Source organism: Rhizobium sp. AN68 (assembly GCF_030758035.1).
GTDB classification, from domain to species: domain Bacteria; phylum Pseudomonadota; class Alphaproteobacteria; order Rhizobiales; family Rhizobiaceae; genus Agrobacterium; species Agrobacterium tumefaciens.
The window spans coordinates 1,770,122-1,881,859 of sequence record NZ_JARWMI010000003.1 but is presented as its reverse complement, the minus strand read 5'-3'; the positions used below and the strand labels follow the sequence as shown (position 1 = coordinate 1,881,859).

General features: G+C 58.4%; 107 protein-coding genes, 4 tRNA genes, 1 other RNA gene and 8 pseudogenes (2 of these 120 only partly in view). 75 read left to right on the top strand and 45 right to left on the bottom strand.

Going from position 1 to position 111,738, the window contains the following annotated elements; all coding sequences use genetic code 11:
• Positions 1 to 588 carry the 5' portion of an AzlC family ABC transporter permease gene (locus RBH71_RS22325; RefSeq protein WP_003513170.1) on the bottom strand. Its footprint begins 132 nt before the window's first position, so 588 of the gene's 720 nt are visible here — the first part of the coding sequence; its start codon is at positions 586 to 588; its stop codon lies beyond the left edge, outside the window.
• 181 nt (positions 589 to 769) lie between these two features.
• Between RBH71_RS22325 and RBH71_RS22320 the strand changes: the two genes are divergently transcribed.
• The gene (locus RBH71_RS22320; protein ID WP_003513169.1) at positions 770 to 1,006 is read left to right on the top strand and encodes a DUF2164 domain-containing protein; all 237 of its coding nucleotides are present in this window, start codon (positions 770 to 772) and stop codon (positions 1,004 to 1,006) included.
• A gap of 7 nt (positions 1,007 to 1,013) precedes the next feature.
• Here RBH71_RS22320 and pncA read toward each other — a convergent pair whose 3' ends face one another.
• Positions 1,014 to 1,640 carry a bifunctional nicotinamidase/pyrazinamidase gene (pncA, locus tag RBH71_RS22315; protein ID WP_003513167.1) on the bottom strand — a complete coding sequence of 209 codons (627 nt, stop codon included), beginning with the start codon at positions 1,638 to 1,640 and terminating at the stop codon, positions 1,014 to 1,016.
• A gap of 455 nt (positions 1,641 to 2,095) precedes the next feature.
• On the opposite strand from pncA, the gene RBH71_RS22310 reads away from it, so the two are divergent.
• Positions 2,096 to 3,382: a DUF2778 domain-containing protein gene (locus RBH71_RS22310; protein ID WP_003513165.1), complete on the top strand. Its 1,287-nt coding sequence runs from the start codon at positions 2,096 to 2,098 to the stop codon at positions 3,380 to 3,382.
• Between the two features lie 51 nt (positions 3,383 to 3,433).
• Here the strand turns inward: RBH71_RS22310 and RBH71_RS22305 are convergent, their stop codons facing one another.
• The 4 genes from RBH71_RS22305 to RBH71_RS22290 all read right to left on the bottom strand — a co-directional run bounded on the left by RBH71_RS22305 (position 3,434) and on the right by RBH71_RS22290 (position 6,214).
• Positions 3,434 to 3,859 (bottom strand): DMT family transporter, encoded by a 426-nt coding sequence (locus RBH71_RS22305; protein WP_003513163.1) that lies wholly within the window; start codon positions 3,857 to 3,859, stop codon positions 3,434 to 3,436.
• Positions 3,856 to 4,338 (bottom strand): DMT family transporter, encoded by a 483-nt coding sequence (locus tag RBH71_RS22300; protein ID WP_003513161.1) that lies wholly within the window; start codon positions 4,336 to 4,338, stop codon positions 3,856 to 3,858. The genes RBH71_RS22305 and RBH71_RS22300 overlap by 4 nt, the downstream gene beginning before the upstream one ends.
• A 110-nt stretch (positions 4,339 to 4,448) precedes the next feature.
• A complete protein-coding gene (locus RBH71_RS22295) occupies positions 4,449 to 5,279 on the bottom strand; it encodes an alpha/beta fold hydrolase (protein ID WP_003513160.1) in 831 nt (276 codons plus the stop codon).
• Positions 5,276 to 6,214, bottom strand: coding sequence for a choline ABC transporter substrate-binding protein (locus RBH71_RS22290; protein ID WP_003513158.1), 939 nt, complete (start codon positions 6,212 to 6,214; stop codon positions 5,276 to 5,278). Before RBH71_RS22290 ends, RBH71_RS22295 begins: the two co-directional genes overlap by 4 nt.
• Before the next feature lie 101 nt (positions 6,215 to 6,315).
• Between RBH71_RS22290 and betI the strand changes: the two genes are divergently transcribed.
• The gene (betI, locus tag RBH71_RS22285) at positions 6,316 to 6,912 is read left to right on the top strand and encodes a choline-responsive transcriptional repressor BetI (protein ID WP_003513156.1); all 597 of its coding nucleotides are present in this window, start codon (positions 6,316 to 6,318) and stop codon (positions 6,910 to 6,912) included.
• A 163-nt stretch (positions 6,913 to 7,075) separates the two neighbouring features.
• Here betI and RBH71_RS22280 read toward each other — a convergent pair whose 3' ends face one another.
• From RBH71_RS22280 to RBH71_RS22270, 3 genes are all read right to left on the bottom strand, one after another.
• Positions 7,076 to 7,888, bottom strand: coding sequence for a glycosyltransferase family 25 protein (locus RBH71_RS22280; RefSeq protein ID WP_003513152.1), 813 nt, complete (start codon positions 7,886 to 7,888; stop codon positions 7,076 to 7,078).
• 103 nt (positions 7,889 to 7,991) lie between these two features.
• Positions 7,992 to 10,466 carry an ATP-dependent helicase gene (locus RBH71_RS22275; RefSeq protein WP_111801007.1) on the bottom strand — a complete coding sequence of 825 codons (2,475 nt, stop codon included), beginning with the start codon at positions 10,464 to 10,466 and terminating at the stop codon, positions 7,992 to 7,994.
• Positions 10,467 to 10,567: 101 nt separating this feature from the next.
• Positions 10,568 to 10,978 carry a carboxymuconolactone decarboxylase family protein gene (locus RBH71_RS22270; protein ID WP_003513149.1) on the bottom strand — a complete coding sequence of 137 codons (411 nt, stop codon included), beginning with the start codon at positions 10,976 to 10,978 and terminating at the stop codon, positions 10,568 to 10,570.
• Positions 10,979 to 11,203: 225 nt separating this feature from the next.
• On the opposite strand from RBH71_RS22270, the pseudogene RBH71_RS22265 reads away from it, so the two are divergent.
• Both RBH71_RS22265 and RBH71_RS22260 read left to right on the top strand, forming a co-directional pair.
• Positions 11,204 to 12,369: pseudogene (locus RBH71_RS22265) on the top strand (efflux RND transporter periplasmic adaptor subunit).
• On the top strand, positions 12,366 to 15,515 hold the full coding sequence (locus tag RBH71_RS22260; protein WP_003513144.1) for an efflux RND transporter permease subunit: 3,150 nt from the start codon (positions 12,366 to 12,368) through the stop codon (positions 15,513 to 15,515). Before RBH71_RS22265 ends, RBH71_RS22260 begins: the two are co-directional and overlap by 4 nt.
• Positions 15,516 to 15,569: 54 nt before the next feature.
• Here the strand turns inward: RBH71_RS22260 and RBH71_RS22255 are convergent, their stop codons facing one another.
• Complete coding sequence (locus RBH71_RS22255) at positions 15,570 to 16,472, bottom strand: hypothetical protein (protein WP_141566654.1); 903 nt, start codon at positions 16,470 to 16,472, stop codon at positions 15,570 to 15,572.
• Between the two features lie 295 nt (positions 16,473 to 16,767).
• Between RBH71_RS22255 and RBH71_RS22250 the strand changes: the two genes are divergently transcribed.
• Together RBH71_RS22250 and RBH71_RS22245 are read left to right on the top strand one after the other, a co-directional pair.
• The gene (locus tag RBH71_RS22250) at positions 16,768 to 18,180 is read left to right on the top strand and encodes an FAD-binding oxidoreductase (protein WP_003513138.1); all 1,413 of its coding nucleotides are present in this window, start codon (positions 16,768 to 16,770) and stop codon (positions 18,178 to 18,180) included.
• Between the two features lie 91 nt (positions 18,181 to 18,271).
• Positions 18,272 to 21,973, top strand: a complete 3,702-nt coding sequence (locus RBH71_RS22245; protein WP_003513136.1) for an AsmA-like C-terminal region-containing protein — start codon at positions 18,272 to 18,274, stop codon at positions 21,971 to 21,973.
• 119 nt (positions 21,974 to 22,092) lie between these two features.
• Here RBH71_RS22245 and RBH71_RS22240 read toward each other — a convergent pair whose 3' ends face one another.
• The 5 genes from RBH71_RS22240 to ssrA all read right to left on the bottom strand — a co-directional run bounded on the left by RBH71_RS22240 (position 22,093) and on the right by ssrA (position 24,347).
• A complete protein-coding gene (locus RBH71_RS22240; protein WP_003513134.1) occupies positions 22,093 to 22,422 on the bottom strand; it encodes a hypothetical protein in 330 nt (109 codons plus the stop codon).
• Between the two features lie 236 nt (positions 22,423 to 22,658).
• Positions 22,659 to 22,868 carry a ribbon-helix-helix domain-containing protein gene (locus RBH71_RS22235; RefSeq protein WP_003513131.1) on the bottom strand — a complete coding sequence of 70 codons (210 nt, stop codon included), beginning with the start codon at positions 22,866 to 22,868 and terminating at the stop codon, positions 22,659 to 22,661.
• 116 nt (positions 22,869 to 22,984) lie between these two features.
• Positions 22,985 to 23,188 (bottom strand): DUF4169 family protein, encoded by a 204-nt coding sequence (locus tag RBH71_RS22230; RefSeq protein WP_003513129.1) that lies wholly within the window; start codon positions 23,186 to 23,188, stop codon positions 22,985 to 22,987.
• A 44-nt stretch (positions 23,189 to 23,232) separates the two neighbouring features.
• The gene (locus tag RBH71_RS22225; RefSeq protein ID WP_003513127.1) at positions 23,233 to 23,745 is read right to left on the bottom strand and encodes an SspB family protein; all 513 of its coding nucleotides are present in this window, start codon (positions 23,743 to 23,745) and stop codon (positions 23,233 to 23,235) included.
• Positions 23,746 to 23,974: 229 nt separating this feature from the next.
• Positions 23,975 to 24,347: a transfer-messenger RNA gene (ssrA, locus tag RBH71_RS22220) on the bottom strand.
• A 141-nt stretch (positions 24,348 to 24,488) separates the two neighbouring features.
• On the opposite strand from ssrA, the gene RBH71_RS22215 reads away from it, so the two are divergent.
• From RBH71_RS22215 to RBH71_RS22185, 7 genes and pseudogenes are all read left to right on the top strand, one after another.
• Entirely contained in the window at positions 24,489 to 24,797 is a 309-nt protein-coding gene (locus RBH71_RS22215) for a DUF2853 family protein (protein WP_003513125.1), read from the top strand.
• Between the two features lie 93 nt (positions 24,798 to 24,890).
• Entirely contained in the window at positions 24,891 to 25,685 is a 795-nt protein-coding gene (locus RBH71_RS22210) for a thymidylate synthase (protein WP_003513123.1), read from the top strand.
• Positions 25,682 to 26,208, top strand: a pseudogene (locus RBH71_RS22205) (dihydrofolate reductase). The gene RBH71_RS22210 and the pseudogene RBH71_RS22205 overlap by 4 nt, the downstream one beginning before the upstream one ends.
• 143 nt (positions 26,209 to 26,351) lie before the next feature.
• Positions 26,352 to 27,473, top strand: a complete 1,122-nt coding sequence (gene hflK, locus RBH71_RS22200; RefSeq protein ID WP_003513120.1) for an FtsH protease activity modulator HflK — start codon at positions 26,352 to 26,354, stop codon at positions 27,471 to 27,473.
• A gap of 1 nt (position 27,474) precedes the next feature.
• On the top strand, positions 27,475 to 28,398 hold the full coding sequence (hflC, locus tag RBH71_RS22195) for a protease modulator HflC (RefSeq protein ID WP_003513118.1): 924 nt from the start codon (positions 27,475 to 27,477) through the stop codon (positions 28,396 to 28,398).
• Between the two features lie 261 nt (positions 28,399 to 28,659).
• A complete protein-coding gene (locus RBH71_RS22190; RefSeq protein WP_003513113.1) occupies positions 28,660 to 30,204 on the top strand; it encodes a Do family serine endopeptidase in 1,545 nt (514 codons plus the stop codon).
• Positions 30,205 to 30,293: 89 nt separating this feature from the next.
• The gene (locus RBH71_RS22185) at positions 30,294 to 31,043 is read left to right on the top strand and encodes an SDR family oxidoreductase (protein ID WP_003513111.1); all 750 of its coding nucleotides are present in this window, start codon (positions 30,294 to 30,296) and stop codon (positions 31,041 to 31,043) included.
• 24 nt (positions 31,044 to 31,067) lie between these two features.
• On the opposite strand, the pseudogene RBH71_RS22180 reads toward RBH71_RS22185, so the two are convergent.
• Both RBH71_RS22180 and serB read right to left on the bottom strand, forming a co-directional pair.
• Positions 31,068 to 31,639 (bottom strand): annotated as a pseudogene (locus RBH71_RS22180) (GNAT family N-acetyltransferase).
• A pseudogene (serB, locus tag RBH71_RS22175) lies at positions 31,636 to 32,527 on the bottom strand (phosphoserine phosphatase SerB). The pseudogenes RBH71_RS22180 and serB overlap by 4 nt, the downstream one beginning before the upstream one ends.
• Between serB and miaA the strand changes: the two are divergent.
• Complete coding sequence (gene miaA, locus RBH71_RS22170; protein ID WP_003513105.1) at positions 32,526 to 33,422, top strand: tRNA (adenosine(37)-N6)-dimethylallyltransferase MiaA; 897 nt, start codon at positions 32,526 to 32,528, stop codon at positions 33,420 to 33,422. The pseudogene serB and the gene miaA overlap by 2 nt on opposite strands.
• Before the next feature lie 9 nt (positions 33,423 to 33,431).
• Here the strand turns inward: miaA and RBH71_RS22165 are convergent, their stop codons facing one another.
• A complete protein-coding gene (locus tag RBH71_RS22165) occupies positions 33,432 to 35,438 on the bottom strand; it encodes an ATP-binding protein (RefSeq protein ID WP_080580898.1) in 2,007 nt (668 codons plus the stop codon).
• A gap of 381 nt (positions 35,439 to 35,819) precedes the next feature.
• Here RBH71_RS22165 and RBH71_RS22160 point away from each other — a divergent pair, with 381 nt between their 5' ends.
• The 4 genes from RBH71_RS22160 (at position 35,820) to RBH71_RS22145 (ending at position 39,229) form a co-directional block, all read left to right on the top strand.
• Positions 35,820 to 37,613, top strand: a complete 1,794-nt coding sequence (locus RBH71_RS22160) for an acetolactate synthase 3 large subunit (protein WP_013636474.1) — start codon at positions 35,820 to 35,822, stop codon at positions 37,611 to 37,613.
• A 19-nt stretch (positions 37,614 to 37,632) separates the two neighbouring features.
• The gene (gene ilvN, locus RBH71_RS22155; RefSeq protein ID WP_003513099.1) at positions 37,633 to 38,205 is read left to right on the top strand and encodes an acetolactate synthase small subunit; all 573 of its coding nucleotides are present in this window, start codon (positions 37,633 to 37,635) and stop codon (positions 38,203 to 38,205) included.
• A 132-nt stretch (positions 38,206 to 38,337) separates the two neighbouring features.
• A complete protein-coding gene (locus RBH71_RS22150) occupies positions 38,338 to 38,706 on the top strand; it encodes an ArsR/SmtB family transcription factor (protein ID WP_003513097.1) in 369 nt (122 codons plus the stop codon).
• Entirely contained in the window at positions 38,699 to 39,229 is a 531-nt protein-coding gene (locus RBH71_RS22145) for an SRPBCC family protein (protein WP_003513094.1), read from the top strand. Before RBH71_RS22150 ends, RBH71_RS22145 begins: the two co-directional genes overlap by 8 nt.
• A gap of 154 nt (positions 39,230 to 39,383) precedes the next feature.
• Here the strand turns inward: RBH71_RS22145 and RBH71_RS22140 are convergent, their stop codons facing one another.
• Positions 39,384 to 40,229 carry an aldo/keto reductase gene (locus RBH71_RS22140; RefSeq protein WP_003513092.1) on the bottom strand — a complete coding sequence of 282 codons (846 nt, stop codon included), beginning with the start codon at positions 40,227 to 40,229 and terminating at the stop codon, positions 39,384 to 39,386.
• Positions 40,230 to 40,391: 162 nt separating this feature from the next.
• Between RBH71_RS22140 and RBH71_RS22135 the strand changes: the two genes are divergently transcribed.
• Positions 40,392 to 40,985, top strand: coding sequence for a LysE family translocator (locus RBH71_RS22135; RefSeq protein WP_003513090.1), 594 nt, complete (start codon positions 40,392 to 40,394; stop codon positions 40,983 to 40,985).
• A 62-nt stretch (positions 40,986 to 41,047) separates the two neighbouring features.
• On the opposite strand, the gene RBH71_RS22130 is transcribed toward RBH71_RS22135, so the two are convergent.
• The 3 genes and pseudogenes from RBH71_RS22130 to RBH71_RS22120 form a co-directional block, all read right to left on the bottom strand.
• Positions 41,048 to 41,836 (bottom strand): anti-sigma factor family protein, encoded by a 789-nt coding sequence (locus RBH71_RS22130; RefSeq protein ID WP_003513088.1) that lies wholly within the window; start codon positions 41,834 to 41,836, stop codon positions 41,048 to 41,050.
• Positions 41,833 to 42,391, bottom strand: a pseudogene (locus RBH71_RS22125) (RNA polymerase sigma factor). Before RBH71_RS22125 ends, RBH71_RS22130 begins: the two are co-directional and overlap by 4 nt.
• The gene (locus tag RBH71_RS22120) at positions 42,375 to 42,755 is read right to left on the bottom strand and encodes a hypothetical protein (protein WP_080580913.1); all 381 of its coding nucleotides are present in this window, start codon (positions 42,753 to 42,755) and stop codon (positions 42,375 to 42,377) included. The pseudogene RBH71_RS22125 and the gene RBH71_RS22120 overlap by 17 nt, the downstream one beginning before the upstream one ends.
• Positions 42,756 to 42,888: 133 nt before the next feature.
• Between RBH71_RS22120 and RBH71_RS22115 the strand changes: the two genes are divergently transcribed.
• Positions 42,889 to 43,248, top strand: coding sequence for an ArsR/SmtB family transcription factor (locus RBH71_RS22115; protein ID WP_003513082.1), 360 nt, complete (start codon positions 42,889 to 42,891; stop codon positions 43,246 to 43,248).
• Positions 43,245 to 43,727, top strand: coding sequence for an SRPBCC family protein (locus RBH71_RS22110; RefSeq protein ID WP_003513080.1), 483 nt, complete (start codon positions 43,245 to 43,247; stop codon positions 43,725 to 43,727). The genes RBH71_RS22115 and RBH71_RS22110 overlap by 4 nt, the downstream gene beginning before the upstream one ends.
• 6 nt (positions 43,728 to 43,733) lie before the next feature.
• On the opposite strand, the gene RBH71_RS22105 is transcribed toward RBH71_RS22110, so the two are convergent.
• A complete protein-coding gene (locus tag RBH71_RS22105; protein WP_003513079.1) occupies positions 43,734 to 44,216 on the bottom strand; it encodes a DUF2269 family protein in 483 nt (160 codons plus the stop codon).
• Entirely contained in the window at positions 44,216 to 45,502 is a 1,287-nt protein-coding gene (locus RBH71_RS22100; protein ID WP_035251903.1) for an SDR family oxidoreductase, read from the bottom strand. The genes RBH71_RS22105 and RBH71_RS22100 overlap by 1 nt, the downstream gene beginning before the upstream one ends.
• Before the next feature lie 124 nt (positions 45,503 to 45,626).
• Here RBH71_RS22100 and RBH71_RS22095 point away from each other — a divergent pair, with 124 nt between their 5' ends.
• Positions 45,627 to 46,754 (top strand): ATP-dependent DNA helicase, encoded by a 1,128-nt coding sequence (locus tag RBH71_RS22095; RefSeq protein WP_003513075.1) that lies wholly within the window; start codon positions 45,627 to 45,629, stop codon positions 46,752 to 46,754.
• A 107-nt stretch (positions 46,755 to 46,861) separates the two neighbouring features.
• On the opposite strand, the gene RBH71_RS22090 is transcribed toward RBH71_RS22095, so the two are convergent.
• Positions 46,862 to 47,557: a MerR family transcriptional regulator gene (locus RBH71_RS22090; RefSeq protein WP_003513073.1), complete on the bottom strand. Its 696-nt coding sequence runs from the start codon at positions 47,555 to 47,557 to the stop codon at positions 46,862 to 46,864.
• 233 nt (positions 47,558 to 47,790) lie between these two features.
• Between RBH71_RS22090 and RBH71_RS22085 the strand changes: the two genes are divergently transcribed.
• Both RBH71_RS22085 and RBH71_RS22080 read left to right on the top strand, forming a co-directional pair.
• Positions 47,791 to 48,546: a pyridoxine 5'-phosphate synthase gene (locus tag RBH71_RS22085; protein ID WP_003513071.1), complete on the top strand. Its 756-nt coding sequence runs from the start codon at positions 47,791 to 47,793 to the stop codon at positions 48,544 to 48,546.
• Positions 48,547 to 48,617: 71 nt separating this feature from the next.
• Positions 48,618 to 49,883: an NAD(P)/FAD-dependent oxidoreductase gene (locus RBH71_RS22080; protein ID WP_003513069.1), complete on the top strand. Its 1,266-nt coding sequence runs from the start codon at positions 48,618 to 48,620 to the stop codon at positions 49,881 to 49,883.
• A gap of 146 nt (positions 49,884 to 50,029) precedes the next feature.
• Here RBH71_RS22080 and RBH71_RS22075 read toward each other — a convergent pair whose 3' ends face one another.
• Positions 50,030 to 51,076 carry an NAD(P)-dependent alcohol dehydrogenase gene (locus RBH71_RS22075; RefSeq protein ID WP_323687493.1) on the bottom strand — a complete coding sequence of 349 codons (1,047 nt, stop codon included), beginning with the start codon at positions 51,074 to 51,076 and terminating at the stop codon, positions 50,030 to 50,032.
• 187 nt (positions 51,077 to 51,263) lie between these two features.
• On the opposite strand from RBH71_RS22075, the pseudogene RBH71_RS22070 reads away from it, so the two are divergent.
• The 3 genes and pseudogenes from RBH71_RS22070 to ilvC all read left to right on the top strand — a co-directional run bounded on the left by RBH71_RS22070 (position 51,264) and on the right by ilvC (position 54,043).
• A pseudogene (locus RBH71_RS22070) lies at positions 51,264 to 52,173 on the top strand (AraC family transcriptional regulator N-terminal domain-containing protein).
• Positions 52,174 to 52,325: 152 nt separating this feature from the next.
• Entirely contained in the window at positions 52,326 to 52,979 is a 654-nt protein-coding gene (locus RBH71_RS22060) for a TetR/AcrR family transcriptional regulator (RefSeq protein ID WP_003513063.1), read from the top strand.
• A gap of 44 nt (positions 52,980 to 53,023) precedes the next feature.
• On the top strand, positions 53,024 to 54,043 hold the full coding sequence (gene ilvC / locus RBH71_RS22055) for a ketol-acid reductoisomerase (protein WP_003507583.1): 1,020 nt from the start codon (positions 53,024 to 53,026) through the stop codon (positions 54,041 to 54,043).
• 73 nt (positions 54,044 to 54,116) lie between these two features.
• Here ilvC and RBH71_RS22050 read toward each other — a convergent pair whose 3' ends face one another.
• The gene (locus RBH71_RS22050; RefSeq protein WP_003513062.1) at positions 54,117 to 55,148 is read right to left on the bottom strand and encodes an endonuclease/exonuclease/phosphatase family protein; all 1,032 of its coding nucleotides are present in this window, start codon (positions 55,146 to 55,148) and stop codon (positions 54,117 to 54,119) included.
• A gap of 109 nt (positions 55,149 to 55,257) precedes the next feature.
• Positions 55,258 to 55,710 carry an RbsD/FucU family protein gene (locus RBH71_RS22045; protein ID WP_003513061.1) on the bottom strand — a complete coding sequence of 151 codons (453 nt, stop codon included), beginning with the start codon at positions 55,708 to 55,710 and terminating at the stop codon, positions 55,258 to 55,260.
• Between the two features lie 265 nt (positions 55,711 to 55,975).
• Between RBH71_RS22045 and RBH71_RS22040 the strand changes: the two genes are divergently transcribed.
• From RBH71_RS22040 to RBH71_RS22020, 5 genes and pseudogenes are all read left to right on the top strand, one after another.
• Positions 55,976 to 57,220 carry a PLP-dependent aminotransferase family protein gene (locus tag RBH71_RS22040; RefSeq protein ID WP_003513060.1) on the top strand — a complete coding sequence of 415 codons (1,245 nt, stop codon included), beginning with the start codon at positions 55,976 to 55,978 and terminating at the stop codon, positions 57,218 to 57,220.
• A gap of 310 nt (positions 57,221 to 57,530) precedes the next feature.
• Positions 57,531 to 58,514 carry an ABC transporter substrate-binding protein gene (locus tag RBH71_RS22035; protein WP_003513059.1) on the top strand — a complete coding sequence of 328 codons (984 nt, stop codon included), beginning with the start codon at positions 57,531 to 57,533 and terminating at the stop codon, positions 58,512 to 58,514.
• 9 nt (positions 58,515 to 58,523) lie between these two features.
• Positions 58,524 to 60,217: pseudogene (locus RBH71_RS22030) on the top strand (ABC transporter permease).
• Positions 60,205 to 61,233: an ABC transporter ATP-binding protein gene (locus tag RBH71_RS22025; RefSeq protein ID WP_003513056.1), complete on the top strand. Its 1,029-nt coding sequence runs from the start codon at positions 60,205 to 60,207 to the stop codon at positions 61,231 to 61,233. The pseudogene RBH71_RS22030 and the gene RBH71_RS22025 overlap by 13 nt, the downstream one beginning before the upstream one ends.
• 167 nt (positions 61,234 to 61,400) lie before the next feature.
• Complete coding sequence (locus RBH71_RS22020) at positions 61,401 to 62,510, top strand: endonuclease/exonuclease/phosphatase family protein (protein ID WP_003513055.1); 1,110 nt, start codon at positions 61,401 to 61,403, stop codon at positions 62,508 to 62,510.
• A gap of 18 nt (positions 62,511 to 62,528) precedes the next feature.
• Here RBH71_RS22020 and RBH71_RS22015 read toward each other — a convergent pair whose 3' ends face one another.
• A complete protein-coding gene (locus RBH71_RS22015; RefSeq protein WP_003513052.1) occupies positions 62,529 to 64,268 on the bottom strand; it encodes a sensor domain-containing diguanylate cyclase in 1,740 nt (579 codons plus the stop codon).
• A 207-nt stretch (positions 64,269 to 64,475) separates the two neighbouring features.
• Between RBH71_RS22015 and RBH71_RS22010 the strand changes: the two genes are divergently transcribed.
• Positions 64,476 to 64,551, top strand: a tRNA-Thr gene (locus RBH71_RS22010).
• 55 nt (positions 64,552 to 64,606) lie between these two features.
• Here RBH71_RS22010 and RBH71_RS22005 read toward each other — a convergent pair.
• Positions 64,607 to 64,960, bottom strand: coding sequence for a nuclear transport factor 2 family protein (locus RBH71_RS22005; RefSeq protein ID WP_003513050.1), 354 nt, complete (start codon positions 64,958 to 64,960; stop codon positions 64,607 to 64,609).
• A gap of 317 nt (positions 64,961 to 65,277) precedes the next feature.
• On the opposite strand from RBH71_RS22005, the gene RBH71_RS22000 reads away from it, so the two are divergent.
• Positions 65,278 to 65,880 (top strand): J domain-containing protein, encoded by a 603-nt coding sequence (locus RBH71_RS22000; RefSeq protein WP_003513049.1) that lies wholly within the window; start codon positions 65,278 to 65,280, stop codon positions 65,878 to 65,880.
• A gap of 19 nt (positions 65,881 to 65,899) precedes the next feature.
• On the opposite strand, the gene RBH71_RS21995 is transcribed toward RBH71_RS22000, so the two are convergent.
• On the bottom strand, positions 65,900 to 66,511 hold the full coding sequence (locus RBH71_RS21995; RefSeq protein WP_003513048.1) for a DUF922 domain-containing Zn-dependent protease: 612 nt from the start codon (positions 66,509 to 66,511) through the stop codon (positions 65,900 to 65,902).
• A 157-nt stretch (positions 66,512 to 66,668) separates the two neighbouring features.
• Entirely contained in the window at positions 66,669 to 67,124 is a 456-nt protein-coding gene (locus RBH71_RS21990) for a PRC-barrel domain-containing protein (protein WP_003513045.1), read from the bottom strand.
• A 140-nt stretch (positions 67,125 to 67,264) separates the two neighbouring features.
• On the opposite strand from RBH71_RS21990, the gene RBH71_RS21985 reads away from it, so the two are divergent.
• Entirely contained in the window at positions 67,265 to 67,699 is a 435-nt protein-coding gene (locus RBH71_RS21985; RefSeq protein WP_003513044.1) for a DUF1801 domain-containing protein, read from the top strand.
• 12 nt (positions 67,700 to 67,711) lie between these two features.
• On the opposite strand, the gene RBH71_RS21980 is transcribed toward RBH71_RS21985, so the two are convergent.
• Positions 67,712 to 68,680, bottom strand: coding sequence for an alpha/beta hydrolase family protein (locus tag RBH71_RS21980; protein ID WP_323687490.1), 969 nt, complete (start codon positions 68,678 to 68,680; stop codon positions 67,712 to 67,714).
• A gap of 31 nt (positions 68,681 to 68,711) precedes the next feature.
• Positions 68,712 to 71,693 carry an excinuclease ABC subunit UvrB gene (gene uvrB / locus RBH71_RS21975; RefSeq protein WP_003513042.1) on the bottom strand — a complete coding sequence of 994 codons (2,982 nt, stop codon included), beginning with the start codon at positions 71,691 to 71,693 and terminating at the stop codon, positions 68,712 to 68,714.
• Positions 71,694 to 71,934: 241 nt separating this feature from the next.
• Between uvrB and RBH71_RS21970 the strand changes: the two genes are divergently transcribed.
• On the top strand, positions 71,935 to 72,288 hold the full coding sequence (locus tag RBH71_RS21970) for a DMT family protein (RefSeq protein WP_003513041.1): 354 nt from the start codon (positions 71,935 to 71,937) through the stop codon (positions 72,286 to 72,288).
• A 61-nt stretch (positions 72,289 to 72,349) separates the two neighbouring features.
• On the opposite strand, the gene RBH71_RS21965 is transcribed toward RBH71_RS21970, so the two are convergent.
• Complete coding sequence (locus RBH71_RS21965; protein WP_003513040.1) at positions 72,350 to 72,733, bottom strand: winged helix-turn-helix transcriptional regulator; 384 nt, start codon at positions 72,731 to 72,733, stop codon at positions 72,350 to 72,352.
• 154 nt (positions 72,734 to 72,887) lie between these two features.
• On the opposite strand from RBH71_RS21965, the gene RBH71_RS21960 reads away from it, so the two are divergent.
• A complete protein-coding gene (locus RBH71_RS21960; protein ID WP_323687489.1) occupies positions 72,888 to 73,499 on the top strand; it encodes an NAD(P)-dependent oxidoreductase in 612 nt (203 codons plus the stop codon).
• Positions 73,500 to 73,511: 12 nt separating this feature from the next.
• Positions 73,512 to 73,988: a nuclear transport factor 2 family protein gene (locus tag RBH71_RS21955; RefSeq protein ID WP_003513038.1), complete on the top strand. Its 477-nt coding sequence runs from the start codon at positions 73,512 to 73,514 to the stop codon at positions 73,986 to 73,988.
• Between the two features lie 176 nt (positions 73,989 to 74,164).
• Here the strand turns inward: RBH71_RS21955 and RBH71_RS21950 are convergent, their stop codons facing one another.
• The 5 genes from RBH71_RS21950 to rlmB form a co-directional block, all read right to left on the bottom strand.
• The gene (locus tag RBH71_RS21950) at positions 74,165 to 75,529 is read right to left on the bottom strand and encodes a PepSY-associated TM helix domain-containing protein (RefSeq protein ID WP_003513037.1); all 1,365 of its coding nucleotides are present in this window, start codon (positions 75,527 to 75,529) and stop codon (positions 74,165 to 74,167) included.
• Positions 75,530 to 75,577: 48 nt separating this feature from the next.
• Positions 75,578 to 75,994, bottom strand: coding sequence for a DUF2946 family protein (locus RBH71_RS21945; RefSeq protein ID WP_003513036.1), 417 nt, complete (start codon positions 75,992 to 75,994; stop codon positions 75,578 to 75,580).
• Positions 75,995 to 76,093: 99 nt separating this feature from the next.
• Positions 76,094 to 76,687, bottom strand: coding sequence for a hypothetical protein (locus RBH71_RS21940; RefSeq protein ID WP_003513035.1), 594 nt, complete (start codon positions 76,685 to 76,687; stop codon positions 76,094 to 76,096).
• Positions 76,688 to 76,693: 6 nt separating this feature from the next.
• Complete coding sequence (locus RBH71_RS21935) at positions 76,694 to 77,086, bottom strand: acyl-CoA thioesterase (RefSeq protein ID WP_003513034.1); 393 nt, start codon at positions 77,084 to 77,086, stop codon at positions 76,694 to 76,696.
• Between the two features lie 76 nt (positions 77,087 to 77,162).
• The gene (rlmB, locus tag RBH71_RS21930; protein WP_003513033.1) at positions 77,163 to 78,050 is read right to left on the bottom strand and encodes a 23S rRNA (guanosine(2251)-2'-O)-methyltransferase RlmB; all 888 of its coding nucleotides are present in this window, start codon (positions 78,048 to 78,050) and stop codon (positions 77,163 to 77,165) included.
• A 209-nt stretch (positions 78,051 to 78,259) separates the two neighbouring features.
• Here rlmB and RBH71_RS21925 point away from each other — a divergent pair.
• Both RBH71_RS21925 and RBH71_RS21920 read left to right on the top strand, forming a co-directional pair.
• Positions 78,260 to 78,344, top strand: a tRNA-Tyr gene (locus RBH71_RS21925).
• A 26-nt stretch (positions 78,345 to 78,370) separates the two neighbouring features.
• Positions 78,371 to 78,444, top strand: a tRNA-Gly gene (locus RBH71_RS21920).
• 69 nt (positions 78,445 to 78,513) lie between these two features.
• On the opposite strand, the gene RBH71_RS21915 is transcribed toward RBH71_RS21920, so the two are convergent.
• Together RBH71_RS21915 and RBH71_RS21910 are read right to left on the bottom strand one after the other, a co-directional pair.
• The gene (locus RBH71_RS21915) at positions 78,514 to 78,708 is read right to left on the bottom strand and encodes a hypothetical protein (protein ID WP_013636443.1); all 195 of its coding nucleotides are present in this window, start codon (positions 78,706 to 78,708) and stop codon (positions 78,514 to 78,516) included.
• A 119-nt stretch (positions 78,709 to 78,827) separates the two neighbouring features.
• Positions 78,828 to 79,154 (bottom strand): BA14K family protein, encoded by a 327-nt coding sequence (locus RBH71_RS21910; RefSeq protein ID WP_035251814.1) that lies wholly within the window; start codon positions 79,152 to 79,154, stop codon positions 78,828 to 78,830.
• Positions 79,155 to 79,477: 323 nt separating this feature from the next.
• Between RBH71_RS21910 and RBH71_RS21905 the strand changes: the two genes are divergently transcribed.
• On the top strand, positions 79,478 to 79,927 hold the full coding sequence (locus RBH71_RS21905; RefSeq protein ID WP_003513030.1) for a hypothetical protein: 450 nt from the start codon (positions 79,478 to 79,480) through the stop codon (positions 79,925 to 79,927).
• Positions 79,928 to 80,972: 1,045 nt separating this feature from the next.
• Here RBH71_RS21905 and RBH71_RS21900 read toward each other — a convergent pair.
• Positions 80,973 to 81,605, bottom strand: a complete 633-nt coding sequence (locus tag RBH71_RS21900) for a TerC family protein (RefSeq protein WP_003513029.1) — start codon at positions 81,603 to 81,605, stop codon at positions 80,973 to 80,975.
• 432 nt (positions 81,606 to 82,037) lie between these two features.
• On the opposite strand from RBH71_RS21900, the gene tuf (RBH71_RS21895) reads away from it, so the two are divergent.
• The 12 genes and pseudogenes from tuf (RBH71_RS21895) to rpoC all read left to right on the top strand — a co-directional run bounded on the left by tuf (RBH71_RS21895) (position 82,038) and on the right by rpoC (position 96,988).
• Complete coding sequence (gene tuf, locus RBH71_RS21895) at positions 82,038 to 83,213, top strand: elongation factor Tu (protein WP_013636434.1); 1,176 nt, start codon at positions 82,038 to 82,040, stop codon at positions 83,211 to 83,213.
• A gap of 344 nt (positions 83,214 to 83,557) precedes the next feature.
• Positions 83,558 to 84,364 (top strand): glycosyltransferase family 2 protein, encoded by an 807-nt coding sequence (locus RBH71_RS21890; protein WP_003519354.1) that lies wholly within the window; start codon positions 83,558 to 83,560, stop codon positions 84,362 to 84,364.
• Positions 84,365 to 84,605: 241 nt separating this feature from the next.
• Positions 84,606 to 84,681, top strand: a tRNA-Trp gene (locus RBH71_RS21885).
• Positions 84,682 to 84,865: 184 nt separating this feature from the next.
• Positions 84,866 to 85,066 (top strand): preprotein translocase subunit SecE, encoded by a 201-nt coding sequence (secE, locus tag RBH71_RS21880; RefSeq protein ID WP_003507689.1) that lies wholly within the window; start codon positions 84,866 to 84,868, stop codon positions 85,064 to 85,066.
• Between the two features lie 21 nt (positions 85,067 to 85,087).
• Positions 85,088 to 85,618 (top strand): transcription termination/antitermination protein NusG, encoded by a 531-nt coding sequence (gene nusG, locus RBH71_RS21875; RefSeq protein ID WP_003519353.1) that lies wholly within the window; start codon positions 85,088 to 85,090, stop codon positions 85,616 to 85,618.
• 144 nt (positions 85,619 to 85,762) lie between these two features.
• On the top strand, positions 85,763 to 86,194 hold the full coding sequence (rplK, locus tag RBH71_RS21870; protein WP_003519352.1) for a 50S ribosomal protein L11: 432 nt from the start codon (positions 85,763 to 85,765) through the stop codon (positions 86,192 to 86,194).
• Positions 86,195 to 86,196: 2 nt separating this feature from the next.
• Positions 86,197 to 86,892 (top strand): 50S ribosomal protein L1, encoded by a 696-nt coding sequence (gene rplA / locus RBH71_RS21865; protein ID WP_003519350.1) that lies wholly within the window; start codon positions 86,197 to 86,199, stop codon positions 86,890 to 86,892.
• A gap of 357 nt (positions 86,893 to 87,249) precedes the next feature.
• On the top strand, positions 87,250 to 87,768 hold the full coding sequence (gene rplJ, locus RBH71_RS21860; RefSeq protein WP_003519348.1) for a 50S ribosomal protein L10: 519 nt from the start codon (positions 87,250 to 87,252) through the stop codon (positions 87,766 to 87,768).
• A 59-nt stretch (positions 87,769 to 87,827) separates the two neighbouring features.
• Complete coding sequence (rplL, locus tag RBH71_RS21855; RefSeq protein ID WP_003519347.1) at positions 87,828 to 88,205, top strand: 50S ribosomal protein L7/L12; 378 nt, start codon at positions 87,828 to 87,830, stop codon at positions 88,203 to 88,205.
• Positions 88,206 to 88,234: 29 nt separating this feature from the next.
• Positions 88,235 to 88,402: a hypothetical protein gene (locus RBH71_RS21850; protein ID WP_153793990.1), complete on the top strand. Its 168-nt coding sequence runs from the start codon at positions 88,235 to 88,237 to the stop codon at positions 88,400 to 88,402.
• A 64-nt stretch (positions 88,403 to 88,466) separates the two neighbouring features.
• Positions 88,467 to 92,603: a DNA-directed RNA polymerase subunit beta gene (gene rpoB / locus RBH71_RS21845; RefSeq protein WP_003519345.1), complete on the top strand. Its 4,137-nt coding sequence runs from the start codon at positions 88,467 to 88,469 to the stop codon at positions 92,601 to 92,603.
• 180 nt (positions 92,604 to 92,783) lie between these two features.
• A pseudogene (gene rpoC / locus RBH71_RS21840) lies at positions 92,784 to 96,988 on the top strand (DNA-directed RNA polymerase subunit beta').
• A 100-nt stretch (positions 96,989 to 97,088) separates the two neighbouring features.
• Here rpoC and RBH71_RS21835 read toward each other — a convergent pair.
• Positions 97,089 to 98,213, bottom strand: a complete 1,125-nt coding sequence (locus RBH71_RS21835) for a helix-turn-helix transcriptional regulator (RefSeq protein ID WP_080581107.1) — start codon at positions 98,211 to 98,213, stop codon at positions 97,089 to 97,091.
• Positions 98,214 to 98,476: 263 nt separating this feature from the next.
• A complete protein-coding gene (locus RBH71_RS21830; protein ID WP_003519341.1) occupies positions 98,477 to 98,770 on the bottom strand; it encodes a hypothetical protein in 294 nt (97 codons plus the stop codon).
• A 530-nt stretch (positions 98,771 to 99,300) separates the two neighbouring features.
• On the opposite strand from RBH71_RS21830, the gene rpsL reads away from it, so the two are divergent.
• The 21 genes from rpsL to rplF form a co-directional block, all read left to right on the top strand.
• Positions 99,301 to 99,672 (top strand): 30S ribosomal protein S12, encoded by a 372-nt coding sequence (gene rpsL / locus RBH71_RS21825; RefSeq protein WP_003507760.1) that lies wholly within the window; start codon positions 99,301 to 99,303, stop codon positions 99,670 to 99,672.
• 77 nt (positions 99,673 to 99,749) lie between these two features.
• Positions 99,750 to 100,220 carry a 30S ribosomal protein S7 gene (rpsG, locus tag RBH71_RS21820; RefSeq protein WP_003507761.1) on the top strand — a complete coding sequence of 157 codons (471 nt, stop codon included), beginning with the start codon at positions 99,750 to 99,752 and terminating at the stop codon, positions 100,218 to 100,220.
• 34 nt (positions 100,221 to 100,254) lie between these two features.
• Positions 100,255 to 102,354 (top strand): elongation factor G, encoded by a 2,100-nt coding sequence (fusA, locus tag RBH71_RS21815; RefSeq protein WP_003519335.1) that lies wholly within the window; start codon positions 100,255 to 100,257, stop codon positions 102,352 to 102,354.
• A gap of 66 nt (positions 102,355 to 102,420) precedes the next feature.
• The gene (gene tuf / locus RBH71_RS21810; RefSeq protein WP_013636434.1) at positions 102,421 to 103,596 is read left to right on the top strand and encodes an elongation factor Tu; all 1,176 of its coding nucleotides are present in this window, start codon (positions 102,421 to 102,423) and stop codon (positions 103,594 to 103,596) included.
• 312 nt (positions 103,597 to 103,908) lie between these two features.
• The gene (gene rpsJ, locus RBH71_RS21805; RefSeq protein ID WP_003507767.1) at positions 103,909 to 104,217 is read left to right on the top strand and encodes a 30S ribosomal protein S10; all 309 of its coding nucleotides are present in this window, start codon (positions 103,909 to 103,911) and stop codon (positions 104,215 to 104,217) included.
• Between the two features lie 166 nt (positions 104,218 to 104,383).
• On the top strand, positions 104,384 to 105,025 hold the full coding sequence (rplC, locus tag RBH71_RS21800) for a 50S ribosomal protein L3 (protein ID WP_003516149.1): 642 nt from the start codon (positions 104,384 to 104,386) through the stop codon (positions 105,023 to 105,025).
• 12 nt (positions 105,026 to 105,037) lie between these two features.
• Positions 105,038 to 105,658, top strand: coding sequence for a 50S ribosomal protein L4 (gene rplD / locus RBH71_RS21795; RefSeq protein ID WP_003516147.1), 621 nt, complete (start codon positions 105,038 to 105,040; stop codon positions 105,656 to 105,658).
• Positions 105,655 to 105,948: a 50S ribosomal protein L23 gene (locus tag RBH71_RS21790; RefSeq protein ID WP_003495178.1), complete on the top strand. Its 294-nt coding sequence runs from the start codon at positions 105,655 to 105,657 to the stop codon at positions 105,946 to 105,948. Before rplD ends, RBH71_RS21790 begins: the two co-directional genes overlap by 4 nt.
• Before the next feature lie 43 nt (positions 105,949 to 105,991).
• Positions 105,992 to 106,828 carry a 50S ribosomal protein L2 gene (rplB, locus tag RBH71_RS21785; RefSeq protein WP_003516146.1) on the top strand — a complete coding sequence of 279 codons (837 nt, stop codon included), beginning with the start codon at positions 105,992 to 105,994 and terminating at the stop codon, positions 106,826 to 106,828.
• A 15-nt stretch (positions 106,829 to 106,843) separates the two neighbouring features.
• Positions 106,844 to 107,122 carry a 30S ribosomal protein S19 gene (gene rpsS, locus RBH71_RS21780; protein WP_003507772.1) on the top strand — a complete coding sequence of 93 codons (279 nt, stop codon included), beginning with the start codon at positions 106,844 to 106,846 and terminating at the stop codon, positions 107,120 to 107,122.
• A gap of 2 nt (positions 107,123 to 107,124) precedes the next feature.
• Positions 107,125 to 107,514 (top strand): 50S ribosomal protein L22, encoded by a 390-nt coding sequence (gene rplV / locus RBH71_RS21775; protein ID WP_003495184.1) that lies wholly within the window; start codon positions 107,125 to 107,127, stop codon positions 107,512 to 107,514.
• Entirely contained in the window at positions 107,514 to 108,245 is a 732-nt protein-coding gene (gene rpsC / locus RBH71_RS21770; protein ID WP_003516138.1) for a 30S ribosomal protein S3, read from the top strand. Before rplV ends, rpsC begins: the two co-directional genes overlap by 1 nt.
• A 38-nt stretch (positions 108,246 to 108,283) precedes the next feature.
• Complete coding sequence (rplP, locus tag RBH71_RS21765) at positions 108,284 to 108,697, top strand: 50S ribosomal protein L16 (protein ID WP_003516136.1); 414 nt, start codon at positions 108,284 to 108,286, stop codon at positions 108,695 to 108,697.
• A gap of 12 nt (positions 108,698 to 108,709) precedes the next feature.
• Complete coding sequence (gene rpmC, locus RBH71_RS21760; protein WP_003495193.1) at positions 108,710 to 108,910, top strand: 50S ribosomal protein L29; 201 nt, start codon at positions 108,710 to 108,712, stop codon at positions 108,908 to 108,910.
• Positions 108,911 to 108,921: 11 nt separating this feature from the next.
• On the top strand, positions 108,922 to 109,158 hold the full coding sequence (rpsQ, locus tag RBH71_RS21755; protein WP_003495195.1) for a 30S ribosomal protein S17: 237 nt from the start codon (positions 108,922 to 108,924) through the stop codon (positions 109,156 to 109,158).
• 234 nt (positions 109,159 to 109,392) lie between these two features.
• The gene (rplN, locus tag RBH71_RS21750; protein WP_003495199.1) at positions 109,393 to 109,761 is read left to right on the top strand and encodes a 50S ribosomal protein L14; all 369 of its coding nucleotides are present in this window, start codon (positions 109,393 to 109,395) and stop codon (positions 109,759 to 109,761) included.
• 12 nt (positions 109,762 to 109,773) lie between these two features.
• On the top strand, positions 109,774 to 110,082 hold the full coding sequence (gene rplX, locus RBH71_RS21745; protein WP_003516133.1) for a 50S ribosomal protein L24: 309 nt from the start codon (positions 109,774 to 109,776) through the stop codon (positions 110,080 to 110,082).
• Entirely contained in the window at positions 110,075 to 110,629 is a 555-nt protein-coding gene (rplE, locus tag RBH71_RS21740) for a 50S ribosomal protein L5 (protein ID WP_003495201.1), read from the top strand. The genes rplX and rplE overlap by 8 nt, the downstream gene beginning before the upstream one ends.
• Positions 110,630 to 110,662: 33 nt before the next feature.
• On the top strand, positions 110,663 to 110,968 hold the full coding sequence (gene rpsN / locus RBH71_RS21735; RefSeq protein WP_003495202.1) for a 30S ribosomal protein S14: 306 nt from the start codon (positions 110,663 to 110,665) through the stop codon (positions 110,966 to 110,968).
• 12 nt (positions 110,969 to 110,980) lie between these two features.
• Entirely contained in the window at positions 110,981 to 111,379 is a 399-nt protein-coding gene (rpsH, locus tag RBH71_RS21730) for a 30S ribosomal protein S8 (RefSeq protein ID WP_003516131.1), read from the top strand.
• A gap of 43 nt (positions 111,380 to 111,422) precedes the next feature.
• Positions 111,423 to 111,738, top strand: the 5' portion of a protein-coding gene (gene rplF, locus RBH71_RS21725) for a 50S ribosomal protein L6 (protein ID WP_003516129.1). The gene runs 218 nt beyond the window's last position; the window shows 316 of its 534 coding nt (coding positions 1–316); its start codon is at positions 111,423 to 111,425; the stop codon falls past the right edge of the window.

The window sequence follows — 111,738 nt, the reverse complement described above, 5'->3', positions numbered from 1 at the left end:
GGTTGCGCCAAGAGCGCTTGCCAGCATCACCGGGTAAAAATTCTCCCGCTGGCGGAAGCTCAAAACCATGCCCATGAAATAGATCGGCAAAAGGACATCAAGGCCGATGGCTTTCGGGTCGCCGACGAGATTGCCGAGCGATGCGCCGACAATGGTCATCATCAGCCACAGAATATAGATCGGCGTGGCGAAGCCCATGTACCAGGCAAAACCGACCACGCCAGTGTTTTCGTATTTCCTGACCGACTCGGCGAATTGTGGATCCACCAGCACGAAGAACCCGATGGCCTTTTGCAGGAAAGTCCAGTTGGTGATCATTCTGGCAATGGCGGCCGAATAGAGAATATGGCGAAAATTGACGGCAAAGACCGATAGAACGATCAGCCAGGGGGCTACTTTCTGGCCGAATAATTCGATGCCGACCAGCTGGCTGGCACCGGCATAGACGGTGCCGCTCATGATCGTCGCTTCGGCGACGCTCAGCCCGTTATCGACCGCGACCGCGCCGAACAGCGCGCCGAAGGGAGCGGCGGAAAGGGCGATCGGAAAGCCGCTTTTGAGGCCTTCGCGGAAATCTGCATTGGACATTGTTCAGGAACTCCTTGCCCGCCGCTCTATCGCCGTCCCGGCCGGCTGGCAAACAAATTGCATGAATGGATCGATTGATTCCCTTGAAGCTTCCGTTACGGTAACGCCGATACGCAACGTCGGACGGAAGGCCTCACCCGGTTTTTGCTCCCCGCCCAAACGATTGAATAATGGAGGATCAATGCTGGAGAAGCAGGACAGGGCCGTGCTGGCCGCGCGTGTTCGGGAGTATCTGGCCCGGGAGACCGAAACCGAGATCGGCTTGCTTCAGGCGGAAATCTTCGTCGACTTTCTGGCCGAAGAAGTCGGATATGTCTTCTACAATCAGGGGCTCAAGGATGCGCATGCCGCTATCCTGCGGCGTTTGGAGGATGCAGCAGGCGATATCGACGTGCTGGAGAAGCCGAGGCTGCGATGACCGGCCCTCAGTCGCGCAAAATGTCGCGGCTTTTGAGGATGGTGGCGCCTTTTTCCCGCATGGCCGCAATCGACGCCTGTATACCTTGGGGATCGATGCCGCGGCTGGCATCCTCGATGAAACGAACCTTGACGCCAGACAGCATGTCGAGGGCATCGAGCACCGAGAAACTGACGCAATAATCGGTGGCGAGCCCGCATATGTCGAGCTGGGTTACGCCTTGGCGCGTCAGATAATCGGCAAGACCTGTCGTTGCCCCCTGATCATTGTCGCGAAAGGCGGAATAGCTGTCGACGGCGGGATTTTCGCCTTTCTGCTGGATATAGTCGAAAGCCTCCGTCTTGAGGTCGGGATGGAATTCCGCATCCGGCGTGCCCTGCACGCAATGGTCGGGCCACATCATCTGCGGTTTGCCGGAGAGTTCACCCATATCGAACGGCTTCTTGCCGACATGCTGCGAGGCAAAGCTACCGTGATTTTCCGGGTGCCAATCCTGCGAGGCGACGATCAGATCGTAACCGCCATTGTCGATCAGGGCATTGGCGACGGGCACGATCCGGTCGCCATCGGCGACAGCCAGATTACCGCCCGGACAAAAGCCGTTCTGGATATCGATGAGCAGCAGCGCCTTCATGATTTGCCTCCCTTATTTCCGGCAGGATGCCAAGCCGGCAGCAACGGATCAAGTGCCCTTACCAGCTTTGTGTGTGCTTGACGGCTGATGGCATAGATTTGCTCCGTCGCAGTCCTGCCGCATTTACAGCAAATTTCCGGCAAAGTCGGAATTTACCTGACGATGCGGCGACGTAAACTTTAAAGGCCGATGACGCCCTGCGGGGCATTTTCCGGGAAAAGGCGATGCAGATGCATGCCCAGCCCGCGCAAGTCATTGTTTTGCCTTCGCCCGATAATGCGCAGACCTTAACGAATTATTTTTGCAGGGACTCGTAAACACTTTGGTTACCATAATTCGTCATGCTTCGAACCAGTCAGTTCCGAAATCGGCCGGGTGTCCGCCCGCTGTTCGGATGCCCCAAAATCCCTCCGGCTTTGCCCGGGTGTGCGTGAACGGTTCGAGTAACGAGTATCATGGCGTATTCTGCTGCGGCTTATAATGGCGCCGGTCTTGCCGGTTCGTCTTGCCTCAAGAGAGGCAAATCCTTTTCTCTTGGCCGAATGTCCGCTCTGCTTGGCGGTGGTGCCTTTGCCGGTCTGTTCGCCTTCGCTGCCTTCGCCTCGCTTCACACGATGGCGGCCGCATCGCATGGTGTCGGGCAGTTTGAGAAGACGCTGGTGGCGAGGCTGGAGTCTGGCGAGGCTGCGATTTCCGGCGCAGCCGCACGCGATATCCACGTCCGCAAATTTTCCCGTCTGAGCGACCACAGCCATGGCCCGCAGAAGGCGGTTCGCCTTGCCGGCATCATGCCCGAAATCGGCGAGAAGGAGTTCCGCGAGCGTTTTGGCGCGGCTGCGAACGCGAAGGGGCAGGCGACAGTCAAGGAACTTGCAGCGCTGCGGCCCTCCGCCATCGTCGATTCGGCGCTTGGACGCACCGCAGAGGTCGCCTATCAGAGCGCCGCATCGCAACATCCGGCATTTGAAGTGGCATTAGGGCGCCCGCAGATCGAGGAAGAGGCGAGCAGCCTGCTTCCGGACGACGTCCCTTTGCCAAGCTTCCGGCCCGAGGTTGCGGCTGCCGAAACGGTGGAGCCATCACCCCGCCCCGCCGTTCTAGCGAAGACCGATGAACACCCGGCAGCCGTTGCTTCCGCACCTGCTTTCGATGCGCCGGTGCCTGCGCGTGCACCCCAGCAGCCGCGGCAGGGCACGGCCGGCATGCTCGCCTTTGCAAAACCTAATAATCCGGTGCGCGAGCCGAGCAAGATGGATGCGGTTCCGTGGCCGGATCGCGGCAACGGCACGGCGATCTACGATATTTCCTCCGGCCTGGTTCATATGCCGAACGGCGAAAAGCTCGAGGCACATTCGGGCATCGGCAAGATGCGCGACAACCCGGACTATGTTCATGTGAGAATGCGCGGCTCGACGCCGCCCTCCAGCTATCGTCTGACGATGCGCGAGGCGCGGTTCCATGGCGTCGAAGCAATCCGTCTGACGCCGGAAAATGGCGTCAATCCGCATGGCCGCGACGGTCTTCTCGCCCACACCTACATGCTGGCGAAACGTGGTGAATCGAATGGCTGCGTTGTGTTCCGCGATTACTCCCGGTTCCTTGCGGCCTTCAAACGTGGCGAAGTCAAGCGCATGGTCGTGGTACCGAAGCTGAATGGTGGTCGCCCGACGCTCGCAAGCAGCGGTGGCAAGAGTGGCGGCAAGACCCTGCTCAGCATGTTCTCACGCGACAGCGATACCTGATTTACGCTTTCCCGGACGTAAAACCGCTGCACATTTTTCCGGAGAGATGCCCTAGCGGCCGCGACGCTGGGTCAGCACCATGCCGGCGAGAATCAGCAGAATGCCGAGTGCGCTCGCCCAGAGTTTCGGCGGCTGATCGCTGAAAAAGTCGAGCACGACGCTTGAGACCATCTGGCCGCTGATGACGAGAAGTGCGGTATTGACCGCGCCGATGCGGGGGATGAGCCAGCTTCCCGAAGCGATGAAGACAACACCGATGGGGCCACCGATAAAGGCAAGCCACGGCGCGTCGGCCGCGCCCGGCGGAATGAGGCCGCCGACGATGAGGCCGATGACGGTCAATACCCCGAAACCGACGATATGGTTCCAGAACGAGGCGATCAGCGGTGAGTTCGACAGGCTGAGGCGGCCGTTGACCTGACGGCTCAGCGCTACAAAGACGCCGCCGGTAAACGCCATGGCTATCCAGACGATCATGCCGTTCTCCCGACAAGGATAATAAGTGCGCTGCCACAGAGAATCAGTGCCACCGCCGCCATGTCACGCAAATCCGGCCGCCGTTTGGGCAGGCCAAACAGGCCGAAGAAATCGGCCAGAAGGCTGAAGATCACCTGTCCGCCCAACCCGAGCGCGATGGTGCCGGAGAGGGCGAGCGGCGAATTGACGGCGGTGGAGGTGAGGATGACAATGGCCGCACCAATCACCCCACCGCAATAGGCCCAGAGCGGCGCCTTCGGTTTGGCCAGCGCACCCGCCTCCGTCTTCGGGCGCATGATCGCGAGATAGATCAACGCCGCCACCGTGCCGGTGCCGTGTGCAGTCCAGGAGGAGAAAAGTGCGTTACCGTAATGCGCAAGCTGGCCGTTGAAATGCACCATCAATGTCAGAAGACAGCCGCTTGCGAAGGCGGCGGCAAGGTGCAACGGGTTCAGGCGGGGATGGGTCGTTTCTGTCATGGCCAGCCAAAATATGATTATTCAGCGAAGCGTTACAACATCGGCACCTGAATCGAAATCGATTTGTCAGTTGTTTCCAGAAACATGTGCAACCAGCGCACTCCACCCTCTTACTTAGCGCAGTCTGACATAACATCCGCGAAAAAATCGGCGATCAGCGTGGATACGCCCTTCGGGTTTTCCCAATGCGGATTGTGGCCATGCCCATCGAGCGTAACGGTTTGAGCATCGGGAAAGGCGGCGGCCAATTTTCGACGATGCGACGCGCCGAAAAGGGGGTCTTCGAAACCGGCGAGGCACAGTACCGGTTTTTTTATTCTGGACGCGCTGTGATGCAGGTTTGTATCCGCAAAGCGCTCAACGACGCCATGCCAGATGGCGGCCGGCATGTTGGCGGCATCCTGTTTCATTTTCGACAAAAAATCATCGTCGACTGGCTGACTGCACGAATACCAGCCGCGCAGAAAGCCGCTATTGGGTCCGATCGGGTCCCGAAGTGCGAGAATATCTCTGGTCAACTGGCTTTCCGCGCCAAAATCCGGCTCAAGCGTTGCCGAGATGAGGGCAAGAGCCCGGATCGTGTCGCCTCGCCGGGCGGCAAGTTCGATAGTGGTCATCGCACCCATGGAGTGGCCGAGCAGAAACAGCCGTGAAATACCCAGGAGCGTTAGAAACCGATCGACCGTTTCGGCGAAATCAGCGACATGCAGGCTCTGTCCTGCCGAGGAAACACCGTGTCCGGGCAGGTCAGGGACGATGAGCCTGTATTCGCTGAAAAAAGGCTCCAGCATGGAGAAGCTGCGGCTGGTGTCCGAAAAACCATGCAGCATCAGCAGGACTGGGCCCGGACCGCCGGTGTCGATGAAAGCCAGCTGGCGACCGCGGGGCAGTTCTACATATTGCTTCCGCTTCTCCCAATCATCCTGCAATATTGCTGTCACAGGCCGATCCCCGCCTTTACGGCAGTGAGACCATCCTGCCCGTCGAACGTCGACACGCCCTTCAGCCAGGCGTCCAGTCGTTGCGGCTCATCCTTGATCGCCTGCCTTGCCGCGTCTTCCGGGGACATTCCACCGTTCATGATATAGTCCATGCCCTTGTTCTCGTACTCCACGTCGAATGCGAGATTGTCGAGCAGCTTCGCCACATTCGGGCATTCCTGCAGGTAGCCTTTGCGTACCTGCGTATCGACTGTGGCAGCGCCGAAGTCGGGCCCGTAAAATTTATCGCCGCCCGTCAGGTACTTGATGTCGAATTTGCTGTTCATCGGGTGCGGCGCCCACCCCTGGAAAACAATGAAGGACTTGTTGCGGGCGAAACGGGTTACCTGCGAAAGCATGCCCTGTTCGCTGGATTCGACCACTTCCCAATTGTGCAGTCCCAGTGCCGGATCGTTGACGGCATCCAGCATCAATTGGTTGGAGCCCGGTTCGATGCCGTAGAGCTTGCTGTCGAACTTGTCCGCGAATTTTTGCAGGTCGGAGAAATCCCTGACGCCGGCATCCCAAACGTAGGTCGGAACCGCGAAAGTGTATTTGGCGCCTACAAGATTGGTTCGGACTTTTTCGACCGATCCGTCTTCCTTGTAAGGCTTGTAGTAGTTCACCATTGCCGGGTTCCAATAGCCCAGAAAGACGTCGAGATCCTTGCTCTTCAGGCTCGTGTAGATGACGTCGATCCCGAGAAGCTGGCTTTGCGGCTCATATCCCAGTGATTTCAACAGCGACATGGCGATGCCGGTGGTGAAAGCGAGATCGTTCCAGCCCGGCTCGGCCAGTCGCACAACCTTGCAAGTTTCAGCATCCGATGCGAGCGCGGAAGTGCCGACGGTCGTCAAAACCATCGCGGCCGAAAAAACACCTGCCCATTTTTTCATTGTTCCACCTTTTTTGTCTATTGGGTCATTAGATTGACCGGTGGGACAATAATTGATCTTTACGGAAAATTTGTCAATATTGCTCACGCAAGGAGACAAAGATGCGACTGACCAAGATAAGCGATATTCGCCGGGCGGAGCTGAGGCGGGCTGCATTCGAAGTTCTTCAGCGTGAGGGAATGGCGGGTGCCACGCTTGAAAGGGTGGCGGCACAGGCAGGCGCCTCGAAAGGCATCGTGCTGCATTATTTCGCCAACAAGCAGGAACTGTTCGAGCACGCGATGCGCGAAGCCAATGTGAAGCTGAAGGAGGCCGTGGTGGCGCGCCTCAATCGGGCGGTCAGTCCGCGTGAACGGCTCGATGCGATTATCGAGGCGAATTTCGACGAGAGCTTCTTTCAGCCCTCGATCTGCCACGCCTGGCTGTCGCTTTGCGCCGAGGTTCCGCGCGAGCCGCAGCTCGCCAGGATTCAGAAAGTGATCCATGCGCGGATGCGCTCCAATCTTTTGTCGGCTTTGGCGCATCTCGTGCCGAGGCAAGACTGCGCAACTGTCGCGCTCGGGATCACTTCGCTTATCGACGGCCTCTGGTTGCGCTCAGGATTGCAGTCCGGTGGTTTGACGCGCGAGGAGGCAATGGAGCAAATGCGGGATTACCTGTCTCACAGGTTACCGCACGCAAAAGCTGGCAATCCGTAGGGAACCAGTACGCGCGCTTCGCATTATTCCACCATGAAGAAAACGACGCGCAAACCCTTGAACCGGATGACGATTTTCGTCATTTCGATTTTCACTCTCGCAGCTGTGATCGCCGCGGTCTATCTGGTTGGGTTCACGCCCGGCGAAGTGTAGGCCAGCGCAGTCAATTGCCGGTGGGAACGGTCTTGCCCTTGCCGCGCTCCAGCGCAACGGTCAGCTTGGCAACGCCAAAGCGGAGGCTGCGCATGAGGAAACGGCTGGTTTCCAGAAAAGTGCGGTAGGGCAGTACGGTGAAGTAGCGCCAGCGGGGCAGACGGTATATCCGCAGATTGTTCTGGATCTGGCTTTCCCCGTCCGCATCCTGCGTGGCGCAGAGTGGGTAGATGAAGGCTGCCTTCAGGCCAGCGAGGTATTCCAGGTCGAAGGCAATATCGTAGGCAAGCCGCATGGGGATCAGCTTCGAGATCCATTTGCCGGCGCGGCGGTTGACGAGATATGCGCCCGAACCCTTTTCCCGCGTCAACGCAATTGCGAGTGAGCGTCCGCCAACGAGCTTGCGGAACGGAAACTTGCGACCGTTGCTGACCGTGGTCAGCCGAAGCAGATCCCAGTCGCTCCCGTTCACTATCGCCTCGTCGATTGCTTCCAGGAAATCCTTTTCGAAGACGACATCGTCTTCAAGAATGAGCGCGATATCGGCATCGCTGCCCATGAACCTGTTGGCACAGGCGACATGGCTGAGATAGCAGCCGATTTCCGGCGGCGAGGTGCGGCGGCCATGCATGAGCATATAGGAAAGCTCGCTGAATTCCGGGATAGGATAATTCAGTTCACGGCCATTGACGCCTGGGACCCGCTCTGCCTTCAGCCCGATGGCGTCGAGGCGTGCGTTCATGTCCTCGAGGCGCTTGGTGGCGCTTTCCATATTGATCAGGAAAACGGCAAGCTTGCGCCCGCTTTTCGGTAAAATATGCAAAGCAGTCCTCGCCCGGTTTCTGCACCCTGTTGCAACTCCTTTATTGCAACGGCGTGACGGGGGCTATGGAAAAAACTGCATTCGCACACTCATAGTTGTCGAATCAAACCTTTTCCACAAATCCATCCAGCACACGCTTTTGTCCGGCGCGGTCAAAATCGATGGTCAATTTGTTACCCTCGATGGCGGAGATGTTGCCATTGCCGAATTTGATATGGAAAACGCGGTCTCCGACCACGAATTTCGACGGTGTGTCGGCAACCGATTTGGCCACCAGTTCGCCGTCGATCGTGCGGGCGCGGGGGCCGCTTTCGCCATAACCAATCCTCTCGACCGCATGGCCGGAGCGTGTGCCCCAGTTATCGCGGGTCGCGTCGGACTTGTTGGCCTGGGCACGTTTCCAGCCGGGGGTGGAGTAGTTGTTGGCGAAGGGCTCCGCCTTGTCGAAACGGGACTGGCCATAACCGCCGCGTCCGCCGTAACCACCGTAATTGCTGTCGGATGCCGCCACATCCACGTGCGCTGGCGGCAGTTCATCGAGAAAACGCGAGGGCAGGGTGGATTGCCACAGACCATGGATACGCCGGTTCGATACGAACCAGATATGGCATAGCTTCTTGGCGCGGGTGATGCCGACGTAGGCTAGACGACGTTCTTCCTCCAGACCGGAGCGGCCGCCTTCGTCCAGCGCCCGCTGGTGCGGGAACAGACCTTCTTCCCAACCGGGAAGGAAGACGGTGTCGAATTCCAGCCCCTTGGCGGAATGCAGCGTCATGATTGAGACGGCATCGAGATTTTCGTTCTGCTCGGCATCCATGACGAGCGCGACATGCTCGAGGAAACCGCGCAGGCTCTCGAAGGCCTCCATCGAGCGGATGAGTTCCTTCAGGTTTTCCAGCCGACCGGGTGCTTCCGCCGTCTTGTCGGCCTGCCACATGGCAGTATAGCCGCTTTCGTCCAGGATCTGCTCGGCAAGCGTGGTGTGTTCGGTGTTTTCCAGAAGCCCCTGCCAGCGGCGGAAATCCTGCACCACGTCGAACAGCGCCTTGCGCGCTTTCGGTTTCAGCTCGTCGGTCTCGATGATGTCGGTCGCTGCCGCCAGCATCGGAATGTCGCGGGCGCGGGCGTAATCATGCAGATTGCGGATGGTCGTGTCGCCCAGGCCGCGCTTGGGGGTGTTGACGATGCGCTCGAAGGCCAGATCGTCGGCCGGCTGGCAGACAAGGCGAAAATAGGCCATGGCATCGCGGATTTCGAGACGCTCGTAGAAGCGCGGACCGCCGATGACGCGGTAATTGAGGCCAAGCGTGACGAAACGGTCTTCGAACTCGCGCATCTGGAAGGAGGCGCGGACGAGAATGGCCATGTCGTTCAGCTTGTGGTTCTTGCGCTGAAGCTGCTCGATTTCTTCACCGACGGCGCGGGCTTCCTCTTCGGAATCCCAGGCCGCATGCACTACGACCTTCTCATCGTCGGGGCTGCTGCGCTCGGTGAACAGGGTCTTGCCGAGACGCCCTTCATTATGGGCGATCAGATGGCCGGCGGTGCCGAGAATATGCTCGGTGGAGCGGTAGTTGCGCTCCAGCTTGATGACCTTGGCACCGGGAAAATCCTTGTCGAAGCGCAGGATGTTGTCCACTTCGGCGCCGCGCCAGCCATAGATCGACTGGTCGTCGTCGCCGACGCAGCAGACGTTTTGCGGCTCGCCTTTGGGGCGCTGGGCAAGAAGCCTGAGCCACATATATTGCGCCGTATTGGTGTCCTGATACTCGTCCACCAGAATGTAGCAGAATTTCTGGTGGTACTCCTTCAGAATATCGGGATTGCGGCGGAAGATGCTGATGGGGTGCAGCAGAAGATCGCCGAAATCGCAGGCGTTCAGCGTTTTCAGCCGGTTCTGATAGGCCGTGTAAAGTTCGCGGCCCTTGCCATTGGCAAAGGCACGGGAATCGCCCTCGGGAATATCCGGCGGTGTCAGTCCCTTGTTCTTCCAGCCGTCAATCATGCCGGCGAATTGTTTGGCCGGCCAGCGCTTGTCATCAAGACCTTCGGCCTGGATAAGCTGTTTGATCAGCCGCACCACATCGTCGGTGTCGAGAATGGTGAAATCAGACTTCAGGCCGATGAGTTCGGCATGGCGACGCAAGAGCTTGACACCGATGGAGTGGAAGGTGCCGAGCCAGGGCATGCCCTCAACCGCTCCGCCGACCAGAACGCCAATACGTTCCTTCATCTCGCGGGCGGCCTTGTTGGTGAAGGTCACGGCCAGAATCTGGCTGGGATAGGCGCGTCCGGTCGCCAGAATATGGGCGATGCGGGTGGTCAGAACGCGGGTCTTGCCGGTGCCGGCGCCCGCAAGCACCAGAACAGCGCCGTCCAGTGTCTCCACGGCCTCGCGCTGCTCCGGGTTGAGGCCGGAAAGATAGTCGGGCGTGGGCCGGGCCTGATCGCGTGCCGCCATGGCGCGCGCGGCAATGCCAAGCCCGCCGGCGTTGCCTGCATCGGCATTGTTCGTCGCCTTGCGCGGCGCCTCAGGTTCTTCGTCGAAGAACGGCATATCGTCAAAACTGTTGCTCATGCGGCCCAATGTAGTGATTCGGTATATAAAGGCTAGAACCGTGTTCTGCTTTTATTCCGGTATCATCAGTCAAAACGCCTATTCCAAGACGTTTTTTCGTCTCAGGCCCGCCTGTCGGCATCAAAAGCCGTGTCCACCGGCAATTGCAGCGCCACGGCCAGTTGGTTGGTCTTGGCGGCAAGGGCGATGACGCGCATGAGATCGGCATGCTGTTCGCCCGTCATGCCCTTGGCTTTTGCAGCTGCGGTATGGGAGTGGGCGCAGTAGGAGCAGCCATTGGTGACGGAAACGGCGATATAAAGCATTTCTTTCACCAGCGGATCGAGCGCTGAAGGTGTGGCCATCACCGCCTTGACCTCGGCCCAGGTCTTTTCCAGAAGATCGGGATCGAAGGCGAGGTAGAGCCACATATTGTTGATGAAATCCGATTTCCGCGTTGTGCGGATATCGTCGAACACAGCCTTGACGCGCGGGTTGGCTTCAGGATTTTCGGCTTTCGTTACGGTGCTCATGCATTCCTCCCGTCATGGCTATCTCAGCTGCAGATTACCGGATTGGCGAATGTTTGCGACAGAAATGGCCGTCAGTGCGCTTTCGACGACAATTCATCACAAATTACAATTATGTAAGGAACGGATTTGTGCGTTGCCTTCGTTAAGGCATGCGGGAATACTTCTACCGTTCCGAAAAGCTCTTTTCGGGGCGGGTTTATGCTGTGCGGATAATCGGAGAATTGTATGCGGGTGTGGAAACAGGTGGGTGTCTGTCTTGCTGTGGCGGGAGCAGGACTCTGTCTTTGGGGGTTTTATTCACCCGAAGCGCGGAATCTGCTCGCGGGTATCGGCATCGGCAAAACACCTGTTGGCGCGGTCGAGGTTGCCGCATCCGGTGCCAGAACACCCGGTTCGTCATCCGGACAGAATGCCGGCGCCGCACGCCGCGATGGCAATGCGACCCTGGTGGCGATGGCTCCGGTCAAGCAGGGCACGGTCAATGACAGGCTGAACGCCATCGGCAGTGGCGAGGCCATCCAGTCGGTTGTCGTCATGCCGCAGACATCAGGCACGCTTTCGGAAATCCGCATTTCATCCGGCGCCCGCGTCGTAAAGGGGCAGGTGCTCGCGCGGCTCGATGACGAGGAGCAGGTGATCGAGCGGGACAAGGCGCAGGTTGCGCTACGCAGCGCCGTCGAAAAATCGAGTTCCTACAGTAACCTGAAATCCGTATCCCGCCTTGATGTGCTGGACGCGCAGATTGCCGAAGAAGCCGCCAAGCTTGCACTGAGCACCGCCGAGCTGAACCTCAGGCGCCGCGACATCGTCGCACCGATTGAGGGTGTTGTCGGGATCGTGGCCGCCAATATCGGCGACAATGTCACCACGCAATCTACGATCGTCGGCATTGATGACCGTTCTCAAATTCTGGTCAATTTCTGGGCGCCGGAACGGTTCGTAACTGCAATTACCGTCGGAATGCCTGTAGAGGCCACCTCGATTTCACGCCCCGGCGAGACGTTCAAGGGTGAGGTCGAGGCCGTCGACAACCGTGTCGACGCCGCAAGCCGTACCATCCGCATCCGGGCACGGTTTGCTAACGAGAAGGATGAGCTTCGGGCCGGTATGTCCTTTGGCGTCACCATGCGTTTTGCCGGAGAGACCTATGCCTCCGTCGATCCGCTGGCCGTGCAGTGGGATGCCGAAGGTTCCTATGTCTGGCGCGTGACCGACAATAAATCGGCCAAGGTGCGGGTGCAGATCGTGCAGCGTAACCCCGACGCCGTTCTCGTGAAAGCGGAACTGGCGGAAGGCGATCAGGTCGTGACCGAAGGATTGCAGCGGGTGCGGGAGGGGGTGCCGTCCGTGTCGCAAGCCAGCCGAAGCCCGAGGAGGTTGCCAGCCAATGACGACTCAGTCGCCTTCGGGTCAGGATTCCAAGCTCGCCTTCACCGCACTGTTCGTTCGCCGGCCCATTCTGGCAGCGGTTCTCAATACGTTGCTTGTGGTTGCCGGCCTTGCCGCGCTGGTTGGAGTTGAGGTGCGCGAGTTGCCGGATGTGGACCGGCCGTCCATCAGCGTCAGGACGACCTATGAAGGTGCGGCGCCCGAAACCATCGATCAGGAAGTGACGCAGACCATTGAGGGGGCTGTTGCGCGCGTCAGCGGCGTCAAATCCATCTCCTCCAATTCGCAATTCGGCACCAGCCGCGTAACGATGGAATTCGGCGACAATGTCGATATGGCCGTTGCCGCAAACGATGTGCGCGATGCCATTGGCCGCGTAACCAACCAGTTGCCTGACGATGCTGACGAGCCGCAGATCATCAAGGCGGATTCCGACAGCCAGCCGATCATGCGTCTTGCCGTCACTTCGTCCACGCTCAGCATGGAAGATCTGACCAAGCTGGTGGATGACGAAGTCATCGACCGCCTTGCCGCCGTCGATGGCGTGGCGGATGTGGAGCTTTACGGCGATCAGGAAAAAGTCTTCCGCGTCGATCTCAATCAGGCCGCACTTGCCAGCCGTGGTCTGACGGTGACGGACATTTCCACCGCGCTGGCCAGTGCCGCGCTTGATGTGCCGGCGGGATCGCTGAAAAGTTCGACGCAGGACATCGTCGTGCGCGCGACCGCGAGCCTCACGAAGCCTGAGGATTTTTCCAACCTTCTGATCAAGGACAATATCCGCCTGCGCGATGTGGCAACCGTGATGCTGGGTGCGGATGACGAATCCACCTCGCTGCGGTCCAATGGTGTGCAGGGCGTGGGTCTCGGCGTCATCCGGCAGGCGCAGTCCAATACGCTCAATATCTCCACCGGCGTGAAGGCTGCCGTCGAGGCCATGTCGGCCAACCTGCCGCAGGGTACGCGCATCGTGGTGACCAGTGACGACGCCGTCTTCATTGAAGGCGCGTTGCACGAGGTGGAACTGGCGCTTGGTCTTTCCGCGCTCATCGTGGTTGTGGTGCTCTACCTGTTCCTGCGTGACTGGCGGGCAACCCTCATTCCGGCGATCACCATGCCGGTGGCTTTGATCGGCACGATCATCGCCATCTACATGGTCGGATTCTCGATCAACATCCTTACGCTGCTCGCCATCGTTCTGGCGACGGGTCTGGTGGTCGATGATGCGATCGTGGTGCTGGAAAATATCGTGCGCCGCCGTGCGGAGGGAATGGGGCCGCGCGCTGCCGCTGTTCTCGGCACGCAGGAAGTGTTCTTCGCGGTGATTGCGACGACGGCGACCCTTGCCGCAGTGTTCATTCCGCTCTCCTTCCTGCCGGGCCAGCTGGGTGGCCTTTTCCGTGAATTCGGTTTCGTTCTAGCCTTCGCTGTCGGTCTTTCCTCCATCGTGGCCCTGACGCTTTGTCCGATGCTCGCTTCGCGGATGCTGAAAGACGGATTGAAGGAACCCACGGGACCGCTGGCGTGGTTCGGCAATGTCTTTGCCTCCACCTACAAGAAGACGCTTTCCGCCTGCCTCAACAACCCGCTCATCGTCATCATCGTTGCGCTCGTCTTTTCGGGCCTGTCTTGGATTGCCTTCGGCATGATCCAGAACGAACTGACGCCGCGCGAGGACCGCGCCTCGGTGATGATGCGTGTGACGGCGCCGCAGGGTGTCAGCCTCGACTATACGCGCGACCAGTTGCAGCGGATCGAGGAAAATCTCCAGCCGCTGCGCGACAGTGGCGAAATCCGCAATATTTACTCCATCACCGGTATGAACGGTTCCTCCAACACCGGTTTTCTGGTGCTGACGCTGGCGCCGTGGGCTGATCGCGACCGCACACAGAACCAGATTGCCGCCGATGTTACCGCTGCCGCGAACAAGGTGCCGGCGCTGCGCGGCAACGCCATGCAGCCGAACAGTTTGCGCATTCGCGGTGCGGGCAACGGCCTGCAGATGGCAATGGTCGGCAGCAATTATCAGGCACTGACGGCTGCGACGCAGAAACTACTGCTTTCCATGGAGGAAAGCGGTCTGTTCGAAACGCCGCGTTTGGACAACGAGCCCAACCAGGCGCAGCTATCCGTCTCCATCGACCGTGAGCGCGCCTCCGATCTCGGCATTGATATCACCGGCCTGTCACGCGCCATGCAATCGCTGCTGGAAGGACGTTCGGTTGTCGACGTCTTCGTGGATGGGGATGCAATCCCGGTCCGGCTGCTGTCCTCCACCCGGCCGATCAACGACCCGACCGATCTCGAAAACGTCTTCCTGAAAACAGGTGACGGCAAGATCGTGCCGATGTCGGTCATTGCCACCCTGAAGGAAAATGCGGTGGCGCCGCAGCTGAACCGCGAGCAGCAGCTTCCCTCCGTCGGCTTTACCGCCAATCTCAAGGACGGCGTTTCGCTCGGTCAGGCTTTGGAAAAGGTGAACGAGCTCTCACAATCCCTCCTGCCGCCCGGCGCCCGCCTTCTGCCGCTCGGCGAGGCGGCGACGCTTGAGGAGAATTCGAGCGGCATGCTGCTGACCTTCGGTTTTGCCATCGCCATCATCTTCCTGGTCCTGGCCGCGCAGTTCGAAAGTGTCCTGAGTTCGATCATAATCATGTCGACGGTGCCGCTCGGTCTTGCCTGCGCCGTCATCGCGCTGCTCGTCACCGGATCGAGCCTCAATGTCTATAGCCAGATCGGGCTTGTGCTTCTGGTGGGCGTGATGGCGAAGAACGGCATTCTCATCGTGGAATTCGCCAACCATCTGCGTGACCAGGGCGCCACCGTGCGCGAAGCCATCGAAAAAGCCACCAGCATTCGCCTGCGCCCGGTGATGATGACAATGATCGCGACCATTTTGGGCGGCGTGCCGCTGGTGCTGGCGCAGGGAGCAGGGGCGGAAGCACGCATCGCGCTCGGCTGGGTCATCGTCGGCGGTCTGGGTTTTGCGACGCTGGTGACGCTTTACATCACCCCGGTCTCCTACCTGCTGATTGCCCGTTTCGCCAAACCGCAAGCCGATGAGGAAATCCGCCTCCACCGCGAACTGGAACTTGCCGCGCGTCGGAAGGCGCTTGAGGAGGACAAGCAGCTGCTTGCGGCGGAATAAAAATTTATGGGCAAGCCCGAGAGCGCGACGCGCTAAGCAGATCGTGGCAGCTGATTAACTCCTGTTCGGGCTATAAATCTGGACGCCTTTATACGATAGTTCAAAGGTTCCAACGCTTACCCTGCCGTTCGCGTCCGTCTCAATCAGGTTTCCTGTTCTGTCATAACTATTGAACAGGCTGGAAATCGTCTGGTCGAGTTGATCTTTGGCTCGCTTTTTCCAGTAGTTATTGGTGTCTTCGAACATTTTAAGAACTACCCGCTGTTTCTCGGTCAGGGTTTTCGGATCGACTCCTTTGGCTTCGATTTTGTGTGTGCTGTTATAAAAATCGATCGCATTCTGTAAGGACTGTATGCTTCCCGGAATGCCCATGGCGGCATAGCCGGGGCTATCAAAATTAGCCCAGTAGGTATCATAGTCGATACCAGCGAGTGCCCAACTCTCTCTCTGTTCTCGCACGGAAGCATTGTGGTATGCTTTACTTAGCTCAGCCTGATATGCCTCTGGCGTTAGATCATGCACGCTTTCTTTCGTCATGCCCTCGGGAACGAAATTGCGAACAATGTCTTCAGGCCGCACACCTGGGGTATGCATGGCGCGGTTGAAGCGTAATTCCTCTCCCCACACATCCCGTTTGCTTGAGGCCGGGGAAAGATTGAGGCTGGTGGTTCGGATAATCTCTTCCATCCAGTCTCTATCCGCCACTGGATCCGCATTGTTCTTTGCTTCTTCAGCATCGTTATTATCTCTCTCCGGCCTCCCGTCGATCCTGCCTCTCATGTCGTAGGTAAGGTCGCCCGTTTCGTCGTCCGCGCTGGAGGCAATCAGTGCGGTCAGAGGGTCAACACCATTCGTGGCGCCGGAAGGGCTACTTGCCCGGTTTTTTTCGGGAATGTTCTCGGTCATCAGTCGAAAATAATTCGATCCTGCAAAGGGCTGACTTATAATTGTAGTCATGTTGAAACCCTGATGTTTGAATACGGACCCGTTTCTAGCCCGGCTCCGCATTCCGGTTGTAATTTATATGCATTTATGAGCATCAATGAAGAAATTCACGTATAAGATGTATACGAGCTGGAGCTTGCTCAGGGCTGGCAGTATGTGCATGCGGAAGGCCATATGAGAGGAGGTTGTTCCTACCGTCCGGGCGGCTGACCGGCTGGACAAAGCCTTAACCTTATCCCATACCACCCAACGGAATTTCGTAACGGATCGAGTCCGTTACGGCGGTATCTTGCGGTGGAGATGGACGATGGCGCTGAAAGATGTGGTCGCGGGAAAACGCAACGAGGAAGGCATCGCGTCGGTGCTTGCAGCGCTGAAGCAGCAGCTGGGTGACAAGCTCCAGACTGGGCAGGCGTTTCGCGAGCAGCACGGCCATACCACCACCTATCTGACCTTGCAGGCGCCCGACGGTGTCGTTTTTGCCGAGAGCGCCGATGACGTGAAGGCCGTGGTGAAAGCCTGCGCGCTCTATAAGGTGCCGGTCATTCCTTTCGGTACGGGGTCGTCGCTGGAAGGGCAGGTCAATGCGCCTGATGGCGGAATATGCATCGATTTCAGCCGGATGAATCGCATCATTGAGGTAAACGCCGAAGATCTTGACGTGACGGTGGAGCCGGGTGTGACGCGCGAGGACCTTAACGTCTATCTGCGTGATACCGGCCTGTTCTTTCCGATCGATCCGGGTGCCAATGCCTCTATCGGCGGCATGGCCTCCACGCGAGCCTCCGGCACCAATGCCGTGCGTTACGGCACGATGAAGGACAATGTGCTGGCCGTTACCGCCGTTGTTGCCAATGGTGAGGAAATCCGCACTGCTCGCCGCGCCCGCAAGTCGTCGGCCGGTTACGATCTGACGCGGCTTTTCGTCGGCGCCGAGGGCACGCTTGGGGTTCTGACCTCGGTTACGCTGCGGTTGCAGGGCATCCCGGAAAAGATCGCCGGTGGCGTCTGCACCTTCGACAGTATTCAGGCGGCCTGTGACGCCGTTATCATGACGATCCAGATGGGTATTCCGGTTGCGCGCATCGAACTGCTTGATGAAGTGCAGGTGCGGGCCTGCAATGCCTATTCCGGCCTGAACTACGCGGAAAAACCGACGCTGTTCGTGGAGTTCCACGGCACCGAAGAGACGGCGGCCCTGCAATCGCAGCAATTTGCAGAGATCGCGGCGGAATGCGGCAGCGTCGATTTCCGCTGGACCAGCGATGCGGCCGAGCGCAACAAGCTGTGGAAGGCCCGGCATGACGCTTATTGGGCCTCGCGGGCGCTCGCGCCGCATCTCGACGGTTTGTCCACCGATGTCTGCGTGCCGATTTCGCGGCTGGCGGACTGCGTGGTGGAAACGCAACGGGATATCAAGGAAAACGGCTTTCTGGCGCCGATCGTCGGTCATGCCGGCGACGGCAATTTCCATGTACTCATCCTGTTCGATGGCAAGGATGCCGAAAGTGTCGCCAAAACCGAAGCTTTCGTTGCGCGTCTCAATCGCCGGGCCATCGCCATGGACGGCACCTGCACCGGAGAACACGGCATCGGCCAGGGCAAGATGAGTTTTCTGGCCGAAGAATCGGGAAATGCGCTGGATGTGATGCGCGCCATCAAAACGTCTCTCGACCCCGATAACATCTTCAATCCAGGCAAACTGTTCCGTCTTGTCTGATCATTCTCACAATTGATTGGTACAAAAGGCTGCTTGCCGTTAAGGCAAATAAGAATAGGTTTGCAGCGTTCGCGAAGGGAGAAGCAGTTCAGTGCTCGGGCGTATTCTGGTTTTTCTGGGCGGACTGCTGGCCGTGGTGCTGTTTTCAGCGCTGCTCATTCCCTATTTCGTTGACTGGACGGATTTCCGCCGCGATTTCGAAGATCAGGCAAGCCGCATTCTGGGCAAGAAGGTGGTGGTGCACGGTCGCGTCGAAGCCCGGCTTCTGCCTTTTCCTTCGGTGACGCTGCATGACGTGCGCGCCGGAACGGATGCGGACGGATCGCCGCTCATTCAGGTGGCGCGTTTTTCCATGGATGCCGAGCTGGCGCCTTTCCTTTCCGGTGAAGCGCGTATCTTCGACATGCGCATCGAGGAACCCAAGGCCAAGATCCGGCTTTTGAAGGACGGCACTCTGGACTGGATGCGCGGCAGCCGGGCGGAAATTCCAGCCCGCACCGTGGTTCTGGAAAGTGTGCAGATCGAAGGCGGGCAGATCGAATTCATCGATGAGCAATCCGGCCGCAACCGTGTTGTGACGGGTCTTAACGCCGACATGTCCGCCAATTCGCTGGCCGGACCATGGAAGGCGGAAGGGCGCGCCGCCGTTGACGGGCATCCAGGCTCGTTCTCGCTGTCGAGCAGCGAGCCGGATTACGCCAATGGGCGCATGGGCCTGCGGATTCGCGTGGTGCCGGATGAACATCCGGTTGAGGTCGATCTGGACGGTGCGATTGCCGCGACTGCGGGAAAGCCCGCCTATAGCGGTTCCTTCGCCTTCAGTTTCCGTGAAGACCAAAAACAGAAGCAGCAGGGCGGGCAATCGCTGTTCTCGTCGCCGCGCACCCGCGGAAGCTTCGAACTGACGAATGAAAGCGTGCGCATACCGAGCTACCGCATGGAGCTCGGCGGCAACGAAAATCCTTACGTTGTGACCGGCGAGGCAACGCTGGATACCGGGGCCAAGCCGGAATTCCTGCTGACGGCGGATGGCCAGCAGATCGACGTCAATCGTTTCGCACCGCCCGTCGTGCAGACCGGCAAGACCTCGCGCCAGCCCACCGCCTCCGTGCGCCAGCGCATCGAGGCATTTGCCGCCATGGTCGCCCGCATTCCGGTTCCGCCGGTGCCGGGCAAGGCCAGCATCAGCCTACCGGCGCTGGTTTCCGACGACACGACAATTCGTGACATTCGGCTGGACGTGCGCCCTGATGGCAGCGGCTGGCAGGTGGTTAACGCCGTGGCAACGCTGCCCGGCAGGACGCAACTGGAAGCCAAAGGTTCCCTGACGCTGCTGGATGGTCCCGCTTTCAACGGCAATCTGCTCGTTGCCTCCAACCAGCCATCCGGGCTGGCAAACTGGCTTTCCGGTTCTGTCGATCCGGCGATCCGCCAGCTCAATGCAGCCGGTTTTTCCGCCGACGTCTCGCTGACGACGCTGAACCAGCGTTTCGACAATCTCGAGCTTGCCATTGGCGACGCCTCTCTGAAGGGGAAGCTGGAACGGCGCTCTGACGGCAAGGCCTCCAATCTTTCGATCGATCTTGCCGGTAACGAGATCGATCTCGACGCCCTGAAGGCGCTTGGCAGCCTGGCGCTCGGCGATCAGGTCGGAAGTTCTGTTCTCGACCATCGCATTGACGCCAAGTTCAAGGCCGACCGGTTCAACATGGCCGGTGTGACTGCAAATCATGTGGAAACCGCCTTCACCATGGCGGGCGGCGTTCTCTCGCTTGAAAAGATGACGGCTGGCGATATCGCCGGTGCCGAAGTCAAGGCGAAAGGGCAGTTGCAGGGGTCGTTGCTGAAATATGCGGGCAAGGGCACGGTGAACCTGCATGCGACAGACATGCAGCCGTTCTTCGCCATGCTGCAGCAGAAATTGCCTGGTCATCCGTTCCTCAGCCGTCTGGCGGCGAGTTCTCCGTGGTACGCCAATTCCGACCTTGCCATGGATGTTTCGGTCAACAGCGAAAATGGCGGCGCCAATGTCGCCGTTTCCGGCACAGTCAACGGCAGCCGTCTGTCGGCCGTGGCCAAGATGCCGGATTTCCTGTCCATCACCGATGATACGGCGATGTCGCTGGAAGGGGTTTTGAAAAACCAGTCGACGGCGATCCTGTTCGGGCAGGCAGGGCTTGATCCCCTGCCGTTCGATGCCGACGGGGAAGGGCTGCTTTCCGTCAAGCTCAACGGCACGCTCGGTTCTCCCGTCCAGACCGATATCCGTTTCTCGACGGAGCGCACGCATTTCTCGATGATCGGATCCTTTGCCGTTGCCGCCGCCAATTTCGGCGAGGGTAGTGCGGATCTGGCGCTCGAAAGCGCTGATATCGAGCCCTATCTCATCATGAACGCGGTTGGCCTGCCGCAGCTTGGTGGTGGCATGGCGCTGAAGGCGAACGGAAAAATGGCGGTGGATGCGCAGAAGATTGCGTTTTCCGCCCTCGGCGGGCAGGCGGGCGGCAACCCCTTCTCGGGCAGTCTGGCGTTCCAGCGCGCGGCCCCCCATTCCGTCACCGGTGATCTTGCCCTTCGAACCGTCGATCTTGCCTGGCTCGGAGATGCGATCTACGGACCGGTGATCGACCCGGAAACGGGCACGCTCAACGCCAAGCCGCTGGCCATGCCGGCTTTCCCGCAACTCAAGGCCTCGCTCTCGCTGAAAGCGGAAAGTTTCGAGGCCGGTCCCTTCGGCACGGTCACGGGTCTGTCGACCAAGATCACGCATGATGATGGCAATCTCGCGCTTGATGATATCGCCGGCACCTTAATGGGCGGAAAGCTGACCGGGCGGCTTGCCATGTCCACAGGCGAGGGAGCGGGCATTTTCCGCACCAAGATCGCGGTGAACGACGCCAATCCCGAGTCGATATTGTGGGCGAATGCCAACGGCCCGGTCGCGACGGGCCGGGTTGCTATCGATCTGACCGCCGAATCGACGGGCAAAAGCGTTGGTGAAATTTTGAAATCGGCAGGTGGCTCCGGGGAAGTGCGCGCCAGCGGGCTTGTGCTCAAAGGGCTTAATCCCGGTGCCTTTCCGCCGATCCTGCAGGCGGCGGAAGGCTTACAGCAGCCGATCGACGCGCCAAAGGTTCGGCCGCTGGTGGATCAGAGCCTGTGGCAGGGCGAAATACCGCTCGGCAACGTAGCCCTGCCATTCACCCTGAATGGCGGCGCGCTGAACTTCCAGAATTTGCGCGCCGGGATCGATCCGGTGACGCTTACCGGAGATGCGACGGTCGATATTGCAGCATCGACCGTTAATGGCGATCTCGATCTTATCTTCAATCCCGGCACCGAAGTGGTCGCTGGCGCCGAACCGTCGCTGCGTCTCAACTATAACGGTCCGCTCGCCGCACCGGCTTTGACGACCGATGTTTCGGCGCTCGGCAATTATCTGTCACTCCGGGCTTTCGAAAAGGAACGCCGTCGCGTCGAGGCCATGCAGGCCAGCGTTCTCGAAAAGCAGCGCCTGCGTCGTGAAACGGCGCTTTATCGTTCTCAGGCGGCTGAACGTCAGGCTGAAAAGGAACGGGTGGAGGCGGAAGCCAAGGCCAAGGCCGAAGAGGAGGCGCGCCTGAAGGCGGCGGCAGAGGAGCGTCTGCGGCAGGAAAAGGAACAGCAGGAGCGGTTACAGCAACAGCAGCAGCAACCTGTTCCCGAGCGGCAATCAACGCCGGCCCTGACGGTGCCTCCAACTGAAGATGCGATCAGGCAACTGGCGCCCGAAAACGCTCCGGCCAATCCGTAAGTTTGCCGCGACGACGGCGCGTTTTGGGGAGAGGTTAGAGCCCGTGTCTCAGGGCGAATTTTGACGCGGTCCGGACAGCTGCCGCTTCGACCACTTTGCCAAAATTATCCGTTAGCCTGTTAAATCCAGGCTTCACGCTCGCCGAAGGGCGTGTCGGCATCAAAATTCTTGGTACCGACCCTGCTGCTTTCCCCCGACAGGCTGGGCTTGTCCGCGCTGTTGCTTGAGGAAGCCGATTTGTCGGAGCTGTTTTCGAGTGCCTCGAGCTGCGCTTGCAGCGATGCAATAGTACTCTTCAGTTCTTCCTGTGCTTTCGCTTCGGAGGTCTGGGCGAGTTCTGACTGCTTTTCGGCAATCTGCGATTTCAGTTCGGCAACGCTTGAAGACGAGGTGGATGAGGAGGAGAGGACGGAAACAGCGATGCTCGTTCCCGAAGCGGCGGAAACCATGGGTCGCCTCGTGGCGTGCGGATGAAAAGGAAAAGCTTGAAATACAAATCTGGAAGCAAGGCTACGCAGTACTGAAGCGCCTTGCAGTACAAATTAGCGCGCTAATGTTTAATGAATGCTTTCACGACATTATGAGTTTTCGGCAAGAATGTTTGTAGTTGGAGAATGGCTGGATATGAGCCGGCGCATATGCGCGCCGCTGCAGTGTCATCTTTCGATGCCACCTTGCAGCAAGCTCACCTGCTCTTCAGCCAATTCAGTACATGGACCCGAAGGGATGAGGACAGATTGCTGTCGGCTGGCCGGTTGTCGTCTATTTCCGCAAGCAGGGCGGCGAAACTGATCTTGCGCTTTTCGGCGATGATTTTCAGCTCGTCCCAGAAGGCATCCTCGAGTGAAATGCTGGTGCGGTGGCCGTGCAATGTCGTGGAGTGTTTGCGGATCATCAGATCAATCTCTCCGGCTGGTCCGGTTGGGAATCTGAATCATGTCGTGCCTGCAAGCCTCTGTTTGGCGGTGTTTTTTCCGGTCTTCCGAAAGCTTGCCCGGGCAGGCCGGCTCTTCAATCCCTGTCGGTCCTGCCATCGTCCTTTTCAAGCCGCCCCTGATCGAGCGCCTTTGCGGCTTTTTCGTTAAGGGCCGATGTGAGGTTTTTTTCCGCCTTGGTGCGACCGAAGGACAGGCGGTTCTGATCCGCCTGTTTTTCTTTTTCGCTACGGGCTTTCTGCTTCCGGAACTGACGCAGATTGACGATATCGGCGGCCATGCGGATATGTCTCCTTGAGCTTCGCGCGATCGGGCAAAAAGCCGTTATTGCTTCTTGCGGAAGGCATCCAGAGAAACGACGGAGCCTTCCTTCTTTTCCTCGCCGGACTTGGGCGTCTCCGACGTTGTAGCCGGCTTTGCCTCATGGGAAACGGGATAGGCGGTGATTTCGGCCTCTTCCAGCTCTTCCTCGTCTGCCAGGGGCACATCGAACTCAAGCTCGAAATTGACAGAAGGATCGTAGAAACCTCTGATGGCGTTATAGGGAACAACCAGCTTTTCCGGCGTATCCGAGAAGGACAGGCCGATTTCAAAGCCGATCTCCGTCACCTTCAGGTCCCAGAACTGATGCTGGATGACGATGGTCATCTGCTCGGCATATTTGGACTTGAGGTGCTGCGAAATCCGCACACCGGGCGCGCCGGTCAGAAATGTTATGAAGAAATGGTGGTCGCCGGGCAGGCGGCCGGTTGCGGCCACTTCACCCAAAACTTTGCGAATAACGCCGCGAAGGGCATCCTGTGCGAGAATGTCGTAACGGATATGATCCTGCCCCATGCGGTCCTGTCTTTCCCTTATTCGAACGTCTTTTAAAGCGCTGCGCACCAAGTGCGCCAAGGACGCTGTAACACTTTGAATCTTTGCGTAATCCGCAAGCCGGGATCAATTTCGATCCTGGCGGCTACGCATTACCCAAGTATACGCAATGTCCTGAACGGCAGCAACGGAAAAGCCGATGCTGTGTGCAAGTCAGCTATCATATAACCAATTCAGGCAAAATGGAGAAGGTGGAGGTTTCTGTTGCCAGGTACCTCCGAACCCCGCCTCACGGGGCTAACCGTGAGGACTTTAGAGCGGAATTCCCGCACCGCCATTAGGCAGCGAGAGCGTATTCCTTAGCGTTGTTGTCATTTGCAACTACACTTGTGACCCGATAACGGCGGTATCATGCCGAGCAAAAGTTCGATCTTTACGCCCTTGTCGATCCTATTTCGCCCCCATCAAAAGCCGGCCTTCATCTTGAAAAGCCGCCGGTTTTTGGTGGAGGCGCCGGGTACCGCCCCCGGGTCCAATAGGTTTATTACACCGACCGTTTATCGCCATAGCCGGGTTGCCCCGGCAAGGTTCATATAGGCGTTTCCCTTGGCGGAGAAAAGGGGCCGATGACAATTCCATGAAAAGATTTCGTGTTTGCCGCCCACAATTTAGACAATTCTTGACGACGAGGGATTGCTGACACATTCTCCCTACAACCGGTCACCACAAGCAACACCGGGCCGGGGACACACGAAGGAGTGGACATGACTGACTATCTCGCAGATGTGAAGAAATACGACGCAGCAGCCGACGAAGCGATTGTCGGCAAGATCGTCAAACATCTCGGCATTGCCCTGCGCAACCGGGATTCATCGCTGGTGTCCGCTTCCGATCCGGAAGAGCTTGCGCGTGTGAAGGCGAACTGGTGCGGCAAGAAGCTTGGCGTGACCGATGACAGCGCCGATAAGGCGATCGATGCAACCGCCAAGGCCATGGCCGCAGACCGCTCCAAGTCGCGTGTGACCTTTTATTATCTGGTGGCCAAGGAACTGGGCAAACTCCAGTCGCTCTGATTTTTTCGCGGGGATAAGCGACCCGCTGGTGATTGGTTCTGTCGCCCTGTGTTATTATATTCCCTTGATATCAGGGAATCGGCGGCAGAACACATGAAACAATATCTCGATCTTCTCCGGCATGTGATGGATACCGGCTCCGACCGCGGAGATCGCACCGGCACGGGTACGCGTTCGGTCTTCGGTTACCAGATGCGTTTCGATCTTGCGGAAGGTTTTCCGGGTCTCACCACCAAGAAGCTGCATCTGCGCTCGATCATCCATGAACTCCTGTGGTTCCTGAAGGGCGATACCAATATCGCCTATCTCAAAGAAAACGGCGTTTCCATATGGGACGAATGGGCCGATGAAAATGGTGATCTGGGTCCGGTTTACGGAGCACAGTGGCGTTCCTGGCCAGCGCCCGACGGTCGCCACATCGACCAGATCGCGCTTTTGATCGAGGCCCTGAAAACCAATCCCAATTCCCGCCGCCACATCGTTTCGGCCTGGAACCCGGCGCTGGTGGACGAGATGGCGCTGCCGCCCTGCCATTGCCTGTTCCAGTTCTATGTTTCGGATGGAAAGCTGTCCTGCCAGCTTTACCAGCGCTCGGCCGATATTTTCCTCGGCGTGCCTTTCAATATTGCTTCCTACGCACTTCTGACGCTGATGGTGGCGCAGGTCACGGGGCTGAAGCCCGGCGATTTCGTCCATACGCTTGGTGACGCGCATATCTACGCCAACCATTTCGAGCAGGCGAAATTGCAGATGACGCGGACCCCCAAGGCCCTGCCGACGATGCGCCTCAACCCGGATGTGCGAGACCTCTTCTCCTTTAAGTTCGAAGACTTTACGCTGGAGAACTACGAGGCGGATTCAACCATCAAGGCACCGATCGCGGTATGAGCGAGCCGCGCATCACCATCATCGTCGCGGTGTCGGAAAACGGCGTTATCGGCCGCGACCTCGATATGCCTTGGAAGCTTTCCACTGACCTCAAGCGCTTCAAGGCGATGACGATGGGCAAACCGCTCATCATGGGGAGGAAGACATTTCTCTCGGTGGGCGAGCGTCCTTTGCCGGGCCGGCCGCACATCATCGTCAGCCGCAATGCCGATTACAGGCCTGATGGCGTGGATGTCGTGTCGTCGCTTGAAGACGCCCTCGCGCTTGGCAAAAGCAAGGCTGCGGAACTGGGTGTGGACGAGGTTTTCGTGGCCGGTGGCGGGGAAATCTACCGTCAGGCCATGCCGTTTGCCGATCAACTTTCCGTCACCCATGTGGCCGTAAAGCTTGATGGCGACACTTTTTTCCGGAAATCGATCCCGATGTCTTTGAAAAAATCGAGGAAAATGCCGTTCCCGCCGGGGAAAAGGACAATTATCCGGTTCTGTTCACCACTTATTTGCGCAGAGCCGCGTCAAAGTGAACTATTTACCCTGATTGGGTATTTAGTTACCACCTCTGCGTTGAAACGCGCGCTTCTCCTTCTTATAACGGGTCCATATTCCCGCCGCACGCGAGCAACCGCTTTCGAACGGGATCGGGAGAGGCTTTTATAAAGAGGTATTGATGCCCTGGAGCAATCAGAATGGCGGCGGCGGCCCTTGGGGCGGCGGCGGTGGTGGCGGAAACAACCAGGGCGGCGGTGGCGGCCCATGGGGGCAAGGACCTAACCGGCCTCGCGGCGGTGGCGGCGGCAATGGCGGCCCGCCCGATCTGGAAGAGATCATCCGGCGCAGCCAGGACCGCTTCAAGAATGTCCTGCCGGGCGGGTTCAATGGCGGCGCGATTGCGATCGTCGCTCTCGTCGTTCTGGTTTTCCTCGGCATTCAGTCCATCTACACCGTCCAGCCGGACGAGCGCGGCGTGGAGCTGCGTTTCGGGCGTCCGAAGGATGAGATTTCGATGCCCGGCCTGCATTTCCATCTGTGGCCGATCGAGACGGTTGAAATCGTCAAGGTGACCGAACAGCAGCAGAATATCGGTTCGCGCGCTTCGTCTTCCTCCGCGAACGGCGTGATGCTGACCGGTGACCAGAACATCGTCAACGTGCAGTTCTCGGTGCTCTATACGGTTTCCGATCCGAAATCCTACCTGTTTAACGTCGACAGCCCGGCTGAGACCTTGCAGCAGGTTTCCGAAAGCGCGATGCGCGAAATCGTCGGCCGTCGTCCCGCACAGGACATTTTCCGTGATAACCGTCAGGCGATCGCGGCGGATGTGCGCACCATCATCCAGTCCACCATGGACGGATACGGGGCCGGCATCTCCATCAATGCTGTCGCCATCGAAGACGCGGCGCCGCCGCGCGAAGTGGCCGACGCCTTCGACGAAGTGCAGCGTGCCGAGCAGGACGAGGACCGCTTCGTGCAGGAAGCCAACCAGTACGCCAACCAGAAGCTGGGTGCCGCACGTGGTCAGGCAGCACAGATCATCGAAGAAGCGAACGCCTACAAATCTCGTGTCGTCAACGAGGCAGAGGGTGAGGCACAGCGCTTCATTTCTATCTACGATCAATATCGCACGGCACCTGACGTGACCCGCCAGCGTATGTTCCTGGAAACGATGGAACAGGTCCTGAAGGGTTCCAACAAGGTCATCATCGACGAAAAACAGGGTGTGGTGCCTTATCTGCCTCTGAACGAGATCATGCGCGGCAATCCGGGCGCGGCACAGCAGGGAGGCAACTGATATGAGCAACCGTCTTACGGCCGTTCTTGTCGGTCTCGCCGCCGTGCTTTTCCTGGCCTATTCGTCGATCTTCGTCGTCACCGAGCGCCAGCAGGCCATCGTTGTACGCTTCGGTCAGATCCAGGACGTAAAAACGGCGCCGGGCCTCTATTTCAAGCTGCCCTTCGCCTTCATGGATGCCGATCGGGTGCAATATATCGAGAACCGGGCGCTGCGCTTCGATCACGACAACATCCGTGTTCAGGTTTCCGGCGGCAAGTTCTACGAGGTCGATGCCTTCGTGGTCTATCGCATCACGGATGCCCGCCGCTTCCGGCAGACGGTCTCCGGTGACCAGATGTCGGCGGAATCGCGTCTACGCACTCGTCTCGACGCGTCGTTGCGCCGGGTCTACGGTCTTCGCGGCTTCGAATCGGCGCTTTCGGATGCGCGTGCATCGATGATGCAGGAAGTACGTGACGATCTGCGCCCCGATGCGGAATCGCTTGGCGTCAGCATCGTGGATGTCCGTATCCGCCGCACCGATCTCACGCAGGAAGTCTCGCAGCAGACCTTCGAGCGTATGAAGTCGGAACGTCTGGCCGAAGCCGAGCTGATCCGCGCCCGCGGTAACGAGGCGGCACAGCGTCGTCGCGCTATTGCCGACCGTCAGGTCGTGGAATTCGAATCCGATGCCCAGCGTCAGTCCGAAGTCCTGCGCGGTGAAGGCGATGCGGAGCGTAACCGGGTTTTCGGCGAAGCTTTCCAGCGCGACCCGAGCTTCTTCGAGTTCTATCGTTCCATGGCGGCCTATTCCAGCGCGCTGTCTGGAACCGGCACGACGCTGGTCCTGTCTCCCGACTCGACCTTCTTCCGTTATTTCAACGACATCAACGGTGCTCCATCCACGGCTCCGGCCGCACCTGCCGCACCGCCGGCAAATTGATAACGGATCGAATGATTTTGGAGGGGCCGGTTTTAACCGGCCCTTTCTTTTTGAGCGAATGGCTGGGTGGCAGCAAAGCGGAAAGGGGCAAAATCCTGTTGTCTCGCGCCCGGAAAGGGATATCCGTTTTCGCGCCGATGCTGTAGGCAGTGAGCAAGGCAGCCGGTGCTGTTCACGAAAAGGTATTTTTACACTTCATCATTCCGCCTTATGCTTTGACGATATATGCAGGGAATGACGATTTGAAACGCGAGGACGCTTATGGCCGTGACCCTTCTTTCGCCTTTTCGCAGCAGCATTGCCGCAGTCGCGGGCTTCGCACTTGTGGCGGGTAGCCTTTCGGCACCGGTTGCGGCATGGGCGCAGAGCCATGGGCCGGCATCGGTCGCCGATCTTGCCGCACCCCTTCTTGATGCGGTGGTGAATATTTCGACGTCGCAGAACGTCAAGACTGAGGGCAAAGGGCCTGTGCCGCCGAAACTGCCGGAAGGTTCGCCTTTCCAGGAGTTCTTCAAGGATTATTTCGACAACCAGAAACCGGAAGGCGGCGACAAGGTCAGTTCGCTGGGATCCGGCTTCGTTATCGATCCGGCTGGCTACATCGTCACCAACAATCACGTCATTGAGGGCGCAGACGCCATCGAGGTGATTTTCCCGAATGGTTCGAAGCTGAAGGCAACGCTGGTCGGCACTGATACCAAGACCGATCTTTCCGTTTTGAAGGTTGAGCCGAAGGCTCCGCTGAAGGCAGTCAAGTTCGGCGATTCGCGCAGCATGCGCATCGGTGACTGGGTCATGGCCGTTGGCAATCCCTTCGGCCTCGGTGGATCGCTGACTGTCGGCGTCGTTTCCGCGCGCGGGCGCAACATCAATGCCGGTCCCTATGACAACTTCATCCAGACGGATGCTGCAATCAACAAGGGTAATTCCGGCGGTCCGCTCTTCAACATGAAGGGTGAGGTGATCGGCATCAATACGGCGATCATTTCGCCGAGCGGCGGTTCGATCGGCATCGGTTTCGCGGTTCCGACGGAACTCGCCCAGAATATCGTCGAGCAGCTCATCCAATTCGGCGAAACCCGCCGTGGCTGGCTCGGCGTGCGCGTCCAGCCGGTTACCGACGACGTGGCCGCAAGCCTTGGCATGGAAGCGGCAAAGGGTGCCTTGATTTCCGGCGTGGCCAAGGGTGGCCCGGTGGAAAACGGCCCGATCCAGGCCGGCGATATCGTACTGAAATTCGACGGCAAGGATATTCACGAGATGCGTGACCTCTTGAGGATCGTGGCGGAAAGCCCGGTCGGCAAGGAAGTCGATGTCGTGGTCTTCCGTGACGGAAAGGAAGAGACCGTCAAGGTAAAGCTTGGCCAGTTGCAGGATGCGCCCGATGAAAAGGCCGCAACCGACGATCCGCAGGCCGAGGACGGTGACGGCGGCATGGTCGTGCCTGATGACAAGGGCGGTTCCGACGATCAGGCGCAGGACCAGACGCCGGAGGTGCGCGAAGCGCCGCAGCGTGTGCTCGGCATGAACCTCGTAGTGCTGAGCAACGAGTTGCGGACGGAGAAGGGCATTGCCGAAAGCGTCGAAGGCGTGCTTGTCGCTAGCGTCGATCAGGGTTCGCCGGCCGAACAGAAGGGCATGAAGGCGGGTGATGTCATCGTCGAGGTCGGACAAGACTTCATGGAGGTTCCGGGCGACGTGCTTGTGCGTGTCAACGGCCTGAAATCCGAGGGTCGCAAGAATGCGCATATGATGGTTGCCGATGCACAGGGCAATCTACGCGTCGTGGCGCTGCCGCTGGAGTAAAGCTTCTTTCGCCCGGTTCGGCAGGAATCGGGTGGCTGTGGTTCGGCTTGCTCTCTATTCCTCGGTCTCCGCCAAAGGAGGCCAAGGATATGAAATTATTGGAAAACAAGGTTGCGATCATAACTGGCGCGTCATCCGGCATCGGCCAGGCGACGGCAAGGCTGTTTGCCGAACAGGGCGCGGCCGTCATTATCAACGCGCGTGGTGCCGAGGCACTCGAGGACGTGACTTCCGCCATTCGCCAGGCCGGCGGTCGTGTTCACCCCGTGGTGGGTGACGTCACAGTTGCGGAAACCCATGCCCGTCTGACGGATGCGGCCATGACCGTCTTTGGCGGTCTCGATATCGCCGTCAACAATGCCGGTGCCGTTGGCGCAACAAAACCGCTTGCGGAGATTTCGGTAGAGGAATGGGATCACGTGATCACTGCCAATCTCACTTCCGCATTTCTCAGCGTGCGCAGCCAGATCCCTGCGATGTTGAAGCGGGGAGGAGGTTCGGTCGTCTTCATCTCCAGCTTCGTCGGCACCAGCGCCGGCATACCCGGCATGGCAGCCTATGGCACCTCCAAGGCGGCGCTGATGGGGCTGGTGAAGGGCATTACTGCCGACTACGCCTTCAAGGGAATTCGCGCCAATGCGCTGCTTCCCGGCGGAGTCGATACGCCGATGGCGGGAGATGCGGCCCAGAAGGAGTGGGCTGCAGGGCTGCATGCGATGAAGCGCATTGCGGAACCGGAGGAACTGGCGCAGGCCGCCCTTTTCCTCTCCAGCCCGATGTCGAGCTTCGTTGCCGGATCGGCCCTGTTTGCCGACGGCGGAAATGCGGCTGTGAAATAATTGCCGAACTGGCGGGCGAGGGCGCTACTGTGCCCGTCGTTCCCGCCACTCCGCGAGCGTCAGCGCATAGGTCACATGCTGGCGCAGATGCGGATGGGTGTCTTCCGGGACGCGCGGGTGGTCGAAGTCTCGTGACGGGTCACGCTTGAGGCCGATACGTTCCATCACCCGCGTCGAACGCTGGTTGTCATGGACGGCAAAGGAGACGATTTCCGGCGTTTCCTTTTCGTCAAAAGCCATGACGAGCAGCGATTGCGCGGCCTCGGTGACATAGCCGTGACCCCAGAAACGGGTGGCGAGCCGCCAGCCGATTTCCATGGTTCCGAGCGGAAAGGGCGGATCGAGGTTCATGACCGGCGATATGCCGCAAAATCCCATAACCTCACCGGTTTCGCGCAGTTCCATGGCGTAGAAGCCGTAACCGCTGCCGCGGATCATGCCATTGATGGTTTCGAGAACCGCATCCGCTTCCGCATGGCTGCGGCGGAAGGGAAAAATTCCATGACCTTTTCGTCGGCGTTGATTTCGCGGAACAGATTGCGGTCGCTCTCCTTCCACTCGCGCAGAATGAGCCTTGATGTTTCGCGGATGATCATGGAACGACAAAATCCGTCTTGCGGTAACCCTGAATATAAAGGAGTGCGGTCAGGTCGCCATGGTCGATGCGCATCTGCGCCTCGGCGGCGACGGCGGGCTTGGCGTGCAGGGCAACGCCCGCGCCGGCCAGATGCAGCATGCCGAGATCGTTGGCGCCATCGCCGACCGCCATTGCCTCGTCCGGCGAGATGCCGAGCTTTGCGGCGATATCGTTCAGCGCATCCACCTTGGCCTGTTTGCCGAGGATCGGTTCGGCAACGGTGCCATCCAACTGGCCATCGGCCTCGCCGAGAAGATTGGCGCGGTTCTCATCAAACCCCAGCATCGCCGCCACCCGGCCGGTGAAGACCGTGAAACCGCCGGAAACGAGGGCGGTATAGTAGCCTTTCGCCTTCATGGTGGCGATCAGCTCCTTGCCGCCTGATGTCAGCGTGATGCGCTTTTCGATGACGTCATCGATGACGGAGACCGGCAGGCCCTTCAGCAGCGCCACGCGCTCGCGGAGCGCCGGCTCAAAAGCGATTTCGCCATTCATGGCGCGAGCGGTAATCGTGGAAACCTTGTCCTTCAATCCCACTTCGGCGGCCAGCTCGTCGATGCATTCCTGACCGATCATGGTCGAGATCCATATCGGCGATCAGAAGCTTCTTGCGGCGCTTGTCCTGTTCCTGAACGACGATATCGATCGGCTGGCCCGAAAGCACATCGGCAATCGCGTCACGTGCCTGTTCGGCATCGGTGCCAGAGGGCAGGGCAATATCGCAGGCGATGCCATCGGCCAGCCAGTAGAGACCGGATGCGTTTACGGCATTTGCGGCCGCTTCGCCGAGGGCCGGTGTCAGAACAGGATTTGACGGATTGGCGATAAGCGTGGCAACGAAAGCCATGATGAAAAACCTTGATGAGAATTTTGATGCGATCCTGATAACCGGCCCGACGGCAAGCGGCAAGTCCGCGCTTGCGCTTCGTATGGCGCGGGAGCGGAACGGTGTCGTGATCAATGCCGACAGCATGCAGGTTTATGACACGCTGCGGGTGCTGACCGCCCGGCCATCCGAGGAAGAAATGGCAGGCGTGCCACATCTGCTATACGGCCATGTGCCGGCAAGCAGTTCCTATTCAACGGGTGAATGGCTGCGGGACATTTCCGCCCTGCTTGTGGATTTGTGCAGGCAGCAGCGTTTTCCGGTCATCGTTGGCGGTACGGGGCTTTATTTCAAGGCGCTGACGGGCGGCTTGTCCGATATGCCCGCCATTCCTGACGACATACGCGAGAGGCTGCGCGCCCGGCTGATCGAAGAGGGGTCAACGGTCCTGCACGCGGAGCTGTCGCAGTGCGATCCCTTGATGGCGCAGGGGCTTCAGCCGGGGGACGGCCAGCGGATCGTCCGGGCGCTGGAGGTCATGGAGGCGACCGGAAAGTCGATCATGGAGTTCCAAAAAGCCAGTGGTCCGATGATAGTTGATCCGGACAGAGCGGAGAAATTCGTGGTCCTGCCGGAACGGCCCGTGCTGCACGACCGCATCAATCGGCGGTTCGAAACCATGATGGAGAGTGGTGCTGTGGAAGAGGTGAAAGCTCTTCTCGCCCTGAACCTTGCGCCTGATGCCACAGCGATGAAGGCGATCGGCGTTTCCCAGATCGCCGATATGCTGGCTGGCGGTATGAGTGAGGCAGAGGTCATCGAAAAATCGGCGGCCGCGACCCGCCAATATGCCAAGCGGCAGATGACCTGGTTCCGCAACCAGATGGGGCCGGACTGGGCACGTATCCAGCCGTAGGGGCCGCGCTCAGTCCTTGCGGTAAAGGCTGCCTAGCGGCTTTTTCATCAGGCTCTCCCGCAGCGAAGGGCGTGTCTCTGAAGGAGGCGGGCCACTCTGTGCCTGCATCTGGAAGCCGACCTTACGCAATTCGTTGACAGCGCTGGTATCCGTTGCCGTTGCGGGCGACTGCGGCGCTAAGGTTGTGCGTCCGGGCAGCATGTCGGGGCGGTAGGGTTCGTATCCCTCTGTCGCCGCCGTCCCCAGTTCGCGTTTCCAGCGATCGACGTCGTCCGCTTCCCTGGGAGCTGACATCGGTTCCTGCATATCGGAGAAGGCCGCTTCGACGCTTTGCTGGAAGCCGGTGATGACCGGCTTGGCTACCGCGCGCATGCGGCTGACGATGGTGTTCAGATCGACTGTATCGGGCGTTTCGTGGGGCGTATGGCTGACTGCGCCGTTTGCCTTCGGCAATTTTGCCGTGGAGACGCGGTCGAAGCGCATGCGCATCGGTACGCCCACCGCCTCGCCAAAGGCGATTGCCTCGCCATTGCCGATGGACGAGAGGAAACTGGTGGTCGAGGTTGAGGCGTTCGGTACGGCGGACAGAATGATCTTCTGGTCGATCTCGTTCGTCAGCCGCATGGCAAAAACGGTCGAGCACTGCGACAGGATGGTCTGGTCCAGCTCACTCGGACGCTGGCTGATGACGCCAAGCGAAATACCGTATTTGCGGCCTTCCTTGGCGATCTGCGCGATCGCCTGCCGGGTCGGGAAAAATCCGCGCTCAGGGTCGGCGGGAACATAACGGTGCGCTTCTTCGCAGACGACAAGCATATGCAGCGAGCCGCGCGCCAGCACCGCGAGTTCGAAGGACATGCGGCAAAGGACGGAGACGACCGAGTTCACCACTTCCGAGGGGATGCCGGACAGCTGGAAAACCGAAATTGGCTTGCCTTCTCCTGGAATACGGAAGATATGCGCCACCGTTTCCAGAATGGTGTCGCTGATCGTATTGCTGGAGAACATGAAGTTATAGCGCGTATCGTTGATGGCCGAGAGAATGCGGCCCTTGAGGGAGCGCAGGGTCGGCTTTTCGCCGCGCCCTTCCAGCCGCCCGATGCGCTCGTCGATGAGGGCGAGAATATCGGCCATGCGGTAAGGTACCGGCGTATCCGGCGTGATCGCGCTCTTGTCGGACGTGCGGCGAACGGCGGAGCCATCTGTGCCGCGAAATGCCTTTTTCGCTTCCGGAATGATGTCGCGAAGGACATCCATCTCTTCCGGTACGGGCTTGCGTCCGCGGAAAATCACTTCCGCGAATTCTTCAAGGCGCATCAGCCAGAAGGGAAGGTCGAGCGTGTCGGTGTCGATGACGACAGAGTGATCGGGAAAGGCGGCCGCAAATTCATTGTGCGGATCGAGAATGAGGACACGCAGCTTCGGGTCCGTCTCGATCGCCTTGTTCAGAAGAAGGGAGACGGCGGTGGTTTTGCCCACGCCCGTCGAGCCGACGACGGCGAAATGTTTCGCCAGCATCTGCTGGATATTGATGGCCGCGCCAATCGTGTCGTCCTGCGTCAGCTTGCCAATGACGCATGTGTCTCGCTTGCCGCTGTCATAGATCTTGGAAAGGTCTCCCGTGCGGATGCGATGCGCGACCGCGCCCAGGTAGGGGTAACGGGAAATGCCGGTGGAAAAACGTTCGCTGCCATCTTCGGTGCGGTAGACTTCGCCAACGAGTTCCACGTCGATCAGCAGCCTGTTCGGCTTGTCCGACGACCAGTGTTCTTCGCCCGTGCGCATGGCATATACCAGTGCGGCGACGCGGCTCGTTCCCATTTCGATCGAGATCAGGCGTCCGACGGACCAGAGCTGCGCGACATCGGTTGAGCCGATTTCCGTTTCTGCGGCGATTGTCGCATGGGCGCCATCACAGGCGATGACGCGGCCGAGCATGCGGTTAGCCGGCTGCTGGCCGGATCGCCGTTCGTTTTCGTCCATGCGGGACGCTCTATGAAACTCGTCACTATTCACGTCTTATCCCGGTACATGCGGATGATCGCGGTGGTTCGGGCATTATCTGCATCTTTGATTGTAAAAGATTATATTTAACAACCTGTGTATTTGTTGCGTTCGAAAATTTCGTCCATGGCGCCTTACGGGTAATAAAAGAAGCCGACGCCGATTTTTTCCGCAATATGCGTTGACGACTGGCGCTTTTCTGGCTAACACTCCGGCCCATGAAAAATCTTAACGTACTTATCGTGGTGGGACGGCGCATGGGCAGGATGGTGTAACCATCCGGCGAAAGCACCCATGCGCTGAACGAGGCTCCTCTAGGGGCCTTTTTTTATGTCTTCAAACAGGCCCTCGGGCTCCTCGATATCCAAAGCCAAAGCGGGATGGAAACAGGCAATGACGGATAAGGATAATACGGAAAACAGCAATAGCATGACAGGTGCGGAGATTGTTCTGAAGGCGCTGAAGGACAACGGCGTCGAGCATATCTTCGGTTATCCTGGTGGTGCCGTGCTTCCGATCTACGACGAGATTTTCCAGCAGGAAGACATTCAGCATATTCTCGTACGTCACGAGCAGGGTGCCGGCCATGCTGCCGAAGGTTATGCCCGCTCCACCGGCAAGGTCGGTGTCATGCTCGTTACCTCCGGTCCCGGCGCCACCAATGCGGTCACCCCGCTGCAGGATGCGCTGATGGATTCCATTCCGCTCGTCTGCCTTTCCGGCCAGGTTCCGACATCGCTGATCGGCTCCGACGCATTTCAGGAATGCGATACCGTCGGCATTACGCGCCCCTGCACCAAGCACAACTGGCTGGTAAAGGACGTCAACGAACTGGCGGGCATCATCCATGAGGCCTTCCGCATCGCACAGACTGGTCGTCCCGGCCCCGTCGTCGTCGATATTCCGAAGGACATCCAGTTCGCCACCGGCACCTATACACCGCCTTCCGCTGCCATTCAGCAGAAGAGCTACAAGCCGAAGGTTCAGGGCGATCTCAACGCCATTCACGCGGCCATCGAATTGATGTCTAAGGCAAAGAAGCCGGTTTTCTACACCGGTGGCGGTGTCATCAACTCCGGCCCGGAAGCGACACGGCTGCTGCGCGAACTGGTAGAGCTGACCGGTTTCCCGATCACCTCGACGCTGATGGGTCTCGGCGCCTATCCGGCTTCCGGCAAGAACTGGCTCGGCATGCTGGGCATGCACGGTTCATACGAAGCCAATATGACAATGCATGATTGCGACGTGCTGGTCTGCATCGGCGCGCGTTTCGACGACCGTATCACCGGGCGCCTGAATGCGTTTTCGCCGAATTCCAAGAAGATTCACGTCGATATCGATCCGTCCTCGATCAACAAGACCGTACGCGTCGACGTTCCGATCATTGGCGACGTCAGCCATGTTCTGGAAGATATGGTTCGCCTGTGGCGCGCTTTGCCGAAGAAGCCGGAAAAAGCGCAGACCGCGGACTGGTGGCTGCAGATCGAGCGCTGGCGCGCCCGCAACTCCTTCGCCTACAAGAATTCCAACGATGTCATCATGCCGCAATATGCATTGCAACGTCTTTACGAGGCATCGAAGGGGCGCGAGACCTTCATCACCACCGAAGTTGGCCAGCACCAGATGTGGGCGGCGCAGTTCTTCGGCTTCGAGGAGCCCAACCACTGGATGACCTCGGGCGGTCTCGGTACCATGGGATACGGCCTGCCGGCAGCTATCGGCGTGCAGGTCGCGCATCCGGAAGCGCTGGTTATCGACATTGCCGGTGATGCCTCGATCCAGATGTGCATTCAGGAAATGTCCTGCGCCATCCAGTACGGTCTGCCGGTGAAGATTTTCATCCTCAACAACCAGTATATGGGCATGGTGCGGCAGTGGCAGCAGTTGCTGCACGGCAACCGCCTGTCCAACTCCTATACCGAAGCCATGCCTGACTTCGTCAAACTGGCGGAAGCCTATGGCGCCGTTGGCATGTATTGCGACGATCCGAAGGAACTGGACGACAAGATCGCCGAGATGATTGCGGTCAACAGGCCGGTCATCTTCGATTGCCGCGTTGCCAATCTCGCCAATTGCTTCCCGATGATCCCATCTGGTAAAGCCCATAACGAGATGCTGTTGCCGGATGAGGCGACGGATGAAGCTGTTGCCAACGCCATCGATGCCAAGGGCCGTCAGCTAGTCTGAGCCGGGAGAGGAAAAGGACATGAACGCACACCTACAACCCACCGGCTCCGCCTATTTCATCCAGAAGGAAACGGCTGCCGTCGAAAATCACACGCTGTCGGTTCTCGTCAGCAACGAGCCGGGCGTTCTCGCCCGGGTCATCGGCCTGTTTTCCGGCCGGGGTTACAACATCGAAAGCCTGACGGTTTCGGAAACCGAGCATGAGGCGCATCTATCGCGCATCACGATCGTAACGCGCGGCACGCCGATCGTGCTGGAGCAGATCAAGGCGCAGCTGGAACGCATCGTTCCTGTGCACCGGGTGCTCGATCTCACCGTTCGCGCCCGCGAACTCGGGCAGGAACGGCCGATCGAGCGTGAAGTAGCGCTGATCAAGGTCGCCGGTTCGGGTGAAGCCCGCGCCGAGACGCTGCGTCTTGCGGATGCGTTTCAGGCCAAGGTGGTGGACGCGACAGTCGAGCATTTCATCTTCGAAATCACCGGCAAGTCGTCCAAGATCGACCAGTTCGTGGCCATCATCAAACCGCTCGGCCTGATCGAGATCTGCCGCACGGGTATTGCAGCCATGAACCGCGGTTCGCAGGGGATGTGATCCTCCGCCTTTCGAATATCCTTGTAATACCAAGCCCGCGGTTCGCCGCGGGTTTTTTATGGGCTGCGCTCCGGTGAATTGATATTCAACCATATGGTTGACTTTTAAGTCTGGTGGCCTATATTCAACAACATGGTTGAATTATCTGTTCCACATCTCGACACTGTCTTTCATGCCCTTGGCGATGCGACGCGGCGCACGATGCTGCGCGATCTATCCCGTGGCGAGCGAACGGTGAGCCAGCTGGCCGAGCCGTTCGACATATCGCTGGCTGCGGCATCCAAGCACATCAAGGCGCTGGAAAACGCCGGGCTTATTCGTCGTGAGGTGAGGGGGCGTACCCATGTCTGCCGCCTTGCGCCGGAACGGTTGGCAGAGGCGCATGAATGGCTGGATTTCTACCGGCAGTTCTGGAACAGCCGCCTCGATATTCTTGAGCAGATGCTCAGGGAGGATGATCAGGGAAAATCCCCTGCAGATGGAGGAAATGACAATGGCTGATATTGCAATGCCTGACGCCTATGGCCGGCTCGTCGAGCCGACAACCCTGAAAATAGAACGGCTCCTGCCGGGACCAATCGAGCGGGTCTGGGCCTATCTGACACAGAGCGAACTTCGCCGCCGGTGGCTGGCGTCCGGCGAGATGCGGCTTGCGCCCGACGCACCATTTGAACTCGTCTGGCGCAACGACGAGCTTTCCGACCCGCCGGGCAGCCGCCCGGAAGGTTTTTCCGAAGAGAACAGGATGACCTCACGCATCATCACCGTCGTTGCGCCGCATCGCCTCGTCTTCACCTGGGGTGAGAGCGCAGAGGTGTCGATCGAGCTTCAGGCTCTGGGCAAGGATGTGCTTCTGACACTGGTTCACCGCCGGCTTGCGGATCGCACGACCAAGCTCAATGTCAGCGCCGGCTGGCATGCGCATCTCGACATTCTCGCCGCCCGTCTTCAGGAAAAGGAACCGGGGCCTTTCTGGGATAGCTGGCTGGGGCTGAAAGAGGAATATGAGCGCCGCATACCGTAACTGGGTGCAGCATGTCTAAGAGACTGACGGCGCGGTTCGCTGCGCCGTTATTGAATTGAAATGTTGCAGCCCAAAGCATCAGTTCGCAGGGCTCACATTTCGATTCAATTGCTTGAGTGCCTGATTCCGAAAAATATCTTAATGCTTTGTTAAATCAAAGCATTTCCAGCGCCGTCTTGCGTGTCGGTGGAGGGAAAGCGGCATCCAGTGCGGCCCAGTCCTCATCGGTGATTTCGAGATCGGTGGCACCTCGGTTCTCCTCCACGCGTGCGGCGCTGGCGGATTTTGGAATGGCGATGACGCCTTCTCTTTCCAGAAGAAAGGCCAGTGCCAGTTGCGCAGGCGTAGCCTGATAGGCCTTGGCGATGCGGATGAGTTCGTGGTTGTTGAGGATGCGCCCCTGTTCGATTGGCGAATAGGCCATCAGCGGCACGCTGTGCCACTGACACCAGGGCAGAAGGGAAAATTCCGGTCCGCGCCGGGAGAGATTGTAGAGCACCTGATTGGCGGCGCAATTCTTACCGTCGGGAACAGCGAAAAGCTCCTCCATGTCGTCGGTGTCGAAATTCGAGACGCCCCAGTCGCCGATCTTGCCTGCTTTTTTAAGCTTTTCGAAAGCGGCCACCGTTTCTTCCAGCGGGTGATCACCACGCCAATGCAGTAGATAGAGATCGAGCCGGTCGGTGCCGAGCCTTGCGAGGCTGCGCTCGCAGGCCTCAATCGTGCTTCGGGCGCTGGCGTTCCAGGGATAGACCTTGCTGACCAGAAACACCTCGTCGCGCCGGCCGGCAATCGCCGTGCCCACCACTTCTTCGGATCGGCCGTCTGCATACATTTCGGCCGTGTCGATCAGCGTCATGCCGAGATCGATCGCCTTGCGAATGCTCTCGACTTCCTGAGGAGCCGATGATCTCATCTCGCCCATGTTCCAGGTGCCGAGGCCAAGGGCTGGTATCTCTTTTCCGGATGGCAGGGTGACGGAAGGAATGTCGTCATACATCGGTTCGCTCCAGCGGTTGTTGACGGAGAATAGCCCTTTGTTCCGACTTCTCAAACCCGGCATGGAAAGGATCGATCCATCAAAAAATTTGACTACGCCTATCGGTTGATCGGACTGGTTTGATGGTGGTTCGGCGGATAGGGTCTTTTCACAGGAGAGATCATGACTGTCGAAACCCTCGTTGCGCTGGTGCTGTTTGCCTTCACAACCTCCATTACGCCCGGCCCGAACAATATGATGCTTTTTGCCTCCGGCGTGAATTTCGGTTTCCGCCGCACGATCCCGCATATGCTGGGCATCGGGGCAGGGTTCCTGTCATTGCTGATCGGCGTCGGATTTGGGCTTGGCGCGCTGCTGCACTCTGTGCCCTTGCTCTATACCGTGCTGAAATTCGCGGGCGGACTTTATCTCGTCTGGATCGCGTGGAAGATCGGCACGTCCCGCAGCCTGAACGAGGGTGCTGCCGCATCGGTGCCGATGAGCTTTCTTGCCGCCGCAGCCTTTCAGTGGGTCAATCCCAAGGCTTGGGTAATGGCCGTGACCGCGATGGCGACCTATACGGATGAGCGGCGATATCTCGTCACCGTTTTGATCGTCGGCGTGGTTTTCGCCGCCGTCAATCTTCCCAGCGTTTCGACCTGGGCGGGCTTCGGTTCGGCCCTGCGCGACTGGCTTTCCGTTCCCGTGCGGCTCAAATGGTTCAACATCACCATGGCCGTCCTTCTCGTCGTCAGCCTCTGGCCGATGTTGAAATAGGTGTTCTCCCTTCGTCATCCCTGTGCCTGTCGCATGGATGTGGGGTGGGGGTATAGGTTATTCTACGCAGGGAACTGGCGGTAACATTCCTCGGCGATCTTCTGCACCTCGGCGCGCGTCAGCTCGGCAGAAACGGCATAGCCCAGTTCGTTGTCGATCCAGTAAAAGGTCTCGACGCCATCGGCGCTCGCCATGCGGAAGCTGGTGGTGCGGTTTTCCTCGTTGTGGCCGACCAGCACCGTTACCCGGCGGCCGGTCTTGTCCTGATACATCAGCATCGCCCCTGGCTTGCCGCTGACGGGGATCAGGCGCCCGCCGACGAGATCATATCCGATCTTGGAAAGATCGGGGATGGCGAAGGGATAACCGAGCCTTTTGCCGAGCCATGTTGCAAGGTGCTGCTGCTGTTCGGCTCCAACTTCAACGGGGTGGCGCACCTCGCTTGCATAGATGAGATAGGCCGATTTCGCCTGCGCGGGAATGTCAGTCGTCAACGACGCCAGAACCACGTCCTGCGGCGTGGCGAGCGGCGACGGCACAAGCCTGCCGGCTGCCGCACCCGCCGCGAAGATCAGCAACACAGCTGCCGTTCGCAGAAGAACCGGTTTCAGCCGCCACGCGGGTGCCTGTTTTCTTTCGGCAAGCATCGCGGTGTCGTGCGGATGTTCGGCGGCATAGGCGGCGAATGCGGCTCGCAGGGTTTCAGCCTGTTTTTTCCAGTCTTCCACACGCTCCCGCTCCTGCGGCCTTTCGGTCAGCCAGGCCTCGACAGCCGCGCGGTCGTCGTCGGACAAAAGCCCATCGACATAAGCGTGCAGATCGTCTTCGGTAATGGCATCGGGCCTTTTCATCGTGGTCTCCGCAGGGGAATGATATTGTCCGCCGCCAGGTGCTGGCGCAGGGTTTCGCGGGCGCGGGAAAGTCTGGACATGACGGTACCCACCGGGATCGACAATGTCTCGGCTGCCTCCTGATAGCTGTAGCCTTCCACAGTCACCAGCATCAGCACCGCCCGCATCTCTGGCGAAAGCAGCCCGAGCGCGACGTGCAGCCTATCGTTTTCCAGCGTGTCGCCGAGTGTGTCGGCAACGGCCAAGCTTTCATGGCCGTCGAGACTTTCGGACGGGTGACGTTTCGCGGCGCGGTGGCGGTTGCGATAAAGATCTCGTCATTATCGCGTAAGCCCATGATTTCAAAGCCGTTCCGTGCCATTGCCTCTTGTTGGTCAGCGCCTTTTCCACGCAGTCCTGCAAAAGGTCCTCGCCATCGGCGTCGGAGCGGGAAAGGCTGCGGGAATAACGCCGCAGCATGGGTATCAGCGCCAGCATCTCCGCCTCGAAGGAGCCGGCTGCGGGGGAGAGGCTCCCCCGCGTCTTGCCATTCATGCCATCATGGTTTTGCGGCATCCCATACACCGTTCATACCGTCGCCGGTTGCATCGCCTTTTTTCATGTCCTTGGCCCAGTAGTAGAGCGGCATGCCGTCCTTTGCCCACTGCATCTTGCCGTCCTTGCGCGTCACGACGGAATAGGCGCCTTCGGCCTTGTCGCCAGTAGCCGCGAAGAACGGCGGCCAGTTGGTGGCGCACTTGTCATAACAATTGGATACGCCCTTCTTGTCGTTCTTGAAAGTGTAGAGCGTCATGCCTTTTTCGCCCGCAAGCACATTGCCTTTGGCGGTCTTGACCGTTTCGACTGCGGGTGCCGCATAGGCCGTTCCGGCAAATGCCAGAACGAGGGCGGGAACGATAAAGCGGATTTTCATGGACATATCCTCCTTGGTTCGGGCGGCTTCTGCCGCCAGCACATCAAAAGACACCGCAGGTCACTGCTTTATTCCCTCCGCCGGTGCGATTTTTAAACTTATCCGTTGAGCTAAGTGTTTCGTCGTGATAGTTAGTCTTATGAATAACTATTCAGCGCCACTTGACGATATCTTCCAGTCCCTTGCCGATCCGACACGACGGGCCGTGCTTTTGCGGTTGGGCAGCGGGGATGCGAGCGTCGGCACGCTTGCCGAACCTTTCGCCATGGCCCTGCCGTCGTTCATGAAACATATCCGCCAGCTGGAAGGAGCGGGGTTGATCGTGACGCGAAAGCAGGGCCGGGTGCGATTTTGCTCGCTGGAGAAACAACGGTTTTCGATGATCGAGGGCTGGCTTTCGCAACAGCATGCCATCTGGGAAGGCCGGACGGACCGGCTTGAACAGTTCGTCATGGCGCAACAGGACAGGACCTCCGATAAAGGGGAGAATGACAAATGACCGACACTTTCAATCCCGATCTCGATCTGAAGATTTCAAGGATCATCAGGGCGCCGCGCCAGCTGGTCTGGAACGCCTGGGTCGACAAAAACAGCCTCGAACAGTGGTGGGTGCCGCATCCCGGCAAATGCCGTGTCGAGAAAATGGAGCTTTTCCCCGGCGGCGCTTTCGAGACCCGCTACAGCGAAGACGGTAAGGCATTCGGCGATCACATAAGTGGATGTTTCCTGGCGGTGGATGATGAGGAGCGTCTGGTCTTCACCGATGCACTGACTTCAGGCTTTCGCCCGTCCGCCCGCCCATTCCTCACCGCCGTCATGACGTTTCGCGATCATCCTGAAGGAATGGAGTATTTGGCCTATGCCATGCACAGAAACCCTGAAGATCGCGACAGGCACGCGGAGATGGGCTTTTTCGACGGCTGGAACACGGTTGCCGAGCAACTGGCGCAGCTTGTCGAAAGACAGGCGGTCAATTGAGGCGCATCAACCGAACAGGGCAATATCCGGCTTGGTCAGCATCAGCCAGATGATGCCGAGAACCGCGAAGAAAGCCGGAAAACCGCAGGCAAACCAGATGCGGTAGAGACGGAACCATTGCGGCGGCAGGGCCTCGTCCGCAGCGACGCAATCGCGGGCGATGTCGCGCAGTTTGATCTGGATCCACACCACCGGCAGCCAGAAAATGCCGGTGAAGACATAGAGGCAGAGCGAAAGGGCGATCCAGCCTTCGCTCAGCGGCCAGCCGATGATGCGCGCCAGAAAATAACCGGTGACCGGCTGGATGATCGCCGCCGTGGCGGTGAAGATGGTGTCGGCGATGACGACCGTGCCCGAAACATGGGCGATCAGGGCCGGGTTTGCCGTCCGCCGCGCCATCACCATGAAAAACGCTATGCCAGCCCCGGTGCCGAACAGCACGGTTGCGCCGATGACATGGGCGAGCCGCAGAAGGTCTTCAGGTGTCATCAGCGTTCATCCAATGTGGCAAGGGCGACAAGTGTCAGGGCGATGGAGGGCAGGACCTTGACGAGGGGGCCGAGCGGATCGAGCCACAGACCCGGCTCCAGCAGACTGCCACCAGTCAGATAGGCGGCGGTGACCAGGAGCATGGCGATGAGCGCTTTTCTGGCAAGTGGTCTTATCAGGACGGTGACGCCCAGGGCGATATCGATGAGGCAGGTGGCGAGTGTGAGGGTGACGGCTGGCACTTGCGGCATGAAGGGCAGGAAATGCGCGGCCGAGCTGTCGATATCAAGCAGCGGTACGAGGCCGGACAATAGCCAGAACAGCGACAGGCAGAGAATGAGGACGGGTTTGAGCAGATATGATCTGGCAAACCACAGGTCCTGCACGCCGGAAGGGTGAGCTGCCAGCGTGTCCCTCAAGCTCTTGAGCGACGTCGTCGCTTTTGGCGCGCTGTTCTCCGTCACGATACCTTCCGACATCACCCTCATGGCGGTTGAGCGCAACGGCGACCGCCAGCCGAGCTTTCCCGCAATATCCGCCGTGAGGGCGACGGGGCGCATGAAGGCAGTCGGAAGATTTAGCGCGGGAGCAGGGGCGAGGCCGAGCCATTGCCGGTGCGCAGCGACTACGCCTTGCAATGTCAGCGTTTCGTTTGCTGCCAACTCGATATCGCTGCCTGACGGGATTTCGCCATCTATTGCCGCGCTGACTGCCAACGCGACATCTTCGACTGCGACGGTCTGTACAGGCATCTTGCCGTTTACGAGCGGCACAGCGAAGGGGAAGCTTGCAAGCGCGCGCACGAGTGCTGTGCCGCCATGGGCGTTGCGGCCGACAACCAGTGCGGGGCGGAGAATGACAAAGCGCAGACCGCTTGCGGCAAGTGCCACATCGGCGCGGCGTTTGGTGGCGAGGAAGGGCAGTTGGGAAGCGGCTCCGGAAGTGCGGGCCGATATCTGGATCACAAGCTTGCCGCCCGCATTTACCGCTGCCCGGTAGAGCGCCAGCATCGCTTTTTCCTGCGTCGCGGCGAGATCATCCGACAGGCCGTCCTGAAGCGCACCTGCGCAATTGACGATGGCGTCATGGTCGCTAACGAGTGCCTCCCAGTCGGCTGCGCTGGTCATACGCGAGAGATCGGCCGGAACCCAGCTGGCGAAAGGCCGTTTATCTTTGGCGCGCGCAATGGTGCGAGCCAGCCCAGTAACGGTGTGACCTTTGCCGTGAAGGCTGCGGATCACTTCGGAACCGATGAAACCCGTTGCGCCCAGAATCAATATCTTCATGCGCGGCATGATACCCGCCATGGTTTAAAAACCAGCCGTGTTTTATTGCCGCATTCTGATAGTGTGATTCATCTTTCGTTCTTTTTCTGTTGCGCACGGTGCTCGAATCCTGCGATGAGGGCGCATGTTATTTTCACCGCAACAGGACGAAGCGCTCAAGGCTGTTTCCCGCTGGCTGAAGGAAGGCCGGACGCCGGTTTTTCGGTTGTTCGGTTATGCCGGAACCGGCAAGACGACGCTTGCCAAACATTTCGCGGAAAATGTCGATGGCGAAGTGCTGTTTGCGGCCTTCACCGGCAAAGCGGCGCAGGTGCTGCGCTCGCGCGGGGCGACCAATGCCCGCACCATCCATTCGCTGATCTACCGCCCGCGCGGCGAAGAGACCGTGGAAGACGAGGAAACCGGCAAGACCTCGGTCGCACCGATGTTTTCCATCAACCGCCAGAGCCCGCTAGCCAAGGCGGCACTCATCATCATCGATGAATGTTCGATGGTGGATGAGCAGCTCGGCAAGGATCTGATGAGCTTCGGCACGCCGATTCTCGTGCTCGGCGATCCCGGACAGTTGCCGCCGGTTTCAGGCGGTGGCTTCTTCACGGAGCAGGAGCCGGATTACCTGCTCTCCGAAATCCATCGGCAGGCCAAGGACAATCCCATCATCCATCTTGCCATGGATGTGCGGGAAGGCCGCGAGATCATGCGTGGCGATTACGGTGCCGCGCAGGTGATTTCCAAGTCCGAGGTGACACAGTCGCTCGTGCTCGATGCCGATCAGGTGCTCGTCGGCACAAATCGCACGCGCCGCCGTTATAACCAGCGGCTTCGCGAGCTGAAGGGATTTACGGCCGATTATCCGCAATCCGGCGACAAGCTGGTTTGCTTGAGGAACGATCCGGCCAAGGGCCTGCTGAACGGCTCGCTCTGGCAGGTCATGAGTTCTTCGCGCGAGACGGTGAAACCCGGCATCAACCTGATGATCCGGCCTGAAGACGACGATATGGATCGCGGCGCGGCCAAGATCAAATTGCTGAAGGCGGCTTTCGAGGATGTGGAAACGGAAATTCCGTGGACCACCCGCAAGCGTTATGACGAGTTCGATTTCGGTTATGCGCTGACCGTGCACAAGGCACAGGGTTCGCAGTGGAACAATGTGGTTCTCTTTGACGAGAGCTATGCCTTCCGCGATTCGCGCGAGCGGTGGCTTTACACCGCCATCACCCGCGCCGCAGAAACACTCACAATCGTTCGCTGAGATAGAGCATTTCCGGTGAATAGCGGGACACCTTCAATGCTCCAATTCTTTTGTCTGCGCATTGTCCGGACGGAAAACCGCTGTGCAGTTTTCGTGGAAATGCTTTGTCAGGCGCGGATGACGCCCAGCAGAACCGCTTTGGCAACCGCCTGAAAGCGGTTGCTGGCACTGAACTTGCCGATAATCTTCGCCTCCAGTTCGTTGAGGTCGTTACCTGAAAGGCCGAGAGCGCGCGCGAGCCTTACCGGGGCGTACCCCTCCGCCATCAGTTCCAGGCATTTTCGCTCGTTGTCTGTCAGCGCGATATCCTTGCCCGGTCCCCGCTCAGCGGCGTCGAGGCCATCAGTATCGTTATCGGTGGCGAGCAGTTCCTCGATCTGCTGGGCCTGGCGCTGAAGCGTGGAGCGTTCCGCGGTCAGTTCTCTTTTTCGCTGCCGCAGCGCGGAGTGGAATATCTCGTCAGCTTCTTCCTGCGAGAGAGAGCGAGCAAGTTTTTCCATGATGTCTGTAATGGCTGCGACGGAAATGCCGACTTCGCGACAGACATTTATCACCGCCATGCGTTGCACGTTGCGGTGGGAATAAACCCGCATCTGGCCGATGCGTTTCGAGGTCAGCAGCGCCTTTTCTTCGTAAAAATGCAGGGTCCGGTGCGTTACGCCGAAAATGTTGGCCATGTCGGCGATGGGAACCGGTTCGGCGGGCAGGGAGGAGGGCAGGCTTATATCCGGTAAAAAGCTGCTGATCCTTAGATTGGGTTTGTCCTCGTCGCCGTGTTCAAACGGCATCCTGCCATTCTGCATCGTTTCCCCCTTCGCGCGTTTTGACAGTGTGCCTGCTTTTTATGGCATTCGTTACTTGTTCCCCACTGCAGACCTGTCTTCTGATCAAGACATTTTGCCGATGCTGCATGAGAACCGTAACCTGTATTGCCTGCTTTCGTTCCCGTATCCTTAAAAAATTTTATCGGCCTCCTTGCGGTCGGCGTCAACCTGCGTGAAACAGGATGTCAATTCCGAACCGGAGCCTCGATGTCATGCCCGCAAAACTTTCCGTCAATCTGAACGCAATTGCCATGCTGCGCAACCGTCGCGATCTCCCATGGCCGGATGTCGCGCATTTCGGGCATATTGCACTCGCTGCGGGTGCTAGCGGGCTGACTGTACACCCTCGGCCGGACCAGCGCCATATCCGCTTTTCGGACCTGCCGGTGCTGCGTGCGCTTATCGATGACAGTTTCCCAAGCGCGGAATTCAACATCGAAGGTTATCCGACGGAGGATTTTCTCGTTCTGTGCGAACAGACCCAGCCTGAGCAGGTGACGCTGGTGCCCGACGATCCGTCGCAGGCGACATCAGACCATGGCTGGGATTTCCGCAAGCACGCGGTTTTCCTGAGAGAAGCCGTTGGGCGCCTCAAGGCTGGCGGTATGCGGGTTTCGCTTTTTGCCGATGGTGACGGCGAGCGCGAAGCGGTGGAGCTGGCGGCTGAGACGGGTGCTGCCCGCATCGAGCTCTATACCGGTCCCTATGGCGGCTGTTTTGACGATCCGCAAAAGGGTGACGCGCTTCTGGAAAAACTCGGACAGACGGCGGACTACGCCGCAGCGCTCGGGCTTGCCGTCAATGCCGGGCACGACCTGACTGTAGCAAACCTGCCCAAGCTTATGAAACGCATACCTTATCTTGCAGAGGTATCCATCGGTCACGGGTTGACGGCGGATGCGCTGGAATATGGCATGGCTGAAACAGTCCGGCGTTTTTGTCGCGCCTGCGGTCAGGCTATTTCATAACCAAAGTCAATTTTTTTGCCTATAATCTGCTTGCGCATGCTCCGTGCGCGAGCTTTTAAAGGCAGAGACACATGCAAGAACATCACGTTGTCGTCGTGGGTGGAGGCTTCGGCGGCTTACAAATGGTACACGGGCTGGAGGGGGCCCCTGTCCGCATCACATTGATTGACCGCCGCAACCATCATCTATTTCAGCCATTGCTTTATCAGGTTGCGACGACGGCTCTTGCGACATCCGAAATCGCCTGGCCGATCCGCCATCTTTACCGCGACCGCAAGGAAGTGACGACGCTGCTTGCGGAAGTGAACGGCGTAGACCGTGACGCCCGCACCGTGCATCTGAGTTCCGGTCAGGTCATCGGCTTCGATACGCTGGTGCTGGCCACCGGCGCCCGTCATGCCTATTTCGGCCGTGACGAATGGGAGCGTGCCGCTCCCGGCCTCAAGACGCTCGAGGATGCAACGACGATCCGCCGCCGCCTGCTTCTGGCTTTCGAGCGTGCGGAACTTGCCACCAGCGAAGAGGAACGGCAGGCGCAGCTGACCTTCGTCATCATCGGGGCAGGCCCGACGGGCGTGGAAATGGCGGGCATGATCGCCGAGCTTGCCCACAAGGCGCTGCCGCCGGAATTCCGCAATGTGGATACCAGAAAGAGCCGCGTGCTGCTTGTCGAGGCAGGTCCGCGCGTTCTGCCGGTTTTTACGGACGATCTTTCGGCCTATGCCAAGCAGGCGCTTGAAAAGCTCGGCGTCGAGGTTCTGCTCGGCACACCGGTGACGGCCTGCACCGATGAGGGCGTGACGGTGGGTGAGACCTTTTATCCGTGCCGCACGGTGGTCTGGGCCGCTGGCGTGCAGGCGTCTCCCGCTGCAAAGTGGCTGAATGCCGCTGCCGACAGGGCGGGACGCGCTATCGTCGGGCCGCATCTCAATCTGGAAGACGACCCCAATATTTTCGTCATCGGCGATACGGCCGCCGTCAATCAGGAAAACGGCAAACCGGTGCCGGGCATTGCGCCTGCAGCCAAGCAGCAGGGCGCCCATGTGGCAAAGGTCATCAAGGCGCGGCTATCCGGAGAGCCGGAGCCCGCGCCGTTCCGCTACAGCCATCAGGGTAATCTGGCGACAATCGGCAAACGTGCGGCGGTGATCGATTTCGGCAGGTTCAAGCTCAAGGGCGTGCTTGCATGGTGGATCTGGGGGCTTGCCCATATCTATTTCCTGATCGGAACGCGCTCGCGGCTGGCCGTGGCGTGGAGCTGGCTGTGGATTTACCTCAGCGGCCAGCACAGCGCGCGGCTGATCACCCAGAAAGAGACGTTGAAGGACGAGGCCTGAGGGCAGGGCGGGTAAAGGAAAGCGCGGGAAGCATTGGCTTCCCGCGCTCGCATTTACGGTCAGTGCGCCAAACCATTCCTCCGTCACGCCGTATTAAGTGCGGGGTGACGGAGTGCGGATGTGGCGAGCTTGTGCCAATCCAGGGCTCAAGCGTCGAGCGATGCCATGTCGATGACGAAGCGGTAGCGAACGTCGCTCTTCAGCACGCGCTCATAGGCTTCGTTGACATCCTGGATGTTGATCGTTTCGATCTCCGAGACGATGTCATGCTCACCGCAGAAATGCAGCATTTCCTGGGTTTCCTTGATCGAGCCGATCATCGAGCCGGAGAGGCTCTTCGCACCGATGATGAGCGAGAAGGCGTGGACCGGGATCGCATGTTCCGGTGCACCGACCACGACCATGCTGCCCTTGGGCTTCAGGAGGCCGAGATAGGCGTTCCAGTCGATTGCGACACCTGCCGTGCAGATGATCAGGTCGAAGGTGCCGGCCAGCTTTTCGAAGGTCGAGGCGTCGCTGGTGGCGTAATATTCCTTCGCGCCGAGCTTCAGTCCGTCTTCCTTCTTCGACAGGGTCTGGGAAAGAACTGTGACATCCGCGCCCATGGCAGCGCCGAGCTTGACGCCCATGTGGCCAAGACCACCCATCCCGACGATTGCGACCTTCTGACCGGGACCGGCGTTCCAGCGGCGCAGCGGCGAGTAGAGCGTGATGCCTGCGCATAGAAGCGGCGCGGAAGCGTCGAGCGGCAGGTTGTCCGGGATCGACAGGACATAACCTTCCTTGACGACGATCGAGTCGGAATAACCGCCATGGGTGGCTGTCTTCGTATTCGGATCGACATCGTTATAGGTCTGGACGAGGCCGGGCATGTAGTGTTCGTTGTCGAGGTCACGGGTGGCGCAGCCGACGCAGGAATCGACGAAGCAGCCAACGCCGACATGATCGCCGACCTTGAATTTCGTGACCTTGGAGCCAACGGCTTTCACGACACCGGCAATCTCATGGCCGGGAACGATCGGGAAGACGGCATTCTTCCATTCGTTGCGGACGGTGTGGATGTCCGAGTGGCAGATGCCGGCATATTTGATATCGATGACAACGTCGTCATCGTTAGGCTCGCGGCGTTCGAAGGTGAACGGGGTAAGCGGCTTCGACGCATCGGTCGCAGCATAACCTCTTGCAATGGCCATCTGATTATCCTTTCGGGAGTTGGGGACGGCGGAATATGCAATGGAAGGGTGCCGGGGCGTTAGAGCGATCCTCCGAGCTTTTTGCACGATCCTGCAAAAAATTGCGGTGGGCTATTTGCGGAAACTGGCCCGGCTTTCTAGATAATGCAAACAGACACGCTGCTTCCTTCCCTAAAGGGTTTCCCAGATGACCATGCCGTTCAATCTCTATCAGGAGATCGCCTCCATCGCCGCACGGCATGCCACCCGCGATGGCGAGGTCCAGACGGCAATCGAAACCCTCGGCATCAGCCGCCGGTCCACACCCAGCGCGCCGTGCCACGGCAGCTATCGTCCCTGTTTGGCAATGGTGATCCAGGGGTCGAAAAGCGTTCAGCTGGGAACGGACACCATCAATTACGGGGCCGGCGACTATCTTCTGACCTCGCTCGACCTGCCGGTTGCCTGGCGTGTGGTGGAAGCGAGCGAGGAAGTACCGCATTTTTGCATCGGGCTTGCGATCGACAGCGAAAAGCTGCTCGACCTTATGAGCCGCATGCCGATCGAGCGGCCTCAGGAGCCGGTAAGCGGCCAGCGCGGCATCGTGGTGAACGCCGCCACACCGGAGCTGCTTGATGCGGCCATCCGGCTGATGCGCCTGCTTGACCGCCCGGCGGATATTGCGGCCATGGCGCCGCTGATCGAGCAGGAAATCCTCTATCAGAATCCTGACGGGACCAGCGGGTGGGCAGCTGATGAACATCGTCGCTGCCGGAAGCCATGGCAATCGGATCGCCCGCGCCATCTCCTGGCTGCGCGAGAATTTCGCGCGCCAGCTGCGTATCGAGGAACTTGCGGAGCATATCGGCATGAGCGTGTCGTCTTTCCATCACCATTTCAAGACGATCACGGCCATGACCCCCATTCAGTACCAGAAGCAGTTGCGGCTGCATGAGGCGCGCCGGCTGATGCTGCTGGAGCGCCTGGATGCAGGCACGGCCGGCCATCGAGTCGGTTACCAGAGCCCTTCGCAGTTCAGCCGGGAATACAGCCGCTTTTACGGGATGTCGCCCTCACGCGACGTCGACGCCTCGCGTGAGATAAGCGCGGCCGGATAAAGCGGCATTATGGTGCGGCGCATTCTGCTTCCGCATCGCGTCAATTCGTACATCACTGCGAAGAAAGCGCTTGACGGGCAAGCTGCCTCCGCTTAAATGGCGCTCGAACCGTACCGTACGGTACATTAATCGAGCCTCTGGAGTGGAAATAAGTGGCCTCCGACCCGATCACAGCGCAGGAATTTTCGCCGCGCCAGAACGCCGTTCTGGATCAGGCATTGCGTCTTCTGGTCGAGGGTGGCGAGAAAGCGCTGACGACCTCTGGTCTTGCGCGTGCGGCCAACTGTTCCAAGGAAAGCCTCTACAAATGGTTTGGCGACCGGGACGGCCTGCTGGCTGCGATGATCACCTTCCAGCAAAGCAAGGTTCGCACCTTCGAGAAGGCGGGCGACCGCGTGTCTGCGCCGCAGCTTGCCGATCATCTCGAGGTTTTCGCACATGATCTGCTTGATGTGCTGGCGGGCGATGTGTCGCTGGCGCTCAACCGTCTGGCGATAGGGCAGGCGAGCCGTGATGGTTCCAAGCTTGGCGATCTTCTTCTGGAACGTGGCCGTCGCCAGATCGACCGCCGCGCCCGCGGGTTGATCGAGGCGGGTCGCCGTTCGGGTTACCTGCGTTTCGATGACGCCGAAGAGGCGTATCGCAGTTTTTACGGCCTCATCGTTTCGGATCTGCATGTGCGCATGCTGCTGGGCGAGGCGCCTGACAAGGATTTTTCCGCCCGGGCAAAGAAGGCGGTGGTCGCCTTTCTAACACTCTACGGCACGGAAAAGGTACATTCGGAACTGGGCGGCAAGGTCGCCTGAGGTTCCGGTTCACACAGAGACAAGCATTAGGGAAGGACCATAAAATGCGCGTTTATTATGATCGTGATGCGGATCTCAATCTCATCAAGTCCAAGAATGTCGTCATCGTCGGCTACGGTTCCCAGGGCCGCGCCCATGCGCTGAACCTCAAGGATTCCGGCGCCAAGAACGTCGTCATTGCTCTGAAGGCCGGTTCGCCGACCGTCAAGAAGGCGGAAGCCGACGGCTTCAAGGTCATGACCGTTGCCGAAGCCGCCAAGTGGGGCGACCTTTTGATGATGGCGACGCCTGACGAATTGCAGGCCGACATCTACAAGGCCGACATTGCTGGCAACATCCGTGACGGTGCGGCGATTGCTTTCGCACACGGCCTCAACGTTCACTTCGGCCTCATCGAGCCGAAGGCTTCGCTCGACGTCGTCATGATCGCACCGAAGGGCCCCGGCCACACGGTTCGCGGCGAATACCAGAAGGGCGGCGGCGTGCCCTGCCTCGTTGCCGTTCACCAGAACGCTTCCGGCAACGCACTTGAACTCGCTCTCTCCTACGCCTGCGGCGTTGGCGGTGGCCGTTCTGGCATCATCGAAACCAACTTCAAGGAAGAGTGCGAAACCGACCTCTTCGGCGAACAGGTCGTTCTGTGCGGCGGTCTCGTAGAACTCATCCGCGCCGGTTTCGAAACCCTGGTCGAAGCCGGTTACGCACCGGAAATGGCCTATTTCGAATGCCTGCACGAAGTGAAGCTGATCGTTGACCTGATCTATGAAGGCGGCATCGCCAACATGAACTACTCGATCTCCAACACGGCCGAGTGGGGCGAATACGTCACCGGTCCTCGCATCATCACCGCTGACACCAAGGCTGAAATGAAGCGCGTTCTTCACGACATCCAGACCGGCAAGTTCACCACTGAGTGGATGCAGGAATGGAAGGCCGGCGGCGCACGCTTCAAGGGCATCCGTCGCAACAACGACGCCCACCAGATCGAAGAAGTCGGCGCAAAGCTGCGCGGCATGATGCCCTGGATCGGCAAGAACAAGCTGGTCGACAAGGCTGTCAACTAAGCTTCATTGCTTGACAGAATATTGGAAGGCCGGGGCGAGAGCTCCGGCCTTTCTGCATTGCGCCTGGCTAGGATCACACGATGGCGTCGGCTTCCTCGATAATGACCGATACGGGAAAGTGATCGGAGAAACCACCGAGATTGACGTTTTTGACTGCATCGCCTTTCGACAGGCCGAAGCGGATCGGCCCCTCATTCTTGCTGTGGCTGACCATGGCGGCAATGGCTTCAATTTTCGCGGTTTCCTCGCGCACCGCGAAGCCGCTGCTCCCGGTCAGAAGCGATCTTGAGACGAGTATCTGGTCGAAGATATTGGCGTCGCCGTTGAAATAGAGCGTGCCATAGATCGTTCTTGCCGTACCGACTGAATCTACTACCTGCTGGCGCAGGTAGTTCCAGGTGAGATTGTAGAACATTGCCGATTGCGAGCTTTCGACATCGTCGCGCTCGCGGGTGGAATTGGCGTGATAGCGTAGCGATGCATCGGAAGGGTCGTCGTTGAAATCGCCGAAGGCGACGACGGCGATGTCGTTTCCTTTTTCTTCCCTGATCCGCTGGTGCCAGTAGCCAAGCGTCTCACCGGCGGTCATGCGAAAACCGGCGCTTTCCACCGCGCCGCCGGAGCGCGACGGCCAGTGATTGGAAAGGGCGATAAGCTGGCGTCCGCCCTTGGTGATGAAGGTGCATTGGGTAATGTCGCGGGTACCGGTGCGGCGCATCACGAAATGGCTGAAAATCTCGTTTTCGTTGATCAGTAGCTTCTTGCTGTCATAGATGAAGGCCGTATCGATGCCGCGCTGGTCCTTGCTGGAATCTGCATGCACCACACGGTAGGCGCGCTCAGGCATGAGGTCGTTCAGATGTTCCGCAAGCGTCTCCAGAACGAAACGGTTCTCGACTTCGCACACGCCGAGCAGATCCGGCCCGGCGCCGCCGATCTGCCTTATGATCAAACCGAGTTGCCTGAGCTTGGTCTTGAACAGATCTTCGGTCCAGCCTTTGAGATCGTTCTTCAGCCGCTCGGCAATCCAAGGTTCGCGCGCTGGATAACCCTCCGGCGCAAACAGGTTTTCGACATTCCAGAACGCCAGGACATATTGGGTCATGATACCTCACACCTCCGGTTGGTTTTACAAAACCTAGTGGAAGTTTTTGCCACAACAACTTGAAATTGTCATGACGGGTTTAGCACGCGACCCAATTTGCCGTTCGATCTTATTTGCCCGGAGGGATGACGCCCTTCGTCAGCAGGAAGCAGCCGTAAAAACGGGTCTCGCCTGTTGTGATGACGCAATATGCTTTTTTAGCCTGTTCATAGAAGGCGAAGCGTTCGATACCGTACATGGGGGCGGATTTTCCCTCCGCCGCGTCTATTTCCTTCTGCACTTCGACCTGTACGGGTTCCAGCTGGTCCGGTGCGCCCATCACTTCCATGCGTCCGACCGAAGGCTGCAGCGGCGTGTCGAGTGGCAGCACCGAGAGAATCGCCTGCATGGCGCGGGCGGCGGAAATGTTGTCCATGCGCAGCACCTTGCCGACCGTTGTCTGGCGAGCCACCGAATCGGAAGGGAAGTTGGTGTCGGAAATCACCAGCGTATCGCCGTGACCCATGGCGCGTAGGGCGTGAAGAACATCGGCATTCAGCGCCGGGTCGATATTTTTCAGCATGTCGTCAAACTCCCATGATGCTTTCGCCGTGTCGCGGCGCGTGGCCGCAATCCAGCCGGAAAACCTTGCCGCGTCAATCGCAAACGGAAGATTGTGAAGCTTTGCGCAAGGGTGTATTTGGCTTTGTCCGCCAAAGGCGGGCCCAAATGCGGGTAACGTGCAGGGAGGCAGAAATAATTCGAAAAACTGATAAGTCAGTATTGCTGACGTATCGACATTTCTGTAAAGATGCACGCATAAAAACGACACAAGAGGAAACGTACCCATGCTTGATTGGGAACAAATTTTCGCCACGCGCTCGTCGCGCATGAAAGCGTCTGAAATCCGCGAGCTGCTGAAGCTGCTCGAGCAGCCCGATATCATCTCCTTTGCCGGCGGTATTCCGGACCCGGCTCTTTTCCCCGCAGAGGAGTTCCAGCAGGCTTATGCGGAAATTTTTTCGAGTTCGCAGGTTAACTCGGCGCTGCAATATTCGGTGAGCGAAGGTTACAAGCCGCTGCGCGAATGGCTGGCGGGCGAAATGGCCGAGATCGGCATCGAATGCACTGCCGACAACGTCTTCATCGTTTCCGGTTCGCAGCAGGGTCTCGACTACCTCGGCAAGCTGTTCCTGTCGCCGAAGGATACCGCGCTGGTAACCTGGCCGACCTATCTCGGCGCACTTTCCGCCTTCAACGCCTATGAGCCGAATTACGATCAGCTCAATCCCGGCGGCAACCGCACGCCGGAAGCTTACCGCGAAACTGCGGCCAAGCTCGGCGGCGCCGTGAAGTTCGCTTATCTCTCTGCTGATTTCTCGAATCCGACCGGGGAAACCGTTGATCTTGCCGGCCGCGAAAAGGTTCTGGCGCTGGCCGACGAGCTGGATATCGCCGTCATCGAAGACGCCGCCTATCAGTCGCTGCGTTACGACGGCGAGGCGGTTCCGCCGATCATGGCGCTCGACATCGCCCGCTCGGGCGGCATCGAGAACACCCGCACCATCTATTGCGGCAGCTTCTCCAAGACGCTCGCACCCGGCCTTCGCGTCGGTTACATCGTTGCGTCCGCGCCTGTTATCCGCAAGCTGGTGCTGATGAAGCAGGCCGCAGACCTGCATTCCTCGACGATCAACCAGATCGCCATCGAACGTGTCGCTTCGCGCGGCTTCGACAAACAGGTCGCCAAGATCAAGGCTGCCTACAGCGCCCGCCGCGATGCGATGCTGGCTGCGCTCGACAAATACATGCCGAAGGGCACGCGCTGGACCAAGCCGGAAGGCGGCATGTTCATCTGGGTCACCCTGCCGGAAGGCATGGATGGCGCCGCACTGCTGGCAAAATCCATCGCAACGGAAAAGGTCGCCTTCGTTCCGGGTCGCGCCTTCTTTGCGGATGGCTCGGGCACGAACACGCTGCGCATCAGCTTCTCCTGCGCCAATGAGGCGATGATCGAGGAAGGCATGAAGCGGCTTGGCCGGTTGATCGCGACGGCGCAGGCGGAGACGACCGAAGTGGTTCCGGCGATTTGAGGGTTGCGAGGTTTTCGGCAGCGACGGGGAGGCGGCTTACCCCCTCTGTCCTGCCGGACATCTCCCCCACAGGTGGGGAGATCGACCCGTGGTGAGGTTTCGCCCATCTCAACGTTCGAAAATTAAGTGACGAAAGAGCGTCTTGCCGATCTCCCTCCTTGTGGGGGAGATGCCCGGCAGGGCAGAGGGGGGTAGGCCCCGGTCTCCACCTTGGCCACCGAGATCACCCCCCCCCCTAAAATCCTGCCTGTCACATACATGTTATGCAATCATGTTTTAGCGGTCCCACGAAACAACAGGGACTGGACCTATGAAAACGCTGCTTTCCGCTTTTACCGCCATCGTATCGCTCGGCTTCATCGCCACCGCTGCCAATGCTGCCGACCTGGTGCTTTATACCAGCCAGCCGAACGAGGACGCGCAGGCGACCGTTGATGGTTTCAAGGCCGCCAATCCCGGTATCGAAGTCGAATGGGTGCGTGACGGAACGCCGAAGATCATGGCCAAGCTGATGGCTGAGATCAGCGCCGGCAATCCGGTTGCCGACGTGCTCTTGATCGCCGACACCGTCACACTCGAGCGCATGAAGCAGGCTGGCCAGCTTATGGCCCACAAGTCCCCGGAAGCTCAGAACATCGACGCCTCGCTTTACGATGCGGACGGCTATTATTATTCCACCAAGCTCATCACCACCGGCATCATGTATAACACTGCCGCTGCGATGAAGCCGACGAGCTGGAAGGATCTTGCCAAGGCGGAAGCCAAGGGTCTCGTGACCATGCCGAGCCCGCTGACCTCTGGTGCAGCGCTGATCCACGCGCAGACGCTGGCCGCTGCCAACGGCCTCGGCTGGGACTATTACAAGCAGCTGAAGGCCAATGAAGCCATTTCCGGCGGCGGTAACGGCGCGGTGCTGAAGTCGGTTGCATCAGGTGAGAAGGCTTACGGCGTTGTCGTCGACTACATGCCGATCCGCGAAAAGGCCAAGGGCGCCCCGGTGGAGTTCGTCTTCCCGGAAGAGGGCGTTTCGGCCGTGACCGAACCGGTCGCGATCCTCAAGGGTACCAAGCATGAGGAAGCCGCTAAGAAGTTCGTCGACTACGTGCTTTCGGAAAAAGGCCAGCAGGGCTTCGTCAAGCTCGGCTACATCCCCGCGCGCGCTGACGCTGGCATGCCGGAAGGTTTCCCCGCCCGCGACAAGCTCAAGGTCCTGCCGCTCAACGCCGCGGACGCGCTGAAGAATTCCGAGCAGGATCTGAAGACCTTCTCCGATATTTTCGGCTCCAAGGGCTGATATAGCGGCATGTCCCGATCAAGTGCCTATGGAAACAGCCAGCCGCGCTGGCTGTTTCCTTTGTGGTGAGCGTCGTTTTTGCGCTCAGCGCCCTGCCGCTCGGGCGGCTCGCCTATACCGGGATTGTTTCGTCACTCAATGGTGACATATGGCGATTGCTGGCTGATCCCGCCCTTTGGGATGCGGCGCTGAACACGCTGTCCACCTCTTCTTTCGGCATGCTGATTTCACTCATGATCGGCGGGGGCTTCGCGCTGGCGCTGACGCTTTGCGACATACGCGGCAAGTCGATCTTAAGCTTTCTCTTCATGCTGCCTATGATGATCCCGCCGCAGGTGACGGCGCTGTCGTGGATCGGCATGACCGGCCCGTCGAGCACGCTTTTAAAGGCCATCGGCCTTGCGCCGCCCATGGGCTCGCCGCAGCCGCTCTATTCCATTGCCGGTATCGCGCTTTTGCTCGGCGTGCAGCATGCGCCGCTTGTCTATCTGTCGCTGCGCGCCGGCCTGCTCGCTTTGCCGCAGGATGGCATCGAGGCGGCCAAGCTTTCCGGTGCTTCGCCTCGCCGCGTGCTGTTGGATATCATCCTGCCGCTTTCGACGCCGGGATTGATCGCCGGGGCGGCGATCTCGTTTGTGTCCAATGTCGGCAATTTCGGTATTCCGGCTATCCTCGGTATTCCGGCCTCGACCTTCACCCTGCCGACGCTGATCTACAGCCGCTTCGCCAGTTTTGGTGCGAGCACCTTCGGCGATATCGCCATTCTCTCGACCATGATCGCCATCATCTCCGTGGCCGGCCTTGCGCTGCAAGAGCGGGCATTGAAGGGCAGGGACTATCGCATCATCGGTCTTTCCGGCAAGGCCGCGACTTTCAAGCTGTCGCGCTGGCGTGTAGTGGCTGAGCTTGTCCTTTGGCTCGTGCTGTTCTTCATGCTGGTTGCACCGCTTGCTGCGCTGGTGGCAAGCTCGCTTGCCCCCGCCTATGGCGTGCCGCTCAGTCTCAAGACCGCTACGATGCACGCCTATGAGGAGCTACTCTACCGGCAGAGCGTAACCCGCACAGCCTTCCGCAACTCGCTGTTTCTGGCGACGGTCACATCCCTTTGCCTGCTTGCGGTGACGGTGTTGACCGCCTATTTCCTGGTGCGCGGCAAAAGCCGCTTCATGTTCCTGCTGTCGGCGCTGGTGGATATTCCCTATGCGCTGCCGGGTGTGGTGATTTCCGTATCCTTCGTCCTGTTGTTCGCGGCCCCCATCCCGCTGCTCGGCATCACGCTTTACGGCACGATCTGGATCATTCTGCTCGCCTATTTTTCCTCCTTTTTCGCCGTCAGCCTCAAACCGATGGTCAGCGCCTTCCTCCAATTCGATCCGTCGCTGGAAGAGGCGGCAAGGCTTTCGGGCGCCGGTTTCTGGCGGCGGTTGAAGGACATCATCCTGCCGCTGGTCGGGCCTGCGGCTGGCGCTTCCGTCATCCTCGTTTTCCTGATCGCCTGCAATGAGCTGACGGTTTCGGCGCTCCTTTGGTCCGCCGGCACGCAGACGCTCGGTGTGCTCATCTATAACCTCGATGACAGCGGCAGCTTCGATCTTGCCTCCGCACTTTCGGTGCTTGTCGTCATCATGGTGATTTTCCTCATGCTGCTGCTCGAAATTCTGGGGCGCTATCTGCCGAAAGGAGTGGTCCCTTGGCGAAACTGATCCTCAATCGTCTGACGAAAAGCTTTGGAGCCGGGTCGAAACCCGCCGTTGACGACCTCTCGCTCACGGTGCGTGAGGGAGGTTTCCTCGCGTTGCTCGGGCCTTCCGGCTGCGGCAAGACTACGGTGCTGCGCATGATCGCCGGTTTCGAGCAACCGACTGATGGCTCCATCCTGCTCGGCGAGCGGGTGCTGGCCGATGCAGGCAGCATGGTGCCGCCGGAGCGGCGCAACATGGCGATGGTGTTCCAGTCCTATGCGCTCTGGCCGCACATGTCGGTTGCCGACAATGCCGGCTATCCCCTGAAAGTTCGCGGCATTTCCGGAGAGAAATATCGCGAGAAGGTGGCCCAAGCGCTGGCAGCCGTACGCCTTGATGGCTTTGCGGACCGCCGTCCCGCCGAGCTTTCCGGTGGCCAGCGGCAGCGCGTCGCTTTGGCCCGCTGCCTCGTCACCGAACCCGATGTCGTGCTGCTCGACGAGCCACTCGCCAATCTCGACCGGCATTTGCGGCAGGAGATGGAGGAGACCTTTCGCGAGTTCCACATCCGATCCGGCGCGACGATGATCTATGTTACCCACGATCAGGCGGAAGCCATGGCGCTGGCAACCGATGTCGCCGTGATGTCTCAGGGCAAGCTGCTTCAGGTCGCGCCGCCCGCCGAGCTTTATGCACGACCCGAGGGGCGTCTTGTCGGCTCGCTGGTGGGGCAGGGCGCCATTCTCTCCGTGCCGATGCCGGAAGGTTCTTCGCGGGATATTGACTGGGACGCGCTCCGCACAGCGATGGATAACGGTGGGCAATTACCACGGGCGGATATTCTCGTGCGGCCGCAGGACGTGGTGCGGGATGTGGATGGAATCACCTGCACCGTGACCTCGGTTCTCTACGAGGGCGAGCGTTATGCCTTGCGTCTCGACCTGCCGGACGGGCAGGCGCTTCGGGCTTATTCTCGAGAATCGGTTGCGGTCGGTGACCAGCTGCCGGTTGCAATTCGTGCGGCGTGGCGTCTTTAGCATTTGCTTGCACCCTCATCCCTGTGACGGGCACAGGAATGAGGGTGGGGAATATCCCGGCACATAAAATCCGACATCGTGAATAGGGAAATCTGATCGACGCGACAGGCCACTGGCGAGACCGAACGGGAGCGGCTAAGCTCCCATTCCAGCAACAGGAATGAAACATGTCGCTTCGGCTCGCCACCTTCAATATCGAAAATCTTCTCACCCGTTTCGACTTTACCGGTTTTCGCAACCAGACGCGGCGCGACAGGGCGATCCAGCTTTTCGATATCAGGGACGAGGCGACCTATCAGGCGCTGGAAAGTGCGCGGGCAGTCTCTTCCACAGACGATACGCGGCAACTTTCGGCGCTGGCCATTGCGGATGCGGATGCCGACATTCTCTGCCTGCAGGAAGTCGACAACATGGCTGCCCTGCAGGCTTTCGAATATGGCTATCTCTACCGCATGGTCGGCAACGGCTATCTGCAGAAATATCTGGTCGAGGGCAATGACAGCCGCGGCATCGATGTCGCCGTCGTCATGCGCGAGCAGACCCGAGACGGCGACAAGATCGAGGTCATCGACATCAAGAGCCACGCTGCGCTAACCTACCGCAATCTCGATCTCTTCAATCCCGCACTTGCCGCGACCAACCAGATAGACGACAAGATTTTCAAACGCGATTGTCTGGAAATCGATCTGAGGATCGGCGGCAAACCGCTGACGCTTTACGTCACGCATTTCAAATCCATGACCAATGCCCGTGACGCCATAGATGCCCGGCTCGCCACCATGCCGATTCGCGAGGCGGAAGCCATGGCCGTTCGCCGCATCATCGAAAACCGCTGGGGCGCAAACAATACCCGCAACAAGAATTTTGCCATCTGCGGCGACATGAATGATTATCAGGAACGCATTTCGATTTCCGGCGACCGGCGCAGCGGCTACAGCTTTACGCCGGTCGAAGAGGAGCGGAGCGCGCTCGATATCTTCACGGCGGATGATTTTGTGACCAATCCGATGTCGCGCCGTGACGTCATGGATCGCTGGACGCTCTATCATTCGCGCGGGCCACAGGAACAGCATCTCTGCCAGCTCGATTATATCTGGCTTTCCCCGCATCTCGCGCAGATCAATGCGACAAGGGTTCCCGAAATCATCCGCGCTGGCCAGCCTTACAGGACGGTCTTTCCGCCGGGGCAGGAGGTGGATCGTTATCCGCGCACCGGCTGGGACCGCCCCAAAGCTTCCGACCATTGCCCTGTCGTTATGACGCTCGATCTGATCTGACCTGCCGCTCCGGGCTGCCTAGCCGTTGGCGACCTTGGGGAAATAGGTCGCCCACACCCGGTTGCGGCCCGCACGCTTGGCCTCATAAAGCCGGTCGTCGGCAATTGCGATCAGCTCGTCCCAGCTGTTGATCGCACGTGCCTCCTGCCAGACCACGCCGAAACTTGCCGTCAGTGACAGCCCGCTTTGTTCATCAATGACCTGGGCTTCAATCAGCCGGCGCAGGCGGTCGGCGGTGGCGGTCGCCGTCGCGTGGCTGACATCCTGCAACACGACCACGAATTCCTCGCCGCCATAGCGCGCCAGAATATCGTTTTTACGGAGGGCGCCTCTTAAAAGAGTCGCTGTCTTCTGTAGCGCGAGGTCGCCCATGGCATGGCCATAACGGTCGTTGATGGATTTGAAGTGGTCGATGTCGACAATCATCACGCCAAGCGCCTGCAACTGCTCCTCGCCGCTCAATATGGCACGAACGGTCTTTTCCAACGCACGGCGATTGGACACACCGGTCAAGGCATCTGTTTCTGAAAGCGTGCGTAATTGTTCGGCCAGCGCGGACTGCTGCTTTTCCATTTCTTCCTTCTGGCGAAGCTGCTCGCGCAGGAAATCCAGTTCCTCGAACATTTTCTTCACTTCCGGAGCAGCCTTGTCCTGATACAGGGCTCCTGAAAGATCGCCAGCGGCGATTGCGGCGATCTGCGTCTGGACGGATTGCATGGGGCGGAACAGTGCCGTTCTGTAAACCGATGCAAGCCGCAGCAATACCAGAACCGCGATGAGAGCGAGGAGGAGAGACGTTCCACCATAGATCAACGCCTGTTCCTTGTTCCTTTCTATCCTTGCCCGTGTTTCGGCGAGAATAAGGTCGCGCAATGTGCTCGAGGAACGCATGCCCTTGATGTAGTTTTCGGAGAATTCGCGAAGGCTTGGCTGCGCGGACGGCACCACCATCGCAATCGTATTCTGCGCATAGGGAAGCGCCTGGCCGAAATAGAAGATTTCAATATCGCGAAACGCTGCATCGACGCGTGGTGTGGACAGGTAAGCGGCGGTGTAGTTCGTCAGCGACGATTTCAGCAGTGTGAGGCTCTGTATTTCCGTGTCGAATTTGGCGCGGAGGCTCAGCTTGTCCTGCCTGTTCGCCCGCAGGCTCATGACCACGTAGGAACCGAGGCGACCGATCCGGTCCCGCATCACTCCGGCAGTGCCGGTCATGGCGATGTCGATCGCTACATTGGGCGTTACCTTGATGATCGCGCGTGCGGTCTTGCCACGCAGCATGTTGACGCTGTCCGCCGCCTTGAACATCGCAAAAATTGCGTTGGACATTGCCGTGTAGCTGCGCGCGGATTCCGGAAGTGCAGCAACCTGATCGACCGCTTCTCGGGATTGCGCCAGTTTTCGGCGTGTATCGACCAGCGATTTTGCCAATTCTGGCTGCGCGCTGATTTCCGCGGCAAAAGAGTTTTCGAGTTCCACCAGCTTGTCGTCCGTTGCCTTGCGCGCTGCGGCAAGCTCCTGGACCAGTTTTGCATCAGGGGAAGACGCGCCCATCAAATTATTGGCGGGACCACGCTCGGCCGATACCAGCCATGCGGACTGGAGGGCCGTTTCGAAGCGGCTGAGTTGCTGCGCATTGGTCCGGTAGCGTAAGTAACTGGAAACGCTCGGCAGGGCGGCAAGGGTTGCCAACAAGATGGAACTTACCGCTATGACGATCGTACCGGTTAGTTGGATTTTCTGTATGCTTGCGCGCATGCGATGCGTTATTCCCGGTGGGATGGTTATGAATTATCGCCATTTTAGCTGCATCGCGTAAATACTTCGCTTATTTTGCAGGCCTTTTCCCGCGACCTGGTGATTGAAACCCACAGGTACGGTGTGGAAAAGAGGTCTCCCAACGGCGCGCAATCAATTTTTGCTTTACACGAAGTGAGAATCTGATAGTTGGCAAGGCACTGGATTGCCCTTGTAGCTCAGTTGGTAGAGCACCTGATTTGTAATCAGGGGGTCACGAGTTCGAACCTTGTCGGGGGCACCAGTATTTTCAATGGCTTGGCCATTTCCCCGCTATTATTCCTGCATTCGCACAACGCCTATGGCTTGATGTGATATAGCTTGTGCACGATTGCCCAGTTGCCGTCGCGCTCCAGCAAGGACAGGTATTCGCTAAAATCCATGCCGTCGAAACTCGTCGTCAGCTTCACGGACGCGCTGTCGCCTTCCTTGTCGATGCCGAGGATTTCGAAGACGGGGTCGTGATCGGGCAGGCCGCGTTCGCTTTTCCGTATCTGCTCGGCGAAGTCCTCCAGTGAGAGCCATTCCGTTTCACCCTGAAACGTCCCGACGATGCTGGCGCGCGGATCGAAAACATCACGCATCAGGCCTTCATCCGCATAGGCCATGGCGTGCACATAATCCGTCACTGTCTGGGTAATGGTTTGCGGCATCGGATCGTCCCTCCCTTCAGATCCAAAAGCCAAGCTTACACCCGTTGGAGCCGTTCCACCATAAGCACCGTAAAACCTGCGGGTTGCACGGTTTTCCGCATGGGTAGACAGCTTGGCCCGGCGTGTTTTGCCATGACTTTCCACAATTTTGTCCCGCCCGTGATTATAGTCGCCATGGGTCCGACAAATTTGAGGATCAAGGGCTTTTGCGCCGGCGCGGGGGTGCCGCGCGGGCGGAATTCGCTTATGATCTGTGCGCGAGCCGCACGGGGGTGGCGTATGGCATGCGGTAACAGTTTGCGTTTGAAGGTGTTTTAGTGATCGATCCCTATGTTTTGCTTGGCGTGGAGCGTGATGCCGACGAGGCGGCGATCAAGTCCGCTTACCGGAAGGTGGCGAAAGCCGCCCATCCCGACAGCGGGGGCGATACCGACCAATTCGCACGCCTGCAAACCGCTTACGAGCTTTTGAAGGATCCGGTGCGCCGCAAGGTGTTCGACGATACCGGTTACGATCCGCAGCTTGCCGATGCCAAGGACCTCAAAGGCCTGCTGATGCTGGAAACTCTGGTCAACGAATTCATTCTGGACGAGCGCGAGCCCGGCAGCTTCGACCCAGTGGCCGCCATGCGCCGCAAGCTGACCGACGATATCCTGAAAAGCCGCTTTCACATTCTGGAACTGGAGCGTCACCGCACGCGGGTGCGCAAACATATGGACCGGCTGGGCAGAAAGCCGGAGACCGATGTTTTGAGTTCCATGTTGCGTGCGCGCAGCCAGTCCATCGCCGAAGCCATCCGCAATGCGGAAGCGCAGATAGAGGCAATCGAGCAGGCCTATACGATGCTGGAAGGCTATTCCTACGAGCTGGAAAGCATATCGCTTTCCGAACCGCTGCTGAAAGGCGAGGCGGCGGAATAGCCGTTTCCCCCTGGAGTTTTTAGGGACCGTTGACGAGCGCCAGGATGAGCTGATGCACGCGGCCACCGGGCGAAAGCTCGTCCCGGTCGAAATCGCGTCCGCGCTGGCGTTGCTCGTTGGATAGCTCACCAAGCCGCTGTTGAAGGACAACGCGCACTTTCTGGCATTTCGGATCGTTTTCCGCTCTCAGACCGGTGCTGAATGCCTCGATCTTCTGCACCATGTCGAGAATGTGCTCGCCATGAACGCGCTCATGGGTTTCCACACCGGAAATGAAGGTTTTCCAGCTGGCGGCGACCGCGGGCGGCAATCTGGCCGGCGCTTTCGGCCAGGTATAGATGATTGTGAGATTGGGCTTGGCGGTGGCCAGTACGCAGGCACCGTCCGGTTGCGGACGATAATCGCGCCGCCATGTCAGCTTGAAGGTGGTGTGGGCGATGGCCTGCACACCGGCGGTCGGGCCGCGCTCGCCTATGGACTGGTAAAGCGCTCCACCCGTATCACCGCTGATCGCATAGGTTTTTATCTGCTCGGCTGGTTTCCAGCCGGCTGACTGTGCTGATAGCGGAAGGGTGCTCAGCAATATCGTCATAGCGCTGATGGTGAGGGAAGAGAGAGTTTTGGCGGGCACGCATCGATCCTTGGTGTCTTGCGCGCCGAAGATAGGCGAGAGCTGGGCTGCTAGGCAAGCGCCGTGAGAGAGGGATTGTCGGATACTGCGCCGAAATTCCACACACGAAAAACCCCCGCGACGGATCGCGGGGGTCAAGCTTGCGACTGCAGGGGAATCAGTCGTCCAGCTTGTCGTAGTCGAGCTTCGGTGCGTTCTGCAGCGCTTCCTTGGTGGTATCGACATAGGCCTTCCAGGTGCCGTTGTCGTTGTGGACTGCAACCGAGGCCGGGTCGAGCACCACATAGCTCTTGTCGATGCCGAGGAAACCGCCGACGCTGGCAACGAGGCCGATCACCGATTTGCCATCGCCGATGACGACATCCTCGATTTCGCCGATGTTTTCGTTCTGGGCGTTATAGATATCCAGACCGTCGAGCTGGGAGGCGGTGAGGTCGGTTTTCTGGACATTGACGAACTTCAGCGGGCCGTTAGCCTTGGTGCCCATGGTGATGCCGGGACCGGACAAAGTCGCATCGGCGCCAACAGCAGGCGCAGTCGCAGCCGTCTGGGCAAAAGCCACGGAAGAGGAGAGGGCTGCTGCGGCAGCGAGAGCGATGACGTTGATTTTCATGATGTTTCTTCCCTTTGTATGCTGAACGTTTCGTTCGGGGAAGAAACGGTGAAGGCCGGATTTGGTTCCGCGTGGGAGCGCAGGAAATTTTGGTTTATGCTGGTAGCGGGAGCACTGGAACGCAAAATCGGGAGGACGTTATGGCAAAAAACACTGACAGCAAGGAAGCGGAGGAGAATGCACCGTCGGTTCTCATCGATCGAAAGATCGCGGAGCTTGGCGACTGGCGTGGCGAGACGCTTGCTCGCATCCGGGCGCTGATCAGGAAGGCCGATCCGGATGTGACGGAGGAGGTTAAATGGCGCGGCGTGCCCGTCTGGGAGCATGCCGGTATCATCTGCACTGGCGAAACCTACAAGACAGCCGTGAAGACGACGTTTGCGAAGGGCGCATCGCTTGAAGACCCGGCCGGCCTGTTCAATTCGAGCCTTGAGGGCAATACGCGGCGCGCCATCGACTTTCACGAGGGAGATGAGATCGACGAGGAGGCACTGGTGGCGCTGATCCGCGCGGCGGTGGCGTTAAATGTGGCGGGGAAGGCTGGAAAGAAACGCACGGGGAATAAGGCTGGGTAATCGAGTAGGCAGTCAATCTTTCCCAACGTCCGTTGCCTTGTCCCATTCCCCATCGACGAACTTCAGCGCGTCGATAATTGACACTTTCCACACTGACCAGACGTGATCGCCATCGGTGATCCGCAATTGGGATTTGCGATTGTCGGCCTGAAGCGTTTCGTGCAGGGCGATGGCGCCGCGCCAGAGGAAGAAGCCGTCGTCGTCGCCAACTGTCAGATAGGTGGTGGGCAATTCTTGGCTTTCGGCGACGTGCTGTGCAACAAGGGTGAAGACGTTCTTCTCATTGAAGAGTCTCGCATCGAAGGGCGTGCCGAAGGCGCCGGAGAAGTGATCGCCGGTGGAGGGCAGCACGATTCCGCTGGTGACGGTGGTGCGGTCGACGCGGTGGAAGAAGGCGCTGTCCTGAATGAGCTTGAGTTCCGCGGGCGTTTTGTCGAGATCGGAGGCGGGCACGTTCTGCCAGATCGCGCCGGACAGACTGGCGACTGCGCCATAGAGGTCTTCGTGGCCATAAGCCAGATGCAATGCGCCGAAACCGCCCATGGACAGCCCGGCGATGGCGCGCCCTTCGCGATCTTTTCGCACCGGCAGCGTTTTTTCCACCTGATGGCGCAGATCGCCAGTCAGGGCCGTCTCGTAATCGCCGGGACCACCGACAGCGGCCGAATCCACATACCAACTGTTTTTAACGCCTGGCATGACGACAACCAGCGGGCGGATGGTGCCAGCCGCAATCAGCGTGTCCAGCGTCTTTTCGATATTGCCTAGATCCCGCCAGCTGTTCTGGTCACCATCATGGCCGTGCAGGAGATAAAGCACCGGCCAGCCGTTTTCCGGCGGCGTGCCATCCGGTCGGTAGATGTTGACGGGCAGCGGTGCGTTCAGGGCGGCGCTGTGGAAGTTGGCGTCCTCAATCTGCCCGGCAAGGACTGGGCTTGAGAAAAAGACGAGGCATAAGGCCGCCAGGTTTTTTCGATGCATGCGGTGTCTATCCAGATTGCGCCGTTGCGCGTCAGCGACCGGGACGCCCCGTCTTCCCCTTCGTCCGGCTTTTGCGCTTCTGTTCGCCGGCATCCTCATAGGAACCCGCTCCGATCTTGCCGCGCACGAGGGGGCGGGGATCGTCCTTGGTTCGCTCAGGTTGGCCTTCCATGAGCGGTGAGAAACGTTTGCCGGTTTCCGTCTCGGGTTTGCCGGGAACTTCGCCACGCACCGGCTTCTCGGTGCGGCCAACGGTCATCTCGTCCAGCGTGTTCCTGCGGAACAGCGGCTTGCCCGTGTCCGAGCCGGGACCCATTTCGTCCAGCGAAGGTTTGGCGAAGAGAGATTTTCCACTTTCGTTTGCGGAAGCAGCACCGTCCTCTGTCACGCCCGATATGTCTCCTGCAAGAGGGGAGATCGACCCGTTGCGGGCGCTCGTTTCTTTTTTCTTGCTTCTGCCGCCACCCTCAAGCGATTTCGCCTCTTCCTTCGCCATCGGGTCGTCCATGACGGCGAGTTCGGTGGCCTTGAGGCGCTTGATTTCGTCACGCAGGCGGGCGGCTTTTTCGAAGTCCAGATCGGCTGCGGCATCGCGCATGGATTTTTCCAGCGCGTTGAGATGGGACTGCAGATTGTTGCCGACCAGATGGCCGCCATCGGCGAAGCCTTTGCCGGAAACGCCTGAAATATCGGCCCTTACGTGATCACGCTCATAAACTGAATCAAGAATATCGGAAATCTTCGCCTTGACCGATTCCGGCGTGATGCCGTGTTCGGCGTTATAGGCCATCTGCTTTTCGCGGCGGCGGGAGGTTTCCTCCATCGCCCGCTTCATCGAGCCGGTGATATTGTCGGCATAGAGGATTACCTTGCCGTCGACGTTACGGGCGGCGCGGCCGATGGTCTGGATCAGCGAAGTTTCCGAACGCAGGAAGCCTTCCTTGTCGGCATCGAGGATCGCGACGAAACCGCATTCTGGAATATCGAGGCCTTCGCGCAGAAGGTTGATACCGACAAGCACGTCGAAGGCACCAAGGCGCAGGTCGCGGATGATCTCGATGCGTTCCAGCGTGTCGATATCCGAGTGCATGTAACGCACGCGAACGCCCTGTTCGTGCAGATATTCGGTCAGGTCTTCAGCCATGCGCTTGGTCAGCACGGTGCAGAGCGTGCGGTAACCCTTAGCGGCGGTCTCGCGAATTTCGCCGAGAACATCGTCCACCTGGCTGCGGGCGGAGCGCACCTCGACCGGCGGATCGATGAGTCCTGTCGGGCGGATGACCTGTTCGGCGAAGACGCCGCCGGCCTGTTCCATTTCCCACGAGCCGGGGGTGGCCGAAACCGCGACCGTCAGCGGCCGCATCGCATCCCATTCCTCAAAGCGCAACGGGCGGTTGTCCATGCAGGAGGGAAGGCGGAAGCCATATTCGGCCAGCGTCGCCTTGCGCCTGAAGTCGCCGCGATACATGCCACCGATCTGGCTAACCGATACGTGGCTTTCGTCAATAAAAAGCAGCGCATTATCAGGGATATATTCGAACAGCGTTGGCGGCGGCTCACCGGGATTGCGGCCGGTGAGATAACGCGAATAGTTTTCGATACCGGCGCAGGAGCCGGTCGCCTCCAGCATTTCGATGTCGTAACGCGTGCGCTGTTCCAGCCGCTGGGCTTCCAGCAGACGTCCCGCCTTTTCCAGCTCGGCGAGGCGGACCCTCAGCTCTTCCTTGATCGACTTGATCGCGCCGTTCAGCGTCGGGCGCGGGGTGACATAGTGCGAATTGGCGTAGATCTTGACGGATTGCAGATCGCCGGTTTTCTGGCCGGTCAGCGGGTCGAATTCGGTAATGGAATCGATTTCGTCGCCGAACATCGAGATGCGCCAGGCGGCATCCTCAAGGTGGGCAGGGAAGATTTCGATGGTATCGCCGCGCACGCGGAAGGAGCCGCGCTGGAAATCCATGTCGCGGCGCTTGTATTGCTGGGCCACAAGGTCGGCCAGAAGCTGGCGCTGGTCCAGCCGGTCGCCCACCTGCATCTGGAAGGTCATGGCTGTATAGGTTTCCACCGAGCCGATACCATAGATGCAGGAGACCGAAGCGACGATGATGCAGTCGTCGCGTTCCAGCAGCGAGCGGGTCGCGGAGTGACGCATCCGGTCGATCTGTTCGTTAATCGAGGATTCCTTCTCGATGAAGGTGTCGGAGCGCGGCACATAGGCTTCCGGCTGATAATAATCGTAATATGAGACGAAGTACTCTACCGCATTGTCGGGGAAGAAGTTCTTGAACTCGGAATAGAGCTGCGCGGCCAGCGTCTTGTTGGGCGCAAGGATGACGGCCGGGCGCTGGGTTGCCTCGATCACCTTGGCCATGGTGAAGGTTTTGCCGGAGCCGGTGACGCCGAGCAGGACCTGGCTGCGCTCGCCGGAATTGATGCCTTCCACGAGATCGGCAATCGCCGTCGGCTGGTCGCCTGCCGGTTGATACTCCGAGTCCATGCGGATTGTAACGCCGCCTTCGGATTTCGGCGGACGGGCCGGCCGGTGCGGCGTCCACATCTTGCCGTCCTTGAACAGCGGATTGCCGCTCTCGATAAGCGCCGACAGCGCCTCGACGGTGGCGGTGACGGCACCCGGTGCGAGATTGGCCGCCTCCTCCAGGGAAACGTCCATGCCAGCCACTGGATTGAGACCGGCGGCGGCGCGGGTTTTTGGATCGCTCGACGCGCCGATGGAAACGCCGCGCGCTGTCTTGGAAGCCGTGGTGTTTTTAGCCGTTTTGTTGGCCGCTTTTTCCGCTTCCTTGCGCGCTTCGATCTCGATCTTCTTGCGGTGCTTGCCAGCTTTCGAGGCGACTTCGCGCTGGGTTTCCACCGAGCCGGCTTCGGCTTCCGCCTCGAGCTGCTTTACCCAATCGGCAACGCTGCCGCTGAGCGGCGCGCCTTCGAACGACGATTGCGGAGCTTCCTCGAAGCCGGAATTCGAGGGTTTGGAATTTTTGGGTGATCTGGCCATGCGCGAAATATGGAGGGAGTCACGCGCAAAGGGAAGGGGAGGCCAAGAAAAAATGAGTACAAAAAGGAAACGAAGCGCGGGGAACAAAATTTGGCCGGATACGTTGCATAGCGGCCGAATACGCTTTGATAGAATCCGGTTCCGTTTCATACGGCGGTAAGTTAAAGCAAAGACAAAAATGACGGTTGCGTTTTCAAACTGCCTTTCGTGACATCCCTCCCTTCTTCATTCAGGAACAATCATGCCGTTCTCGATCAGCCCTGCCCACATCTGGCCTGTCCTGATGCTCATCGTCTCCAATGTTTTCATGACTTTCGCCTGGTATGGGCATCTCAAGCACAAGGGCAGCGCACTCTTCCTTGCGATTGTCGCAAGCTGGGGCATCGCTTTCTTCGAATACATGCTCGCAGTCCCCGCGAACCGCATGGGATCGGAGGTATATTCGACCGCGCAGCTCAAGACCATTCAGGAAGTTATCACGCTTGCGGTCTTTGCGCTGTTCTCGGTCTTCTGGCTGAAGGAAAGCATCACGATCAACCACGTGATCGGTTTTGCGCTCATCGCTTTCGGCGCTTCCTTCATCTTCCGCTCCTGATTGCTATAGTGCCTTTCTATTGCCGTGGCGGACAGGTTTCGCCACGGCACGAGGAACGGTGTTACGATCCCGTTCCACCATTGGCATAGTCCAACCGCGCCGTACAAATGCGGACGTGGTTCTCGTCCGCCCACTGCACCAGCAATTGCATCGGCACCAGAAACGAACGGCCGAGATTGGTCAGTTCGTATTCCACGCGCGGTGGCACCTGCGCATAGAGCGTGCGGCGAATGAAACCGTCTTCCTCCAGCCGTTTCAGCGTGCGTGACAACATCTGCTTGGAAATATCGTCGATCTTGCGGTTCAGTTCGTTGAAACGCAGAACCCCGCCCTGAAGCGCTTCCAGAACCAGCAGGCTCCATTGATCGCCGATGCGATCCAGCACGTCGCGGATGGGGCAGGGCTGGTCGAAGGCGAAGATTTCCTTGGTTTGCGTATCCGGCATTTTCCCTGCTCTTTCCATTTTCGTGCCCTTTCAGGTCATCGCCGTGTGACCTGATCAGCGTCGGCTGACTTCTTGCAGCCGGGGCTGCGATACCATAGCTTCCCCTAGCGGTCTATTATCTAGACCTATAACGATGCCTACAAAGGAAAAAGCCATGGCTAAAATCGCGCTCATCGGAGCCTCCGGCAATGCCGGATCCCGTATTCTGAAGGAACTTTCCGACCGGGGGCACCAGGTGACGGCGATCGCCCGCAACCCAGAAAAGATCGCCAGCCTGCCGAACGTAGTGGCAAAAAAGGGCGATGTCTTCGATCAGGCAGGGCTTTCGGAACTGCTTAAGGGTCACGATACCGTGATCAGCGCCGTGCACTTCACTGCGAGCGATCCGGTGATGCTGATCGAGGCCGTCCGTGCCTCGGGCGTTTCCCGTTATCTCGTCGTGGGTGGCGCCGGCAGCCTTGAAATTGCGCCGGGCCAGCGCGTGGTTGACCTGCCGGACTTCCCGGCCGCCTACAAGGCAGAGGCGACAAAGGGAGCGGAGTTTCTGGACCGTCTGAAAGGGGAAAAGCAGCTCGACTGGACCTTCCTGTCGCCATCGGCCGAATTCGTGCCGGGGGAAAGAACGGGCAAATTCCGTATCGGCAAGGACAGCCTTTTGAGCAACGAAGCTGGCAGCCGCATTTCCTTTGAAGACTACGCCATCGCGCTTGTCGATGAAATCGAAAAGCCGCAGCATTCCCGTCAGCGTTTCACCGTCGGTTACTGAGAGGTCTCATCCATGAATTTCATGACACGTCGTCTTGCCATCGCTGCTCTTGCCCTCGCGCCCGCGCTGATGGCCGCGCCCGTTCTGGCGGAAACCGCCAAGCGCGATCTGGTTCAGGAAGAAGCCAACCGCAAGCTGGTGATCGATTTTTACGACACCGTCTTCAACAAGCACGAGGTGGCGAAGGGCGCTGCCGTCATCGTCGACAGCTACAAGCAACACAATCCGATGGTGCCTGATGGCAAGAAGCCATTCGTCGACTATTTCACCGGCTTCTTCAAGGAAAACCCGCAGGCGAAATCCCGGATCGTGCGCAGCGCCACGGATGGAGATCTGGTTTATCTGCACATCCATTCCACGGATAAAGAGGGTGCGCGCGGAGCCGCCATCGTCGATATTTTCAGGGTCACCGACGGCAAGATCACCGAACATTGGGACGTGATCCAGCCGGTTCCGGAAAAGGCTGCAAACAAGAATACGATGTTCTAGAGCATTTCCAGTAGAAGTGCGTAGCGGTTTTATGTCCGGAAAATTCGTAGAAACAAACAGTTAGAGCGCGTCAAACGATTCTGTTTAAACAGGACGTGCTCTAAGGCCGAGCTTCTGCCAACCGCCCGGAATTCAGAAGGACACGGCCGGGGGATATCTCCCGGCCGTGTTTTTTGTCAGGCAGCGCGTTGCTTTTCGCGGGACTGCACGATCAGATCGAGAACAAGCATCACCAGCAGGCTTGCGCCAACCAGCGGGAACAGGATGCCGCCGATGGCCAGCAGCGCCAGCAGGCCGCGCAAGACGCGTTTATCCTGCGGCAATGGTGGCACGCCGAGCGAACCTCTGGGGCGTCGTTTCCACCACATGATGCCGGCGGAAACGGCAAGCAGGACGATGCCGACACAGGCTGCCAGCAACACGATCTGGTTGGCGAGGCCGAATTGCTGGCCCATATGCACGTTGATCCCCCATTCCAGCACCTTTCCAAGTGGACCGTAGTCGGAATAGCTCATGTCGATCAGCGGTTTGCCGCTATATTGATCGAGATGGACGACGCGCTGCTTTGAAAGGTCGTCGGGATAGACGGAGCCGCTATAGACGCCTGTCGGTTTGGTCGGCAGCACGACGGTATAACCAGTGGCAAGACCGAGCCCGTCGAAACGCGCGATGGCTGCATCTATGCCGATTGGTTGCCCGGTGGCGGATGCGGTGGATTCCGGTACTTTCGCCTGCTCCAGCGACCAGCTGGTCTTGGCCATGTGATCGAGATGCTCGCCGGACATTGGAACATCGGTCCGCACGCCTGCCGGATATCCGAAATTGCTGCCGTTTGCCCATTCGTTGACCTTGGCGCCCCACACGCCCGACCAGGGCATTCCGGTGACTGCTAGAAATACGATGAAAAAGCCGACGAAAATGCCGGTGACGGCATGGGTATCGCGCCAGAAGACGCGTTTTTTCGGCGTGCCGCGCACGGTCAAGACACCGCCGCTCTGCCTCCTAGGCCACCACAGATAGATGCCGGTGGCGACGAGCAGGATGGACCAGCCGGCGGCAATCTCGATCAGATAGCGGGTATAGGTGCCGAAATATTTCAGGCTGTGGATGTATCGGATCGTCCACATGATGGTGCCACGATCCGGCAGTGAACCGGCAACCTGCCCGGTATAGGTGTTGACGTAGACGGCGCGTTTCCCTTCGCTCGTACTGACGGTAATTTCCGTCGAGGCACCCGGATCGCCTGGCGTGGTGTATTTCACCGCAGTGCCGGGAACGGCCGCAACGGCTGCGGCGAGAATATCGGAGGGGAGTGCTTTCGGCACGTTCTGCGCCACTTCGATGCGCTTCAGGTCCGAATGAATGAGATTGTCGAATTCGTCCCGGAACAGATAGAGCGCACCGGTGACGGCCAGCGATATCAGAAAGGGCAGTACAAAAAGGCCAGCGTAGAAGTGCCAGCGCCATACGGCGCGGTACAGGTTGACGGACGAGGATTGCGCAGGCGCGCGCTCGCCCTCGAAAGAGGTCGTAACGGACATGGATGTCTCCGCAGAAAAGTTGATTATCCGGCAGGGCCGGATCGCTCTTTACATTTGCAGAGAGGGAGGCGGTGCGCGTGGGCGCGATTCCAGATTGGGTGGTGGCGGCGGCAATGCCGTGTCGCGGTCGAGAAAGTCGACTTCGACGACCCGGACGATGCCGTCCGCACGCTCCACGGGAGTAACGGGAAGAGCGGCGATGGTAACGGAGGCCAGACGGCAGAGCGTGCCGCAGCAATTGTCGGCGAGCTTGCCCGCAGGGTTGGAGGCCGGGTTCGGTTTGCCCGAACCGCCTTCGGGCATGTGGCTGGAACAGATGATCTCACCGGTCGCCAGCGCGGCTGAGGCCATATTGCCGCTGGTCAGGCCATTCACGAGCCCTTGCAGGAGAAAAAGCAGGACCGCCAGCGTGGCGATGGCGCCAGCCGAACTTCTGTCCTGCATTATCCTGCGAATGAATCCCATTGCAGCGAAATGCCATATTTATCGGGCCGTGTCACCGCGACACGATGGCGAAAGACGAGGCCTGTTTTCAATTATCACCCGGCGTAGGGATGGGAATGTTCAGGCCAGCAGGTCGTAGGTCCTGAATATCCAGACTACCTGATAAATCAGGGCGAAAATGACGAGAAACCTGTGAAAGCGTCGGTTGCCGATGAAAGCTGCCAGTGTGAACAGAACGACGTAAATAGCGGTGCGGATGAGATATTCAGCGCCCAGCGAGGAGAGGTAGTCCTGTCCCTTCAGCAGCGTATCGCCTATATCCGTGACGAAAAGTGCGGCGAGAAACGCGAAGAACCAGCTTTTACGGGAAAAGAAATAGTCCTCGTATCCCTTGTATTCCTTCATGTCTGAGGGGAACAGCAACACGCACAGGAAATAGAACAGCGAGCAGAACAGGATCAGGAACAGGAACGCGCCGAAGCCGAGGACGTGGCTGGTGGCGGAAAGCCGGTGTTCCCACCACCAGAAATGCACGAGCATCAGAAACAGGAACGCCACCCAGCCGATATGCAGGGGATAGATGCGCTCCTTCTTGGGATGCTGCACGAAACCGGCAAGGCCGGTCAGCAAGCGGGCGAGGCTGAGGCCGACCACCATGCCCATGACGGCGCGGATATGCGCATAGGCTTCCGCGGCGTTGACGGCGGCCTCCATCGCACCCTACTCCGTCGGAGGGATGGGCGTCGGCTGCCCGTTTTCGTCCATCGCCACCATGATAAAGGTTCCGGCGGTGACTTTTTCCAGCTTGTCGTAACGGGAGCGCTGCGCCCAGGCCTCGACCGTCAGCGTGATGGAGGTGCGGCCGAGCCGGGCGATATCGGTGTAGATGGACAGCGTGTCGCCGATCTTCACCGGCAACTCGAAAGCCATTTCCTTGACCGCCGCAGTGACCACGCGACAGCGAGACCGCTCCGCGGCGCGGATGCCGCTGGCCAAGTCCATCTGGGACATGACCCAGCCGCCGAAAATATCACCGGCCGGATTGGCGTCGGCCGGCATTGCGAGCGTCCGCAGCGTCAGCTCGCCGGTCGGTTTGATGGGCAGGTCGGTCATGTCGAGATTTGCTCCTTGCGAATGTCAAAGGCGCAGCATGCGTTGCGCTTTGTGATTTCGCAAGGAAGGGTAAGCGTCAGGACGACGCTTTGCCCAGAAATTGCTGCGTTGCATAAAGGGCGATGGCTGCCGCATTCGATACGTTGAGCGATTTGATCTCGCCCGGCATATCGAGACGGGCGAGCGCCGAAACGGTTTCGCGGGTCTTCTGGCGCAGCCCCTTGCCTTCGGCTCCCAGCACCAGGGCGATCTTTGCGCCGGTGAAGGTTTGCTCGATGGGGGCGGGGCCTTCCGAATCCAGACCGACCGAGAAGAAGCCAAGCTTGTGCAGCTCGCCCAATGTATCGGCAAGGTTGGTGATCTGGATATAGGGAATGAGTTCCAGTGCGCCGGACGCAGACTTCGCAAGCACGCCAGACTCCGTCGGGCTATGGCGAATGGTAGTGATGACGGCGCCGGCGTTGAAGGCGACCGCCGAGCGCATGATGGCGCCGACATTGTGCGGGTCGGTAACCTGATCGAGCACGAGGATCAACGGGCTTTTCTTCAGCGCATCGAGTTTCTTGACCGGAAGCGGCCTGGTTTCCAGCATCACGCCCTGATGGATCGCCTCGGGGCCGAGCACCTTGTCGATATCCTGCGGTGAGACAATCTCTACCGGGAAGGGCTGCGCATCCGCTTCGCCGATATCCAGACGCGCAAAGGCATTCAGGGTAACCGACAGCTTGATGAGTTGCCGTTCGGGATTGGAAAGCGCCGCACGCACGGTATGCAGGCCGTAAAGGTGGACCTGATCCGGCGCAAGCTGCGGCGGCTTCCAGTCTTCCGCGCCACGATTCCGGCGCTTCGGCTGCTGCGGGGTCGGAATTTCGCCCCTCTCGCGTTTGGCATCGCGCACAGCACGGCGCAGGGTGGCGTAGTGCGTGTCGCGGGTGGATTTGTCGTTTGGATCGTCTTTGCTCATGGCGCCTTATATCTCCGGGATGCGACGCACACCAGCCCCCGCGATAATCCACAGGCCTGCAAAGAGGTTTGAATTTTTTCCCGAAAATTCGTGAAACGGCGTGTTGACAGAAGCGAACGAGGCCGTCATATACGCGCCACAGACGACGCAACGGCGCTTCGCCGGAGAGAAATCTGAAGAGCTTGGTTGCTCGATCCTAGCAGATAGCTGGAGGGATGCCCGAGTGGTTAAAGGGGACGGACTGTAAATCCGTTGGCTACGCCTACGTTGGTTCAAATCCAACTCCCTCCACCATTCTGCGCAGGATCAAAATCACCACCGCGGGTATAGCTCAATGGTAGAGCAGCAGCCTTCCAAGCTGAATACGCGGGTTCGATTCCCGCTACCCGCTCCAAAACTTCTCAAAAAGATCGATAATTTTGCCTCGCGCCGATGTGCAGACTCCAATCAGCGTTGGCTGTTTTCAGCTCGCCTCCAAGGCCGACTGAATCCGCATTTTCTCTGCGTCGAGCTCGCTTAACCTCACCATATGCGCCGTAATTTTCTCAAAGATCGAGGTGCGATCTGCGGTCGACAGGCGTTCAGTGTGGCGCAGGGCAGTAATGACCTCGATCAGATCAAGTCGCTCTTGCTCAAGTTTTTCAAGATTCCACATCATCGCGTTTCCTCGCTGGCACGCGCTTCAAACGGCCAACCCGGACAAAGGTTCAGGTCAATAGAATTTAAAGTAAATTTTATCTTATTGGCTGGGACGCGGTGCGCTGGGGCACGGCTGAATCAATCCGGTGAACGACATTGCGTCCGTATGCCGGCGGCTGCCATATAGCTGTTGTCGGTTGGATGGTATGATGCGTAACGCGCTGCACACCATTTTACGTGGTTTATTTCCGATTCTGAGAGGGCGTAACCGTTGGATGACGCCTCTTCACCCTTGCCCGCGGCAAAGGCGGATGCGGGATAGCCGCGACCGTCGGAATTCTGCGCCTGCTCCTGTTGTTCGTAGGCCGGCTGTATGAGGCTCAGCGCACTGGCGGGCAAGGTTGAAGCGGTAGATATTGCGACGCCAAGAGCGAGCGCGGAGATAGTCTTCGGCATCCTCAACATCGATAAATCCTCGTTATTCGTTCGAGATGCTAACGAAAATTAAGGAATTTCGTTCCGATGCATGGTTGACGTCACACGAATACGTGATTCGTTGGGCGGTGCTGCCGTCGTTCGCGTGGCAAGGCGGAGATGCCTCTGGCGGCGGGCTGATTGTGGATATCCGTGGTCACTGAGTGATGCCGTCCTCACCGCGAAAACGCCACGCCCGATGAGCACATTTTGCTCCCCGCCAATTCGACTTTGAGTGCTTGTTGCACTGCTCGTTGACAAGCGGAAAGTCCGGTCGGATAGTCTTCCGGCAATCATGCACACGGGAGTCTTCGATGATCAACAGGGTTGTAATTCTCTCATCCTTAGCGCTGCTCGCATCGGCGGCGTTTGTCTCCCCCGCAGCGGCGCTCACCATGAAAGAGTGCAGCGTGAAATACCAGGCGGCGAAAGCCGACGGGTCGGCGAAGGACGTCAAGTGGAACGACTATCGCGCCAAGTTCTGCGGTAGCGACGCTGCTGCCGAGAGCGCGGCCGACGACAAGCAAGTTGCGGCTACCACCGACAAAGAACCCGAAAAGGCGACGATAAAGGCTCCTAAGAGCGTCGTATTTCCGAGTGCTGTCGATAAGAAATATTCAAGCGAGACTCCTGGCAAGGCCCGCCTGAAGACCTGCGTCGATTCTTATCGTAAGAACAAGGATGACGGCACGCTCGGCGATCTCAAGTGGATTCAGAAGGGTGGCGGTTACTGGAGCCTGTGCAATACGGCTTTGAAGAGCTGACGCGCTTTTTTGGGGCGGCGGCTGATCGCCGTTGCCCCAGCAATGACGAGTCATCAGACATCATACCGAAGGACTTAATTTGTCGATTCGGTTGACCGGAGCGTGTCTGAGCCACGTCCAGAACGACGTGCGGTTTTTCCTGTGCCCTGCAAATCCTGCGGCGAGCGTGGCCCAGCGTTTTCACGCTTACCGGCGGGTTGATATTCACATGGTCAGGCAACCCCGGTTTCGGGCGGGTAAAATCTGCGAATGGTTTGCGATTCAGCATCTTGATAGAAAGAGTTGATCTTGCGGCTTGATCCGCATCCAGCAATCAAACGGTTACGGCTGTCCCTTGGCGGCTGGCCGGCAATGTGGGCGGATGACCAGACGATTTCGAAACTACCTCGCCGTACTAGCCATATCATTACTGATGTGGACGTTGGTGCTTGGCGTCATTTATTGGCTGTTTCGATAGGTCTTGCCGCAGCTTCCGCGCCGAAATGAACCCGCTTCAATCGGCGGCATAACCAGGACATGCCTTCGCGGCTGATATTCGGCAAAACTTGCCAACAAAGAATGGACGTTGCCCCCGAAGGGCGGCGGCAGGGCGGTTTTGGGAAACCTTGCCATGCCGCCGGTCAGCGTTGAATTGCGCGCAGCGCGTTCAGCCTAGAACGAGCGCTGTTAAGAGCGCCAGCAGGATTAGTGAGCTTGCAGCAGCGCCCAGCTTCATCCTGCGAAGGCGGCGGGTGCGACCGCCGGTCCAGTCATAAGCCATTGGCAGCTTTACCTTTCTTTTTATTTTTATGACTTATTAACTAGCTCACTAGGCTTGCCCGTGGCTGACCTCAATTGCCAAAATCCATAGGCAAAAAATCACGATTTCCCTGTCTTATCCGAATGTTGCAGCGGACGCGGAGACCGATTCCCCTGTGCGCCGATTTCACCTGCGCGTGCGCTTGCAATGCTGCGCAGGCAAGGGTGCATTTGTGTGGGTATGAAAAGAAAAGGCCTGGAAACTCTCGTTTCCAGGCCTTTCGGGACGAATATGTGACTGCCAGTCTCAGCCGAAATAAGGCTTGATGTAGGGTAGGACTTCGATCACGCCGTGATACAGCATGTTGAGCGCCACATAGATGATGACCATCAGGCCAAGATACGAAATCCAGCGGTAGCGGTGCAGCAACTTGGCGACGAAATTGGCGGCCAGTCCCATGAGGGCAATCGAGACGACGAGGCCGATGATCAGCACCGTGACATGGTCCTGCGCGGCACCGGCGACGGCAAGCACGTTGTCCAGCGACATGGACACATCGGCGATGACGATCTGGGTTGCGGCCTGAAAGAAGGTCTTGTGACCTTTGGTCAGGTCAGCCTCTTCGTCCGTCACCTCGTCTTCGATGGAGCCTGCGGCTTCGCGCAGTTCGGACCACATCTTCCAGCAAACCCAGGCAAGCAGAAGCCCGCCGAAGAGCTGAAGCCCGACAATGGAGAGAAGCTGCACGGTGACGGCGGCAAAGCCGATGCGCAATACGGTGGCGGCGATGATGCCGACCAGGATCGCCTTGCGGCGAAGATGGGCGGGAAGACCGGCGGCGGCAAGGCCGATGACGATGGCATTGTCGCCTGCGAGAACGAGATCGATCGCAATGACTTGCATGAATGCCGTGAAGCCGGCGGCTGTGAAGATTTCCATTGAGCGGTCCTGAAACGGATGTAATTTCGCGCCGGAAAGCGCGGCTGATCAATATGTGGCATAGAGGTTTTGCGCCTGGGCGCATCGTCCCGCTCGCCCGTCTCCCCCCGGAGATGAAATTTCCTTAAGCCATGATGAGGGTCCAGGTAAAGAAGTTGTGATAAAGAAAAAGCTTATTTAACGATCCGATTGTGCGAAGAGGGGTACAGGCAGGGTCCCGTCCGTGCGTCCCGTCTGCCCGCCGCGTGGGAAGGCTGAGCCAGCTTTGAATATCGCGCGGAACGCACCATATATGCACCTTGAGGCGCGCCTTAGGCGTGCGCGACCGTGCTTTGACAATTAAGTCTTGCGCATTCGCTTACAAAGCCTTAAACGGCGACACCAAACCGGTTCGCCGGGAAAACTACTTCACGTTCACAGGAAGCAATTCACATGGCAAAGAGCAAGTTTGAGCGCAATAAGCCGCACGTCAACATTGGCACGATCGGTCACGTCGACCACGGCAAGACGTCGTTGACTGCTGCGATCACGAAGTATTTCGGCGAGTTCAAGGCGTACGACCAGATCGACGCTGCTCCTGAAGAAAAGGCTCGCGGCATCACGATCTCGACGGCGCACGTCGAATACGAAACGCCGAACCGTCACTACGCACACGTCGACTGCCCCGGCCACGCCGACTACGTGAAGAACATGATCACCGGTGCTGCCCAGATGGACGGCGCGATCCTGGTTTGCTCTGCAGCTGACGGCCCGATGCCGCAGACGCGCGAGCACATCCTGCTTGCTCGCCAGGTTGGCGTTCCGGCGATCGTCGTGTTCCTCAACAAGGTCGACCAGGTTGACGACGCCGAGCTTCTCGAGCTCGTTGAACTGGAAGTTCGCGAACTTCTGTCGTCCTACGACTTCCCGGGCGACGATATCCCGATCGTCAAGGGTTCGGCACTTGCCGCTCTTGAAGATTCCGACAAGAAGATCGGTGAAGACGCAATCCGCGAGCTGATGGCTGCTGTTGACGCCTACATCCCGACGCCTGAGCGTCCGATCGACCAGCCGTTCCTGATGCCGATCGAAGACGTGTTCTCGATCTCTGGCCGTGGTACGGTTGTGACGGGTCGCGTTGAGCGCGGTATCGTCAAGGTTGGTGAAGAAGTCGAAATCGTCGGCATTCGTCCGACGTCGAAGACGACGGTTACCGGCGTTGAAATGTTCCGCAAGCTGCTCGACCAGGGCCAGGCTGGCGACAACATCGGTGCTCTCGTTCGCGGCGTTACCCGTGACGGCGTTGAGCGTGGTCAGATCCTGTGCAAGCCGGGTTCGGTCAAGCCGCACAAGAAGTTCATGGCAGAAGCCTACATCCTGACGAAGGAAGAAGGCGGCCGTCATACGCCGTTCTTCACGAACTACCGTCCGCAGTTCTACTTCCGTACGACTGACGTTACCGGTATCGTTTCGCTTCCAGAAGGCACGGAAATGGTTATGCCTGGCGACAACGTGACTGTTGAAGTCGAGCTGATCGTTCCGATCGCGATGGAAGAAAAGCTGCGCTTCGCTATCCGCGAAGGCGGCCGTACCGTCGGCGCTGGCATCGTCGCTTCTATCGTCGAGTAATTTTCGACAGGCGGCGGTTTCGCCGGATTTAAAAATCTAGTTCTAAAACGGCGGTGTCTTCGGCACCGCCGTTTTTTTTATGTAAAAATCGATTTTTGTAAATTTATATAGTTGAAAGATTCGTATACTTTTATTATGTGAGTATAAATTCTAATATTTTACTTATTTTATCCGTATATTATGCGCTATATTTAAGATAATTGTAATTTATGATTTATTCTTATGTAATTATATTTTTATTAGTGACGTAATAATCCTGTAATTCGTTCAAAGTAGATGAAACTATATTAATCATCGCTTGGCTGGCTTGTTTTTATCGGCCAGTTTTCTTCCGAGACGACTTCATGTCCGATTTAACTGTTGTGCTCACCAGCTGCCGCCGTCCTGATCTTCTCATCGGAACTCTCGATAGCTTCTTCTCTACTAATGATTACCCGCTACGGGAATTTATCATTATCGAGGACTCTGACGACGAATCGGTGTGGGCGATTCCGGCGCGGTATCCAGAGCAACCGATCCGCGTCATTTTGAACGGCGTCAATATTGGGCAGCACCGCTCTATCGACCGGGCATATTCGGAAGTGCAAACCCCTTACATCCTGCATCTCGAAGACGACTGGGCATTTCCTGTTTCTAAGGTTGTCGGCAGGGGCATCGAAATACTGAAGCGGGACCCGCAGGTGGCGCTCGTTCAACTCAGAACCGATGACGACATGCCCCGTGACATTCGGCGTAAGGCGCAGGCAGTTGAAGATTTAAGGTATTGGCGAATACCGCCGACCGCGCATCGTGTCTGGCATAGCTTCACCTTCAATCCGACCGTCAAGCGGTTGTCCTGCTATAAAAAACTACCACAAGGTTATGCCGGTTTCCGGACAGAGGCGGAGATTAGTATCTTTTATAAGGATCAGGGCGCGATCATGGCGTGGTTGGCCGAAACCGGCGTCAGCCATTCGGGATTTGGCCGCAGCAATTATGGTCTTAAGAAACGCCGTGGTTGGCGCGGTGTGGCGCAAGAACTCGACAGATTCTTTTCGCTGGCGACAGTCCGTAAATGGCGGCGTTCCGTGACGCGCAACGTCGCACACTTCAAGCGCAAGTATCGGGAGCGTCAGTTGATCAGGTCCGATCGCAGTGCGCTTGAGCCGTAATAGATTAAAGGTCGGTTGCGAAAGGTATCAAACCAGCGCATTTGGATGCCGCAAAGGGGTTCGTTGAGGTGACGGGCTTGGGGGTAACCGGTTAAGCGGCCGAGGAAAAAACGTGGCGGGGAGGGTGTCAACAGTTTCTTCCGAAAGCGAATAAAAAGCGCTTGCCATTCTTTTCCGTGCGCCTTAAAGGGAACGCATACCGAAGCGGCCAAGTGATTTTCGTGGTCGGCTAAGGTGTTAAAGGGGTATAGCTCAGTTGGTAGAGCGGCGGTCTCCAAAACCGCAGGTCGTAAGTTCGAGCCTTACTGCCCCTGCCACTTTCCATCCGCAAGCGCGGTCTTCGCTGCATGGCAGATGGGTGCCGGTTTTCCGGCGAATTTCGCCGAATGTCGATTTCCTCTTGTTAAAACTGGAATCGGTGTTTATGTAAGGTCAAAACAGACACGCGGTGCGTGGGGCTGATTAGTTCGGCTTTACGCGCCGTAATTGCGTGGGCAGTCAATGGCATCCAAAACCAATCCGTTTACGTTTCTGCAGCAGGTTCGCGCCGAAGCGTCTAAAATCACTTGGCCGTCGCGCCGCGAGACCATGATTTCGACGGCTATGGTGCTTGTGATGGTCATTTTTGCGGCTCTGTTCTTTTTTGCTGCTGACCAGCTCATCGGCTGGGTGCTTAGCCTCGTGCTGAACGTCGGCCGGTAACGGATTGAACGGAGAATAAAAATGGCAGCGCGCTGGTATATCGTTCACGCATATTCGAATTTCGAAAAGAAGGTCGCTGAGTCGATCGAAGAGAAGGCTCGTCAGAAGGGTCTTGATCATCTTTTCGAGAAAATCCTCGTTCCGACCGAAAAGGTTGTCGAGGTGCGTCGTGGCCGCAAGGTCGACAGCGAGCGCAAGTTCTTTCCAGGTTACGTGCTTGTGCGCGCCAACCTGACGGATGAGGCCTATCATCTCATCAAGAACACGCCGAAGGTGACCGGTTTCCTCGGTTCGGACAATAAGCCTGTTCCGATTCCGGATTATGAAGCCGATCGTATCCTCGGTCAGGTTCAGGAAGGTGTCGAGCGTCCGAAGTCTTCGGTTTCGTTCGAGGTCGGCGAGCAGGTTCGCGTTTCCGATGGTCCGTTCGCGTCGTTCAACGGCGTTGTTCAGGATGTCGACGAAGAGCGTTCGCGCCTGAAGGTGGAAGTTTCGATTTTCGGCCGCGCTACGCCGGTCGAGCTGGAATACAGTCAGGTCGAGAAGGTCTGACTGGAGGGGTGAAACCCCAATCGCGTGGAAGGCAAACGGGCTCCCATAGCCGGGGCAGGGCGCCGCACCACGCAACCGCAGCCGCCGGAGCGATCCGGCTAGAGAGAAGCCGGGAAACCGGTTTGAATTGAAAGGCAGAGAGATATGGCTAAGAAAGTTATGGGCCAGCTCAAGCTGCAGGTGAAGGCAGGGTCGGCCAATCCGTCCCCGCCGATCGGTCCTGCACTTGGTCAGCGCGGCATCAACATCATGGAATTCTGCAAGGCGTTCAATGCCGCCACGCAGGAAATGGAAAAGGGTATGCCGATTCCGGTCGTCATCACCTATTACCAGGACAAGTCCTTCACCTTCGTCATGAAGCAGCCGCCGATGACCTATTGGCTGAAGAAGGAAGCGAAGATCACCTCCGGCTCCAAGACGCCTGGTAAGGGCGCCAAGGTTGGCTCCATCACCAAGGCTCAGGTCAAGACGATCGCTGAAGCCAAGATGAAGGATCTGAATGCTGCCGATATCGAAGGCGCAATGGCAATGGTTGAGGGCTCTGCCCGCGCCATGGGCCTGGAAGTAGTAGGTTGATCATGGCCAAGGTAGCAAAGCGTATTCAGAAGATCCGCGAAGGTGTGGATCCTAACAAGCTCTACGTTCTCACCGACGCCATTTCGATGGTCAAGGAACGTGCAGTCGCCAAGTTCGACGAAACCGTTGAAGTTTCGATGAACCTCGGCGTTGACCCGCGCCATGCGGACCAGATGGTTCGCGGCGTTGTCAACCTGCCGAACGGCACGGGCCGTGACGTTCGCGTCGCCGTTTTTGCACGTGGCGCCAAGGCTGATGAAGCCACGGCTGCTGGTGCTGACGTTGTTGGCGCAGAAGAGCTGGTTGAAATCGTTCAGGGCGGCAAGATCGACTTCGATCGTTGCATCGCGACCCCGGACATGATGCCGCTCGTCGGCCGTCTCGGCAAGGTACTCGGCCCGCGTGGCATGATGCCGAACCCGAAGGTAGGTACGGTGACGATGGATGTTGCCGGCGCCGTCAAGGCGTCCAAGGGCGGCGCTGTTGAGTTCCGCGTCGAAAAGGCCGGTATCGTACACGCTGGTATTGGCAAGGCTTCGTTCGACGCCAAGGCTCTTGAAGAAAACATCAAGGCTTTCGCCGATGCGGTCATCAAGGCAAAGCCGACGGGTGCCAAGGGCAACTACGTCAAGCGCGTTGCCATCTCCTCGACCATGGGTCCGGGCGTCAAGATCGAACCTTCGTCGGTTACGGCTTAATCAATTCTCGTGCTTCCCTGTCGGGGAGCGTGATTAAAAGAATTTCCGGCTCTCAGGGAGCCGGAGATTTCCGGGGAAACCCGGAACTCCTGTCCGAGATTGCGGGTGGCCATGTCCTTCGGGGTTTGGCCTTAATCATTCAACCTGCATGAGACGGGTGAGGCTGGATTTGAGGCATCGCAGATGCCTGACTGTCCGGTTCGAACCTGGTGTGCCTGTGCCTGAAGCCGTTTGCGGCGACAGAGCGGGGGACAGGATCCTCGAGCGTCGCTCGGGATCTTTGTAAAAAGGTCCCTTGGGGCAAAGGCAAACCCGACGGGTTCACACTTATGTGGCCCCGTCTACTGGAGACAGACAGTGGAAAGAGCGGAAAAACGCGAATTCGTCACGGAGCTGAACGAAGTCTTCAAGGCTTCCGGTTCGGTTGTCGTGGCCCACTATGCTGGTGTCACCGTTGCGCAAATGAACGACTTCCGTTCGAAAATGCGCGCTGCCGGAGGCACCGTCAAGGTCGCGAAGAACCGCCTGGCCAAGATCGCTCTTCAGGGCACGGAGTCGGAAGGGATGACAGATCTCTTCAAGGGCCAGACGCTGATTGCATACAGCGTCGACCCTATGATTGCTCCGAAAGTCGTCATGGATTTCGCAAAGACCAACGATAAAGTCGTTGTTCTCGGCGGTTCCATGGGCGCAACCACGCTCAACGCCGAAGCAGTCAAGTCGCTTGCGACCCTGCCTTCGCTGGACGAGCTGCGCGCAAAGCTGCTGGGCCTACTCAACGCCCCGGCAACTCGCGTCGCCACGGTTGTCGCAGCACCTGCAAGCCAGCTTGCACGGGTGTTCTCGGCTTACGCCAAGAAGGACGAAGCCGCTTAAGGCGGTTTTTCGCTGTAATTATTCAAACTGGTTCGAACTGAACAAAAGGAACTATCAAAATGGCTGATCTCGCAAAGATCGTTGAAGACCTCTCCACCCTGACCGTTCTGGAAGCTGCAGAACTGTCGAAGCTTCTCGAAGAAAAGTGGGGCGTTTCCGCCGCTGCTCCGGTAGCTGTTGCTGCTGCTGGCGGTGCTGGCGCTGCTGCTGTCGTTGAAGAAGAAAAGACCGAATTCGACGTGATCCTGGTTGACGCTGGCGCCAACAAGATCAACGTCATCAAGGAAGTCCGCGCTATCACTGGTCTCGGCCTGAAGGAAGCTAAGGACCTCGTTGAAGGCGCTCCGAAGGCTGTCAAGGAAGCTGTTTCCAAGGCTGAAGCTGCTGACCTCAAGAAGAAGCTTGAAGACGCTGGCGCCAAGGTCGACGTTAAGTAATCTTGCGATTGCTGGCGGGAAGGGGCTTCATGCCCCTTTCCGTCGTCATCGTTTTAAAACTTATTACCCAAAAGCCGCGTGAAAATGGCTTTTGGGTAATGGGTTCTTCAAGAGAATGGTTCCGAACCGGCTCATCTAGGCAATCCGGCCTGATCGATCCGGGATGTGGAACGAGATTGATGACACCCATTGCTTGACGGGATCGACTGGCCATCGGTTCCCGTCCGTTGCAGGCCCGGATGCAATTTTAAAGGAGCGACGATGGCTCAGACCCTTTCGTTTAACGGTCGCAGGCGCGTACGCAAGTTTTTCGGCAAAATTCCAGAAGTAGCGGAAATGCCGAACCTCATCGAGGTTCAGAAGGCTTCGTATGACCAGTTTCTCATGGTTGACGAGCCCAAGGGTGGCCGTCCCGACGAGGGATTGAATGCCGTATTCAAATCCGTATTCCCGATCACCGATTTTTCCGGCGCATCCATGCTCGAATTCGTGTCTTACGAATTCGAAGCGCCGAAGTTTGACGTCGAGGAATGCCGTCAGCGCGATCTGACCTATGCAGCGCCGCTGAAAGTGACGCTGCGCCTCATCGTGTTCGATATCGACGAGGATACAGGCGCGAAGTCCATCAAGGACATCAAGGAACAGTCCGTATACATGGGCGACATGCCGCTCATGACCAATAACGGCACGTTCATCGTCAACGGTACAGAGCGCGTCATCGTTTCGCAGATGCACCGTTCGCCGGGCGTATTCTTCGACCACGACAAGGGCAAGAGCCATTCTTCCGGCAAGCTTTTGTTCGCTGCCCGCGTCATCCCATATCGCGGTTCCTGGCTCGACATCGAGTTCGACGCCAAGGACATCGTCTATGCGCGTATCGACCGTCGCCGCAAGCTGCCCGTGACCTCGCTCCTGATGGCGCTTGGCATGGATGGTGAAGAAATCCTGTCGACCTTCTACAGCAAGGCTTCCTACGAGCGCGCCGGCGATGGCTGGCGCATTCCGTTCCAGCCTGAAACGCTGAAGAATGCCAAGGTCATCACCGACATGATCGACGCCGACACCGGCGAAGTCGTTGTCGAAGGTGGCAAGAAGCTCACTCCGCGTCTTATCCGCCAGCTCGTCGACAAGGGCCTGAAGGCACTTAAGGCGACTGACGAAGACCTCTACGGCAACTTCCTTGCCGAAGACATCGTCAACTACTCGACGGGTGAGATCTATCTCGAAGCCGGCGACGAAATCGACGAAAAGACGCTTGGCCTCATTCTTCAGTCCGGCTTTGACGAGATTCCGGTCCTCAACATCGACCACGTCAATGTTGGCGCCTATATCCGCAACACGCTGCATGCGGACAAGAACCAGAACCGCCAGGAAGCGCTGTTCGATATCTACCGCGTCATGCGTCCGGGTGAGCCGCCGACCATGGATTCGGCAGAAGCGATGTTCAACTCGCTGTTCTTCGATGCAGAACGTTATGATCTCTCGGCTGTTGGCCGCGTGAAGATGAACATGCGTCTCGACCTCGACGCGGAAGACACCGTGCGCACGCTGCGCAAGGAAGACATCCTCGCTGTCGTCAAGATGCTGGTCGAACTGCGCGACGGCAAGGGCGAAATCGACGACATCGACAACCTCGGCAACCGCCGTGTGCGTTCGGTCGGCGAGCTGATGGAAAACCAGTACCGCCTCGGCCTTCTGCGCATGGAACGTGCGATCAAGGAACGTATGTCCTCGATCGAAATCGACACCGTGATGCCGCAGGACCTGATCAATGCGAAGCCGGCAGCTGCCGCCGTTCGCGAATTCTTCGGTTCCTCGCAGCTTTCGCAGTTCATGGACCAGGTGAACCCGCTTTCGGAAATCACCCACAAGCGCCGTCTTTCGGCTCTTGGACCGGGTGGTCTGACCCGTGAGCGCGCCGGCTTCGAAGTCCGCGACGTTCATCCGACCCACTACGGCCGTATTTGCCCGATCGAAACGCCGGAAGGCCCGAACATCGGTCTGATCAACTCGCTTGCCACCTTTGCCCGCGTCAACAAGTACGGCTTCATCGAAAGCCCGTACCGCAAGATCATCGACGGCAAGGTGACGACCGACGTTATCTACCTCTCCGCTATGGAAGAGGCCAAGTACTACGTCGCACAGGCCAATGCCGAGCTCGATGGCGAAGGCGCCTTCACTGAAGAGTTCGTTGTTTGCCGTCACTCGGGCGAAGTTATGCTCGCACCGCGCGACAACATTAACCTGATGGACGTTTCGCCGAAGCAGCTCGTTTCGGTCGCAGCGGCTCTCATTCCGTTCCTGGAAAACGACGACGCCAACCGCGCTCTCATGGGCTCGAACATGCAGCGTCAGGCCGTTCCGCTTCTGCGGGCGGAAGCGCCGTTCGTCGGCACAGGCATGGAACCGATCGTCGCCCGTGACTCCGGCGCTGCCATCGCGGCTCGCCGCGGCGGTGTCGTCGACCAGGTGGATGCGACCCGTATCGTTATCCGCGCTACGGAAGAACTCGATGCCGGCAAGTCGGGCGTCGATATCTACCGTCTGCAGAAGTTCCAGCGTTCGAACCAGAACACCTGCGTCAACCAGCGTCCGCTGGTCGCTGTCGGTGACATCATCTCCAAGGGTGACATCATCGCTGATGGTCCGTCGACCGACCTCGGCGATCTGGCGCTCGGCCGTAACGCGCTCGTCGCGTTCATGCCCTGGAACGGCTACAACTACGAAGACTCGATCCTGATGTCGGAACGTATCGTTTCCGACGACGTGTTCACCTCCATCCACATCGAAGAATTCGAAGTGATGGCGCGTGACACGAAGCTTGGTCCGGAAGAAATCACGCGTGACATTCCGAACGTTTCGGAAGAAGCGCTGAAGAACCTCGACGAAGCCGGTATCGTTTACATCGGTGCGGAAGTTCAGCCGGGCGATATCCTCGTCGGCAAGATCACGCCGAAGGGCGAAAGCCCGATGACGCCGGAAGAAAAGCTTCTGCGCGCCATCTTCGGTGAAAAGGCTTCCGACGTTCGCGACACCTCCATGCGCATGCCTCCGGGCACGTTTGGTACCGTTGTGGAAGTCCGCGTCTTCAACCGTCACGGTGTGGAGAAGGATGAGCGCGCGATGGCAATCGAGCGCGAAGAGATCGAACGTCTGGCAAAGGACCGCGACGACGAACAGGCAATTCTCGACCGTAACGTCTACGGCCGCCTGATCGACATGCTGCGTGGTCACGTTTCCATCGCCGGTCCGAAGGGCTTCAAGAAGGGCGTCGAGCTTTCCAACGCCGTCGTCTCCGAATATCCCCGCTCGCAGTGGTGGATGTTTGCAGTCGAAGACGAGAAGGCCCAGTCCGAACTGGAAGCACTTCGCGGCCAGTACGACGAATCCAAGTCGCGCCTTGAACAGCGCTTCATGGACAAGGTCGAGAAGGTCCAGCGCGGCGATGAAATGCCTCCTGGCGTCATGAAGATGGTCAAGGTCTTCGTCGCTGTGAAGCGCAAGATCCAGCCGGGCGACAAGATGGCCGGCCGTCACGGTAACAAGGGCGTCGTCTCGCGTATCGTTCCTGTCGAGGACATGCCGTTCCTCGAAGACGGCACGCATGTCGACATCTGCTTGAATCCGCTCGGCGTGCCTTCGCGCATGAACGTCGGCCAGATCCTCGAAACCCACCTCGCATGGGCATGCGCAGGTATGGGCAAGAAGATCGGCGAGATGCTCGAAGAGTATCGCAAGACGATGGACATCAGCGAGCTTCGCACGGAGCTTACCGAAATCTATGCGAGTGAATCGCATGACGAGGTGAAGCGCTTCGACGACGAATCGCTGGTCAAGCTTGCCGAAGAAGCCAAGCGCGGTGTTTCCATCGCGACCCCGGTCTTCGACGGTGCGCATGAACCCGACGTTGCCGCGATGCTGAAGAAGGCAGGTCTGCATGAATCCGGTCAGTCCGTTCTTTATGACGGTCGTACCGGCGAGCCGTTCGACCGCAAGGTCACCGTCGGCTACATGTACATGATCAAGCTGAACCACCTTGTTGACGACAAGATCCACGCTCGCTCGATCGGTCCTTACTCGCTCGTTACCCAGCAGCCGCTGGGCGGCAAGGCGCAGTTCGGCGGACAGCGCTTCGGGGAAATGGAAGTCTGGGCTCTGGAAGCATACGGCGCGGCTTACACGCTGCAGGAAATGCTCACCGTCAAGTCGGACGACGTGGCGGGCCGCACCAAGGTCTACGAGGCGATCGTCCGTGGCGACGATACCTTTGAGGCCGGTATCCCCGAGAGCTTCAACGTTCTCGTCAAGGAAATGCGGTCGCTCGGTCTTTCGGTCGAACTGGAGAACTCGAAGGTCGAGACCCAGCCCGAGGATCAGCTGCCCGACGCAGCGGAATAAAGATGAGAGAGGCGGGCGCCGTGTTGGCGCCTGTCGTTTCCCCGGCGACCAATGGTTGCCGCGGGACACTTTCGCCGCATTGTGCGGTTAATCCGTATTTAAAGCTCTGGACGGTGACCCGGGAAGAAGCCGGTCCAGATGCAAACAGGGGCAGCAGCTAGCCTCTCAAGGAGACAAGGCATGAACCAAGAGGTCATGAATCTTTTCAATCCTCAGGTGCCTGCGCAGCATTTCGATTCCATCCGGATTTCGATCGCTTCGCCGGAAAAAATCCTGTCGTGGTCCTACGGCGAGATCAAGAAGCCGGAAACCATCAACTATCGTACGTTCAAGCCGGAACGCGATGGTCTCTTCTGCGCGCGCATTTTCGGACCTATCAAGGACTACGAATGCCTGTGCGGCAAGTACAAGCGCATGAAGTACAAGGGCATCATCTGCGAAAAGTGCGGCGTTGAAGTTACGCTGTCGCGCGTTCGCCGTGAGCGCATGGGCCATATCGAGCTCGCAGCGCCCGTTGCCCATATCTGGTTCCTGAAGTCGCTTCCCTCGCGTATCTCGACCTTGCTCGACATGACGCTGAAGGATGTTGAACGCGTTCTCTATTTCGAGAACTACATCGTCACCGAACCCGGCCTCACCTCGATGAAGCAGAACCAGCTTCTGTCCGAGGAAGAGTACATGATCGCCGTTGACGAGTTCGGCGAAGACCAGTTCACCGCCATGATCGGCGCTGAAGCCATCTACGAGATGCTGGCTTCGATGAACCTCGAAAAGATCGCCGGCGACCTGCGTGCCGAGCTTGCCGAGACCACCTCGGATCTCAAGCAAAGAAGTTCATGAAGCGTCTCAAGATCGTTGAGAACTTCATGGAATCCGGCAATCGTCCGGAATGGATGATCATGAAGGTCGTTCCGGTTATTCCGCCGGACCTTCGTCCGCTGGTTCCGCTGGATGGTGGCCGTTTCGCGACGTCCGACCTCAACGATCTCTATCGCCGCGTCATCAACCGTAACAACCGTCTGAAGCGCCTGATCGAGCTTCGCGCGCCTGGTATCATCATCCGCAACGAAAAGCGTATGTTGCAGGAGTCCGTCGATGCGCTGTTCGATAACGGCCGTCGCGGTCGCGTCATCACGGGTGCGAACAAGCGTCCGCTGAAGTCGCTGTCCGACATGCTCAAGGGCAAGCAGGGCCGCTTCCGCCAGAACCTTCTCGGCAAGCGCGTCGACTATTCAGGCCGTTCGGTCATCGTGACCGGTCCGGAGCTGAAGCTGCACCAGTGCGGCCTGCCGAAGAAGATGGCGCTCGAGCTGTTCAAGCCGTTCATCTATGCCCGCCTCGACGCCAAGGGTTACTCCTCGACCGTCAAGCAGGCCAAGAAGCTGGTTGAAAAAGAAAAGCCTGAAGTTTGGGATATCCTCGACGAGGTCATCCGCGAGCATCCGGTCCTTCTGAACCGCGCACCGACGCTGCACCGTCTGGGTATCCAGGCCTTCGAACCCATGCTGGTTGAAGGCAAGGCTATTCAGCTGCATCCGCTCGTCTGCACGGCTTTCAACGCCGACTTCGACGGCGACCAGATGGCCGTTCACGTGCCGCTGTCGCTCGAAGCCCAGCTTGAAGCCCGCGTGCTGATGATGTCGACCAACAACATCCTGCATCCGGCAAACGGCCATCCGATCATCGTTCCTTCGCAGGACATGGTTCTCGGCCTGTATTACCTGTCGATCATGAACCAGAATGAGCCCGGCGAAGGCATGGCCTTCTCGGACATCGGCGAATTGCATCACGCGCTTGAAAACAAGGTCGTGACGCTGCATGCCAAGATCCGTGGTCGTTTCAAGACCGTGGATGCTGACGGCAAGCCAGTTTCCAAGATCCATGAAACGACGCCTGGCCGTATGCTGATTGGCGAACTTCTGCCGAAGAACGTCAACGTGCCGTTCGACGTCTGCAATCAGGAAATGACCAAGAAGAACATCTCCAAGATGATCGACACGGTCTACCGTCATTGCGGCCAGAAAGACACGGTCATCTTCTGCGACCGGATCATGCAGCTCGGCTTTGCTCACGCTTGCCGCGCCGGTATCTCGTTCGGCAAGGACGACATGGTCATTCCGGACAGCAAGGTTAAGATCGTCGGTGACACCGAAGCCTTGGTGAAGGAATACGAACAGCAGTATAATGACGGTCTCATCACCCAGGGCGAAAAGTACAACAAGGTTGTCGACGCCTGGGGTAAGGCAACCGAAAAGGTCGCCGAAGAAATGATGGCGCGCATCAAGGCTGTGGAATTCGACCCGGAAACGGGCCGCCAGAAGCCGATGAACTCCATCTACATGATGAGCCACTCGGGCGCCCGCGGTTCACCGAACCAGATGCGTCAGCTGGGCGGCATGCGCGGCCTGATGGCCAAGCCCTCGGGCGAAATCATCGAGACGCCGATCATCTCGAACTTCAAGGAAGGCCTGACCGTTAACGAGTACTTCAACTCGACCCACGGTGCCCGTAAGGGTCTTGCAGACACCGCCTTGAAGACTGCGAACTCGGGTTACCTTACCCGCCGTCTCGTCGACGTGGCACAGGATTGCATCGTCAACTCCGTGGATTGCGGCACCGACAAGGGCCTCACCATGACCGCCATCGTTGATGCCGGTCAGGTCGTTGCCTCGCTCGGCGCACGTATCCTCGGCCGTACGGCTCTTGATGACATCGACAATCCGGTAACTGGCGAAAACATCGTCAAGGCCAGAACGTTGATCGACGAAGCCGACGTTGCAATCATCGAGAAGGCTGGCATCCAGTCCGTCCGTATCCGCTCGGCACTGACCTGCGAAGTGCAGGTCGGCGTTTGCGGCGTCTGCTACGGTCGTGACCTTGCTCGCGGTACTCCGGTCAACATGGGCGAAGCCGTTGGCGTCATCGCCGCACAGTCGATCGGTGAACCGGGCACGCAGCTCACCATGCGTACCTTCCACCTTGGCGGTACGGCAAACGTGGTCGACCAGTCGTTCCTGGAAGCTTCGTACGAAGGCACGATCCAGATCAAGAACCGCAACATCCTGCGGAACTCCGATGGCGTTCTCATCGCAATGGGCCGTAACATGTCGGTCACCATTCTCGATGAGCGCGGCGTGGAACGTTCCTCGCAGCGTGTCGCTTATGGTTCGAAGATCTTCGTTGATGACGGCGACAAGGTAAAACGCGGCCAGCGTCTTGCAGAGTGGGACCCCTACACCCGTCCGATGATGACGGAAGTGGAAGGTACCGTTCACTTCGAGGACCTCGTCGACGGTCTTTCCGTTCTGGAAGCCACCGACGAATCCACCGGCATCACCAAGCGTCAGGTCATTGACTGGCGTTCGACGCCGCGCGGTTCGGACCTCAAGCCCGCGATCATCATCAAGGATGCTTCCGGCGCTGTCGCAAAGCTTAGCCGCGGTGGCGAAGCCCGCTTCCACCTCTCCGTGGACGCGATCCTGTCGGTTGAGCCTGGTTCGAAGGTCTTCCAGGGTGACGTGCTTGCACGTTCGCCGCTGGAAAGCGCCAAGACCAAGGACATCACCGGTGGTCTGCCGCGCGTTGCCGAACTGTTCGAAGCACGTCGTCCGAAGGATCATGCTGTCATCGCTGAGATCGATGGTACGATCCGCCTCGGTCGCGACTACAAGAACAAGCGTCGCGTGATGATCGAGCCTGCGGAAGATGGCGTCGAGCCGGTCGAATACCTGATCCCGAAGGGCAAGCCCTTCCATCTTCAGGAAGGCGACTACATCGAGAAGGGCGAATACATTCTCGACGGCAATCCGGCACCGCACGACATTCTGGCAATCAAGGGCGTAGAGGCTTTGGCTTCCTACCTCGTGAACGAAATCCAGGAAGTCTACCGACTGCAGGGCGTTGTGATCAACGACAAGCACATCGAGGTGATCGTTCGCCAGATGCTGCAGAAGGTCGAGATCACCGATGCGGGCGACAGCCACTACATCGTTGGCGACAATGTCGATCGTATCGAGCTTGACGACAACAACGACCGCCTGATCGAAGAAGGCAAGAAGCCCGCTTATGGCGATCCGGTTCTTCTCGGTATCACCAAGGCATCGCTGCAGACGCCGTCCTTCATCTCGGCCGCATCGTTCCAGGAAACCACCAAGGTTCTCACGGAAGCTGCGATCGCCGGCAAGACGGACACGCTGCAGGGCCTCAAGGAAAACGTCATCGTCGGCCGCCTCATACCGGCCGGTACCGGCGGCACCATGACGCAGATCCGCCGCATCGCCACCTCGCGCGACGACCTCATTCTCGAGGAACGCCGCAAGGGTACGGGTGCAGGCTCTGCAACACAGATGCTGCAGGACATGACGGATCCGGCTCCGGCCGAATAAGGTCTGCTCAAGGGCAGGGGCTTTACGAAGCCCCGCCAAAGTTCAGTAAAAAAACGCCCGGAGCAATCCGGGCGTTTTTTGTTTTGGTCGGGTTAGAAGGTCAGATCTGGTCCTTCATATGGCCAGTCCCGTCTCGGGGTCTTTCCTGCTCACCGATGGTGTAGCGCGTCAAAACGGAAAGCCGGCGAACGAGATCGGTCTGGCCCGTACTGCCGGTCTTTGCATAGATAGACTTGGCGTTGCTGCGAACCGTTTCATGCGAGATTTGAAGTTGCTTTGCCACGGAGGGAAGTGAAAGGCCCTTCAGGATTTCCAGCGCGACACGGGCCTCGCCCTTGGTGAGATCGTATAACCCCTTCAGAAGCGGCGTGACGTCGGCAACGGTGTCCGATGGTTGCGATATCAGCACGATGGCGCTGCCGTTAGGGGATAAATCCAGCGCGTCCTTGCGCAGCGGTATGACGTGAAGGATGCACACCCCGTCTTCGCTTGTCGGCAGGGGTAGGGAACTGACACTGCCGCCGGCTAGCGCCTTGTAGAGCAGCCGGTTTATTCTCTCGTCCAAGATCAAGATCCTGTCGCGGGCGCGGGTGGAAATACACTTTTTGGTCGCCTCGAACAGGGTGTTTGTGGAAAGAACGCGTCCGCTTGCCTGGAGCACCGCCGCCGGCGCACCGATGGCGTTGAGGCCGAGCGTGATGGCATCTGCTTTCTGGCGTTGCAGCCCTGTTGCGAGGGTGAGGCTGCGGGCGATATGCGGCCTCAGCCGGCCAAGTGCCGCCATGGTTTCCGGACCAATGATTCCTCTGTCGAGCTTGCGTTCGAACAGGAGAGTCATTTCGGGATGATCCGGCGGCGCAACCTGCGTTGCCACCCCATATCCCAGTCCACGCGGCATCAGGAAATCGCGCACGATTGGCAGCCCCGCCCATTCGTCAGGGGTAAAGATATCGAAATCACGCACGAAGGAAAATTGGCCCTCGCGGACAGCGCGTGTGAGGCGATCGTTGCGGTGGTTCCAGCCGCCCTTCATGAAGGCTTGCATGAGTTCCTGGAAATTGGGCGGATAGAGCCATGCTTCATCCTCGCCTTTGCCCCAGGTGAGCGCGCCGCCCCAGAAATCGAGCCGTTGGCCGATTGCGGCTATCACGTTCGCCCAGCGATCGGGAAAAAGTGCTGCCTCGTAAATGTCATCTATAATGTCTGCCGAAGATATATTATCCAACCCGCCACCGAAATCATGCGTCGGGATCAATTTAATCTTATATCTTCGTATATTTCAACGGAAATACAAATAATACTATCATATTTAAAGTATATAATCTATCAGTGACTTAATATATTGACATTTACCAAGGTCTTTTGCAGGAAAAGGTGGCTGCACGCAAGATTTCGGCCTTGGCATCAAGTCCTGGAAGACAACCGCCCTGGTGTGGGCGGGTGCCGTTTTATCGGTGGCGGCGCATTTGTCGCGGTGAGGGCGGTCCCTCAGGCGAAACGGATGATGGCGACTTCGCCCTCCAGGGCGCCCTGATAGGCGGAAGCGTGCGGCTCTTCGTCCGGAACTTCAGTCAGCATGCCGATCTGGTCGAGGTCGGCTTCGATGAAACCTTCCTCCGAAAGCGCGTTCAGCGTTTCGCGTACGGCGGTGTCGTCGTCCGGCGCCCGCAGAATGACGTGGATGTCGATGCCTTCGGAATTGTCGTGTTCGTAAGCCTTGCCGATGACGATGAAGACCATCGGCTCGTCGCGTCCGTTGTCGTTGTCGGGGAGGTTTGTCATGACGCGGTTCCTTGATATGTCGTTGTGGAGTATGCGGGCCGGACGGAATCGGTCTTGCGCGCCGCGGTGCCAGCTCCGGCCCGCTTGAGGGAATCAATAGACGGATTTTGTGAAAAGCCAAAGGCCGGAGGTCAAAATCGCTGTTGCCGGCTGTGACTTATGTTAGAAGGAGAGGGCAAAGGGCCTGTGCGCAGGCTTTGTGGCCGCGGGTGCCAGCGCAAAATGCGGATCCGCCCTTGACGAAAGCTGGCTAAAACAGTAGTACGCCCGCCATCGGAGCCTCTATCTGTGCTGGCCGTTCGGAAACGTTTTTCCCGGACATCATCTCAAATGAAGCTTCATTGCACGTAGAAGACACGAATGTTGCACGCAAGACGCCTCATCCGGCGTCCTCTGCTCTTGGTGGTCCATCCGTGAAAACGGATCGGGCCACGTTTTGCGCATGAGGATATATGCGTGCTTCGTCGCCGGAAACGGCATAGCCGCCACCCGTGAGGGTGGCTAAAGTAGTTTTTGCAAGGGATGGTTATATGCCTACCGTAAACCAGCTGATCCGTAAGCCCCGCCAGGCACAGGTAAAGCGCAACAAGGTTCCTGCACTTCAGGAAAACCCGCAGAAGCGTGGTGTTTGCACCCGCGTTTACACGACGACCCCGAAGAAGCCGAACTCGGCTCTGCGTAAGGTTGCCAAGATCCGTCTCACCAACGGCTTCGAAGTCATCGGCTACATTCCCGGCGAAGGTCACAACCTTCAGGAACACTCCGTGGTCATGATCCGCGGCGGCCGCGTAAAGGACTTGCCGGGTGTGCGTTACCACATCATCCGCGGTGTTCTCGATACCCAAGGCGTCAAGAACCGCAAGCAGCGCCGTTCGAAGTACGGTGCGAAGCGTCCGAAGTAATTTTCGGCAACAACAATCAGGCGCTGCGCGAGGTTCTCCGCGTGGTTTAGCGTCAATAACATTGAGAGACAAAGAATATGTCCCGTCGCCATAGTGCAGAAAAGCGTGAGATCAACCCGGACCCGAAGTTCGGCGATCTGGTCGTCACCAAGTTCATGAATGCCATCATGCTTCACGGCAAGAAGTCCGTCGCGGAAAGCATCGTTTACGGCGCGTTCGACGTCGTTCAGGGCAAGACGAAGCAGGAGCCGCTCGGCGTGTTCCACTCCGCCCTCGACAACGTTGCTCCGCACGTTGAAGTGCGTTCGCGTCGCGTTGGCGGTGCTACGTATCAGGTCCCGGTCGACGTTCGTCCGGAGCGCCGTCAGGCTCTCGCCATCCGCTGGCTGATCACTGCTGCTCGCAAGCGTAACGAAACGACCATGGTCGATCGCCTTTCCGGCGAACTCATGGACGCTGCGAACAACCGCGGTTCCGCCGTCAAGAAGCGTGAAGACACGCACAAGATGGCCGACGCAAACCGCGCATTCTCGCATTACCGCTGGTAATCTTAAACGGTCGCATATCGAAAGGCAGTCCATTATGGCTCGCGAATATAAAATCGAAGACTACCGCAATTTCGGTATCATGGCGCATATCGACGCCGGTAAGACGACGACCACCGAGCGTATTCTTTATTACACCGGTAAGTCGCACAAGATCGGCGAAGTTCATGATGGCGCTGCCACGATGGACTGGATGGAACAGGAGCAGGAACGTGGTATCACCATCACGTCCGCTGCGACCACGACCTTCTGGAAGGGTCGCGATGGCAAGATGCGCCGTTTCAACATCATCGACACCCCCGGCCACGTTGACTTCACCATTGAAGTCGAGCGTTCGCTGCGCGTTCTCGACGGTGCCATCGCTCTTCTCGACGCCAACGCCGGTGTAGAGCCGCAGACGGAAACCGTCTGGCGTCAGGCTGAGAAGTACAACGTTCCGCGTATGATCTTCTGCAACAAGATGGACAAGACCGGTGCTGACTTCTACCGCTCGGTAGAAATGATCAAGACCCGTCTCGGCGCTACCGCCGTTGTCATGCAGCTGCCGATCGGCGCTGAGACCGAGTTCAAGGGCGTTATCGACCTGATCGAGATGAACGCACTCATCTGGCGCGACGAATCGCTCGGCGCTCAGTGGGACGTCGTCGAAATTCCTGAAGACATGAAGGCCAAGGCTGAAGAATATCGCGAAAAGCTGATCGAGACCGTTGTCGAGATCGACGAAGAAGCGATGGAAGACTACCTGAACGGCATCATGCCCGACAACGAGAAGATCCGTTCGCTCGTTCGCCGCGGCACCATCGACGTGAAGTTCCACCCGATGTTCTGCGGTACCGCGTTCAAGAACAAGGGCGTTCAGCCGCTTCTCGACGCCGTCGTCGACTACCTGCCTTCGCCGCTGGACATTCCCGCGATCAAGGGCATCGACTTCAAGACCGAAGCCGAAATCGAGCGTCATGCCGATGACAGCGAGCCGCTTTCCATGCTCGCGTTCAAGATCATGAACGACCCCTTCGTCGGTTCGCTGACCTTCGCCCGCATCTACTCCGGCAAGCTCGAAAAGGGCACGTCGGTCATCAACACGGTCAAGGACAAGCGCGAGCGCGTCGGCCGTATGCTGCAGATGCATTCCAACAGCCGTGAAGACATCGAAGAAGCCTTTGCCGGCGACATCGTTGCTCTGGCTGGCCTCAAGGAAACCACCACTGGCGATACGCTCTGCGATCCGCTGAAGCCGGTTATTCTCGAGCGCATGGAATTCCCCGAGCCGGTCATCCAGATCGCCATCGAGCCGAAGACCAAGGGCGACCAGGAAAAGATGGGCCTCGCGCTCAACCGCCTGGCCGCTGAAGATCCTTCGTTCCGCGTCAAGACGGATGAAGAATCCGGTCAGACGATCATCGCAGGCATGGGCGAACTTCACCTCGACATCCTCGTTGACCGTATGCGTCGCGAGTTCAAGGTTGAAGCAACCGTCGGTGCTCCGCAGGTTGCCTACCGCGAAACCATCACGCGTCAGCACGAAGAAGACTACACGCACAAGAAGCAGTCCGGTGGTACCGGTCAGTTTGCTCGCGTGAAGATCATCTTCGAACCGAACCCTGAAGGCGAAGAATTCAAGTTCGAATCCAAGATCGTCGGCGGTGCTGTTCCGAAGGAATACATCCCGGGCGTTCAGAAGGGTATCGAAAGCGTTCTGTCTTCCGGTCCGCTCGCTGGCTTCCCGATGCTGGGCGTCAAGGCGACCCTGATCGACGGCGCATACCACGATGTCGACTCCTCGGTTCTGGCGTTCGAAATCGCATCGCGTGCCTGCTTCCGTGAAGCAGCAAAGAAGGCTGGTGCACAGCTTCTCGAGCCGATGATGAAGGTCGAAGTCGTCACCCCTGAAGATTACGTCGGTGACGTGATCGGCGATCTGAACTCGCGTCGCGGTCAGATCCAGGGTCAGGAATCGCGTGGCATCACCATCGTGATCAGCGCACACGTTCCGCTCGCGAACATGTTCAAGTACGTCGACAACCTGCGCTCCATGTCGCAGGGCCGCGCGCAGTACTCGATGACGTTCGATCACTATTCGCCGGTTCCGTCGAACGTGGCGCAGGAAATCCAGGCAAAGTACTCCGGTCAGAAGTGATCGGGGTACGCCCCATCAGAGATTTGAAGATTATTCCCCTCAAGGGACAAGAATGGAGAGCCACTAATGGCAAAGAGCAAGTTTGAGCGCAATAAGCCGCACGTCAACATTGGCACGATCGGTCACGTCGACCACGGCAAGACGTCGTTGACTGCTGCGATCACGAAGTATTTCGGCGAGTTCAAGGCGTACGACCAGATCGACGCTGCTCCTGAAGAAAAGGCTCGCGGCATCACGATCTCGACGGCGCACGTCGAATACGAAACGCCGAACCGTCACTACGCACACGTCGACTGCCCCGGCCACGCCGACTACGTGAAGAACATGATCACCGGTGCTGCCCAGATGGACGGCGCGATCCTGGTTTGCTCTGCAGCTGACGGCCCGATGCCGCAGACGCGCGAGCACATCCTGCTTGCTCGCCAGGTTGGCGTTCCGGCGATCGTCGTGTTCCTCAACAAGGTCGACCAGGTTGACGACGCCGAGCTTCTCGAGCTCGTTGAACTGGAAGTTCGCGAACTTCTGTCGTCCTACGACTTCCCGGGCGACGATATCCCGATCGTCAAGGGTTCGGCACTTGCCGCTCTTGAAGATTCGGACAAGAAGATCGGTGAAGACGCAATCCGCGAGCTGATGGCTGCTGTTGACGCCTACATCCCGACGCCTGAGCGTCCGATCGACCAGCCGTTCCTGATGCCGATCGAAGACGTGTTCTCGATCTCTGGCCGTGGTACGGTTGTGACGGGTCGCGTTGAGCGCGGTATCGTCAAGGTTGGTGAAGAAGTCGAAATCGTCGGCATTCGTCCGACGTCGAAGACGACGGTTACCGGCGTTGAAATGTTCCGCAAGCTGCTCGACCAGGGCCAGGCTGGCGACAACATCGGTGCTCTCGTTCGCGGCGTTACCCGTGACGGCGTTGAGCGTGGTCAGATCCTGTGCAAGCCGGGTTCGGTCAAGCCGCACAAGAAGTTCATGGCAGAAGCCTACATCCTGACGAAGGAAGAAGGCGGCCGTCATACGCCGTTCTTCACGAACTACCGTCCGCAGTTCTACTTCCGTACGACTGACGTTACCGGTATCGTTTCGCTTCCAGAAGGCACGGAAATGGTTATGCCTGGCGACAACGTGACTGTTGAAGTCGAGCTGATCGTTCCGATCGCGATGGAAGAAAAGCTGCGCTTCGCTATCCGCGAAGGCGGCCGTACCGTCGGCGCCGGCATCGTCGCTTCTATCGTCGAGTAATTTCACGACGTTGAAATTCAGACCGGCGGCGGTGTTACCCACACCGCCGCCGGGCTTTTAGTAAAAAAGCCTGGCGGCGTTGCATTTTTAGTGCTTGAAAAATTCGGTGAAAGCGCGTAAACGCGCATTCACACTCACCCGCTGGATCGCAAGCAATTGCGGAGCGCGGTGTTTTAGCAATACAGACTACTGAAATGATTGGGGTGCGACGCGCATCCCTCTCGATTTTTGAAAATCTGCGGCGCCACGATCAATAGAAGTTCATGTGTTTCCGCGTGCGGAAACGAATAACAAAGAACAAGGACAAGACGAATGAACGGCCAGAATATCCGTATCCGCCTCAAGGCGTTCGATCACCGGATCCTCGATGCCTCTACCCGTGAAATCGTGTCGACCGCAAAGCGCACCGGCGCCAGCGTTCGCGGCCCGGTTCCGCTCCCCACCCGCATCGAAAAGTTTACCGTCAACCGCTCTCCTCACGTTGATAAGAAGAGCCGTGAACAGTTCGAAATGCGGACGCACAAGCGTCTTCTCGATATCGTTGACCCCACCCCGCAGACCGTCGATGCTCTGATGAAGCTTGACCTGGCTGCCGGCGTTGACGTTGAAATCAAGCTCTAAGACTGGCCTGACCTCATCCAAGTGAGGGCCATATAACAAGGAAGGTACGTGGAGAAATCCAACGGCTTCCAATCCGGAGACCGGAAACATCGTGAGATGTCGAAGGGCACTCCTTAACAAAGGCCAAAAAGGGTTTTCCCTTCAAGGCTCGCAAGAGGATGAACCAATGCGTTCAGGTGTGATTGCACAGAAAGTGGGTATGACCCGCGTCTACAACGACGCTGGTGAACATATTCCAGTAACAGTATTGCGGATGGATAACGTACAAGTCGTTTCCCAGCGCACGGAAGACAAGAATGGCTACACCGCAGTTCAGCTCGGTGCCGGCCAGTCCAAGGTCAAAAACACGACGAAGGCGCTTCGCGGTCATTTTGCCGCTGCCAATGTCGAACCGAAAGCAAAGCTCGTCGAGTTCCGGGTTTCCCCCGAGAACCTGATCGATATCGGTGCAACACTGACCGCAACTCATTTTCAGGCCGGCCAGCTGGTCGACGTAACGGGAACCACGATCGGTAAGGGTTTTGCCGGTGCTATGAAGCGTCACAACTTCGGTGGTGGTCGCGCTTCGCACGGTAACTCCGTATCGCACCGTGCGCACGGTTCGACTGGTAACAACCAGGATCCGGGCCGCGTGTGGAAGGGCAAGCGCATGGCTGGTCATATGGGCCAGACGCGCGTTACGACCCAGAACCTCGAAGTCGTTTCGACCGATGAAGACCGTGGCCTGATCCTCGTTAAGGGTGCAGTTCCCGGTTCCAAGGGCGCCTGGATCATCGTCCGCGACGCCGTCAAGTCGGCCGCGAAGTAAGGGAGCCTTATCATGGAATTGAACGTCAAGACCCTCGAGGGAAAAGACGCCGGCAAGGTTTCTCTGTCGGACGAGATTTTCGGCCTCGATCCCCGTCAGGATATCCTGGCCCGTATGGTTCGCTGGCAGCTTGCAAAGAAGCAGCAGGGAACGCACAAGACCAAGACCCGTGCGGAAGTTTCCCGTACTGGTGCGAAGATGTACAAGCAGAAGGGTACGGGCCGCGCTCGTCACCATTCGGCTCGCGCACCGCAGTTCCGCGGCGGCGGCAAGGCCCACGGCCCGGTCGTTCGCAGCCACGCACACGACCTTCCCAAGAAGGTTCGCGCGCTTGCTCTGCGTCACGCCCTGTCTGCAAAGCTGAAGGCTGAAGATCTGATCATCGTCGATCAGCTCGTGGCGTCCGAAGCAAAGACCAAGGCTCTGCTGGGCAGCTTCGCTTCGCTTGGCCTGACCAACGCTCTCGTTATCGGTGGCGCAGAACTTGATGGCAACTTCAAGCTCGCAGCTCAGAACATCCCGAATGTGGACGTTCTGCCGGTTCAGGGCATCAATGTTTACGACATCCTGCGTCGTGGCAAGCTCGTGCTTTCCAAGGCTGCTGTAGAGGCTCTGGAGGAGCGGTTCAAATGACGGATCTTCGCCACTACGATGTGATCGTATCTCCTTCGATCACGGAAAAGTCGACGCTGGTATCCGAACAGAACCAGGTCGTATTCAACGTCGCCAAAAGCGCTTCCAAGCCTGAAATCAAGGCTGCCGTGGAAGCTCTCTTCGGCGTCAAAGTCACGGCTGTGAACACGCTTATCCGCAAGGGTAAGACCCGTCGTTTCCGTGGGTTCGCCGGTAAGCTGAAAGACGTCAAGAAAGCCGTCGTTACGCTCGCCGAAGGTCAATCCATCGACGTGTCCACCGGACTCTAAAGGTTAGGCCCAAGCGGGCAAAGACCCAAAAGGGAACAAGAATATGGCATTGAAAAGTTTCAATCCGACCACGCCAAGCCAGCGTCAGCTGGTTATCGTGGACCGCGCTTCGCTCTACAAGGGCAAGCCGGTAAAGGCTCTCACCCAGGGCCTCAGCTCCAAGGGTGGCCGCAACAACCAGGGCCGGATCACCGTCCGGTTCCAGGGTGGTGGTCACAAGCGGACCTACCGTCTGGTGGATTTCAAGCGTCGCAAGTTCGACGTTGAAGGCACCGTTGAACGTTTGGAATACGACCCCAACCGCACCGCGTTCATCGCGCTGGTTACGTATACCGACGGCGAACAGGCTTACATTCTCGCGCCACAGCGTCTCGCTGCCGGTGACAAGGTGATCGCCTCCGACAAGGCAGTGGACGTGAAGCCCGGCAACACCATGCCGCTTCAGTACATTCCGGTCGGTTCGATCATCCACAACGTCGAGATGAAGCCAGGTAAAGGCGGTCAGATTGCCCGCTCCGCCGGTACGTACGTCCAGCTCGTCGGCCGCGATGCCGGTATGGCTATCCTGCGTCTCAACTCGGGCGAACAGCGTCTGGTGCACGGCTCCTGCCTCGCATCGATCGGCGCAGTTTCGAACTCCGATCACGGCAACACTAACGACGGCAAGGCCGGTCGTTCGCGTTGGCGTGGCAAGCGTCCGCACGTTCGCGGCGTCGTCATGAACCCGGTCGACCACCCGCACGGTGGTGGTGAAGGTCGCACGTCGGGTGGTCGTCACCCGGTTACTCCGTGGGGTAAACCCACGAAGGGCAAGCGCACCCGTTCGAACAAGTCGACCGACAAGTTCATCATGCGTTCGCGCCATCAGCGCAAGAAGTAAGAGGAGAAGTCTCAAGTGGCTCGTTCAGTTTGGAAAGGTCCGTTTGTTGACGGCTATCTTCTCACTAAGGCTGAGAAGGTGCGCGAAAGCGGACGCAATGAAGTAATCAAGATCTGGAGCCGTCGCTCCACGATCCTGCCGCAGTTCGTCGGATTGACGTTTGGCGTCTACAACGGCAGCAAGCATGTGCCCGTCTCTGTCAATGAAGACATGGTCGGACACAAGTTCGGTGAATTCTCTCCGACCCGTACCTATTACGGTCACGGCGCGGACAAGAAGGCAAAGAGGAAGTAATCATGGCGAAGGCTAAGACCGAACGCCGGCTGAAGGACAATGAGGCTCAGGCCATTGCCCGTACGCTCCGCGTCAGCCCCCAGAAACTGAACCTGGTTGCCGCTCTTATCCGTGGCAAGAAGGTTGATCGCGCTCTCGCCGAGCTCGAATTCTCCCGCAAGCGCATCGCAGGGACCGTCAAGAAGACGCTCGAATCTGCGATTGCCAATGCGGAAAACAACCATGACCTCGACGTCGACGCTCTCGTCGTCGCCGAGGCCTATGTTGGCAAGTCCATCACCATGAAGCGTTTCCACGCTCGTGGCCGTGGTCGTGCATCCCGCATTGAAAAGCCGTTCTCTCACCTCACGATCGTTGTTCGTGAAGTTGAGGAAAAAGGGGAGGCCGCATAATGGGTCAGAAAATCAATCCGATCGGCTTCCGCCTCGGCATCAACCGTACCTGGGATAGCCGCTGGTACGCTGACACCGCTGAATACGGCAAGCTGCTGCATGAAGACCTGAAGATCCGGGCTTACCTGATCAAGGAACTCAAGCAGGCCGGTATCGCCAAGGTGGTCATCGAGCGTCCGCACAAGAAGTGCCGCGTTACGATCCATTCGGCTCGTCCGGGTCTCATCATCGGCAAGAAGGGCGCGGACATCGAGAAGCTTCGCAAGAAGCTTTCCGAGATGACCAACTCCGAAACGCACCTCAACATCGTTGAAGTGCGCAAGCCGGAAATCGACGCGACTCTCGTCGCTCAGTCGATCGCCCAGCAGCTCGAGCGCCGCGTGGCTTTCCGCCGTGCGATGAAGCGTTCGGTTCAGTCCGCAATGCGTCTTGGCGCCGAAGGCATCAAGATCACCTGCGGTGGCCGTCTCGGTGGCGCCGAAATCGCTCGTACCGAATGGTACCGCGAAGGACGCGTTCCGCTGCACACGCTGCGTGCGGACATCGACTACGGCACAGCTGAAGCGGAAACCGCGTTCGGCATCTGCGGCATCAAGGTCTGGATCTTCAAGGGCGAAATCCTTGAGCACGATCCGATGGCTTCTGAGCGTCGTGGTCTCGAAGGCGATGCTCAGGGCCCTGCAAGCCGTGAGCGTGGCGATCGTCCCGATCGTCGTCGCGAAAACGCTTGATTGACGCTGGCGAAAGATAAGCTCGGAGAAGTAAGAAAATGTTGCAGCCAAAGCGTACTAAGTACCGCAAGCAGTTCAAGGGACGCATCAAGGGCGTCGCCAAGGGCGGCTTTGACCTGGCATTCGGTGAATTCGGCTTGAAGTCGCAGGAACCGAACCGCGTGAACGCACGCGAGATCGAAGCGGCCCGCCGCGCGATCACGCGTTACATGAAGCGCGCAGGTCGTGTGTGGATCCGCGTATTCCCTGACGTTCCGGTAACGGCAAAGCCGACCGAAGTTCGTATGGGTAAGGGCAAGGGTTCGGTCGAATACTGGGCATGCAAGGTCAAGCCCGGTCGTATGATGTTCGAGATCGACGGTGTGTCCGAGGAGATCGCCCGCGAGGCGCTTCGTCTCGGCGCTGCCAAGCTCTCGGTCAAGACGCGCTTCGTACAGCGCATCGCAGAGTAAGGAGCAAGGCACATGAAAGCCGATGAAGTTCGCGGCCTCAGCGCCGACCAGCTCAAGGACAAGCTCGCCGATCTGAAGAAGGAGCAGTTCAACCTGCGCTTCCAGAAGGCGACTGGCCAGCTGGAGAAGTCCTCGCGCATCAACGAAGTCCGCAAGGACATCGCCCGCGTTAAAACCATTGCCCGCCAGAAGGCGGCAGAAGCCAAGGCCTAAGGAAAAATAATATGCCGAAACGCATTCTGCAGGGCGTCGTAGTGTCCGACAAGAACGAGAAGACTGTTGTAGTCCGGGTTGAGCGCCGATTCGCTCACCCGCTGCTCCAGAAGACCGTTCGCCGTTCGAAGAAGTACAAGGCACACGACGAAAACAATCAGTATAAGGTCGGCGATGTCGTTTCCATCGAGGAATGCGCACCGATCTCCAAGGACAAGCGCTGGACGGTCGTTTCCGCCCAGGCTTAATTTCATCAGAATCGCGCCAGGTCTCTTGTACTTGGCGCGAAATACTGTATGAAGCACCGCAAGGACGCTCGTGAATCGAGCGTCTTTTGCTTTGATGCGCACGGAAGGTCCTTCGGGAAACCACCCTGTCACGACATTTCCGCGCAAAAAAAGAGACATTCATAAGCTGGGGCAGGGGGCTCACTCGGGAGAGTTTGCCCAACCGTTCCGGTAACAACAAGAAGGCGACCTGACATGATTCAGATGCAAACAAACCTCGACGTGGCGGATAATTCCGGCGCACGTCGTGTCATGTGCATCAAGGTGCTGGGCGGCTCGAAGCGCAAATATGCTTCTGTTGGCGACATTATTGTCGTTTCCATCAAGGAAGCTATTCCGCGCGGCCGCGTCAAGAAGGGCGATGTGATGAAGGCGGTTGTCGTTCGCACCGCCAAGGACATCCGTCGCGCTGACGGCAGCGTCATCCGTTTCGATAACAACGCAGCCGTTCTTATCGACAACAAGAAAGAGCCCATCGGCACCCGTATCTTCGGACCGGTTCCGCGCGAACTTCGCGCCAAGAACCACATGAAGATCATCTCGCTGGCTCCGGAAGTACTGTAAGGAGCGTATGCGATGCAGAAAATTCGTAAAGGCGACAACGTTGTCGTATTGACCGGTAAGGACAAGGGCCGTACCGGCGAAGTAATCCAGGTTTTGCCGAAGGAAGATCGGGCCGTTGTGCGTGGCGTTAACATGGTGAAGCGTCACCAGCGCCAGACCCAGGCTCAGGAAGCTGGCATCATCAACAAGGAAGCGTCCTTGCACATCTCCAACATTGCCATCGTCGATAAGGATGGCAAGCCGACCCGCGTTGGCTTTACTGTTGTAGACGGCAAGAAGGTCCGCGTGGCCAAGCGTTCGGGAGAAGTGATCGATGGCTGATAAGTACGAGCCGCGTCTCAAGACGGAGTACGTTTCCCGTATCCGTGGCGCTATGCAGGAGAAGTTCTCCTACGCCAACGTGATGATGATCCCGAAGCTTGAAAAGATCGTGATCAACATGGGTGTTGGCGAGGCAACTGCCGACTCCAAGAAGCCAACCATTGCTGCCGGTGACCTGGCTGCGATTGCCGGCCAGAAGCCGGTTGTTACCCGCGCTCGCAACTCGATCGCTGGTTTCAAGGTTCGCGAAGGCATGCCGATCGGTGCGAAGGTTACCCTTCGTGGCGCCCGCATGTATGAATTCCTTGATCGCCTGGTCAACATCGCGCTGCCGCGCGTTCGCGACTTCCGGGGTCTGAACCCGAAGAGCTTTGACGGCCGTGGCAACTTCGCCATGGGCATCAAGGAACACATTGTGTTCCCTGAGATCAACTACGATAAGGTTGATCAGATGTGGGGCATGGACATCATCGTTTGCACGACGGCGACGTCGGACGACGAAGCACGGGCTCTGCTTACAGAGTTCAACTTCCCGTTCCGTCACTAACCGTAACGACGAGCGTAGAAAAGGAACTCCGATATGGCGAAAACAAGCGCAGTTGAAAAGAACAAGCGCCGCCGCAAGTCGGTCGCCCAGCAGGCCACCAAGCGGGCTGCACTGAAGGCGATCGTGATGAACCAGTCCCTTCCGATCGAAGACCGGTTCAAGGCCACTCTGAAGCTCGCTTCGCTGCCGCGTGACGGCTCGAAGACGCGTATCCGCAACCGCTGCGAAGTAACGGGCCGTCCGCGCGCGTTCTATCGCAAACTCAAGATGTCGCGTATCGCGCTTCGTGAGCTGGGCAATTCCGGCAAGGTGCCGGGCATTGTCAAGTCGAGCTGGTAAGGAGACGGGCACATGACCATGACTGATCCTTTGGGTGATATGCTCACCCGCATCCGCAATGGTGCTGCTCGCCGTAAGTCTTCGGTAAGCACGCCTGCTTCCAGCCTCCGCGCACGCGTTCTCGACGTGCTGCAGGCTGAAGGCTACATTCGCGGTTATTCCAAGGTCGATTTCGAAAACGGCAAGGCCGAATTCACGATCGAACTGAAGTACTACGAAGGCGCGTCCGTGATCCGTGAGATCGGCCGCGTTTCCAAGCCGGGCCGCCGAGTTTATGTCTCGGTTAAGTCCATTCCGCAGGTCGCGAACGGCCTCGGCATCACCATCCTTTCGACCCCGAAGGGCGTGATGGCCGATCACCAAGCTCGCGAACAGAACGTTGGTGGCGAGGTTCTTTGCTCGGTCTTCTAAGACCCGAGCACGGATCTCCATAACGAACAGACAGGATTGAACAATGTCTCGTATCGGTAAAAAGCCCGTTCAGGTTCCAGCAGGTGTTACGGCCAATGTCGACGGCCAGAAGGTCACTGCTAAGGGCCCGAAGGGTGAACTGTTTTTCGTCGCTAATGACGACATCCAGCTAAAACTCGAAGATAATGGCGTTTCCGTAACGCCGGCCAACAACACCAAGGAAGCTCGTTCCAAGTGGGGCATGTCCCGCACGATGATCGAGAACATCTTCAAGGGTGTTAAGGACGGCTACGAACGCAAGCTCGAAATCAATGGCGTCGGTTACCGTGCCGCCCTGCAGGGCAAGAACCTGCAGCTGG

Excerpts from the sequence above, each read along its gene's own strand:
- RBH71_RS22210 (WP_003513123.1), top strand. The coding sequence starts at position 24,891 with ATGAAACAATATCTCGATCTTCTCCGGCATGTGATGGATACCGGCTCC.
- rpoB (WP_003519345.1), top strand. The coding sequence starts at position 88,467 with ATGGCTCAGACCCTTTCGTTTAACGGTCGCAGGCGCGTACGCAAGTTT.
- RBH71_RS22305 (WP_003513163.1), bottom strand. The coding sequence starts at position 3,859 with ATGATCGTCTGGATAGCCATGGCGTTTACCGGCGGCGTCTTTGTAGCG.
- RBH71_RS21980 (WP_323687490.1), bottom strand. The coding sequence starts at position 68,680 with ATGCATCGAAAAAACCTGGCGGCCTTATGCCTCGTCTTTTTCTCAAGC.
- RBH71_RS21935 (WP_003513034.1), bottom strand. The coding sequence starts at position 77,086 with ATGACCGACCTGCCCATCAAACCGACCGGCGAGCTGACGCTGCGGACG.
- RBH71_RS22160 (WP_013636474.1), top strand. The coding sequence starts at position 35,820 with ATGACGGATAAGGATAATACGGAAAACAGCAATAGCATGACAGGTGCG.
- RBH71_RS22255 (WP_141566654.1), bottom strand. The coding sequence starts at position 16,472 with ATGACTACAATTATAAGTCAGCCCTTTGCAGGATCGAATTATTTTCGA.
- RBH71_RS21955 (WP_003513038.1), top strand. The coding sequence starts at position 73,512 with ATGAATTTCATGACACGTCGTCTTGCCATCGCTGCTCTTGCCCTCGCG.
- RBH71_RS21890 (WP_003519354.1), top strand. The coding sequence starts at position 83,558 with ATGTCCGATTTAACTGTTGTGCTCACCAGCTGCCGCCGTCCTGATCTT.
- rplV (WP_003495184.1), top strand. The coding sequence starts at position 107,125 with ATGGCGAAGGCTAAGACCGAACGCCGGCTGAAGGACAATGAGGCTCAG.
- rpsC (WP_003516138.1), top strand. The coding sequence starts at position 107,514 with ATGGGTCAGAAAATCAATCCGATCGGCTTCCGCCTCGGCATCAACCGT.
- RBH71_RS22020 (WP_003513055.1), top strand. The coding sequence starts at position 61,401 with ATGTCGCTTCGGCTCGCCACCTTCAATATCGAAAATCTTCTCACCCGT.
- miaA (WP_003513105.1), top strand. The coding sequence starts at position 32,526 with ATGATGAAAAACCTTGATGAGAATTTTGATGCGATCCTGATAACCGGC.
- RBH71_RS22045 (WP_003513061.1), bottom strand. The coding sequence starts at position 55,710 with ATGCTGAAAAATATCGACCCGGCGCTGAATGCCGATGTTCTTCACGCC.
- hflC (WP_003513118.1), top strand. The coding sequence starts at position 27,475 with ATGAGCAACCGTCTTACGGCCGTTCTTGTCGGTCTCGCCGCCGTGCTT.
- secE (WP_003507689.1), top strand. The coding sequence starts at position 84,866 with ATGGCATCCAAAACCAATCCGTTTACGTTTCTGCAGCAGGTTCGCGCC.
- RBH71_RS22090 (WP_003513073.1), bottom strand. The coding sequence starts at position 47,557 with ATGCAGAATGGCAGGATGCCGTTTGAACACGGCGACGAGGACAAACCC.
- RBH71_RS22120 (WP_080580913.1), bottom strand. The coding sequence starts at position 42,755 with ATGTCCATGAAAATCCGCTTTATCGTTCCCGCCCTCGTTCTGGCATTT.
- RBH71_RS22190 (WP_003513113.1), top strand. The coding sequence starts at position 28,660 with ATGGCCGTGACCCTTCTTTCGCCTTTTCGCAGCAGCATTGCCGCAGTC.
- RBH71_RS22105 (WP_003513079.1), bottom strand. The coding sequence starts at position 44,216 with ATGACACCTGAAGACCTTCTGCGGCTCGCCCATGTCATCGGCGCAACC.
- rpsG (WP_003507761.1), top strand. The coding sequence starts at position 99,750 with ATGTCCCGTCGCCATAGTGCAGAAAAGCGTGAGATCAACCCGGACCCG.
- RBH71_RS22320 (WP_003513169.1), top strand. The coding sequence starts at position 770 with ATGCTGGAGAAGCAGGACAGGGCCGTGCTGGCCGCGCGTGTTCGGGAG.
- rplE (WP_003495201.1), top strand. The coding sequence starts at position 110,075 with ATGGCTGATAAGTACGAGCCGCGTCTCAAGACGGAGTACGTTTCCCGT.
- RBH71_RS21790 (WP_003495178.1), top strand. The coding sequence starts at position 105,655 with ATGACGGATCTTCGCCACTACGATGTGATCGTATCTCCTTCGATCACG.
- hflK (WP_003513120.1), top strand. The coding sequence starts at position 26,352 with ATGCCCTGGAGCAATCAGAATGGCGGCGGCGGCCCTTGGGGCGGCGGC.
- RBH71_RS21900 (WP_003513029.1), bottom strand. The coding sequence starts at position 81,605 with ATGGAAATCTTCACAGCCGCCGGCTTCACGGCATTCATGCAAGTCATT.
- RBH71_RS22230 (WP_003513129.1), bottom strand. The coding sequence starts at position 23,188 with ATGGCCGCCGATATCGTCAATCTGCGTCAGTTCCGGAAGCAGAAAGCC.
- rplD (WP_003516147.1), top strand. The coding sequence starts at position 105,038 with ATGGAATTGAACGTCAAGACCCTCGAGGGAAAAGACGCCGGCAAGGTT.
- tuf (WP_013636434.1), top strand. The coding sequence starts at position 82,038 with ATGGCAAAGAGCAAGTTTGAGCGCAATAAGCCGCACGTCAACATTGGC.
- rplP (WP_003516136.1), top strand. The coding sequence starts at position 108,284 with ATGTTGCAGCCAAAGCGTACTAAGTACCGCAAGCAGTTCAAGGGACGC.
- RBH71_RS22260 (WP_003513144.1), top strand. The coding sequence starts at position 12,366 with ATGACGACTCAGTCGCCTTCGGGTCAGGATTCCAAGCTCGCCTTCACC.
- RBH71_RS22250 (WP_003513138.1), top strand. The coding sequence starts at position 16,768 with ATGGCGCTGAAAGATGTGGTCGCGGGAAAACGCAACGAGGAAGGCATC.
- RBH71_RS22225 (WP_003513127.1), bottom strand. The coding sequence starts at position 23,745 with ATGGGGCAGGATCATATCCGTTACGACATTCTCGCACAGGATGCCCTT.
- RBH71_RS21905 (WP_003513030.1), top strand. The coding sequence starts at position 79,478 with ATGATCAACAGGGTTGTAATTCTCTCATCCTTAGCGCTGCTCGCATCG.
- RBH71_RS22310 (WP_003513165.1), top strand. The coding sequence starts at position 2,096 with ATGGCGTATTCTGCTGCGGCTTATAATGGCGCCGGTCTTGCCGGTTCG.
- rpmC (WP_003495193.1), top strand. The coding sequence starts at position 108,710 with ATGAAAGCCGATGAAGTTCGCGGCCTCAGCGCCGACCAGCTCAAGGAC.
- rplA (WP_003519350.1), top strand. The coding sequence starts at position 86,197 with ATGGCCAAGGTAGCAAAGCGTATTCAGAAGATCCGCGAAGGTGTGGAT.
- RBH71_RS22135 (WP_003513090.1), top strand. The coding sequence starts at position 40,392 with ATGACTGTCGAAACCCTCGTTGCGCTGGTGCTGTTTGCCTTCACAACC.
- RBH71_RS22115 (WP_003513082.1), top strand. The coding sequence starts at position 42,889 with ATGAATAACTATTCAGCGCCACTTGACGATATCTTCCAGTCCCTTGCC.
- rlmB (WP_003513033.1), bottom strand. The coding sequence starts at position 78,050 with ATGAGCAAAGACGATCCAAACGACAAATCCACCCGCGACACGCACTAC.
- RBH71_RS21990 (WP_003513045.1), bottom strand. The coding sequence starts at position 67,124 with ATGAAAATCAACGTCATCGCTCTCGCTGCCGCAGCAGCCCTCTCCTCT.
- rplL (WP_003519347.1), top strand. The coding sequence starts at position 87,828 with ATGGCTGATCTCGCAAAGATCGTTGAAGACCTCTCCACCCTGACCGTT.
- RBH71_RS21915 (WP_013636443.1), bottom strand. The coding sequence starts at position 78,708 with ATGATGTGGAATCTTGAAAAACTTGAGCAAGAGCGACTTGATCTGATC.
- RBH71_RS22290 (WP_003513158.1), bottom strand. The coding sequence starts at position 6,214 with ATGAAAAAATGGGCAGGTGTTTTTTCGGCCGCGATGGTTTTGACGACC.
- rplC (WP_003516149.1), top strand. The coding sequence starts at position 104,384 with ATGCGTTCAGGTGTGATTGCACAGAAAGTGGGTATGACCCGCGTCTAC.
- RBH71_RS22050 (WP_003513062.1), bottom strand. The coding sequence starts at position 55,148 with ATGACCCAATATGTCCTGGCGTTCTGGAATGTCGAAAACCTGTTTGCG.
- rplK (WP_003519352.1), top strand. The coding sequence starts at position 85,763 with ATGGCTAAGAAAGTTATGGGCCAGCTCAAGCTGCAGGTGAAGGCAGGG.
- RBH71_RS22005 (WP_003513050.1), bottom strand. The coding sequence starts at position 64,960 with ATGCCGCAAACCATTACCCAGACAGTGACGGATTATGTGCACGCCATG.
- RBH71_RS22080 (WP_003513069.1), top strand. The coding sequence starts at position 48,618 with ATGCAAGAACATCACGTTGTCGTCGTGGGTGGAGGCTTCGGCGGCTTA.
- RBH71_RS22235 (WP_003513131.1), bottom strand. The coding sequence starts at position 22,868 with ATGATCCGCAAACACTCCACGACATTGCACGGCCACCGCACCAGCATT.
- RBH71_RS22145 (WP_003513094.1), top strand. The coding sequence starts at position 38,699 with ATGGCTGATATTGCAATGCCTGACGCCTATGGCCGGCTCGTCGAGCCG.
- ilvC (WP_003507583.1), top strand. The coding sequence starts at position 53,024 with ATGCGCGTTTATTATGATCGTGATGCGGATCTCAATCTCATCAAGTCC.
- RBH71_RS22100 (WP_035251903.1), bottom strand. The coding sequence starts at position 45,502 with ATGAAGATATTGATTCTGGGCGCAACGGGTTTCATCGGTTCCGAAGTG.
- tuf (WP_013636434.1), top strand. The coding sequence starts at position 102,421 with ATGGCAAAGAGCAAGTTTGAGCGCAATAAGCCGCACGTCAACATTGGC.
- RBH71_RS22185 (WP_003513111.1), top strand. The coding sequence starts at position 30,294 with ATGAAATTATTGGAAAACAAGGTTGCGATCATAACTGGCGCGTCATCC.
- RBH71_RS22270 (WP_003513149.1), bottom strand. The coding sequence starts at position 10,978 with ATGAGCACCGTAACGAAAGCCGAAAATCCTGAAGCCAACCCGCGCGTC.
- fusA (WP_003519335.1), top strand. The coding sequence starts at position 100,255 with ATGGCTCGCGAATATAAAATCGAAGACTACCGCAATTTCGGTATCATG.
- RBH71_RS22215 (WP_003513125.1), top strand. The coding sequence starts at position 24,489 with ATGACTGACTATCTCGCAGATGTGAAGAAATACGACGCAGCAGCCGAC.
- RBH71_RS22110 (WP_003513080.1), top strand. The coding sequence starts at position 43,245 with ATGACCGACACTTTCAATCCCGATCTCGATCTGAAGATTTCAAGGATC.
- RBH71_RS21940 (WP_003513035.1), bottom strand. The coding sequence starts at position 76,687 with ATGGAGGCCGCCGTCAACGCCGCGGAAGCCTATGCGCATATCCGCGCC.
- RBH71_RS21960 (WP_323687489.1), top strand. The coding sequence starts at position 72,888 with ATGGCTAAAATCGCGCTCATCGGAGCCTCCGGCAATGCCGGATCCCGT.
- rplB (WP_003516146.1), top strand. The coding sequence starts at position 105,992 with ATGGCATTGAAAAGTTTCAATCCGACCACGCCAAGCCAGCGTCAGCTG.
- rplX (WP_003516133.1), top strand. The coding sequence starts at position 109,774 with ATGCAGAAAATTCGTAAAGGCGACAACGTTGTCGTATTGACCGGTAAG.
- RBH71_RS22140 (WP_003513092.1), bottom strand. The coding sequence starts at position 40,229 with ATGTATGACGACATTCCTTCCGTCACCCTGCCATCCGGAAAAGAGATA.
- RBH71_RS22085 (WP_003513071.1), top strand. The coding sequence starts at position 47,791 with ATGCCCGCAAAACTTTCCGTCAATCTGAACGCAATTGCCATGCTGCGC.
- RBH71_RS21970 (WP_003513041.1), top strand. The coding sequence starts at position 71,935 with ATGCCGTTCTCGATCAGCCCTGCCCACATCTGGCCTGTCCTGATGCTC.
- RBH71_RS22095 (WP_003513075.1), top strand. The coding sequence starts at position 45,627 with ATGTTATTTTCACCGCAACAGGACGAAGCGCTCAAGGCTGTTTCCCGC.
- rpsJ (WP_003507767.1), top strand. The coding sequence starts at position 103,909 with ATGAACGGCCAGAATATCCGTATCCGCCTCAAGGCGTTCGATCACCGG.
- rplN (WP_003495199.1), top strand. The coding sequence starts at position 109,393 with ATGATTCAGATGCAAACAAACCTCGACGTGGCGGATAATTCCGGCGCA.
- RBH71_RS22300 (WP_003513161.1), bottom strand. The coding sequence starts at position 4,338 with ATGACAGAAACGACCCATCCCCGCCTGAACCCGTTGCACCTTGCCGCC.
- RBH71_RS21965 (WP_003513040.1), bottom strand. The coding sequence starts at position 72,733 with ATGCCGGATACGCAAACCAAGGAAATCTTCGCCTTCGACCAGCCCTGC.
- nusG (WP_003519353.1), top strand. The coding sequence starts at position 85,088 with ATGGCAGCGCGCTGGTATATCGTTCACGCATATTCGAATTTCGAAAAG.
- RBH71_RS22240 (WP_003513134.1), bottom strand. The coding sequence starts at position 22,422 with ATGGTTTCCGCCGCTTCGGGAACGAGCATCGCTGTTTCCGTCCTCTCC.
- RBH71_RS22035 (WP_003513059.1), top strand. The coding sequence starts at position 57,531 with ATGAAAACGCTGCTTTCCGCTTTTACCGCCATCGTATCGCTCGGCTTC.
- RBH71_RS22015 (WP_003513052.1), bottom strand. The coding sequence starts at position 64,268 with ATGCGCGCAAGCATACAGAAAATCCAACTAACCGGTACGATCGTCATA.
- RBH71_RS22150 (WP_003513097.1), top strand. The coding sequence starts at position 38,338 with ATGGTTGAATTATCTGTTCCACATCTCGACACTGTCTTTCATGCCCTT.
- RBH71_RS22075 (WP_323687493.1), bottom strand. The coding sequence starts at position 51,076 with ATGGCCATTGCAAGAGGTTATGCTGCGACCGATGCGTCGAAGCCGCTT.
- rpsQ (WP_003495195.1), top strand. The coding sequence starts at position 108,922 with ATGCCGAAACGCATTCTGCAGGGCGTCGTAGTGTCCGACAAGAACGAG.
- RBH71_RS21945 (WP_003513036.1), bottom strand. The coding sequence starts at position 75,994 with ATGGGATTCATTCGCAGGATAATGCAGGACAGAAGTTCGGCTGGCGCC.
- ilvN (WP_003513099.1), top strand. The coding sequence starts at position 37,633 with ATGAACGCACACCTACAACCCACCGGCTCCGCCTATTTCATCCAGAAG.
- RBH71_RS21985 (WP_003513044.1), top strand. The coding sequence starts at position 67,265 with ATGGCAAAAAACACTGACAGCAAGGAAGCGGAGGAGAATGCACCGTCG.
- RBH71_RS21830 (WP_003519341.1), bottom strand. The coding sequence starts at position 98,770 with ATGACAAACCTCCCCGACAACGACAACGGACGCGACGAGCCGATGGTC.
- uvrB (WP_003513042.1), bottom strand. The coding sequence starts at position 71,693 with ATGGCCAGATCACCCAAAAATTCCAAACCCTCGAATTCCGGCTTCGAG.
- RBH71_RS21850 (WP_153793990.1), top strand. The coding sequence starts at position 88,235 with ATGCCCCTTTCCGTCGTCATCGTTTTAAAACTTATTACCCAAAAGCCG.
- rpsH (WP_003516131.1), top strand. The coding sequence starts at position 110,981 with ATGACCATGACTGATCCTTTGGGTGATATGCTCACCCGCATCCGCAAT.
- RBH71_RS21950 (WP_003513037.1), bottom strand. The coding sequence starts at position 75,529 with ATGTCCGTTACGACCTCTTTCGAGGGCGAGCGCGCGCCTGCGCAATCC.
- RBH71_RS22040 (WP_003513060.1), top strand. The coding sequence starts at position 55,976 with ATGCTTGATTGGGAACAAATTTTCGCCACGCGCTCGTCGCGCATGAAA.
- pncA (WP_003513167.1), bottom strand. The coding sequence starts at position 1,640 with ATGAAGGCGCTGCTGCTCATCGATATCCAGAACGGCTTTTGTCCGGGC.
- rpsL (WP_003507760.1), top strand. The coding sequence starts at position 99,301 with ATGCCTACCGTAAACCAGCTGATCCGTAAGCCCCGCCAGGCACAGGTA.
- betI (WP_003513156.1), top strand. The coding sequence starts at position 6,316 with ATGCGACTGACCAAGATAAGCGATATTCGCCGGGCGGAGCTGAGGCGG.
- RBH71_RS22130 (WP_003513088.1), bottom strand. The coding sequence starts at position 41,836 with ATGAAAAGGCCCGATGCCATTACCGAAGACGATCTGCACGCTTATGTC.
- rpsN (WP_003495202.1), top strand. The coding sequence starts at position 110,663 with ATGGCGAAAACAAGCGCAGTTGAAAAGAACAAGCGCCGCCGCAAGTCG.
- RBH71_RS22275 (WP_111801007.1), bottom strand. The coding sequence starts at position 10,466 with ATGAGCAACAGTTTTGACGATATGCCGTTCTTCGACGAAGAACCTGAG.
- RBH71_RS21910 (WP_035251814.1), bottom strand. The coding sequence starts at position 79,154 with ATGTTGAGGATGCCGAAGACTATCTCCGCGCTCGCTCTTGGCGTCGCA.